The sequence below is a fragment of the Virgibacillus xinjiangensis genome, from assembly GCF_042643145.1.
GTDB lineage: Bacteria > Bacillota > Bacilli > Bacillales > Amphibacillaceae > Virgibacillus_O > Virgibacillus_O xinjiangensis.
In genome coordinates this window covers 1-91166 of record NZ_JBHRSA010000043.1, presented here as the reverse complement: position 1 = coordinate 91166, position 91166 = coordinate 1, and the positions used below count along the sequence as shown (strand labels likewise).

95 protein-coding genes, 1 pseudogene and 1 riboswitch are annotated in these 91166 nt (G+C 47.6%); of the genes and pseudogenes, 26 read left to right on the top strand and 70 right to left on the bottom strand.

Going from position 1 to position 91166, the window contains the following annotated elements; all coding sequences use genetic code 11:
• Positions 1-121: 121 nt before the first annotated feature.
• The 4 genes from ACFOGI_RS11495 to ACFOGI_RS11480 all read right to left on the bottom strand — a co-directional run bounded on the left by ACFOGI_RS11495 (position 122) and on the right by ACFOGI_RS11480 (position 6949).
• Positions 122-1315: a CaiB/BaiF CoA transferase family protein gene (locus ACFOGI_RS11495; protein ID WP_390272578.1), complete on the bottom strand. Its 1194-nt coding sequence runs from the start codon at positions 1313-1315 to the stop codon at positions 122-124.
• Positions 1316-1390: 75 nt separating this feature from the next.
• Complete coding sequence (locus ACFOGI_RS11490) at positions 1391-2980, bottom strand: long-chain-fatty-acid--CoA ligase (protein ID WP_390272575.1); 1590 nt, start codon at positions 2978-2980, stop codon at positions 1391-1393.
• Positions 2981-3179: 199 nt separating this feature from the next.
• Positions 3180-5006, bottom strand: coding sequence for a YhgE/Pip domain-containing protein (locus ACFOGI_RS11485; RefSeq protein WP_390272571.1), 1827 nt, complete (start codon positions 5004-5006; stop codon positions 3180-3182).
• 2 nt (positions 5007-5008) lie between these two features.
• Positions 5009-6949, bottom strand: coding sequence for an efflux RND transporter permease subunit (locus ACFOGI_RS11480; protein ID WP_390272584.1), 1941 nt, complete (start codon positions 6947-6949; stop codon positions 5009-5011).
• 272 nt (positions 6950-7221) lie between these two features.
• On the opposite strand from ACFOGI_RS11480, the gene ACFOGI_RS11475 reads away from it, so the two are divergent.
• Positions 7222-7812: a TetR/AcrR family transcriptional regulator gene (locus ACFOGI_RS11475; protein ID WP_390272568.1), complete on the top strand. Its 591-nt coding sequence runs from the start codon at positions 7222-7224 to the stop codon at positions 7810-7812.
• A gap of 217 nt (positions 7813-8029) precedes the next feature.
• On the opposite strand, the gene ACFOGI_RS11470 is transcribed toward ACFOGI_RS11475, so the two are convergent.
• From ACFOGI_RS11470 to ACFOGI_RS11410, 13 genes are all read right to left on the bottom strand, one after another.
• Positions 8030-9106 carry an ABC transporter ATP-binding protein gene (locus tag ACFOGI_RS11470; RefSeq protein WP_390272566.1) on the bottom strand — a complete coding sequence of 359 codons (1077 nt, stop codon included), beginning with the start codon at positions 9104-9106 and terminating at the stop codon, positions 8030-8032.
• Positions 9103-10845 carry an ABC transporter permease gene (locus ACFOGI_RS11465; protein ID WP_390272564.1) on the bottom strand — a complete coding sequence of 581 codons (1743 nt, stop codon included), beginning with the start codon at positions 10843-10845 and terminating at the stop codon, positions 9103-9105. Before ACFOGI_RS11465 ends, ACFOGI_RS11470 begins: the two co-directional genes overlap by 4 nt.
• Positions 10846-10884: 39 nt before the next feature.
• The gene (locus tag ACFOGI_RS11460; protein WP_390272562.1) at positions 10885-11907 is read right to left on the bottom strand and encodes an extracellular solute-binding protein; all 1023 of its coding nucleotides are present in this window, start codon (positions 11905-11907) and stop codon (positions 10885-10887) included.
• Positions 11900-12703 carry a 5'/3'-nucleotidase SurE gene (gene surE / locus ACFOGI_RS11455; RefSeq protein ID WP_390272559.1) on the bottom strand — a complete coding sequence of 268 codons (804 nt, stop codon included), beginning with the start codon at positions 12701-12703 and terminating at the stop codon, positions 11900-11902. Before surE ends, ACFOGI_RS11460 begins: the two co-directional genes overlap by 8 nt.
• Positions 12681-13496, bottom strand: a complete 816-nt coding sequence (locus tag ACFOGI_RS11450) for a sugar phosphate isomerase/epimerase family protein (protein ID WP_390272557.1) — start codon at positions 13494-13496, stop codon at positions 12681-12683. The genes surE and ACFOGI_RS11450 overlap by 23 nt, the downstream gene beginning before the upstream one ends.
• A complete protein-coding gene (locus tag ACFOGI_RS11445; RefSeq protein WP_390272555.1) occupies positions 13493-14311 on the bottom strand; it encodes a PHP domain-containing protein in 819 nt (272 codons plus the stop codon). The genes ACFOGI_RS11450 and ACFOGI_RS11445 overlap by 4 nt, the downstream gene beginning before the upstream one ends.
• A 661-nt stretch (positions 14312-14972) precedes the next feature.
• Positions 14973-15539 (bottom strand): NADPH-dependent FMN reductase, encoded by a 567-nt coding sequence (locus ACFOGI_RS11440; protein ID WP_390272553.1) that lies wholly within the window; start codon positions 15537-15539, stop codon positions 14973-14975.
• A gap of 4 nt (positions 15540-15543) precedes the next feature.
• Positions 15544-16611: an LLM class flavin-dependent oxidoreductase gene (locus ACFOGI_RS11435; RefSeq protein WP_390272549.1), complete on the bottom strand. Its 1068-nt coding sequence runs from the start codon at positions 16609-16611 to the stop codon at positions 15544-15546.
• Positions 16612-17046: 435 nt separating this feature from the next.
• Positions 17047-17142 carry a hypothetical protein gene (locus tag ACFOGI_RS11430; protein WP_390272546.1) on the bottom strand — a complete coding sequence of 32 codons (96 nt, stop codon included), beginning with the start codon at positions 17140-17142 and terminating at the stop codon, positions 17047-17049.
• A 195-nt stretch (positions 17143-17337) separates the two neighbouring features.
• Positions 17338-17535, bottom strand: a complete 198-nt coding sequence (locus ACFOGI_RS11425; protein WP_390272544.1) for a DUF2187 family protein — start codon at positions 17533-17535, stop codon at positions 17338-17340.
• Between the two features lie 279 nt (positions 17536-17814).
• Positions 17815-18237 carry a DUF5412 family protein gene (locus tag ACFOGI_RS11420; RefSeq protein ID WP_390272540.1) on the bottom strand — a complete coding sequence of 141 codons (423 nt, stop codon included), beginning with the start codon at positions 18235-18237 and terminating at the stop codon, positions 17815-17817.
• A 214-nt stretch (positions 18238-18451) separates the two neighbouring features.
• Entirely contained in the window at positions 18452-19954 is a 1503-nt protein-coding gene (gene mqo / locus ACFOGI_RS11415; RefSeq protein WP_390272539.1) for a malate dehydrogenase (quinone), read from the bottom strand.
• A 296-nt stretch (positions 19955-20250) separates the two neighbouring features.
• Positions 20251-21105, bottom strand: a complete 855-nt coding sequence (locus tag ACFOGI_RS11410) for an MBL fold metallo-hydrolase (RefSeq protein WP_390272536.1) — start codon at positions 21103-21105, stop codon at positions 20251-20253.
• A gap of 243 nt (positions 21106-21348) precedes the next feature.
• Between ACFOGI_RS11410 and ACFOGI_RS11405 the strand changes: the two genes are divergently transcribed.
• On the top strand, positions 21349-22089 hold the full coding sequence (locus tag ACFOGI_RS11405; protein WP_390272534.1) for an NADPH-dependent oxidoreductase: 741 nt from the start codon (positions 21349-21351) through the stop codon (positions 22087-22089).
• A gap of 131 nt (positions 22090-22220) precedes the next feature.
• Here ACFOGI_RS11405 and ACFOGI_RS11400 read toward each other — a convergent pair whose 3' ends face one another.
• The 5 genes from ACFOGI_RS11400 to ACFOGI_RS11380 form a co-directional block, all read right to left on the bottom strand.
• Entirely contained in the window at positions 22221-22400 is a 180-nt protein-coding gene (locus tag ACFOGI_RS11400) for a hypothetical protein (protein WP_390272532.1), read from the bottom strand.
• Between the two features lie 592 nt (positions 22401-22992).
• Complete coding sequence (locus ACFOGI_RS11395; RefSeq protein WP_390272530.1) at positions 22993-23313, bottom strand: hypothetical protein; 321 nt, start codon at positions 23311-23313, stop codon at positions 22993-22995.
• Between the two features lie 136 nt (positions 23314-23449).
• On the bottom strand, positions 23450-23740 hold the full coding sequence (locus tag ACFOGI_RS11390) for a TIGR04104 family putative zinc finger protein (RefSeq protein ID WP_390272527.1): 291 nt from the start codon (positions 23738-23740) through the stop codon (positions 23450-23452).
• 100 nt (positions 23741-23840) lie between these two features.
• A complete protein-coding gene (locus ACFOGI_RS11385; protein ID WP_390272525.1) occupies positions 23841-24545 on the bottom strand; it encodes an aspartate/glutamate racemase family protein in 705 nt (234 codons plus the stop codon).
• Positions 24546-24654: 109 nt separating this feature from the next.
• Complete coding sequence (locus tag ACFOGI_RS11380; RefSeq protein WP_390272523.1) at positions 24655-25029, bottom strand: VOC family protein; 375 nt, start codon at positions 25027-25029, stop codon at positions 24655-24657.
• A 218-nt stretch (positions 25030-25247) separates the two neighbouring features.
• Between ACFOGI_RS11380 and ACFOGI_RS11375 the strand changes: the two genes are divergently transcribed.
• The 3 genes from ACFOGI_RS11375 to ACFOGI_RS11365 all read left to right on the top strand — a co-directional run bounded on the left by ACFOGI_RS11375 (position 25248) and on the right by ACFOGI_RS11365 (position 28481).
• Complete coding sequence (locus tag ACFOGI_RS11375) at positions 25248-25448, top strand: hypothetical protein (RefSeq protein ID WP_390272521.1); 201 nt, start codon at positions 25248-25250, stop codon at positions 25446-25448.
• Between the two features lie 207 nt (positions 25449-25655).
• Positions 25656-26759, top strand: coding sequence for a 5-methyltetrahydropteroyltriglutamate--homocysteine S-methyltransferase (locus ACFOGI_RS11370; protein ID WP_390272518.1), 1104 nt, complete (start codon positions 25656-25658; stop codon positions 26757-26759).
• 246 nt (positions 26760-27005) lie between these two features.
• Entirely contained in the window at positions 27006-28481 is a 1476-nt protein-coding gene (locus ACFOGI_RS11365) for an MDR family MFS transporter (protein WP_390272515.1), read from the top strand.
• Positions 28482-28812: 331 nt separating this feature from the next.
• Here the strand turns inward: ACFOGI_RS11365 and ACFOGI_RS11360 are convergent, their stop codons facing one another.
• Complete coding sequence (locus ACFOGI_RS11360; RefSeq protein ID WP_390272513.1) at positions 28813-29253, bottom strand: cell wall hydrolase; 441 nt, start codon at positions 29251-29253, stop codon at positions 28813-28815.
• Between the two features lie 191 nt (positions 29254-29444).
• Positions 29445-31070: a Na/Pi cotransporter family protein gene (locus tag ACFOGI_RS11355; RefSeq protein ID WP_390272511.1), complete on the bottom strand. Its 1626-nt coding sequence runs from the start codon at positions 31068-31070 to the stop codon at positions 29445-29447.
• A gap of 384 nt (positions 31071-31454) precedes the next feature.
• On the opposite strand from ACFOGI_RS11355, the gene ACFOGI_RS11350 reads away from it, so the two are divergent.
• The 5 genes from ACFOGI_RS11350 (at position 31455) to ACFOGI_RS11330 (ending at position 34862) form a co-directional block, all read left to right on the top strand.
• Complete coding sequence (locus ACFOGI_RS11350; protein ID WP_390272509.1) at positions 31455-31673, top strand: hypothetical protein; 219 nt, start codon at positions 31455-31457, stop codon at positions 31671-31673.
• A gap of 109 nt (positions 31674-31782) precedes the next feature.
• A complete protein-coding gene (locus ACFOGI_RS11345) occupies positions 31783-32037 on the top strand; it encodes a hypothetical protein (RefSeq protein ID WP_390272507.1) in 255 nt (84 codons plus the stop codon).
• A gap of 433 nt (positions 32038-32470) precedes the next feature.
• A complete protein-coding gene (locus tag ACFOGI_RS11340; RefSeq protein WP_390272505.1) occupies positions 32471-33190 on the top strand; it encodes a tubby C-terminal domain-like protein in 720 nt (239 codons plus the stop codon).
• Positions 33191-33472: 282 nt separating this feature from the next.
• Positions 33473-34300 carry a dihydrodipicolinate synthase family protein gene (locus ACFOGI_RS11335; protein ID WP_390272503.1) on the top strand — a complete coding sequence of 276 codons (828 nt, stop codon included), beginning with the start codon at positions 33473-33475 and terminating at the stop codon, positions 34298-34300.
• 103 nt (positions 34301-34403) lie between these two features.
• Positions 34404-34862: a GNAT family N-acetyltransferase gene (locus tag ACFOGI_RS11330; protein ID WP_390272501.1), complete on the top strand. Its 459-nt coding sequence runs from the start codon at positions 34404-34406 to the stop codon at positions 34860-34862.
• 118 nt (positions 34863-34980) lie between these two features.
• On the opposite strand, the gene ACFOGI_RS11325 is transcribed toward ACFOGI_RS11330, so the two are convergent.
• The 12 genes from ACFOGI_RS11325 to ACFOGI_RS11270 all read right to left on the bottom strand — a co-directional run bounded on the left by ACFOGI_RS11325 (position 34981) and on the right by ACFOGI_RS11270 (position 45501).
• Positions 34981-35190 (bottom strand): helix-turn-helix domain-containing protein, encoded by a 210-nt coding sequence (locus ACFOGI_RS11325; protein ID WP_390272499.1) that lies wholly within the window; start codon positions 35188-35190, stop codon positions 34981-34983.
• A gap of 10 nt (positions 35191-35200) precedes the next feature.
• Positions 35201-35692, bottom strand: a complete 492-nt coding sequence (locus ACFOGI_RS11320; RefSeq protein ID WP_390272497.1) for a DUF2975 domain-containing protein — start codon at positions 35690-35692, stop codon at positions 35201-35203.
• A gap of 231 nt (positions 35693-35923) precedes the next feature.
• Positions 35924-36343 (bottom strand): arsenate reductase (thioredoxin), encoded by a 420-nt coding sequence (gene arsC, locus ACFOGI_RS11315; protein ID WP_390272494.1) that lies wholly within the window; start codon positions 36341-36343, stop codon positions 35924-35926.
• A gap of 45 nt (positions 36344-36388) precedes the next feature.
• On the bottom strand, positions 36389-37687 hold the full coding sequence (locus tag ACFOGI_RS11310) for an arsenic transporter (protein WP_390272492.1): 1299 nt from the start codon (positions 37685-37687) through the stop codon (positions 36389-36391).
• 15 nt (positions 37688-37702) lie between these two features.
• Positions 37703-38011 carry an ArsR/SmtB family transcription factor gene (locus ACFOGI_RS11305; RefSeq protein ID WP_390272581.1) on the bottom strand — a complete coding sequence of 103 codons (309 nt, stop codon included), beginning with the start codon at positions 38009-38011 and terminating at the stop codon, positions 37703-37705.
• Between the two features lie 402 nt (positions 38012-38413).
• A complete protein-coding gene (gene wrbA / locus ACFOGI_RS11300) occupies positions 38414-39025 on the bottom strand; it encodes an NAD(P)H:quinone oxidoreductase (RefSeq protein WP_390272489.1) in 612 nt (203 codons plus the stop codon).
• Positions 39026-39234: 209 nt separating this feature from the next.
• Complete coding sequence (locus ACFOGI_RS11295; protein ID WP_390272486.1) at positions 39235-39651, bottom strand: DoxX family protein; 417 nt, start codon at positions 39649-39651, stop codon at positions 39235-39237.
• A gap of 165 nt (positions 39652-39816) precedes the next feature.
• Positions 39817-40758 carry a ring-cleaving dioxygenase gene (locus ACFOGI_RS11290; protein ID WP_390272484.1) on the bottom strand — a complete coding sequence of 314 codons (942 nt, stop codon included), beginning with the start codon at positions 40756-40758 and terminating at the stop codon, positions 39817-39819.
• A gap of 31 nt (positions 40759-40789) precedes the next feature.
• Complete coding sequence (locus tag ACFOGI_RS11285) at positions 40790-41728, bottom strand: ring-cleaving dioxygenase (RefSeq protein WP_390272482.1); 939 nt, start codon at positions 41726-41728, stop codon at positions 40790-40792.
• A 115-nt stretch (positions 41729-41843) separates the two neighbouring features.
• Positions 41844-42299, bottom strand: a complete 456-nt coding sequence (locus ACFOGI_RS11280; protein ID WP_390272479.1) for a MarR family winged helix-turn-helix transcriptional regulator — start codon at positions 42297-42299, stop codon at positions 41844-41846.
• A 326-nt stretch (positions 42300-42625) separates the two neighbouring features.
• Entirely contained in the window at positions 42626-44092 is a 1467-nt protein-coding gene (locus ACFOGI_RS11275; protein WP_390272476.1) for an MFS transporter, read from the bottom strand.
• A 162-nt stretch (positions 44093-44254) separates the two neighbouring features.
• Positions 44255-44362, bottom strand: a riboswitch (SAM riboswitch).
• 26 nt (positions 44363-44388) lie between these two features.
• A complete protein-coding gene (locus ACFOGI_RS11270; RefSeq protein ID WP_390272472.1) occupies positions 44389-45501 on the bottom strand; it encodes a 5-methyltetrahydropteroyltriglutamate--homocysteine S-methyltransferase in 1113 nt (370 codons plus the stop codon).
• A gap of 1162 nt (positions 45502-46663) precedes the next feature.
• Here ACFOGI_RS11270 and ACFOGI_RS11265 point away from each other — a divergent pair.
• Together ACFOGI_RS11265 and ACFOGI_RS11260 are read left to right on the top strand one after the other, a co-directional pair.
• Entirely contained in the window at positions 46664-48598 is a 1935-nt protein-coding gene (locus ACFOGI_RS11265) for an ABC transporter ATP-binding protein (protein ID WP_390272469.1), read from the top strand.
• Positions 48595-49446 carry a serine/threonine-protein kinase gene (locus ACFOGI_RS11260; protein WP_390272466.1) on the top strand — a complete coding sequence of 284 codons (852 nt, stop codon included), beginning with the start codon at positions 48595-48597 and terminating at the stop codon, positions 49444-49446. The genes ACFOGI_RS11265 and ACFOGI_RS11260 overlap by 4 nt, the downstream gene beginning before the upstream one ends.
• Before the next feature lie 362 nt (positions 49447-49808).
• Here the strand turns inward: ACFOGI_RS11260 and ACFOGI_RS11255 are convergent, their stop codons facing one another.
• From ACFOGI_RS11255 to ACFOGI_RS11200, 12 genes are all read right to left on the bottom strand, one after another.
• The gene (locus ACFOGI_RS11255; protein WP_390272464.1) at positions 49809-50228 is read right to left on the bottom strand and encodes an OsmC family protein; all 420 of its coding nucleotides are present in this window, start codon (positions 50226-50228) and stop codon (positions 49809-49811) included.
• A 16-nt stretch (positions 50229-50244) separates the two neighbouring features.
• A complete protein-coding gene (locus ACFOGI_RS11250) occupies positions 50245-51786 on the bottom strand; it encodes an AbgT family transporter (protein WP_390272462.1) in 1542 nt (513 codons plus the stop codon).
• Positions 51787-52079: 293 nt separating this feature from the next.
• Positions 52080-53339 carry a cytosine deaminase gene (gene codA, locus ACFOGI_RS11245; RefSeq protein ID WP_390272460.1) on the bottom strand — a complete coding sequence of 420 codons (1260 nt, stop codon included), beginning with the start codon at positions 53337-53339 and terminating at the stop codon, positions 52080-52082.
• Positions 53340-53501: 162 nt separating this feature from the next.
• The gene (locus ACFOGI_RS11240; RefSeq protein ID WP_390272458.1) at positions 53502-53819 is read right to left on the bottom strand and encodes a DMT family transporter; all 318 of its coding nucleotides are present in this window, start codon (positions 53817-53819) and stop codon (positions 53502-53504) included.
• 17 nt (positions 53820-53836) lie between these two features.
• Positions 53837-54178 carry a DMT family transporter gene (locus ACFOGI_RS11235; protein ID WP_390272455.1) on the bottom strand — a complete coding sequence of 114 codons (342 nt, stop codon included), beginning with the start codon at positions 54176-54178 and terminating at the stop codon, positions 53837-53839.
• Between the two features lie 13 nt (positions 54179-54191).
• The gene (locus ACFOGI_RS11230; RefSeq protein ID WP_390272453.1) at positions 54192-54773 is read right to left on the bottom strand and encodes a TetR/AcrR family transcriptional regulator; all 582 of its coding nucleotides are present in this window, start codon (positions 54771-54773) and stop codon (positions 54192-54194) included.
• A 156-nt stretch (positions 54774-54929) separates the two neighbouring features.
• Entirely contained in the window at positions 54930-56045 is a 1116-nt protein-coding gene (locus ACFOGI_RS11225) for an NAD(P)/FAD-dependent oxidoreductase (protein ID WP_390272580.1), read from the bottom strand.
• A gap of 49 nt (positions 56046-56094) precedes the next feature.
• Positions 56095-56277 (bottom strand): hypothetical protein, encoded by a 183-nt coding sequence (locus tag ACFOGI_RS11220; protein WP_390272450.1) that lies wholly within the window; start codon positions 56275-56277, stop codon positions 56095-56097.
• Between the two features lie 12 nt (positions 56278-56289).
• Complete coding sequence (locus tag ACFOGI_RS11215; RefSeq protein ID WP_390272448.1) at positions 56290-56628, bottom strand: DUF3221 domain-containing protein; 339 nt, start codon at positions 56626-56628, stop codon at positions 56290-56292.
• A 69-nt stretch (positions 56629-56697) separates the two neighbouring features.
• Positions 56698-57771, bottom strand: coding sequence for a hypothetical protein (locus tag ACFOGI_RS11210; RefSeq protein ID WP_390272447.1), 1074 nt, complete (start codon positions 57769-57771; stop codon positions 56698-56700).
• Positions 57772-57784: 13 nt separating this feature from the next.
• The gene (locus ACFOGI_RS11205) at positions 57785-58669 is read right to left on the bottom strand and encodes a hypothetical protein (protein WP_390272445.1); all 885 of its coding nucleotides are present in this window, start codon (positions 58667-58669) and stop codon (positions 57785-57787) included.
• Positions 58659-58991, bottom strand: a complete 333-nt coding sequence (locus tag ACFOGI_RS11200) for a PadR family transcriptional regulator (protein WP_390272442.1) — start codon at positions 58989-58991, stop codon at positions 58659-58661. Before ACFOGI_RS11200 ends, ACFOGI_RS11205 begins: the two co-directional genes overlap by 11 nt.
• Before the next feature lie 220 nt (positions 58992-59211).
• Between ACFOGI_RS11200 and ACFOGI_RS11195 the strand changes: the two genes are divergently transcribed.
• Positions 59212-60285, top strand: coding sequence for a YkvI family membrane protein (locus ACFOGI_RS11195; protein WP_390272439.1), 1074 nt, complete (start codon positions 59212-59214; stop codon positions 60283-60285).
• A gap of 207 nt (positions 60286-60492) precedes the next feature.
• On the opposite strand, the gene ACFOGI_RS11190 is transcribed toward ACFOGI_RS11195, so the two are convergent.
• The 4 genes from ACFOGI_RS11190 to ACFOGI_RS11175 form a co-directional block, all read right to left on the bottom strand.
• On the bottom strand, positions 60493-60828 hold the full coding sequence (locus tag ACFOGI_RS11190; protein ID WP_390272436.1) for a hypothetical protein: 336 nt from the start codon (positions 60826-60828) through the stop codon (positions 60493-60495).
• Positions 60825-61028: a hypothetical protein gene (locus ACFOGI_RS11185; RefSeq protein WP_390272434.1), complete on the bottom strand. Its 204-nt coding sequence runs from the start codon at positions 61026-61028 to the stop codon at positions 60825-60827. The genes ACFOGI_RS11190 and ACFOGI_RS11185 overlap by 4 nt, the downstream gene beginning before the upstream one ends.
• A gap of 52 nt (positions 61029-61080) precedes the next feature.
• Positions 61081-61461, bottom strand: coding sequence for an SET domain-containing protein (locus ACFOGI_RS11180; RefSeq protein WP_390272432.1), 381 nt, complete (start codon positions 61459-61461; stop codon positions 61081-61083).
• 124 nt (positions 61462-61585) lie between these two features.
• Entirely contained in the window at positions 61586-61999 is a 414-nt protein-coding gene (locus ACFOGI_RS11175; protein WP_390272429.1) for an Lrp/AsnC family transcriptional regulator, read from the bottom strand.
• Between the two features lie 117 nt (positions 62000-62116).
• On the opposite strand from ACFOGI_RS11175, the gene ACFOGI_RS11170 reads away from it, so the two are divergent.
• The 4 genes from ACFOGI_RS11170 to ACFOGI_RS11155 all read left to right on the top strand — a co-directional run bounded on the left by ACFOGI_RS11170 (position 62117) and on the right by ACFOGI_RS11155 (position 65726).
• Positions 62117-62878 (top strand): MBL fold metallo-hydrolase, encoded by a 762-nt coding sequence (locus tag ACFOGI_RS11170; protein WP_390272427.1) that lies wholly within the window; start codon positions 62117-62119, stop codon positions 62876-62878.
• Positions 62879-63188: 310 nt separating this feature from the next.
• Entirely contained in the window at positions 63189-63473 is a 285-nt protein-coding gene (locus tag ACFOGI_RS11165) for a hypothetical protein (protein ID WP_390272424.1), read from the top strand.
• Positions 63474-64278: 805 nt separating this feature from the next.
• Positions 64279-64434 (top strand): hypothetical protein, encoded by a 156-nt coding sequence (locus ACFOGI_RS11160; RefSeq protein ID WP_390272422.1) that lies wholly within the window; start codon positions 64279-64281, stop codon positions 64432-64434.
• A gap of 782 nt (positions 64435-65216) precedes the next feature.
• Positions 65217-65726 carry a hypothetical protein gene (locus tag ACFOGI_RS11155; RefSeq protein WP_390272419.1) on the top strand — a complete coding sequence of 170 codons (510 nt, stop codon included), beginning with the start codon at positions 65217-65219 and terminating at the stop codon, positions 65724-65726.
• A 631-nt stretch (positions 65727-66357) separates the two neighbouring features.
• Here the strand turns inward: ACFOGI_RS11155 and ACFOGI_RS11150 are convergent.
• From ACFOGI_RS11150 to ACFOGI_RS11135, 4 genes are all read right to left on the bottom strand, one after another.
• Complete coding sequence (locus ACFOGI_RS11150) at positions 66358-68010, bottom strand: catalase (RefSeq protein WP_390272417.1); 1653 nt, start codon at positions 68008-68010, stop codon at positions 66358-66360.
• A gap of 345 nt (positions 68011-68355) precedes the next feature.
• Positions 68356-68997, bottom strand: coding sequence for an SDR family oxidoreductase (locus ACFOGI_RS11145; protein WP_390272414.1), 642 nt, complete (start codon positions 68995-68997; stop codon positions 68356-68358).
• Between the two features lie 288 nt (positions 68998-69285).
• The gene (locus ACFOGI_RS11140; RefSeq protein ID WP_390272412.1) at positions 69286-69741 is read right to left on the bottom strand and encodes a hypothetical protein; all 456 of its coding nucleotides are present in this window, start codon (positions 69739-69741) and stop codon (positions 69286-69288) included.
• 11 nt (positions 69742-69752) lie between these two features.
• On the bottom strand, positions 69753-70556 hold the full coding sequence (locus ACFOGI_RS11135; RefSeq protein WP_390272410.1) for a DUF3100 domain-containing protein: 804 nt from the start codon (positions 70554-70556) through the stop codon (positions 69753-69755).
• Between the two features lie 420 nt (positions 70557-70976).
• Here ACFOGI_RS11135 and ACFOGI_RS11130 point away from each other — a divergent pair, with 420 nt between their 5' ends.
• Positions 70977-71327: a zinc-ribbon domain-containing protein gene (locus ACFOGI_RS11130; RefSeq protein WP_390272408.1), complete on the top strand. Its 351-nt coding sequence runs from the start codon at positions 70977-70979 to the stop codon at positions 71325-71327.
• A gap of 39 nt (positions 71328-71366) precedes the next feature.
• Here ACFOGI_RS11130 and ACFOGI_RS11125 read toward each other — a convergent pair whose 3' ends face one another.
• Positions 71367-72293, bottom strand: coding sequence for an LCP family glycopolymer transferase (locus ACFOGI_RS11125; RefSeq protein ID WP_390272406.1), 927 nt, complete (start codon positions 72291-72293; stop codon positions 71367-71369).
• 386 nt (positions 72294-72679) lie between these two features.
• Here ACFOGI_RS11125 and ACFOGI_RS11120 point away from each other — a divergent pair, with 386 nt between their 5' ends.
• Positions 72680-73252 carry a hypothetical protein gene (locus ACFOGI_RS11120; RefSeq protein ID WP_390272404.1) on the top strand — a complete coding sequence of 191 codons (573 nt, stop codon included), beginning with the start codon at positions 72680-72682 and terminating at the stop codon, positions 73250-73252.
• 13 nt (positions 73253-73265) lie between these two features.
• Positions 73266-73493 carry a DUF2187 family protein gene (locus tag ACFOGI_RS11115; protein ID WP_390272402.1) on the top strand — a complete coding sequence of 76 codons (228 nt, stop codon included), beginning with the start codon at positions 73266-73268 and terminating at the stop codon, positions 73491-73493.
• Between the two features lie 345 nt (positions 73494-73838).
• On the opposite strand, the gene ACFOGI_RS11110 is transcribed toward ACFOGI_RS11115, so the two are convergent.
• The gene (locus tag ACFOGI_RS11110) at positions 73839-74696 is read right to left on the bottom strand and encodes a MurR/RpiR family transcriptional regulator (RefSeq protein ID WP_390272399.1); all 858 of its coding nucleotides are present in this window, start codon (positions 74694-74696) and stop codon (positions 73839-73841) included.
• A gap of 203 nt (positions 74697-74899) precedes the next feature.
• On the opposite strand from ACFOGI_RS11110, the gene ACFOGI_RS11105 reads away from it, so the two are divergent.
• Together ACFOGI_RS11105 and ACFOGI_RS11100 are read left to right on the top strand one after the other, a co-directional pair.
• A complete protein-coding gene (locus ACFOGI_RS11105) occupies positions 74900-76243 on the top strand; it encodes a GntP family permease (protein WP_390272396.1) in 1344 nt (447 codons plus the stop codon).
• A 471-nt stretch (positions 76244-76714) separates the two neighbouring features.
• Positions 76715-77500 carry a cytochrome c oxidase assembly protein gene (locus tag ACFOGI_RS11100; RefSeq protein ID WP_390272394.1) on the top strand — a complete coding sequence of 262 codons (786 nt, stop codon included), beginning with the start codon at positions 76715-76717 and terminating at the stop codon, positions 77498-77500.
• 30 nt (positions 77501-77530) lie between these two features.
• Here the strand turns inward: ACFOGI_RS11100 and ACFOGI_RS11095 are convergent.
• A pseudogene (locus ACFOGI_RS11095) lies at positions 77531-78145 on the bottom strand (DMT family transporter); the annotation flags it as partial.
• 125 nt (positions 78146-78270) lie between these two features.
• Between ACFOGI_RS11095 and ACFOGI_RS11090 the strand changes: the two are divergent.
• On the top strand, positions 78271-78651 hold the full coding sequence (locus ACFOGI_RS11090; protein ID WP_390272392.1) for a VOC family protein: 381 nt from the start codon (positions 78271-78273) through the stop codon (positions 78649-78651).
• A 105-nt stretch (positions 78652-78756) separates the two neighbouring features.
• Here the strand turns inward: ACFOGI_RS11090 and ACFOGI_RS11085 are convergent, their stop codons facing one another.
• The 5 genes from ACFOGI_RS11085 to ACFOGI_RS11065 form a co-directional block, all read right to left on the bottom strand.
• Positions 78757-79962 (bottom strand): sialidase, encoded by a 1206-nt coding sequence (locus ACFOGI_RS11085; RefSeq protein WP_390272389.1) that lies wholly within the window; start codon positions 79960-79962, stop codon positions 78757-78759.
• Positions 79963-80232: 270 nt separating this feature from the next.
• On the bottom strand, positions 80233-80400 hold the full coding sequence (locus ACFOGI_RS11080; protein ID WP_390272387.1) for a hypothetical protein: 168 nt from the start codon (positions 80398-80400) through the stop codon (positions 80233-80235).
• 200 nt (positions 80401-80600) lie between these two features.
• On the bottom strand, positions 80601-81281 hold the full coding sequence (locus ACFOGI_RS11075; RefSeq protein ID WP_390272385.1) for a Na-translocating system protein MpsC family protein: 681 nt from the start codon (positions 81279-81281) through the stop codon (positions 80601-80603).
• 184 nt (positions 81282-81465) lie between these two features.
• Positions 81466-82311, bottom strand: a complete 846-nt coding sequence (locus ACFOGI_RS11070; RefSeq protein ID WP_390272383.1) for an NERD domain-containing protein — start codon at positions 82309-82311, stop codon at positions 81466-81468.
• Positions 82304-82774, bottom strand: a complete 471-nt coding sequence (locus tag ACFOGI_RS11065; RefSeq protein WP_390272381.1) for a hypothetical protein — start codon at positions 82772-82774, stop codon at positions 82304-82306. The genes ACFOGI_RS11070 and ACFOGI_RS11065 overlap by 8 nt, the downstream gene beginning before the upstream one ends.
• Positions 82775-83185: 411 nt before the next feature.
• Here ACFOGI_RS11065 and ACFOGI_RS11060 point away from each other — a divergent pair, with 411 nt between their 5' ends.
• Complete coding sequence (locus ACFOGI_RS11060) at positions 83186-84196, top strand: YecA family protein (RefSeq protein ID WP_390272379.1); 1011 nt, start codon at positions 83186-83188, stop codon at positions 84194-84196.
• A gap of 51 nt (positions 84197-84247) precedes the next feature.
• On the opposite strand, the gene ACFOGI_RS11055 is transcribed toward ACFOGI_RS11060, so the two are convergent.
• The gene (locus ACFOGI_RS11055; RefSeq protein WP_390272376.1) at positions 84248-84805 is read right to left on the bottom strand and encodes a hypothetical protein; all 558 of its coding nucleotides are present in this window, start codon (positions 84803-84805) and stop codon (positions 84248-84250) included.
• A 310-nt stretch (positions 84806-85115) separates the two neighbouring features.
• On the opposite strand from ACFOGI_RS11055, the gene ACFOGI_RS11050 reads away from it, so the two are divergent.
• On the top strand, positions 85116-85304 hold the full coding sequence (locus tag ACFOGI_RS11050) for a hypothetical protein (RefSeq protein ID WP_390272374.1): 189 nt from the start codon (positions 85116-85118) through the stop codon (positions 85302-85304).
• A 48-nt stretch (positions 85305-85352) separates the two neighbouring features.
• Here ACFOGI_RS11050 and ACFOGI_RS11045 read toward each other — a convergent pair whose 3' ends face one another.
• From ACFOGI_RS11045 to ACFOGI_RS11025, 5 genes are all read right to left on the bottom strand, one after another.
• On the bottom strand, positions 85353-85814 hold the full coding sequence (locus ACFOGI_RS11045) for a hypothetical protein (RefSeq protein WP_390272371.1): 462 nt from the start codon (positions 85812-85814) through the stop codon (positions 85353-85355).
• 101 nt (positions 85815-85915) lie between these two features.
• Complete coding sequence (locus ACFOGI_RS11040) at positions 85916-86104, bottom strand: hypothetical protein (protein ID WP_390272369.1); 189 nt, start codon at positions 86102-86104, stop codon at positions 85916-85918.
• Positions 86105-86165: 61 nt separating this feature from the next.
• Positions 86166-87443 carry a nickel-dependent lactate racemase gene (larA, locus tag ACFOGI_RS11035; RefSeq protein ID WP_390272367.1) on the bottom strand — a complete coding sequence of 426 codons (1278 nt, stop codon included), beginning with the start codon at positions 87441-87443 and terminating at the stop codon, positions 86166-86168.
• A gap of 81 nt (positions 87444-87524) precedes the next feature.
• A complete protein-coding gene (locus tag ACFOGI_RS11030; RefSeq protein WP_390272364.1) occupies positions 87525-88652 on the bottom strand; it encodes a 2-keto-3-deoxygluconate permease in 1128 nt (375 codons plus the stop codon).
• Positions 88630-89802, bottom strand: a complete 1173-nt coding sequence (locus ACFOGI_RS11025) for a glycerate kinase (protein ID WP_390272362.1) — start codon at positions 89800-89802, stop codon at positions 88630-88632. The genes ACFOGI_RS11030 and ACFOGI_RS11025 overlap by 23 nt, the downstream gene beginning before the upstream one ends.
• Positions 89803-89947: 145 nt before the next feature.
• Here ACFOGI_RS11025 and ACFOGI_RS11020 point away from each other — a divergent pair, with 145 nt between their 5' ends.
• Entirely contained in the window at positions 89948-91033 is a 1086-nt protein-coding gene (locus ACFOGI_RS11020; RefSeq protein WP_390272359.1) for a CdaR family transcriptional regulator, read from the top strand.
• The last annotated feature ends 133 nt before the right edge of the window (positions 91034-91166 follow it).

The window sequence follows — 91166 nt, the reverse complement described above, 5'->3', positions numbered from 1 at the left end:
GAATACCGGTTACAATCAGCATAGTTTTGCACGATTTTAGTGTGTCTACTTGACAGGGTCATGTACAACTCCCTCACTCGGGCCCCGGCTCCTCCCCAGCACTCTTCAGCACCCCAAATATTCATCCACGCTTCTTCAAAACTTCCCCAAACACTCCGTCGTCAGCCAGGGAATGGATCCAATCGCCACTTAATCCAGCTTGTTTCAACACGTCGAAAGTGTTTGCGCCACGCGGACCGCCGGCAAAAGTGTATTGCTGTTGGTAGGTGGAGAATTTGAATGGGGACGCGATCTGCTTCTGGGCGGCGCCATTCTCCTTTGTCACATCCACGATCATGTCCCTTGCTTGGATTTGTGGATGTTCTGCTGCTTCTGCAAAACTTAATACAGGTTCCACGCAAGCATCGAGATGTTGGAAGACATCTTGCCATTCCGCAAGTGTCCGTTCAAGAAATGCTTCCCGGACGGCCTGCTTGAAGATCTGCTGTTCCTTCGGTTGATTGCTGGCAGCAAGTTCGGCCATATTCGGCATGCCTAACCCTTCACATAACTTTTTCTGAAATGGCCGCTCCAGGCTGCCGACGGAAACAAAGCGGCCGTCCTTTGTCTCATAATAATCGTAAAAGGTGCCCCCGTTCAGTTCCGTTGCTTCCGGCTCCGGGTTTACTCCGCCTGCCAGATAGCCGGAACCGAACATGGCGTTCAGTGCAAAGGAGGCATCGGTCATGCTGATATCTATGTACTGTCCTTCCCCGGTTTCTTTGCGGTGGATGACTGCTGCCAAAATCGCAGTCACACTGTGCATGGAGCCACCGGCAATATCGGCGATCTGGATGCCCATCGGAACAGGCGGTTCCCCCTTCCGCATAGAATATCCGTTAATGCCGGCAAGCGATAGGTAGTTGATGTCATGCCCTGGCTTATCACGATACGGTCCGTCCTGGCCGTAGCCGGTCAGTGAACAGTAGATGAGTTCTGGATTCACTGCTTTCAATTTGTCATAGTCGAGTCCAAGCCGTTCCATCACACCTGGCCGGAACTGCTCGATGACGATATCGTATTCCTGGACAAGCCTTTTCACGACTTCCACTGCTTCCCGTTTCTTCAAATCCAGTGCGATCGACTGTTTATTACGGTTCAAATGCTGATGGGCAGCGGATTCTGCACCATCTTTCGGCTCCATCTCCCGAATGTAATCAAATCGGCCAGGAGCCTCCACTCTGACTACCTTTGCCCCAAGATCTGCGAGTATCATGGTCGCATATGGACCCGGAAGCAATGTGGAAAAATCAAGGACCTTCAACGAACCCAGCATCATTCTTTCCCCCTATATGTAAATATGGCTGCCTGCCCGGAATCCAGGTAACAGACAGCCAGTGGTCTCCAGCGATCAATTCACTTTTTTCTTGCCTTCCCAATGCATTTCGCGAAGGCGGTATTTCTGCAGCTTGCCTGTCGCTGTCTTCGGAAGTTCTTCCACGAATTCCACCTGCTTCGGTGCCTTGAAATGGGCCATTTCCTCTCGGCAATATGCAATAATTTCTGCCTCTGTCACTTCAGCATTCGGATGCAGCACGATGACCGCTTTCGGCACTTCCCCCCACTTTTCATCCGGTACAGCGATCACCGCTGTCTCCAAGACATCCGGGTGCTTGTAAAGCACACCTTCCACCTCGGTCGAGGAGATATTTTCCCCGCCGGAAATGATCATGTCCTTGGCACGGTCGCGGATTTCAATGTATCCATCCGGGTAGGTTACGGCCAAATCTCCGGTATGGAACCAGCCATCCTGGATGGCGGCGTTCGTCTTCTCCGGATCCTTGTAATAGCCGTCCATCACCACATTGCCGCGGGTCACGATTTCACCAAGCTCCTCACCGTTCCACGCAACCTCTTCCCCATCGGAATGGATGACCTTTGTTTCTCCGTTGAACGCCAGCTCAATGCCTTGTCTAGCTTTGATGGCGGCCTGCTCATCGGCGGATTTCTCATCGAATTCCTTTTTCCACTCATTGTAGAGGATGAATGGCGATGTTTCTGTCAGGCCATAGACATGGATCATATTCAAACCGAGGATATACTGTGCCTTTTGGATCAGTGCAGCAGCAGGAGGTGCACCCGCTGTTGCCATACGTGGGCGGGTTTCAATTTCCACTTCCTTCGCTTTCGGCTCGTTGACGAGCATGTTGACGACGGTCGGTGCCCCGCATAGCAGGGTGATTCCCTCCCGTTCAAACAGCGAAAGAATTTTCGGCGGGTCGACCTTGCGCAGACAGACATGGGTACCGCCTGCTGCCGTGATTGCCCAAACACCGCCCCAGCCATTCGCATGGAACATCGGCAATGTATGCAGATAAACGTCATCATGGTTGACGCCGAGATGGTACATGAAGTTTGCGGCATTCAAGTAATTGCCACGATGTGTGAGCATGACGCCCTTCGGCTTGGAGGTCGTTCCACTCGTGTAATTCAGTGTCAGCAGCTGGTTCTCATCAATTTCCACCATAGGCGGAGTAGTGACAGGGGCATGCTGCAGGAACGACTCATAATCATTCGACTTCAGTTTCGTTTCAAAACCATCCACATGCACGACGACAATCCGCTCCAATGAAAGCCTGTCCTCGATTTCTTCAATCGGCTTGCTGAATTCTTCGTCGACAATCAGCATTTTCGCATCACTATGATTGATGATATATTCCATATCATCTGCAGAGATCCGGTAGTTCAGCGGCACCATCACCGCACCAAGCTGGCAAATGCCATAGAAGCTCTCGAGCATATAATGGGTGTTCGGCAACATCACGGCTACATGGTCGCCTTCACGGATGCCTGCTTCATATAGGGCAGAAGAAAGCTTGTCCGTCCGCTCGCCGAACTCCTTGTACGTAAACGAACGATCATCATCGATCACTGCTGTCTTTTCCGGGTAATATTTCACCGCGCGGCGTTTCCAATCCAGTGGGGTCAGTGGGGAAAACATAGAATCAACTCCATCTATCAGATTTTTCATTCCTAGGGAGTGCTGGTCTTCTAAGTAGAAATAGATAACGCTTACAATTCTGATAATAATATAAAACTACTTATCTTACAATTAGAAAGTGAATTAATTTTTAGAATTCCAATGGCCGATGAAAATAAAAACAGCCTCCCCTCCTTGATGGAGAGAAAGCTGTTTGCAGTTATCGGAACAGATCCAGCAGACGGCCCCAGAAGCCTTTTTCTTCTTCTTGTTCCGGTTCTTCCTGTTCCACTTCATCCTTTTTGATACTTTCCGTTTTGATTACAAATTGAACATTGTCCACTTTTTCATTTTTCTCAGATACAAAAGAGACCGGATCAAAATCGGATTTATCAAATTCATTCATCATCTCATCTATTTCCTTTTGCATCTCGTCCGGCAGGTCACTGGTGGATGCAGCTAGCTCTCCGGTTCCATCATGCAGCTCAGCCGCTCCGTCCTCCAGCTCAGAAGTGCCGTCCGTCAAGCCGGCCATGCCGTCATGCAGCTCTTCATAGGAGGTTGCCAGTTCTGCTGTGCCGCCGGTATATTCTTTCAGCCCAGCGTGGAAGTCTCCATAGCTGGAAGAAAGAGTCTGCAAGCCTTCCTGCAGCTCTGTCATGGATTCATCCACATCCATATTTTCCAAACCGCTTGCCAGGCTGTCCGCCATCTCTGTCAGATTCGTACTCATTTCGCTTAAAGATCCGGCTACTTCATCCAACGTCGGTTCCACGGCGACAAATGCTTCTTTCACTTGGGCATAGGTCTGTTTGGCCGTCTGGGCCCCTTCATACGTTTTCACCAGCTGATCGATGACCTCTGGGTCTGCATCACTCTGGTACAGTGCCTGGATGTCTTCTTCTGCAATGCCTGCTTCAGGAATCGATGCAATACCTTCGTCCAGTGCCTGATATGCCTGCGCATACTGGTCCTTCAGCTCAAGCAAACCTGTTTCGGTTTCCTCCAGGCCGCCGGCAATTTGCCGCAGTCCGTCTTCCAGTTTTTGAAATTCTTCTGTATTCATCTCACTTGAACCGGAACTGACGGAGTCGCTCATCTGCTTGAGGGATGCCTGGATCGATTCCGAGCCTTCCAGCAATTCTGCCGAACCATTATCCAGTCCGATGATGCCATCCCGGTATTGCTCAGAACCGTCATAGAGGCTCTTCACCCCATCGTTCAGCTCAGCCACTCCGCTTTCCAGCTCACCGACCCCTTGGTGGATGTCGGCTGTAGCATCGGACAGGGAGGTCATTTCATTCTTCATTTCGCCGGTATCCGGCTCGTCGATGGACATCACAGAAGGCATGGCCGCGATTTCGATGGCTTCCATCTCCAGGTCGACGGCGTCCGCGCTTACGGTGAAGCTCTCTTCTTTTTCCGGCATGACCGTGAATGTCACTTGCCTGTCCTTCCCTGCGTTTGCCACCATGCCATCGGGTGCTTCGATATTTTCATAGATATCCGTATCCATTGGCAAGGAAATCTGCAGGAGGTAATTGTTGAAAAAGCTGTCCCCCACATCTTCATTTTGAGCGGTCTCTATCTGTATCTCCAGGTGCCCGTCTTGACCCAATAACTCCTCAGGCTTGACGGTTTCGCCATCCAGTTGATAGGAAACATTGATATCCCATGGCAGTGGCTTGTCTTCCAGGTTGCCTTGATAATAGAACTCTTCCTCTTCCGACGTGAAGGCAACACGGTCATCCGTTTGTTCGATGTCTTTCAGATTGGTGAGATTTTCAACACTGGAATACGGCCCATAGTCGATGATCTCACCAGGCTCATCCATCGTGAAATTATTGACGACATACATGCTTTTCTGATCTCCGGCAGGATTCAAGGTGGCATAGACGACTTCATTTTTCGTCGAATAAGAACCTTTTGCCGAGGTGTTGTCCGATTCCTGGGAAGCTCCGTTTTTTTCTGCAGAAACCAGGACGGTCGGCAGAACAAGAAGAAATGCCAGGAATGCCGCCAGTACACGTGTGAATCTCGTTCTCATCATCATTTCCCCTTATAAAAGTTTGCTTTCCATGTTGTCTTTTCGATCAGCCGGTCGAAAATGACCAGCAGTGCAGGCAGCACGAATACGACCAAAATGAACGCAAGCAGTGCCCCCCTGCCCAGCAATAGACCGATGGAAGAAACGATCGGATTGGACGAGGTCAGCCACAGGATGAAGCCGACACTCGACAAAATCGACGCGGATATGAATATCGCGAAAATCTTATCATCGATCGTCTTTTTGATGGCCTGCATTGCAGGCATCTCTTTCCTTAGTGTGTAATAGTTTTCCGTGAACAAGATCCCATAGTCGACCGTGGCGGCCAGCTGGATCGTGCTGATCAGCAAGTATCCGACGTATACCAATGGTGTATCCGTGAAGTATGGCACTGCCAGGTTGATCCACACGGATGCCTGGATGGTCAGCAGCAGGACAACCGGAATCGATATGGAACGGAATGTAAGCAGCAGCACGACGGCCACCGCGACGATCGTCAGCCAGTTGACGAGTGTATTGTCTTGCTGGACGACCTGTTTCATGTCATACAATGTTACACTCTCACCAAGCAGATGGGCCTCTTCATAATAGGAACCAGCCGTTTGCTTGACTTGCTCAATCAGAGAAAAAGCTTCCTTCCCTTCGGCATCTGTTTCCGAGTAAAGCGTGATTCGGGCGTATTCATCCGAATAGAACTGTTCTCTCGTCGATTCATCCAGATAGTCGGGAGGGATCGCCGGACTGATCATATTGACATAGGACATCACACTGGAGACGTTGTCAAGATCTTCCAACTCCTGTACAAGCTCTTCCTCTTTCGCCCGGTCTCCTTCAGGTACCAGCAGCACGATCGGAACACTCTTTCCAAACTCCTCCTCAATGGCAGCTACATCCTGGCCGGCACGTGTCGTTTCCGGCTGTTCGCCTGTGCCATATAGGAAAGTCGTGTTGCTTTGTGCCAAAAAGGCAGGGACGATGACTAATAATACCAACAGAAGGCTGGGAATCCTGAACTTCATGACACGTTTGCCGATATTTTTGATATCCGGAACAAATGGCCGATGCTGTGTCCGGTCGATCCAGTGATAGAACATCAATGTCAATGCCGGCAGGAACACCATGACACTGATAAAGCTGAGCAGGATCCCTTTCAACAGATTGAGGCCCAAGTCCGCGCCAATGCCGAAATCCATGAACGTGAGTGCCGTGAACCCGAAGAACGTCGTCGATGCACTGGCAATGATGGCTGGGAAGGAACGTTTCATCGCCAGCTGCATCGCCTTCGACGGATTGGATACATCCTTGCGGTAATCGGAAAAACTATGCAATAGGAAGATCGCGTAGTCCAGCGACACTGCCAGCTGCAGAATCGGTGCGACGGACTGGGTAATAAAGGATATCTCCCCGATAAAAATGTTCGTCCCCAAGTTGATCAAGATGGAAATCCCGATGGCCGTCAGAAAGAACACCGGCTCCATCCAGGAAGTCGTCGACAGGATCAAGATGATGATGATGATCGGGACCAGTAAAAGTGCTGCATTCATCGATTCACTGCCCGTCATCTTTTGGGAAACCGCCGTATTGACCGCTTCACCGGCAACTGCATTTTCCTCGCCGATCAAATCATAGATCTTGTCGGTGACCTCCACCTCATCGCCCTCACGGATGGTCAATGAAATCAGGGCATGGCGATCCTTGTAATAGGTCTCAACCGTGTCTTCATTGGCCATCTCCAGTGGAACCTTCAGATCGATGACATCATCCAGCCAAGTGACACCACTGATCCCATCGATGGAGGAAAGTTCCTCTTTCATGGCTAGTGCCTCGGTCACCGAAACATCCTGTATCATTACCCGTGTGTTCGCCACCGGCTCGTCAAACTCCTCCTCCATCAACTCCATCGCATTGGTCGAAGGAGTATCCTCCGGAAGGTAGTCGACCATATTATAATTGACATTCACTGCAAACTGCGCAATCGTGCCCGCTACTGCAGTGATGATGAATAATAGAACAATAGCTTTTTTATGTTTAATGATTCGTGCTGCTAGATCGATAAGACTTCATCCTCTCTTGCAAATCCCCTTCATCCAACCTATTATTATATAGACACAGTGTTGGATATTCAACAAACAGTTTTGCAAAATTCGTCAGTTCCCCAACACATCCCTTTGAATGTGTCGGGTTTTTATTAAAATGTTAAAAAGGAGAGGAAAGTATGAGCGAAAAACTCGACCGTCGCAAAAAATATACACGGAAAGTACTGAAGGAAAGCTTGATCGAACTACTGGCTGAAAAGCCGATGTCTGAAATCACGGTAAAGAAAGTGTGTGAAGTCGCCGATATCAACCGTTCGACCTTTTACACCCACTATTCCGACCATTATGAGCTGCTCGGGAAGATGGAAGAGGAAATTACCGAGGACATGAATACGTATCTGAACAGCTACAGCTACGCCATTGAAGAAGAATCCATCCAGATGACCCAGAAAATACTCGAATATATCACCGAAAACAAATTCATGTTCCAAACATTGCTGAAGAAGGATGGTGCACCCACTTTTGAAAAGCGGATGATGGATGTAACACATCGGTTTTTGGTGGAAAATTGGAAGAGCAACAACAATGACAGTGAAGCGAATGTCACGTACTTAAGCACCTTCGTCATCAGCGGCGCCATCCATGTCATCAAAGACTGGATCAAGGACGATATGGATCAGTCCCCAAAAGAAATGGCCGTGCTGATCAATAACTTCATCAATTATGGGCTTTCTTATTTGGATGGAAACGAAAGGCCTAGAACTAAGTAAGGCATGGCTTTGTACACTCATTAATAGTTGTATCCGATCCAGACGAGAATTAGAGTGTTTCAACCTCGTGCAAGGTGGAGGAAGCGAATACTGCGAGGCTCCTGCGGAAAAACGATGGAGCCGAGAGCCCGCAGCTGGGTTTTCGCGCGGGGAGTCGGGCGTTCGTCCGCGGAAAGGGATTGGTATTCGCTTCCGTAAACCAAGCAAGCCTGCACTTCTATCCACTAATGGCCGGCTGCAGTTCTTCCTGTTTATTTGAAACTCCCAGGGAAAGAGTTACATGATCCCCTGGCTGGAGTCTGGATTCATCAGCAGAAGTGTGTACGGTCCATTTTTCATTTTCCACTTGTACCGTATAATGGACTTCTTTTCCTTGGTACTGAGCAAATAGAATCCGGCCCATTATACCATTGCCTTCACCTCTATCGATCTTCCATTGCTCCGGACGGACTGGATACAAGCCTCTACTTTTCAGAGTTTTACGTACTCCTGAATCACCCCAGCGCTCCCATGGGTACTTTTCCGGAACAAAATGATCATCCTTCCATACTCCTTTGATGAGGTTGCATTTGCCGACGAATTGTGCGACAAACTCGGTTTCCGGTTGTGTATAGAGGATTTCCGGGGAAGCAATTTGTTCAATTCTCCCTTTGTTCATGACGATGACTTTATCAGCCATTGCCAATGCTTCGCCTTGATCATGGGTGACAAAAACGATAGAGGCATTGGTCTGGCGATGAATCGATTGAATTTCTTTCCTCATTTCCATCCGGAGTTCCACATCAAGCGCACTTAATGGCTCATCCATCAGCAGCACATTCGGAAGGGCAGCAATGGCCCGTGCGAGAGACACCCTCTGTTTCTGACCGCCAGACAGTTCAGCAGGATAGCGCTGTGCTAATGGCTCCAGCCCTACCATTTGCAATACATCCTTCACTCTCGCATCCCTATCTTTCTTCCCCATCTTCTTGCTGTTCGTATGATGGTGTAAAGCAAATTCGACATGGGCTGCAACCGTCATATGAGGCCAGAGAGCAAAAGATTGAAAAACCATGCCGATGTTTCTTTTTTCCGGTGGCAGGAGGCGGCGATGAGACGCAGCGACGGCCCCATCCATCTCTATTTGCCCATCTGTCGGCTTCATGAAGCCGGCCAGGAGCTTCAGCAAGGTTGTTTTGCCACAGCCAGAAGGACCAAGGATCGCCACAAATTCTCCTCTGTCAATGGTGACATCAACTCCTTCCAATGCTGTAAAGCTTCCATATTTCTTCGTAACCTGTTGTATGTTGATCATTTCCCTTTCAACACCTTTCTCTCCCAGAGTTTACTGAACAGAAGGAATAATAATCCGCCAAGCAAAATAGCTAAAACGATCACACTCGAAAATGCAGTAGAGTAAGTCGAATAACCGGATTGTTCATAATTGAATATGACCACCCCGACCGTCTCTGATCCAGAAGACCATAACAGGCTGGAAACCGTCAGCTCTGTCAGTACCATCAAAAATACGAGGAGCGCCCCTCCGACCAGTCCTGGGAGCAGCAAAGGCAACAGAATGGTTCTCCATTTGACCCAGCCCTTTGCACCCGAAGTCCGTGCAGCTTCCTCCATGGAAGGGTCAATTTGCAGGAATGCCGTATAGCTTCCACGCATCTGAAGGATTAAAAACCGTGTGACATAGGCAATGAATAAAATCCAAATGGATCCGTAAATGCCAGGATTCCATCCAGGGACCGGCTGCATCCACATGAAAATCATACAGAGTGCGAAGACGGTCCCTGGGAGGGCATAGGGGATGGTGATGAATATTTCTGCCATTCTGGACATCCCTCCCTTGTTCTTATAGCGCATATAAGCAAGTGCAGTTCCAGCTGCCAAACAGATACTCATGGTAACGAAAGCCAGCTGCAAACTGTTGGATAAAGCCGCTGTTGCTTTCGAGTCGGTTAGAAATACATAGGCATAATTTTTGAATGATAAATTTTCCAGTGTGAATGGAACTCCATACGCTTTGATAAACGATAGTGCAGCCATCGTTATAAATGGTACGAGACCGGTTACAAGCAAAAATGCCCATATGGAAAACTCGAGCAGCCGTTTCCGGAAAGTTGACAAGAAGAATCGTGGTTCTGGATCACTGGTGACCGTTTCCGTCACTCGACTTTTACGTAGAAGCAGCCATTGTATCAATGTGCCGCCAAGTGCAATGGTACCTAGGATGACAGACAGCACCGCAGCCTTTGAAAACGCCGTCGGTCCGAAGCCGATTGCCTGCTCATAAATATGGGTACTGAGCACCCGGATATTTGCCGGAGTTCCTAGAAAGGCGGGAATCCCAAAGTTATCCAGGTTGGATAAAAAGGCAAGCAAGCCGCCACTGGCAATCCCTGGAAGCGCCAAAGGCAGCACCAATTTCCTCAGTGTCTGTTTTCTTGAAGCGCCCGAAGTAGCTGCCGCTTCTTCCAAGTCCCGCGGGATTTTACGAAACACGTTAACGGTGAACAAATATACCAATGGATAATGCGATAACCCCAGCATGAAAATGATACCACCCATGCTATATAAGTTCGGCGCCTCCAATTGTCCGGGCAGCCACTCCAATAGGGCTGTCACCGGGCCGGATCCACTGAAAAATTGTGTCCATGCCAGCGTCGTTATGTAGGAAGGGATGATAAAGGGAAGAAAAATGAATAACTGCATGATTCTCTTCCCACTCACATGAACATAAGCGATAATCCAGGCCATCACGGTACCCAGCAGCATTGCCAGCAGTGTGGAACCAAAAACCATCACCACGGTATGTTGGATCGTCTGCCATGTAGACCGTTCCCTCAGCACCTCTGTATAATGGGCGAAAGTAAGAGCTCCCTCTTGATGGAAACTCAGCCAGACAAGCCGGAGCACCGGCAGCATGAAAACGAGAAAAACGAATAGAAGTCCTAGCCAGCCGTAAACATGCTTCTTTTTGAATGAAACAGAAGAGAAAGGCCATGCCTTTTCTCTCCTTTCCAATATCGGTTGATTGGTAATCATGGATGATCTCTCCCTTGCCATTGCGCTTGTTCCTTACGATTATTCTTGGCCGAAAACCTCTCCGAATTGTTGCTTGTCTGCTTCTCTAGCTTTTAACAACTCCGACGTCTCAGCTTCTAATACATTCATTTCATCCAATGTTTTCAGTCCTTCCGGTGCTTCAATCCCTTCCCTTATCGGGGTGTAACCGAGTTCGGATGCAAGCTTCTGCCCTTCTTCCGATAAAATGAAGTCGACAAATGCTTTGGAGGCTTCTTCATTGTCTGTATTTTTCATAATGCCAACAGGTTCTGTAATGACCGGCACTCCTTCCGAAGGGTAGACCAATTCTACAGGCGATCCTTCCTTCGCTGCTCGGGCTGCCAGGTAGTCGACGATCATGCCATAGCTCTGTTCACCCATGGCAACTCCTTCCAGAACCGCGCCATTCCCCTGAGTGATCATGATTTCATTAGCTTTCAATTGTTCATAAAATTCCCAGCCCATATCCTCTTGTCTTGTGAGGACACTCAAATTATAGGCCGCTGCTCCGGAATAGAGCGGACTTGGCATGACCGTCTTTCCTTTGGATGATTCATCTGTCAGTATGTTCCAGCTGTCAGGAAGTTCATCCACTTCATTTGTATTCACCACGATACCGGTAGCCATCACCTTGGTTCCTGTATAGGTACCATCCGGATCTACAAAGGAAGCAGCAATTGCTTCCGCTTCTGGAGATTCATAGGAAAGCAGCATATCCTCTTCCTTGAAATTTTCAAAGGTGACTGCATCCGCTACCAGCAGCACATCAGCCTGGATATCACCTGCTTCATTCTCCGCCTGGATTTTGGATACTACTTCCTCTGTCCCTGACCGGAACACCTCTACCTCCACTTCCGGGTGCTTCTCTTGGAAGGCATCTACTAAGGCCTGAGCATCTGCATCAGGCTGTGAGGTATAAAAGTCAACCGTGCCTGTCACCCCACTCCCCCCATCACCTGCACTTGCTTCTTCCTCACCGCTGCATGCGGCCAGAATGAATACGGACAATAAGATCATCAAACCAACAAGTGACTTACGCATGTGTCGTTTCCTCCTTTTGTATGGTTGGAACCTCTTGGAACCATTTTTCAATCTGTTCTCTTTTTCTCGTCTGTGCCTGCCGGAATTCCACCGGTGACACCGTAACATAGCCTTGCTTGAGCTTAGAGAAATCACTGTCTTCCTTTGCATGTTCTACTTTTATCCACTCATCCTTCAGCCAATGGAAAGCATTGCCGTGCGGATCATGGAAGCCTGCATGCCTATATCGGGAGACAGCCATATCAAGCGGCACGACCGCCACTCCTTCACATTGATGCTTCGGCAGATTCGGGAAGTTGATATTAAGAAACATCCCCTTCGGAATCTTATGTTGACTGATGGTCCGCACGACATCATAGATAAGCGGACGGACTTGCGATTCTTTCATTTCACTTTCTTGAAAAGCATTCAATGACATGGATACGGCACGCACCCCGTATAAGCTTGCTTCTGCCGCTCCTGCCATCGTTCCGGAATAATAGCAATCCCTTCCTATGTTAGGCCCTGCATTCAACCCGGAAAATACGATATCAGGCTCTGCATCCAATAGCACATCCAATCCCAGTTTGATACAATCCGCAGGTGTTCCGTTTACCGCCCATGCCCCTTTTGCACCGGGGAATATATGGACAGCCCTTGCTTTCAGCGGCCTCCTCAATGTAATGGAATGGCTGACAGCGCTTTGTTCCTTGTCCGGACAGACAATATATACGTCTCCAAAATGCTGCAGCACTTCCACCAACATCGATACGCCTGGAGCAAATATTCCATCATCATTGGTTACTAAGATGTTCAATTTTCGTCCTCCTCTGAAGAAATGGGGTATTCTCACGTATATACTGGAGGTTTTTCTGCAGCCAGTTCAGATCCTTACTTTGATCCAGCCCTTCCACCACCACCGGTATACAATCATTTTGCAGGAAATACGATAATGTTTCTTTTTCGATCTTACCCTCTCCCAAGGGCAAATGGAGGGTTTGTTCCGTTGCATCACTGATGTGGATTTTTCCTACCTGATTCAGTTCCTCCCATACGCTACGGCTATCTATGTCCAGTGGCATATGAGCAACGTCGAAGGTGGTCTGCAAGTACGGTGGGAACCCTTCAATGATCCTGTTCATGACGTGTGCATTCGTCACAAACTCTTTCGGCTTCTGTTCCATGATTTCCATGGAAACTACTATATCTTTCTGCATCGCATATTCCGTGATCACTTCCAACGATGCTGTCAATAAATCTTCATGCAGGGAATGGGCGAGATCCGGCAAGGTCAATCTTCCTGGATGAAAGGTTACATTGTCTGCACCTAGCTGGGCCGCTAAATCGATGGAATGCCTCACCTCTTGGACCGATTGCTTCCGTATCCCTTCATTCAGTGCACAAAGGTTGAGGTCCCAACTTGATGCATGCAGCGTGGCTGTCAGATTCAGTTGCTTCAGCTTCTCATGGATGTCCTCCGGTTTTTCGTTGAACCTCCATACATGTTCGGACCAAATCTCCACTCCATCCCACTGTTCCTCTGCTGCCATATCCAGCACCGTACGGATCGGGTATGACCATGCTAGTGTGGAAGCAAATAAGATGCTCATATCGTCAGCACTCTCCTCTCCCACTCCATCAAATCAACTTCTTCACCAATAGAAACACTTCCGATAGGGTACGGGTTCCGAGACGCAGGACCGTGAAAATCACTGCCTCCCGAGACCAGCAGCTGATTGGCCTCTGCCCACGTTTTCCATTTTTCTCCTTCCTGCTTGGTGTGCTTGGAATGGTAAACTTCTATACCGTCCAGTCCCTGTGCGATAAGGTCTTCCAATGGAACATCGAACCCATAGATGCCCGGATGAGCCAAAAAGGCCAGTCCCCCTGCTGCATGGATCAGCTGGATGGCCGCTGCCGCTGAAAACGGGGCGCGCTCGGCGTAAGCTGCTTTTCCCTTTCTCAACAAGGTGTTGTATGCCTCTTCTCCTGTGCTGAAGTAGCCGACTGCTGCCAGTTCATCCGCAATATGTGTCCGGACCAGTACACCTTTCCCTGCACGTGCCATACATGCTTCCATGGAAATGGAATATTGGAGGGTATGCAGGTTCTCGATGATTTTCTTTCCCCACCTGACCCTTTCTTCCTGTCGCCACGTAATATGTGCTTTCATTCCTGGATGCTCAGGATCAAACAAATAACCAAGAATATGTAATTCACCCAGCTCCCCGTCGGTGTTCAGTTCAATGCCTGGGATCAGATGGATCCCTTCCCTTTCAGCCATTGGTTTTCCATGTTTGTACCCCTCGATGGAATCATGGTCGGTTATGGATAGAACACCTATATTCTTTCTCTTTGCCGTTTGGATGATCTGTTCCGGCGACCAATGCCCATCGGAGTAGATGGAATGAATATGCAAATCCAAGGCCACTCCCTCCCCTTCTTTTGTTCGTTCACCTTTATTATAGAAAAGGTATATGAAAGCAGAATGAAGACAGATTGAAGAAGTGTAAAAAGTCTGTTAACTTGGCGAGAGATAAAATAGTCGCAAAGCAAGGGGATTTATAGAAAAGGAGGGAGATAAATGTAAAAAAATTTACACTGTTTTAAAATTCATTATTGATATTCCATGTGTGCTGCTGATATATCCTGGCTACTGCGGATTTCCCATGTGTGCTGCTGATATATCCAAGCTACTGCTGATTCCCCATGCGTGCTGATGATATACCCTGGCTACTGCGGATTTCCGCGTTGGACTGCTGATAAAGCCGCGCTACCGCTGATTTCCCATGTGTGCTGCTGATATACCCTGGCTACTGCGGATTCCCCATGCGTGCTGCTGATAAAGCCGCGCTACCGCTGATTCCCCATGCGTGCTGCTGATATATCCGAGCTACTGCTGATTTCCCATGTGTGCTGCTGATATATCCTGGCTACTGCGGATTTCCCATGTGTGCTGCTGATATATCCAAGCTACTGCTGATTCCCCATGCCCGAGGCACAAAAAAATCCTCCCCGGGACGGGAAGGATTTCTCCTTTGTACTAGTTTACACAGGTAATATAGAAATGGGTCCAACACTCTTTCTTAAAAATCATATTCTGCTTCTTTTTCTTCCCGGATCCGTTGGAAGGTCTCCGCCAACACTACCGTATCTTCCACCAGGCGGTCGATGCGGAACAGGACATCATCATCGACGATCTCTTTGCGATAAAAATCTTTTTCCTCGATGAATACATAGGTCTGTACCACCTGTGCTTTCATATATGCCAGAATTGGTTTCAGCTGCTGCTCGGCAATCAGATAATGTTTGGCAGATCCGGCTGTCACCAGCATGCTGACCACCTTTTCACGAAAGGCATCGACCGGCAGCAGGTCGAAGATGTTCTTCAATGTCGCGGGGATGGATGCCTGGAAAATAGGTGTCCCGATAATGATGGCATCTGCCTCCATGATGGTCTGGGTGACATACCCGGTGTCACCTTCATACTCCATGAAATTCCGTCCATCACTGAACTGGATGTCATAGTCAGCCAGATCAAGCAATACCGCTTCAGTGTCCGGGTATTTTCCTGCCAATGTTTCCATCGTATGGTTCATGGCTGTTCGTGTTTTCGAACCGACATTCGATCCGGATAAACCTACAATCTTCATGTTTTTATTCCCCTTGTTTTTTTGCTGTATATTTTCTGATGGCCGGAAGGATTTCCGTGCCAATCAATTCAATGTTCTTTCGCAACTGGTCGAATGGCATGCCGCCGAAGTCGATTTGCGCAATATACCGTTGATGTCCGAACATTTCATGCTGGTAGAGAATCTTTTCAATGATCTCCTGCGGGCTGCCGATATTCATGATACTAAGCGGGTCCGCACCTTGTGCAAACAACTGCTTCGAAAAGCCTTGTCCATTCGTTTTCTTCATCCCTTCATTGATGTGGGGATACATCTCCCTCAGCGCTTGTTGGGAAGTCTCGGCTGCATAGAAGAAACCGGCTGTCGCCACCGGCAGTTCGGCCGGATCATGGCCTCCCCGTTCAGCAGCGTCCCGATACGCGTCCACCGTCCGCTTGAATACGGAAGCCGGGCCTCCTAAATGTGCCATGAACATCGGCACGCCGGCATAGCCTGCCTTAATCGCGCTTGCAGGTGTTCCACCGACGGCACGCCAAATCGGGAGTGAGCCATTTTTCGGACGCGGAAGCACTCTGGCATTCCGTAATGGGGCACGGAATTCGCCGCTCCAATTGACTACTTCTTCTTCATTGATCTGCCGCAGCAGGTCGAACTTTTCCTCATACAATTCCTCATAATCGCGAAGGTCATAGCCCAACAAGTCGAAGATGCCTACGCGTGACGCCCGGCCGGCAATGATTTCTGCACGGCCCTTCGACAGGAGATCGAGGGTGGCGAAATCTTCATAGACACGGACCGGATCGGATGTACTGATGATGGTCGATGAACTGGCGATCTTGATGTTTTCCGTTGCCTGGGCGATGGCTGCCAGTACGACTGTGTGTGCTTGTGTCGCAAAGTACTCCTGATGGCTTTCTCCGACACTGAAGAAGTCGAGGCCTGCTTCGTCGGCAAGCTTGGCATATTCAACGATTTCGTGGAGCCTTTGTTCTGCCGAAATCCTATCACCCGTCTTCGGGTCCGGCAGGTGGTCTCCCAGTGTATAAATGCCGAATTCCAGGCCATTGCTTTGATCTATCCGATAATTTTCCAAACTGAACCCACCTTCCTTTATGTCATCCGCGGCTATTGATTTATAATTACACCTGCTTGAGCACACCTTAGGGGAAAAGTGTTTCTCCATCGTTCGGGCAAAACACTTCGCTTTCCGTGGGCACGGCCTCAGTCTCCTCAAAAGAAGAGCACTTCTTCCGGGGCCTTCGGACTGGTGCTGCTCCCACAGGAGTCTACGCATTTTACCTCCACTATGTTTGGTTTCCCAGTCTTCGGTTGTGCGTGGATGATATGGACGCCATAAAAATCAAATATACGCTGTGAACTATGAAAACCTAATTTCTTCCAGTAGTCTTCCAAAAGATGCTAGCATTCTCCGAAAATGTAATTAGTCGCCTAGCGGAGGAAATCCAGGGAGACTCCAGCGGGAACCGTGACCAGAGTGAGACCCCACAGAACGTCAGTTCGAGGAGGCTCACGGGTCACCCGCGGAAAGCGTAGTGGTATTTCCGCAGCGACTTTTGAAGCACATTTCTTGCTTAATGTCTAATCTGCTGTAACATATCTCCAAAATTTCCTTCCTTACCTATTATAATCTATAAGAGGATCAGATTATAGGGAGCCGGCTTATGCTTGTCGGACAGCGTCAGCGAAGCAACAGGGCAGGACCCGTCGGCACCATAAAAAAGAGCTGTCCCTAAGTCTCTATAGACTTTGGAACAGCTACTCACTCCTTTTATCAAGCAGGAAGGCTAACCCTCCCTCTTTAACTGATGGTATAGTTTTTATGCGCGACAATCGTTTTGTTTCCACTGAACTCCACATCTGTATGATTTTCAATGACTTTCACCATCACCGAATTTTCATAGACCTTTTCAACGATGCCTCTCGCTCCGTCCATAAAAGAGATTTCATCGCCAATCATTGCCTTTTCTACTTCTTCTTGGTTAGGTTCCACATTCATCCCTGCCTTTCCTATAAGATGCTGTTATTCTATACCCTTCCATCACAAGGATAACACATTTACCCCTGGACAAGAGAGTATCCCCTTCTGAAAAACCCCATGTTTCGACAAAACCCACAAGATTCGAATACCTTTAATTTGCCTTTCAAGGGCTATTTTATCCCCAGAGAAGGCTTTCTCGTAAAATTTAATGTCTCCGTATCAAGGGTCGACGTATTCAAAAATATAATTGCAACAGCAAAACAGCAAACTCGGAGGGTTCAAAATCAAAAAATGAGATCACCCTTCCGCTTGATGACAGGTTTCATATTCCCCTTTCATAACCCAGCTATCACAGGCCAGCCCTTGGTCATGGTATACCTCTTTTTCTACATCCAGTGCCACGCTTCTGTCAGAATTCGGATAGGCTGGTTCCTCATGGTCGATGGACAGTGTATCGTCATCGGCCCACTCCATCGAAAAGCGGCTTTTGGCATCACTATAGTAGATCGTCTTGGCCTCATTCGTCTTATTATCCTTGACCTCCACCCATAGATCAACACCACCAGCAGCTCCTCCGTAGGTCCTGTAATAAGCATTTGCTGTATACTCACCTGTCGGGGACGATACCGGCCCCCTATAGAACTCACCATCATCCGTATCAAAGGTGAAGAAGTACTTCGTATACCCTGCCTGAAGAAAAACCAATGCGATACCTATCATAAGGGCCGTCCCCACCTTTTTAGGGAATGGCTTCTTGTTTAAAAAGGCAGCGGCCAACTGAATGAGAAAGACTACTAGAAGGACAAGGCTGGCCAGCAGCACCAATAACCCAAATAAATTCAGATAAATTCGGATCCCCTCCCATTTCCATGCAATCCTTACGACTCAAAAAGAACCTTCACTCCCGAAACGGGGGAAGGTTCTTACGAAGAATTTATTGTGTCACTGTTTCTTTTTCGTTCAGGCCAAGTGCCTCCGCATTGGAGCGGTGGACTTCCTTCAAAAGCTCAGGATGTTCTACAAGAGACTTGCCGTACGAAGGAATCATCTCCTTGATTTTCTGCTCCCATTCCTGCCTATATTGCGGGAAGCATTCCTCCAGCATGTCGAGCATGACAGGAACTGCCGTGGAAGCTCCTGGGGAAGCACCCAGCAAGGCTGCGATCGATCCATCTTCTGAATTGACAACCTCCGTACCGAACTGAAGGGTACCTTTTCCACCTTCTTCGGTGTCCTTGATCACCTGCACTCGCTGGCCGGCCGTCACTAAATCCCAATCTTCGCTTTTTGCGTCCGGGATGAATTCACGCAGTTCTTCCATGCGTTGTTCTTTTGATTGGATGACCTGCTCGATCAAATATTTGGTCAGGGAAGCATTCTTCACTCCTGCGCCTACCATTGTAAAGAGGTTATCCTTCTTCACTGACGTCACTAAGTCGAGCATGGATCCGGTTTTCAAGAACTTCGGCGAGAAGCCGGCAAATGGCCCGAACAACAGGGACTTTTTATTGTCGATGAACCGGGTGTCCAGATGTGGCACGGACATCGGTGGAGCACCAACCTTCGCCTTGCCGTATACTTTTGCATGGTGTTTCTCGATGACCTCCGGGTTGTTGCATACCATGAACAGCCCGCTTACCGGGAAGCCGCCAATGCGCTTAGATTCGGGAATACCGGTTTTTTGCAATAGATGCAGGCTTCCGCCCCCACCGCCGATGAATACGAAGTCCGCCGTATGGTACTCGATTTTCTCGTTCTCCATATCGAGGACTTTCACTTCCCATGATCCGTCCTCCGCACGTTGGATGTCCTCCACAGAATGCTTGTAGTTCACTTCAAGGCCATCTTTCTCCAAATGGGAGAAGAGTTTGCGCGTCAACGCACCGAAATTGACATCGGTGCCCGTATCAATCTTGGTCGCCGCTATCGCTTCGTCAGAAATACGGCCCTCCATGATCAATGGGATCCATTCTTTCAGCTTTTCCGTATCCTCGGAGAATTCCATACCCTCGAACAGCGGATTGTTTGACAGCGCTTCAAAACGTTTTTTCAAGAAATTCACATTTTCTGCCCCATGCACCAAGCTCATGTGTGGCAACGATCTGATGAAGTCCTGTGGGTTATCTAACAAATTATTTTTTACAAGGTAAGACCAAAACTGCATAGAAACCTGGAACTGGCTGTTGATCTTCACAGCTTTACTGATGTCCAAGGAACGGTCCGGTTTCTCGACCGTATAGTTCAGCTCGCACAAGGCAGCATGCCCTGTTCCGGCATTGTTCCATTCATTGGAACTTTCTTCTCCCGGTTTATCGAGCTTCTCAAACGTTGTGATGTCCCATTCTGGTGCCAATTCTTTCAAGATTGTCCCCAAAGTTGCACTCATGATTCCGGCGCCAATTAAAATGACGTCCCTCTTCGTCTGTCTGTTGCTCATATCTATCAACCTTTTCCCCTAAATTTTCAGAAAAGATGCAGTCGCCACGCCAGACATCGGCCGCGTATCGCCCACCATCTCCCCTGTCTCCCTTTGACTTTCTTATCATTTACCATAATTACTAATAGACTAAATTCTCTACTATTATACGATAATTTTCAGTTATTGAAAAGCCGCTAGCAGTCCCATACACTTTCGTCCAGCTGCTGTCGACCGCCTCAATCCCACGCTCTGCAAGGGTTTCACCACATCTCTCAACCTGCCAGAAAAAACTATAAAATTCGACAAAATTCTTCTCACTCCGCTCGCTTCTTTCGATTGCCGTATACAAAGTTTTGGATGAATTCCAGCTGATCATCTGTCGGATTCGCATTCCGAATGTCGTTAAATTGGGCGACAGCTTGATCCACAACAACTTCTTCCCCGACAATTTCACCGATGCTTACCAAATCGTCCAAGAATCTGCCCATCTCTTCATTCGTTTTCGGAGCTTGATGTCCTGTAACATAATGGTCGGCCTCATACTTTACAACTTTATTCAATAGAGTGGAGAGTTTGTTCCTGTCATAGCTCCACTCCCCGCTATAAAAATCCTGATAGATGCAGTCCCCCAGAAACATCACCCTCTCCTCGGGTATATGAATGATCGAAGAATCCTCAGCATGTTCTCCACCGACATGCTCCATCACACAGGTGATGCCGCCCAAATCGATTTCAATCCTGTCGTGGAACGTCATATCCGGTATGATCAGCTCCAACTCATCCCGTACAGGCATTTCCCGTTTGATCATATCCCTGCAAAATTCGATTTCTTCGCCAGTCTCCACTCGTGCATCAAGGGAGGCATCGTCCCATTGGAGGGTTTTCATCTTCTCGAGCTGCTTTTTCGTTTTCTCCTGGCTGATGGTAAACAGTCCCATCGTCTTCATTCCGAAAACATGGTCCCAGTGCCAGTGTGTCAGGAGGACAAACTTGACCGGCGCCACGTCCATTTTTTCGATCTCATTCATAAAATCCCTTGCATGGGCAGGAGAGTTTCCAGCGTCGACAATTACACTGAAATTCTCTCCGCAAACCAGGCCTAACGCAGGCCGGTCCGTCTCTGAATAATGGGGCATATAGTACACATGGTCAGATAGTTTCTTGAGCAATTCACATTCCTACTCTCTGTTGATTGACTTGTTGTTTGAGCTATTTCCATATTTAGATACGATTCCAATCTCCCTATTCAATTATAGCAGTTTCCACTAAAACAGAAAACGCTTCCATACGTAATTATTTTTTTGATTACGATACAAAATTCCAAAGATGGCCGGATGCCCTATATTTCAGGAACTTCTGTAATTCTGGTATACTTCTCTTGTATTTCAGATTCATACGTAGGAGGATATTTCATGGAGAATGACATCATACAATCGTTGAAGGCCCACCGGTCGTTCCGTTCCTATCAGGATAAGCCGGTGGCTGACGATCAACTCGACCAAATCATCGAGTCGGTCCAAGCATCCCCCAACTGGGCCAATGGACAGCAATACTCCATCATCGCGGTGAAAGATGAAGAACGCAAAAAGCGGCTGGCGGAGCTGTGCGGAAATCAGAAGCATATCGAGGAAGCTCCGGTTTTCCTGGTCTTCTGTGCAGATTTCTACCGGACACATATGGCCAGTAAGATGGAACGTAAATCGATGGAAACCATCAACGATATCGACACGCTCATCGTCGGGGTGACAGATGTCGGTATCGCCCTAGGGACAGCAGTGGCAGCTGCAGAATCATACGGCCTCGGCACCGTTGCCATCGGTGGAATCCGCAGAAATGCGGTAGAAGTTGTCGAAGCCCTGGACTTGCCGGAATACGTCATCCCTGTATCCGGCCTTTGTATCGGCCATCCCGCAGAAGACCCTGGGCAAAAACCACGCCTTCCAAAAGAAGCCATTTATCATGAAGAGCGTTACAATCATGAATTGGGGCCACTGCTGGAAGAATATAATGAGACATATTCCCAATATCTGCAGGACCGATCAAGCAATAACCGTACCGGCACATGGACCAATTTCGTCGCTACCTTCTTCAGTAAACCATATTACAAAGGGGTTGCCGACATGCTGCGGAAGCAAAAATTCCCCGGCGGTTAGTATAGAAAGATGCAGAACGCCAAGCACGTTCTGCATTTTCTTTTATATAGAGCCAGGGCTGTGGGCTGGTTCTACGGCTGATATGTACTCTCTCCTGGGGATACGCCGCTTCTCCTGCTGATAAACCGGTGCTACCGCTGATTCCGAGGCGCTTCTGGCGATAAAACGATGCTGCGGCGGATTTCCAGCATCTCCAGCGGATTCCCTGCTCCTCCGGCGGATTTACTTTCTCTCCTGGGGATACGCCGCCCCTCCTGCCGATTCCGACGCGCTTCTGCTGATAAAACGATGCTGCGGCGGATTTCCAGCATCTCCGGCGGATATCTACTCTCTCCGGAGGATACGCCGCGTCTCCTGCTGATTCCGACGCGCTCCTGCCGTTAAACCGGTGCTACCGCTGATTCCCTGCTGCTATGGCGGATATCCCTTCTCTCCGGAGGATACGCCGCGCCTCCTGCTGATTCCGACGCGCTCCTGCCGTTAAACCGGTGCTACGGCTGATTCCCTGCTGCTATGGCGGATATCCTTTCTCTCCGGAGGATACGCCGCGCCTCCTGCTGATAAATCGGTGCTTCTGCTGATTTCCTGCTGCTCCGGAGGATATCCCGCGCCTCCTGCCGATTCCGACGCGCTCCTGCCGATAAATCGGTGCTTCTGCTGATTTCCTGCTGCTCCGGCGGATATCCCTTCTCTCCGGAGGATACGCCGCGCCTCCTGCTGATAAATCGGTGCTTCTGCTGATTTCCTGCTGCTCCGGCGGATATCCCTTCTCTCCTGGGGATACGCCGCGCCTTCTGCTGATAAACCGGTGCTACCGCTGATTTCCTGCTTCTCCGGCGGATATCCCTTCTCTCCGGAGGATATCCCGCGCGCTCCTATCCAGCACTCAGGTTATCCATCGATTCATATATGTGGCAATTCCTCTTTTGGAACAGCACGCCAACCATTTGCTGCAAGTCTTTCCACATAGGATTCCATACTGATTTCCTCCCTGTCCATCAGCAGGGGCGTGAGCGAAACAAAGCATTCATTAGAGGCGTACCGGATGGTAACTTTTACAACTTCGTATCCATTATGAAACCCGGGATCAAAGCCGGGGTCGTCCAGGATATCCCCTTTGATGGGACGGATGTCCGATTCCACCGTTTTCATCATCAGTTTAGAAGGAGCATTTACCTGCTCCCCCTTTGTGCTCGTCACGAAAATGAGCAAATTTATCTTCATGAGACATTCTCCTTCTATAACTAGCCTCGACAAGTTTAATGAATGGCTATAGGACAAGGCCTACCCCTGGGAAACACCGGTAAACGAGGCCTTCCCGCTACCTGGGCTGTCCCATACTCCCCTAACCACTAACTCCTCAGGACGTTTCTTCTTCATATGTAACAAAAAATGGTGCAATTGAAGAACCGGCGATAGCAACTGCCAAGGCTATGCCTAGCGTGGCCAAGAAGCTGCTGAAACTAGTAAAGATAAAACCGACCACCATCATGGGCAGGATGGAGAGGGACGTGAACAGGACCCTCCCGCGAGTGGTAACGTGATGGACGGTGCCACAATTGGCACAGGTAATCGGCTTATAATTCAGCCAAAACGATTGATAGATTTCCTTCCAGCTGAACGGCTCTCCGCACTTTTCACAGGTTTGCACGATATCCCCACCTTCCGTCTGTTATCTTTTGAAAGTCTATCATACCGAAAAGAATCCCCAATGGATAAAAGCGAACATCCAATGGGGAGGTCATCCTTTCCTACAGGTCTATTGCCAGAATGGTTTCAACCACTTTATGCACATGGATTCCTGTCGTGTTCAATTGTGGGAGGTCCACATCATCTTCCTTGATGATCATCGGCAGTTCCGTACAGCCTAATATGACGCCTTGTATATTTTCCTCTTCGATCAACCGCTGAATAATGGCCAGATATTCCGCTTTAGTCTCCTGATTGACGATTCCATTTTCCAGTTCCTCTACAATCGTCTCGTGTATATACTGTTGTTCCGACTGGTCCGGCACGACGATCTCCTTGTCACGAGATGTAAATGCCTTTTTGAAAAAGTCATGTTCCATGGTGAACTTTGTACCAAGCAGGCCGAGTCTGTCCAGTCCTTTCTTCTCTGCCTGTTGGTAGGTTTCTTCCACAATACTGATCATAGGGATCTTCACCTGCTGTTGCACTCGATCAAAAACAAGATGGGGAGTGTTCGCCGAAATAATCGCGAAATCCGCTCCAACCGCTTCCAGTTTCTTGACAGCATCAGACAAATAAGTGACAAGCCCGTCCAAATCATCATTGCTGATATAATCAAACACCTGGTACATACTGATACTGTTGATGAAAAGCTCGGGCAGGACTTCTTTCTTGCCCAGCCGCTCTTGATAATTCGAGATGATGGACTGGTAATAATCGACGGTTGATTCTGGTCCCAGTCCACCTACGATTCCTACTTTATTCATCGTATCCTCTCCTAACATCTACTGTTTCTGCTATTGCGGCATCCAGTATGAATTTTCCACATCCTGTTGCCTCTTACTCTGGCTTTCTCTCATTTTTCGCCAACCATGTTCATTTGCTGGATGTAATCCGTACATAATATCCATCCGGGTCGACTACTCGGAAGTCCTTCAATCCCCATGGCCTGTCTGCGAGTTCCATATGAATAGGATAAGCTTTAGCTTTCACTTGGTCATAAACCTGTTCTACATCATCCGCTTCCAGCACCAGTTCCACCCCGAGTCCCGGCCGTTGATCAGCTGTGGCTTTAAGGGGATGATGGTCTGGCAGGTTTTTCATCTCGCTCAACCCTAAGACAGCGTTCCCTTTCCTGACAGATATATAGCTGCTGTCCAATTCACCCGGTACCTGGAATGCTAAGACGTCGCGGTAAAATTCGACCGAGGATTTCAGACATGCAACGAACAGTTCGACTCTAATATTCATCTTCAGCCCCCTCCTTGTGACCAACACATCATTCTCTTCTATGTATATCTGGTTTTTATTTTACGGGAGAGTCCCATCGGGAGCAATTTTATTATTTTTACAAAAGAGCCAATTCTTGAAAAAAGTGATAATCTGAGTGCCTGAAAGAACTGTCCATGTCTAAAAATTTTCTTCCCAACCATACTGGATACAAGAAAGTGAAAAGGAGGTCCGGTCCCATGTTGAACGATGATTTAAAAGTAATCATGGAACTGAAGAAAATGTTGGTACAGCATGCCGTCCCCATCTCTGTGAGACAGGATATAGATGAACAATGTGACCAGGTGAGAAAAGGCGGCAAGACACTAGCGGAAATAAAAGAGAATGATCCCTTCATCGGGGAAGTCATTGACATGGCAAGAAAAAGAACTAAAGGGTAGGAATGGGGTGGATCCCCTAAGATCCAATCAATCAACAGGCAATATTCCTATGAGTCTAATAGCAGCATCCAACATGGCGATCCCGTCTAGCCCCTTGTTATAGCTTCAGGCTATAGCAAGAGATAGTTTTTAAGTGTTACCTTATATCTTCCTTCCCATGCTACACTGACGTTAACCAAATAAAAAGCAAATCAGGGAGGAAATATAATGACAAAAACGGCCATCAAAGCACCTTACAGGGCAGACCACGTTGGCAGCCTGCTTCGCCCCCAGTCCATCCATGACGCAAGGAAGGACTTCGCACAAGGCACCATTACAGGGGAACAACTGCGTGCCATTGAAACGGAAGAAATCAAACGCATTGTCGACAAGCAGATTGAAGCCGGCCTCCAGGCAGTAACGGATGGAGAGTTCCGCCGGAGATTCTGGCATACCGATTTCATGGAGCATTTGAACGGTGTGGAGGGATATGTGCCGGAACATGGCTATAAATTTGTTGGAGTGGAGACAGAGGCATATGACGTCCGGGTAACGGATAAAATTTCCTTCACGCCGGACCATCCACACTTGAAAGATTTCAAGGAATTCAAGGAAATTGTCGGTGATCGTGCAGTGGCAAAAATGACCCTGCCGAGCCCGAACCAATTTTTCAATGCCGGTATCCGCAACGAGGAGATCTATCCGAATATCGAAGACTTTGCCAATGATGTCATCCAAGCGTACCGTGATGCACTTCAAGCATTCTATGATGCCGGCTGCCGTTATTTGCAGCTCGATGATGTGTATATTGCCGGACTATGTGCGCCGGAACTTCCATTTGCCAAAACCGATCTCGAGCGGGATCAGCTGATCGACCTCGCTTTGAGTGTCGTCAACGGTGTGCTCAAAGACAAACCGGAGGACTTGGTGGTCACTACCCACCTTTGCCGTGGAAACTATCAATCTGCCTATGCATTTGAAGGGCCATATGACCGGATCGCCCCGAACTTCCTGGCAAAGGAAAAAGTGGACGGTTTCTTCCTGGAGTATGATGATGAGCGTTCCGGTGACTTCAAACCGTTAGAACATATCCCTGAAGGCGGAGCACAGGTGGTACTTGGCGTGTTCACTTCGAAAGACGGCGAATTGGAAGATAAGGAAGCAATCAAGGCTCGTGTAGAAGAAGCTTCCAAGTATGTGCCGCTTGACCAGCTGTGCATCAGCCCGCAATGCGGATTTGCCTCCACCCACCACGGCAACAAGCTGACAGAGGAACAGCAGTGGGCCAAGCTGAAATATATTGTCGATGTCTCCAAAGAAATTTGGGGATGACCCAGAACACAACGGGCGCAATTCTACTAGAGAATTGCGCCCTTCTTCTGCCCAAAACTTGGCTGAAATGCACAAGGATGGTGAAACGAGTATATAGAATCAAACGATGGAAGGCATGATCTGAATCCCATAAAATGGGGAATACCTAAACAAAAAAACTTTATTTTTATTGAGCAAAATGGTGGAAGGAATCCTTTGCACGGAGTATTGTAGTAAAGCACAAATAACATTGAAGGAGCTTCCATGATGAAAGAAAATGGCCCGACCTATGAATACTTAGCCGAAAACCCCAACTTCAAAGTCATGCCGATCATGCTTTCCTTGATCATCGGTGCGTTTTTTGCCATTTTGAATGAGACATTGCTGAATATCGCCTTGACCACCTTGATGCAAGAATTCGGCGTCACCATCACCACCGTGCAATGGATGGCCACTGGATTCATGCTGGTGATGGGGATCGTCATCCCGGCTTCAGCTTTGCTGCTGCAATGGTTTACGACAAGACAATTATTCTTGGGAACGATGATGACGTTCACGATTGGTACAGCAATCTGTGCAATGGCACCCACTTTCCCGATATTGCTGACCGGGAGATTTATACAGGCAGCCGGCACCGGATTATTGATGCCGATCATCTTCAACGTATTTTTGCTCGTATTCCCTCCGCATAGGCGGGGAAAGGTCATGGGACTGGTTGGGCTTGTCATCATGTTCGCCCCGGCCATCGGACCGACCCTTTCAGGAGTAATTGTTGAGTATTTCGGATGGCGCTTTTTGTTCATCTTCGTTCTGCCGTTTGCATTGTTCTCCTTGGCTTTTGCTTATAAATACCTGATGAATGTATCAGAAGTGACCAAACCGAAAGTCGATGTCCTGTCCCTCGTGTTTTCCACGATCGGTTTCGGTTCCATCGTATACGGATTCAGCTCCGCAGGCGAAGAGGAAACCGGATTCCTGAGCCCTGATGTGTACGGCTTCATTATTTTTGGTGTCGTGGGTATTACATTATTCACCGTACGCCAATTGAAGCTGGAGGATCCTGTCATCGATCTGAGGGTCTTCAAATATCCAATGTTCACGCACGGCATTTTCATGTTCCTCATCATCATGATGACGATGTTTTCTTCGGAGATCATCCTGCCTATCTTCATGCAGGGACCTTTGGCATTGTCCGCGGCAACAGCTGGCCTACTCCTGTTGCCGGGAAGTATCCTGAACGGTATCATGTCACCGGTGATGGGGCACCTTTTTGATAAATTCGGCCCAAGACTGTTGATGATCCCTGCTTCGATCGTGTTGAGCGGAACCATGTTCATGCTGAGCCGTCTCCATGAAAACACAGAGCCGTGGATGATCATCACCGGGTATATCTTGCTGATGCTCACTGTTTCCGCCATCATGATGCCGGCAGAGACAAATGGATTGAATCAGCTGCCAAAACGGCTGTACCCGCATGGCACCTCTGTCATGGCAACATTGCAGCCTGTCGCCGGCGCTATCGGTGTCTCTGTCTTCATCAGCATTTTGAATGCAAGGGAAAGTCATTATTTACAGCAGTCCGCTACCCCAGGCAATCCACAGACGATGAATGACGCCATGGTTGCCGGAGTGGAATTGGTTTATTTCATCGCATTCACTATTTCCATTCTGGCGGTCATCCTGTCCTTTGTCGTCTACCGAGCCGTTCCCAGAGATGATGAGACGAAGGCACAAGAGAAGTAAGGCCCGGATAATCGTCCTGCTAGCGATGAAATCAGCATACAAGATCAACAGACCAAATCACATATGATTTGGTTTGTTTTTATACCATCGTGGTCCTGATGAAACTGTTCTACAGGAGGAGAGAAATGGGAGCATTGTTAGATTTCATTGGATCCATAGGAACTTTGGTGAACTCTTCCATGAAGGACGTCACGGAAGATGACATTGAAAAAACATCGAACTCTTGAAGGGTTATCAATGGAAGCATATAAAAAGCTGAGCAATGACGTTCTGAATAGAACGTTGCTTCCTTCCATACAATAGAGAACCCCCAACAATGTGGGGGTTTTTATCAAAATCTATAGGCACTTTCACATGTATTGGCTGCTGGTTCATAATAGCAATGTTGTTTATATTGCCCTGTAAGTGGCTGACTGTACCATGTAGGAGGACATGGAGCATACGGATTGAAATACCAAAGAGCATACCTGGAAGGATGTTGCCTCCAATATTTTACCACCTGCCGCGCCAATCTCCTCTCGGTTTCTCTTGCTGGACTATAAAAAAGGCTGCCTTTTTGTACTGCTTCGAAAGAATAATTCCCCCCCTGTACCTGAAAAATCACATCCCGTATCGACCTGACTTCCTCGAAATCCAGACAATCAGCTTTTGCCCGATTTACAATGACATTCCCAACCATAAGCATCCCCAGCCGCCCCTCACCAACGGCTTCTGCCCTCATCATCCTTGCTATCAGATCAATGTCTTTCGAGGTATATGCCACCCTTGCCATTACAATCACCTCCAAAAGAATTGTATGGAAACAATCCTAGATAAATGTAAACTTTTTGAGATTTTGCTCGACTGGCATGTACCACGGGTGGAAGAATCCACAGGACAATTTAACTAAAAAAACGGCATCCAACCGATGTACTCCATCAATTGGGTGCCGTTTTGTTCTATACTTTTTATATGGGAGTGCTGTTATACTCCCAACACATCCTCTGCAATGTTGACCGCATGGTCCCCGATACGCTCCAAGTTGCTGAGCATATCAACGAATACGATCCCCGCTGTACCGCTGCACTGGCCTTCATTGACCCGGATGATGTGTTTCTTACGGTACTCTTTCTCCATTCTATCGATTTCTTCCTCTTTTTGAACAACACCAAGCGCTGCTTCTTTGTCCGAATTCTCCAATGCCTTGACGGCTTGTTTCGCCGTAGCAATGGTCAGGTCGAACATATCATGGAGTTCTTTCATGGCTTGGTCTGTCAATTTGACTTTATGAGCTCTCTTATAGTCCACAAGCTCAATCAGGTTTTCAAAATGGTCCCCGATCCTTTCGATATCCCTTATGGTGTTCATCAAGGACGTATGCCTGCCGCTGTCTGCTTCAGAAAGAGAATCTGTAGAGATGTTGACCAAATAGTTGGTAATCTCCTTGTCCAGATTATTCAAGGCCCCTTCCAGCTGCATGGCCATTTCAGAATGCTTGGTCTGATCGGTTGCCAAGTATTGATTGGTTTCTTCCAATCCCCTAACCGCATATTCACCCATATGGGAGACTTCTTGTTTCGCCTGGTCCAGCGCCAATGAGGATGATTGCTGAAGGAAGATAGGGTCAAGATGCTGCGGTTTGTATTCGACCATCACATCTTCACCCGGTACCAGTTTTACCATCAGCCAAGCCAACGCACCAATGAATGGGAACTGGATGATCGTATTGGTAATGTTGAAGCTTCCGTGAGCAAAAGCGATTGTCATTTCCGGACCTAAATCGAAGGTGGTCTGCAGATATGATACAAATTGGGTATAGAAGCCCAACAGCAACAGTACAATGACCGTACCAATCAGGTTGAAGGCCACATGTGTAAATGCCGCCCTTTTAGCAGCCACAGACGCTCCGATGGAGGCAAGAACCGCTGTGATTGTTGTACCGATATTATCCCCGAATAAGACGGGCAATGCTGCATCTAGCGGGATAGCTCCCTGGGAGAACAACCCTTGGAGGATCCCGATGGTCGCCGAGGAGCTTTGGACAATCACGGTAAATACGGTACCGATGACAACTCCAAGAATAGGGTTTGCACTCATGCTGACCGTCAAGTCTTGGAATGCCTGCAGTCCACGTAATGGGGACATCCCGCTGCTCATGAACTCCAACCCTAGGAATAGCGCACCGAAGCCAAATATCGTCTGACCGATGTGATTGATTTTCGGATTTTTAAAGAAGAAAAGCAGGAATGAACCGACCGCTGCGATCGGCAATGCATATTCTCCGAGGTCGATACCGATGATGAAGGCGGTGACGGTGGTCCCGATATTCGCCCCCATAATGACCCCGATAGCTTGTCTGAAACTCATGAAGCCAGCATTCACCAGTCCGATCGTCAAAACGGTTGTGCCCGAACTGGATTGGATCAGAATGGTTACCACAATACCTGCCAGCACCCCCATAAAAGGATTGCTGGTAAATTTATCAAGGACACCCCTCAGTCGGTCGCCAGCCGTTTTTTGGAGGCCCTCGCCCATATATTTAATACCCAGGAGGAAAATACCAAGACCTCCGATAAATTCAAAAATCAGTGTTTGAACATCTATTTCCATGGTTGGAACCTACCTTCCCATTTGTCGAAATTTGGCGTTTGCCTCCCCCATTATTAAACGGCTTTTAGGTATAAGTAAATATGTAATTGAAAAACTTAACATATAATTTACATTCCTCTTAATAGCTTCTGTTTATTACTGCCCGTTTATACTTTTGTGGTTTATCTATAAGATTCCTTCTCCCTAGCCCGCGACATGGAGATTTACAGAAAAAACAGGCTGAAGAGCAGACAATCCGAAAAATTTGAAACATTTCTTGTACAGTATCCGTATGACATAGATATAAAACGTCAAAGGCAGAAGATTTCAAAAAGCCGTTCAGTAATCCCTTCTCGTAAATTCATCCCTTTTGGACAAAATATGGGATGGGAAGGTGCTGAAACCATGGCACTTTCCTATAAAAACGAAGGAGTGATTCAGATGGCTGAAAACAACAAGCGCAGACGTCACGGCAATTCAGTGGGAAGTGGTGTAGGTGTGGCTCCTGAAGACACCATTGCATCTGCTCTTGATCCATTTGGTGGTGCGGCAGCAGCTGTTGGCGAGCCGGCGGACGACAAAGCGAAAAAAGGCACCCGTGATACCCATCATCGCTCCAAGTAAGGAATAGCAAGAATTACGGCCACCTCTTAAACGGTGGCATGACATCGGAGGACTCCCTGATGGGGGTCCTTCCACCATTTTACCGCGTACATATATAAGGAGAAGTATTATGAATATTATCGTTTCGATTCTGATGCTGTTTCATTTGTTTGTCACCATCTGCTGGATTGCGAATTCAGCTTTTTTGTTTTCCGTATGGGGGTTAACGGTATGGGTGCTCTCGATTCTATTAGGATTCATTGCTTATAAACGAATCAATGAGCATAACATAGCCAGAAAACCATTGCTTTATTCGACTGCGTTCATGGCATTTTTGCTCTTATTGACGGGATGGATCCATTTGACCGTGTCGTCCATGCCATGATGGAATCGCATCCGCTTCCCTTTGGCAGCAACATTAGCAGCCTGCTATGCTATAAGGACAAAAATGGACATACAAAGGGGGAAATGAACATGGAAGTATACTTCATGTCATGCTTGGCCTTGTGTCATAGGACAGCAAATTAACTGGAGGTTATCAATGGATGGAGGTGACGCTAATTGTTCAGGAGAAGCATCAGATTTCCCATCATATTTTTTATATCATCAATCGCTTGGCAGTTGCTGACGGAAAAAGAGGTTGATTGGGTGGATCATATAGGCATTTTTATGACGATGTTCTTGATGATTCTTTTATACAATTGGTCAAAAATACCGTATCAATGGAACAAGGAGAATGACAAATAGATTTTAGTGTGGGTGAATGCTTGAGAACACTCTAGTGATCTACCAACTTGATTAGAAAGGGGTGCAGCATCTTGGGTCGGTTAATTGTATTATTTATCTTTGGTTTCATCGGACTATCACTCCGTTATATCTTTTTAGGTGAATTTGAAGGAAGTCAACTGCTATTACTTCTTATGTTACCTGCCGGTTCTGTAATACTATTATTTATCATGAAATGGCAGTATAACAAAGATCGTGATTTCCTCCCTGTCCAAGGAGAAAATCACCTGTCCACCCGTCTGGGCGATCGCGTATCGACTACCACCAAACAACTGTATAAGGGCGAAACGTCAATAGGGACATACCATCGTGTCTATAATAGCTGGTGGAAACGGGTTATTGCAGATGTATTAGACAATCCAGGCCAATGGTATCTAAACCTGTCATTTTCGTTGGCGAATAATGACCAAGTAATGTTCCAGCAAAAAGGAGAAAATAAAATTCGCGGAAATAAATACTGGGTTGTTTATCATAATGAACAAAGAGCTGGAACCATCCAAACGGATTATTCCCTGAAAAACTCAGCAAAATTGAAGGAGAGCCTCTTTCTTGAAGTTGGGAAAAATACATATCAATTCAAGTCTTCTGGGATGAATGCTAAAACCGAGATCAACCGGGATGATAGGACTGTTGCAACAGGAGATAGGACAATGAACTCTGTTTATCAATTAATCATGCATTCTGATGATGAACCCACTCCCGAATTATTATTTATGGCTTTCATTTTGTTCAATTATGAATTCAGCCAATAAAATCCAGGAAGAGAAGGGGACCTTGGATTAGTGACCGGAATCAATCATAGATGGGGGGATCGCATGTCATATTTATCAGTTCCAGATGGATAGATTTGGGTCATATTAGTAGTAGTTATTCTCTTCATCACCATTGGGGAGTTATGGCTTAGAAATTAGGGTTCCAAGGTGGCGATCGCTCCATAAAGGACTGTAATCTACTTTATGCTGGCGACTCTATCATGAATAGATTTTAGAAACTGACCCAGCTTATAAACAAAAATGATAAAGGGGATATGCATCATGCTGACAGAAAACGTTCATATTGCTGTACCAACAGCTTTTTTCGAGGATGAATCATTGAATACACAAGGAACGATCAGCCATATAAAGGATCTGTATGGACAAGGGATAACGTCTGTTCTTGTCTCTGGAACCACTGGAGAGCAGCATAGCCTGAACCTCCAGGAGAAAATGGAACTGGTAGACAGTCTGGAACAGGAAGAAGAACTTATCAATCATATGGAAATTATAGTTGGCGTGAGTTCCATCAGACAGAAAGAGGCCGAGGAATTGGCTGAAAAGATTCACTCTACAAGATTATCAGGCATCATGCTTGGCTATCCGCCGTACATTATACCGACACAAAAAGAGGCATTGACTTATTCAAAGAAGATCATACATCTAAGCAATAAGCCAACCATTTTATATAATAACCCGAACAGGACCGGATTTGATCTGTCGGCAAAAAGCATTATGGAATTAAGTGGAATGGACTTGGTAGTCGGAGTGAAAGATGCTGGCCACAGAGAGAAGATACAGGAGATTAAAGATGGATTGGACCGAACCGATTTTTATTTTTATGCAGGTGGAGAAGAAGAATTAGCAGAAAAAGTGTCATACGGATATGACCGGCTTTCCTCCATCGCCGGTAACGTTTCCCCGAAAATAGTTAGTCAATGGTTCGAAAAAATGCTTAAGGATCAACAAGTTAGTGAAGAAGAGTACATGGAAGTAGAGAAAGTCTTCGGACAGGTGTATCACGGTAATGCTGTCGTGAATGTCAAAAACATCCTGAACCGAAAAGGGCACTCCATGGGAAATTGCAGGAGCCCGATAGGAAACGGTTGATGGGTGAGGGTCAAGTGGAGGCTGCTTGGGCCACTTCAACATTGTCTTAAAAAGGGAGACTTAGCCTTAAGTAGACTTCTGAATTTTTTTAGAGGAGCACAATATGGATATTCGATTACTAAGAAAACAGGAAAATCCGCCGATGGAGTTGTTGTTGCTGGCAGACCCTTCCAGAGCTATTGTCGAGGAGTATGTAAAAAGGGGAGAATGTTTCATAGCGGAAAGTGAGCACCAGATTATTGGCGTTTATGTATTGCTTCCAACCAGACCTGGAACCGTAGAATTGGTGAATATTGCTGTTGCAGAAAAGCACCACGGCAGAGGCATCGGTAAACAGTTAGTAAGGAATGCCATTCAAACGGCCAAAGATAAGGGATGGAAAACGATTGAAATCGGTACTGGCAATTCCAGCATCGGACAACTTGCCCTTTACCAAAAATGTGGGTTCAGAATAACTGGTATTGATATCAACTATTTCATCAGGCATTATCACGATGAAATCTTCGAGAATGGAATACAATGCAGGGATATGATCCGTCTATCCCTGGATTTATCGATATAGAGCTCCTGGTTGGTGATTCTTACGTTGAATACCAGTCGTCAGAGTTGCGCACCCCTTAATTGGGTGAATGAACAGGGAGAAGCTGCATTCCATCCATGCATAGCCTCCCCTTCTTCCCCTATTCATCTTCACGATATTCCAATATATCCCCAGGTTGGCAGTCCAGGGCCTTGCAAATGGCGTCTAAAGTGGAAAACCGAATGGCCTTGGCCTTTCCATTCTTCAGTATGGAGATATTTGCCATCGTGATTCCGACCCTATCCGAAAGTTCGGTTACACTCATTTTTCTTTTCGCCAGCATGACATCTAGATTGATTATGATAGCCATTTAATTCACCTCAGACTGTCAGATCGTTTTCTGATTTTATATCGATCGCTTCTTGTAGCAGTTTTTTCAGTACAGCAGCAAAGACTGCGATCACCATGGAAGCCCCCGCAATGACCAAACCAATTAATACCAGACCTGGTGCATCATCCCACTCTGCTATCACAAAGATGAGCGGCAGGGCCAACACATACAAGCCACTGATGGTGATGGCACAGGTTCTTATTTTCTTGAGAGACTGGACAGAAGTTTGCGAGAAGGCTCGGTTCTGATCAATATAATTCAAAAGCCGAAATGCCTGGTACAACGCAAAGTAAAACGGTATCGCAGATAGATACAGAATAATCAATATGCCAAACACCACATACGCCAACTCTGCTCCATTGCCTGCTTGCTCAAAAGCCTCCATCGCTATTTGAGGCAATAAAAATATACACAAGCCGAGAATTGGAACTCCGATTAGGATAACAGCTATCTTCAGAAGGAGTGTAGACCCACGTTTCATTCTAAGCACCTCATTTTATTATTGTCAGTATGAGTTTAATACATTATTTATCGTTTTTCAATAATAAATTAATAAAATACAATAATATCCACGTGGGACATTCCACCTACATGACACTTGGCCAGTCTCTGCTCTCTTCCTGAGCCAAGGGACGAATCCCTGTAAAAAAGACGCACTCCCGAAGATGTGCGCCTGATTGTTCTTCCACTATACTTGTAAGCGTTGGATCATTTATTCACCAGTTTCCGCAAAGCGCTTGATTCTCTCCCCGATCTGATCACGGACACGCTGGAATACGGCCCATTTCTCTTCTTCCGTTCCCTCAGCTTTTGCCGGATCATCAAATCCCCAATGCTCCCGCTTTACATGCGGTGGTGTCACCGGGCACTTGTCTGCAGCATCCCCGCAAAGGGTGACAGCCATGGTGGCATTGTTCAGGATATCCATATCAATGATTTCCGACTGTTGATCAGAAATATCAACGCCCACTTCATTCATCGCTTTGACTGCATTCGGGTTCAACCCATGTGCTTCGATACCTGCACTCCTTACTTCCCAGTCGTCTCCCAGATGCTTCTTCGCCCAGCCTTCTGCCATTTGGCTGCGGCAAGAATTCCCAGTACACAGAAAATAGATGGTTTTCTTCGACATATTCATTCCCCTTTTATGTTAGGTTTTGCTATCTCTAATAATTAATTACATCAACCGTAAGGTCAGATACAGACCGAGCAAGGTGATGAACAGGATCGGTATGGTCAAAACGATCCCGATTTTAAAATAGGTTCCCCAGGAGATCTTCACTCCTTTTTGGGAAAGGACATGGAGCCATACCAATGTCGCGAGCGAGCCGATCGGTGTGATTTTCGGCCCTAAGTCGGAACCGACCACATTGGCATAGATGAGCGCTTCCCGGATCGTGCCGGATGTATTGGTTTCCGCAATTGCCAAAGCATCTATCATCACGGTTGGCATATTGTTCATGATGGATGACAGGAATGCTGCAATAAAACCCATTGCCATCGTTGCCGCGAACAGTCCTTGTTCAGCTGCCGCCTGGATCACCACTCCCAAGGCTCCAGTAAGTCCCGCGTTACCAAGTCCATACACGACGACATACATCCCCAGGGAGAAAAACACAATATCCCATGGTGCACCTTTCACGACGGCCTTCGTATCTACCGCCTCACTGTTTTTTGCCATCAGCAAGAAGAAAATCGCGATGATACCAGCGACAATGGAAACAGGAAGCTGGATGAACTCACTGACGAAGTAGCCGATCAGCAATAGTCCCAAGACATACCATGACAGGTGGAACATTTTCCTGTCCCGGATGGCATCTTCCGGTTCACTTAACTTCGAAACTTCATAAGATCTCGGAATGCTCTTCCTGAAATAGATCAATAATACCGTAATCGTTGCCGTCAGTGCGAAAAGGTTCGGAATGATCATCCGGGAAGCATATTCGACAAACCCGATGCCAAAGAAATCAGCGGATACAATATTCACCAGGTTGCTGACCACAAAAGGTAGTGAGGTGGTATCGGCTATGAAGCCGCTCGCCATGATGAATGGAAAGATCATCTTTTCTTTGAAATTCAAATTCCGGACCATTGCCAGTACAATCGGTGTCAAGATCAGTGCAGCACCATCATTTGCGAAAAAGGCCGCCACTACCGCACCCAATATACTGATATAGACGAACATCTTGATTCCATTGCCTCTCGCAATTCTGGCCATATGTAATGCAGCCCATTCAAACAGGCCGATTTCATCAAGAATCAGGGAAATAAGTATGATAGCGACAAACGCCAGCGTGGCATTCCATACAATATCCGCTACTTCCAGCACATCGCTGAACCCGACGACCCCCATCAACAAGGCGACGACCGCACCGCCGATGGCCGACCAGCCGATGTTCAGCCCTTTCGGCTGCCAAATAACTAAAACAAGTGTGATAAGAAAAATTAAAATTGCTAGTATAAGCGTCGATGACAAAACATTTCCCTCCAATTAACAACAAGTGATTCGCGAACCGTTTGCTTCCAACTCTTTCAAGCGATATTCCTGGTCAGGCAGCTGTTCCAGCACCTGCCGGACAAATGGATAATAATCATGTTCTTTCCGAATGGAATAAAAAATCCACTGCCCCCTCCGCTCCTCTTTCACCAGCCCCACATCTCTCAATTTACGCAAATGCTGGCTGATCGACGGCTGGCTCACTTGGAAAATCTCCACGAATTCACAAACACAGCAGTCATGGGAGTCCAGAATCTTCATCATCGTCAACCGTGTCTTATCTCCCAAAAGCTTTAAAATCATCGCAGCCTGTTCGATTTCCACCGTCGTTTTCTCCACGACCTTCCACCTCCCTTCCAGTGATTACTATATAATAATATAATGAATATATAATAATTTGCTTATATATTCAATGATCACACTCTGCCTAATTCTATCTTTTTAATGGGGACACATGACGCAAAGCTCGGGCGTGAGCAGTCGCGACTCGGGCCGCAGCTCCCTGCACTCGGACCATGTACTACCTCACTCAGGCCTCAGCTCCCCGCACTCGGGCCATGCACTCGCCCACTCAGGCCGCAACTCCTCCTACTCGGGCCGCGCACTCTCCCACTCAGGCCATAGCACCCCCACTCGGGCCGCGCATCACCCACATAAAAAAAGGAGCCGATCCATATGATCGACTCCTCTCCAACATAACAGCTCTTATTGATTTCCTTTTTTGACCCACTCTGCAACAGTTACTGTACGCTTTGCCTGATGCTTCACAGCACCCTCGACATCTTCGACCATGTTGCCGTCCTGGTCGACGGATACGCTTGTGCCATATGGATTCCCACCAGCGGCGAACAATACAGGATCTGTATATCCAGGAGTTGCGATGATCGCACCCCAGTGCATCATGGATGTATAGAGGGATAGCAGTGTTGCTTCCTGGCCGCCATGCGGATTCTGTGCAGAAGTCATACCACTTACTACTTTGTTGATCGTTTTGCCGCTTGCCCACAATCCGCCTTGTGTATCAAGGAACTGCTTCATTTGGGAAGGCATATTTCCGAAACGCGTTGGTACGCTGAAAATGATCGCGTCTGCCCATTCGATATCATCGGAAGTAGCGGTTGGAACGTCTTTTGTCGCTTCGACGGTCGACTTCCATACTTCATTCTCCTCAATGACTGATTGCGGAGCAAGTTCCTCCACCTTCAACACTTTCACCTCGGCGCCTGCTTCCTTTGCACCTTCTTCAGCCCATTTAGCCATTTGATGATTGGTTCCGCTCATGCTGTAGAATACAACTGCTAATTTAACGTTTGACATAGTATTTGTCTCCTTTTCTTCTTCTTTTCCAAATAGTTTTTGTAAAAATCCCATGTGTATCCCTTCTTTTCTTGAGAATTTTTCTCTGATCGTATAAGAACCACCTCCATTGAAAATGAGCCATTTTCAATGTTCCCATGTTCTTCTATCCCCAAAAGGTGGGGGGTTATAACTATATCTCGTTTTCACTTCTTCCTATTTCGAGATATTTACGCTGTTTTGGATAAGGATTGTTCGTTTTCGCTGCCTTTTCTCAACCATCTCCCGAGGGAGTATAACCTGCTTCCATTCAAGGTCAAGTGTGCAGCAATCACCAGCAGTACCAGGTCATACACATAACCATTCAAGAATCCATCCGGAAATTTAACGGTGAAAATGTCGCCCAGCATGATGATTCCCATTAGAATGGAGGCAATTCTGGTGCCCAATCCGAGGATTAGGGCGATACCGCCGATCAATTCAATCCCTGCGACGGCGTATGCTAGAAATCCGGGGATTCCTATACTTTCAAACCAGCCGACCGTATTTCCAATTCCTTGTTGGAATTTGGAAAGGCCATTGGCCAAAAACACTGCCCCTAACATGATGCGAAGTAAAAAGTTTCCAACTTCCATTCTGTTTGACATATGATGCTCCTTCCCATAGATTTTCGCCTAATTCATATATTATCATTTCATTCATTATGAATTCAAGGTATTTATTTTTAATTAAAGATATTCATTCTTTTTGAAGATCACTTCTTGTATTGCTGGCCTATCAGCAGCAAAGGTGAAACAGCCCTACCTGTTCCATTATTCAGTGTCTTCTTTTCGAACCTCAACAAGGGGCAATGTCTTTTCCAAATCTGCACGCTTGGATTCCAGCCAAGGAGGCAGCATAAGCCCTTCGCCCAGCTTGTCCATCGGTTCGTCTACCGTGAACCCTGGTGGATCTGTGGCTATTTCAAAAAGAATTCCGCCTTCTTCCCGAAAATAAACCGATTGGAAGTAATGACGTTCACGTATTTCTGTCGGATATAGTCCCTTCTCTTCCAATCTCGATTTCCATCTGTGCAGATCCTCCTGATCCTTCGCCCTCCAAGCGATGTGATGAACCGTTCCTGCGCCCATCAAGCCGCGGACAGATGGGGTCAGTTTGATGTCGATGGAATTTCCAAGCTGTCCTTCCGCTTTAAAACGGAGAAACCCATCCTCCTGTCCCATGCTTTCGAGCCCTAATACATCTTCAAGCACTTCAGCAGTTTTAAATGGCTGGACTGTATGCAGGACAGCTCCGCCGAACCCTTTGACAGCAACCTCCGGGTCAATATTGCCCACGCTCCATTGATTAGAGGGACCTTCCTTTCTTTCCACCAGTTCAATGGGCAGGCCGTCAGGGTCTTCAAACTGGATATATGCTTCCCCGAACCGGTTGGACGCAGTGGTTTTTACACCATGGCTCTCTAGCCGCTTTTCCCAGAATGGGGCCGAACCAGCTGGGATGATGTAGCTGGTGACACCAACCTGCCCAATGCCGATCCGCCCTTTCAATTGCTTTGGCCACGGAAAGAAGGTGATGATACTGCCCGGGTCCCCTGACTCATTGCCGAAATAAAGATGGTAAACTTCCGGGCGATCGAAATTGATCGTCTTTTTCACCAACCTCAATCCCAATACACCGGCATAGAAATCAATCGTCCGCTGCGGATCATTGACCATCGCTGTTATATGATGGATTCCAGCTGTTTTCTGCATGGTTTCCCCTCCTTATTGGATAGCAAAGTGCTTAGTCCAATTCTCTCACATCAATTGGAATGACATGCTGTTCAATGGTGGTGCGATGTGGTTCATACTGCTTCGGCAGTTTCAACTCTTTCCCCATCGTGTCAGGTGACTCATCATGCGCAAAACCAGGCGGATCTGTCGCTATTTCAAATAGTATCTCTCCATGCTCGCGGAAGTAAACGGCGTTAAAGTATTGGCGGTCCTTCACCGGTGTTACCCCGTATCCGAACCCTTTCAGGTAATTCCGCCAATCGAGCTGGTCTTTGTCATCATCGGCCCGCCATGCAATATGATGGACGGTCCCTACCCCCATCAGTCCGTCAGCACTATTGGTCAGCTTTATATCGATGACATTGCCGATGTCACCAAAGGAACGGTAACGGATAAACTCCCCATCTGTGCCGACTTTCTCAAGTCCCATCACTTCTTCCAAGAGTTGTGCTGTCTTTGCCGGCTGCTTGGATAACAGGGTTGCGCCCCCGAATCCTTTGATTGCCACATCCGGCGTTACATTGCCGAAGTTCCAGGTATTTACATTTCCCTCTTCCCTTTCCACCATTTCCAGATGTAGCCCATGAGGATCCGCAAATTGCAGGGTTTCTTCTCCAAAGCGCTCCGTCTTTGTAAAAGGAATGTGGAACTTTTCCAGTCTGTCTTCCCAAAATCCCATCGCGCCCACTGGAACCACATAGGAAGTGACACCGACCTGGCCTGCGCCGACTCTCCCTTTATACGCATCTGCCCATGGAAAGAACGTGATGATCGTTCCCGGCTTTCCACCTTCATTTCCGAAGTACAGGTGATAGGTGCCCGGATCATCAAAGTTCACGGTCTTCTTGACTAAACGCAGTCCTAATACTCCGGCATAAAAGTCTACATTTTCTTGGGGATGACCGACAATGGCAGAAATATGGTGGATTCCCGCCGTCTTCTTGTTCATCTATCTCCCCTCCTCTGTCCTAGGATTGATTATGATCTAAAGCAACTCTGATTTTTTGAAGCGAATGAGTGATATGAATTAATTTATCACGAAATCGAGATATTATCCAAAAAATTTAGATACCCTGGGCATGGTATCCCAATTTTTTCAGTTGATCGATCAATACTTCTTTCTCTTGTGCATCAAGGCCACTGCATATGTCCTGCATGGCAGCTTTGTGCTTCGGGAAGACGTCATCCATCAGATCCTTTCCGGCATCTGTCAATGTTGCATGGGTGATCCGTCGGTCTTCGGGGCATGGTCTTCTCTTCAAGAATCCTTTCTTTTCCAGCTTATCTACCACATAGGTAATACTGCTGCTTGCGATGAGGACCTTATCACCGATTTTCTGTATGGGTTGGTCACCTTTATTATAAATCAGTTCAAGAACCGCAAACTCTGTTGGATTGAGGCCCAGACATTTGATATCTTCTTCCACCCGCTTTTTGATGGATTGCAAGGCACGGGACAACACCACAAATAACTTCAGGGACAACTCCTCGTCATTGTTACGCTGATCGTGATCAGTCATGAATACCATTCCTTTATAATTATCTCGAATTCGAAGTAATTATATCGGAGCCCATTATCCTTTGTCAACCCGATATGTATTTAAATCAAAAGGGAGTGGTATACACCCGCTTCGGAAATATACTTACTTCGCTTTCCACGGGCGGCTGGTGAGCCTCCGAATGCTATCGCACTTCGGGGTCTCACCTAGGCCTTTCCTCCCGTTGGAATCTGCGCATATTTCCTCCGCTGGTTCACTGCATTGTTACGTTCTTTCGCTTCATACCACCTCGTTATGACCCATCCTCCTGTCTTTCATGGAAAGTAGCTACGTCTATTTCCTGCGACCTAAGCACTCTTGCCAACGGCCGAGCTCGCGACAGCTTTTCCGGATATGGCAATTACAAGAACCAGGCCGGCAGCCATCAAAGCGCCATCCAGCAAGAGTGCAGAGCCCCAGTTGCCGGATTGGTCGCGAATCGCACCGGAGACCACCGGCGCCAGCACCGCACCGATTTCTGCAATCAGGTTAAGCATACCGAACATGGACCCCTTGTTCTCCGGCGGGGTGAGGTCGGATGCCAGTGCATGGGCAACAGGCTGCAAGGCGAAAAAGAATAGGCCGGATACAAATAGAATGACCGACATGACCACTGGATGACTATAGCCCATCATGACATAGCCAGCAAAAACAAAGATAAGCACCGTCAATACAGCCGTCAGAACGACAAGCACATTACGCCGTCCATTCGGGCGATCCGCCACTAAGTCGGAAATTTTGCCCCCCAGCGGGAATCCGATAATCCCGGCAATCCCGTTGAAGGAAGCTACCAATGCCGCTGCCATCAAGGCGCCTCCTCCAAAATCCTGCACAATCGATACGGACCAGAAACCATAGAACCATAGATGCCACATCACCGGAATGAAGAATAAGTACAGGAAAAAGAGATTCTTATTGGCCAACAATGGCTTGATTTCGGATTTCTTGGTCATGTACAAGTACAAAATCAGCAATGGACATAGTGCCACCAGGATGAATGCGATGGATACTTCTGTCAGGTTCAGTTGGACAGAAGCGAAGTAGATCCCCATCACGAGGAGCAGGAACACCGCCGAATACCCCGTCATATAACCGAATGTCTTTCCAAAGTTCGCTTTGATGCCCGGTGAGGACTTTTCGGTTGGCTGAACAGTACTGGCCTTCGGTTTCAAAAAGAAATATAAAACCAATCCGACGACCAAGGTCAGCGCTCCGGTTACATAGAAAGGAAAACGCCATGCATCGATGCCCATGAATGGCTCCGCAACTGTCAACAAGTATGGAATTCCCAACAGCCCTGCAGTCAGGCCGATGGACACACCGGTCAGTACGACCCCCATCCCGGTTCCGACTTTATTAGCCGGTGTGTGATAGGCGATATAGGAGCGGTCATTCGAGTAAAACACACCTTCTCCAAGCCCTAACAGGACACGGAACACGATGAATGCAATCAAACCGCCAACCAAACCAGTGAGCAATGTGGCAACACCGGCCCAAAAAATACTGCAGACAATGACGGCGCGATAACCGAATTTGTCGCCAAAATACCCGCCAGGGAACTGCATCAGCATGAATCCTGCGAAAAACAAGCTTCCGATCAATCCGCCAATCCCATGTGGATTATCTACATTAGCGAAAAATGATACTTCATTTTCAATCATATAGGTGATGATGGGGCCAGCTGCCGTCCGGTCGATATAGGAAATGACCCACCCCAACAACAGCAACCCCCAAATCGTGTGATACCTTTGCCAACCTTCTTTCACTTTTGCCATTTTCAACACATTCCTTTCGTTACTGGTGATAGCCAAGCCCTTGTAAAGGCGCCGGCATCGTTTTAGTTGAACTTATACTGTCTGTCGTTAAAGATGAAATTCTGATGATATACGAAAGCCCCTCTGCTTAGAGAGAGGGGCTTTTACGTAAAGACTCTGCCTCTCTTATCTCGCAAAGCCGGAAGCTCTGCAGGATGTAGCACCTTTTCAACATTATTGAAAGGTTGCCGGGTTTCATCGGGCCAGTCCCTCCACCACTCTTTATAAGAGATGTTCACTTGTGGTCTCTTCCAAGATTACTTCCAAACATCTTCTGCAATGTCCACTACATGGCGTACTTTCTGCCATTGCTGTTCTTCGGTCAGTTTATTTCCGTCCTCGGTGGAAGCGAATCCGCATTGTGGACTCAGGCAAAGCTGCTCCAAAGGAACATACTTGCTTGCTTCGTCTATCCGAGCTTTGACTTCCTCTGGATCCTCTAATTCACCGAACTTCGAGGTAATCAATCCCAATACCACGTATAGATCATTGCGGTTGATCTTGCGCAGCGGCTCAAAGCTTCCAGAGCGTTCGTCATCAAATTCCAGGAACAGTCCATCAACATCCAAGCCACCGAAGATGATGTCTGATAATGCTTCATAGCTGCCGCTGGTCATATAGGTTGATTTGTAATTACCCCGGCAGATATGCATAGTCACCAGCAAATCATCCGGCCTGTTGGCAATGGATTCATTGACAGCCCGAGCGCATAAGGCAGCAATTTTTTCCGGATCCTTCCCATTCTCTATCATCGATTTACGGCGTTCTTCCGAAAAGAAGATGGCCCAGGAAGTATCGTCGATTTGCAGATACCGGCAACCCTCATCATAAAGTGCCTGGATCACGCCTTGATATGCGGCAGCCAGATCGTCGACCAGCTCTTCGTCATTCTGGTATGTCCCTTCCTCAAATTCCCCCCTGAAATACAGCATGTTTGGACTTGGAATGGCGAATTTAGCCACTGCATCGCCAGCTAGGCTTTTCAGGAACTTGAAGTGTTCGATCATATAATGGCCGTTGAACCGGACCTTGTCTGTCACTTTCAGACCGCGCTTTCTTGTCTCTACACCGGTGAATTGCAATCCCTTCTCCGGCGTGTAACCTTCCACGCCATCGAAGCCTTCCAGAAAATCAAAGTGCCACCAGCTGCGCCTCAATTCCCCGTCGGTCACTGCTTGCAGGCCTGCTTCTTTCTGCTTTTCTACCAGCTTCACAATTTCCTCATCTTCTATTTGACGAAGCTGCTCTGCTGTAATCTCTCCATTTTCTTTTTGGCTACGGGCTTGTTTCAATCGCTCCGGACGCAGGAAGCTTCCTACATGATCTGCGCGGAATGGAGCTCTGACTTGGGTATGTACTGATTTTGTCATTTGAATCCCTCCTGAGTTTGTTCTGCGGAATATATATGTGTTCCGGTTATTTTACTGGGGTTTGGCTTGAAAATTTTCCGGAAAAGCTATAGGCACTCCCCCTACAGGGAAGATACTTTGCTTAATAACTGGAATAGGTGTAATTATATAAACTTTCTCTTTTCTTTTGAATGTATGGTAAGTATATCATTGTTAAAACGATATAGTGTAACACTTATAGACTATGTCTCGTTATAACTTCAGGCTATATCTCTGCACCTTTTGCTAATCAAAAAAATGAGAAGGATTGCCACCGCTACGACAAAATACTTCGCTTTCCGTGGGCACGGCTTCAGTCTCCTCAGAAGAATGGCACTTCTTCCGGGGCCTTCAGACTCGTGCTGTTCCCACTGGAGTCTACGCATTTTGTCTACGCTTGGTGTAGTTTTCTGTTTTAGGAGAAGCAACGGCAGGGCGATTTCAAATCCTCTCTGGCTAACCTACTATAGAAATGAGAAGGACTGCCACCGCTGCGACAAAATACTTCGCTTTCCGTGGGCATGGTTTCAGTCTCCTCAAAAGAATGGCACTTCTTCCGGGGCCTTCAGACTCGTGCTGTTCCCACTGGAGTCTACGCTTGGTGTAGATTCATTGTTTTCGTGTGAATGATGGGCTTGGCAGATCCAGTAGTTTGCTTGATTTACTTTCACTTTACAATGTTGACATATACCTGACATAAAACTAATTGATTATTAATGTTATTCTAATAAGTTTCCAAGGTTCTGCTAATGGCTAGTTAATCTTTGCATGGAATAATGTAACTAAGTTGAAAGGAGGGAAAACAACATGACCTATTTCGATGTCGCGACGCCTGCCGCTTCCACGGAAGCTTCCAGCGTCAGCTACAGCCAGGAAAGCGAGAGCAACAGCTACAGCAACAGTGACTCTTAAGAAGTACAACGAATTTACATTTACCATGAAAAGGAGGCATGAACATGACCTATTTCGATGTCGCAACGCCTGCTGCTTCCACGGAAGCCTCCAGCGTCAGCTACAGCCAGGAAAGCGAAAGCAACAGCTACAGCTATAGCAACAGTGATTCATAAAATTAAAGTGGGTAAGAACACTTGATGAGCGGTTCCTTTTCAAAAAGGAACCGCGTCTTCATTCAGGAGTGAGATGAATGGAAAACGGAAAACACCGAGTAAAAGAGAAGGCAAACCAACGGCTCTCTTTTCAACAATTCAAGAAATTATGGGGGATTGAGGATACCGGCGATAACCTTATTACCGAGTCTCCACCAGTACCGGTGAGGGACATCTTCCGCAGGTTTTGGCCGTATGTCCGTTCCTACAGACTTTGGATCATTTTAAGTTTGCTGTTAATTGCACTCCAACCAATGGTTCAATCAGCCACAGTATGGCTGATGCAGGTTTTCATCGATCGTGTGTTAATAGCTGGGGATCTCAGCCCTCTTTATTGGCTCATCCTTACGTATCTGGGACTCACACTTCTTCGTGGGACACTTTTCTTCAGCGGAACCTACCTTTCCAATTGGGTAGGAGAAAAGTTTGTTCTCAACTTGAGAAAAAGCCTTTTTAAACATTTACAGGGACTGTCGCTATCTTTTTTTGAAGGGCGTAAATTGGGAGATATTATAGCAAGAATATCCAGTGACATTTCTTCTATCGAACGCCTGATCATCACTGGTGCAACCTCAGCTGTTTCCTATATATTCCAGCTCGTTGTGTTTATTGGCATGCTCTTTTTCATGCAGTGGAAATTGGCTTTGGTTTCGTTAATCGTTGTCCCGCTGTTTTACGTGGTCACCCGATTTTTCTCACGCCGAATCAAGATGGCTTCCCGGGAGCGTACTCGCAGAGAGGGAGCAATTAACGCAATATCTGAGGAGAGCTTCTCCAATATAGCGTTAATGCAGGCGTATAATCAGCAAATTACAGAACAAGATCGATTTGAACTGCAAAATCATCGCAGCTTCCAGGCTAAAATGCTGAAAGTACGATTGAAAGCGGCATTTACGCCAGTAATAAGTTTAATCGAAATGGCAGGAACGCTTGTCGTGATGATTGCTGGGACCTGGCTGCTTATCAATAATGAAATTACAGTGGGTGCACTTATCGCCTTTATGATGCTTCTGAGCAAACTTTACAGTCCTGTCCGCAGATTAAGCAAACTGTTGAACACCATCTATTCTGCATCAGCAAGTGCAGAGAGAGTAATAGAATTTATGGAGGAAGAGCCAATGGTTAAAGAAGCCCCCTATGATTTGGAACAAGTCTCGGGTTATGTGGAATTCAAGAATGTCTCTTTTTCGTATCCAGGTCAATCGAAAAAAATACTATCCAATGTTTCCTTATCCATCGCTCCTGGTGAGTCAGTAGCACTCGTAGGAGCAAGCGGGGCGGGAAAATCCACGATCGTCAAATTACTCATGCGTTTCTATGATCCGACAGCTGGCAGAATTCTTCTGGATGGAAATGTGCTAAGAGGATTAACACTTGATTCACTGAGGGAAAATGTGGCTGTGCTATTTCAGGAATCACTGATTTTTGACGGAACGATAAAAGAGAACATTGCTTATGGCAAGCCGGGAGCGACAGAGGAGGAGATTATAAGGGCTGCTGAAGCTGCAGATGCCCATGAGTTCATTCAGAATATGACGAATGGCTATGACACCCCAGTAGGGCAAAAAGGAAGAAATTTATCTGGAGGCCAGAAGCAACGCCTGGCGATTGCTAGAGCCATGATACGGAATGCGGCCATTCTAATTCTTGATGAACCGGCAGAAGGTCTGGACGCTAACTCCGAAAAGCGTGTCATGGACCCAATGAAACGCTTAATGGAGGATAAGGCGACCCTCATTATCACCCATAACTTAAAAAGCGCTGCAGCTGCAGACCGTATCCTGTATCTGAAAGATGGGGAAGTGATAGAAAGCGGTACACACGAAGAATTGCTCATGCGTGGTGCCGAATATGCGGAGCTCTATGAACTACAGCACGGTGAAAAGGAACATCGAAACGCAGTCTCGCTATCAAGCGGTTCACGTACGGACAGAGGCAATTCAAAAACAAAAGAGGAGCTGATAGGGTCATGATGGTCCACACAGGCATTACGAAAAATACAGAACCCCTCCAAAAGGGAGAGTCCCTCATCCCCGGTTATACAATCATCCATCATATGAGACGCGGAAAAGACTGTGACGTTTATTACGTCTGGAGTGAGGAAAGACTGTCCGGATGTATTGCGAAAACCTTGCAGCCAGAAGCAAAGAATCATGAGGATGCAAAAAATAGGATGATAAGAGAAGGTGAATGTTTAAAAGCCCTTTCCCACCCAAATCTGGTTCGTGGATACGAAATAATTGCCAACCCCACACCAGTGATCGTACAGGAGACATTGACAGGCGAAACTCTCTCCCATTTGGTCAGAAGCCTTGCACATCAACATAAAGCCCTGCCGATCAAGCAGTTAGCGCATCTTGGCATGCAACTTTGCTCGGTGGTCCATTATCTTCATCTGAACAATCTTTTACACCTTGACATAAAACCTTCCAATATTATTTCACAGCCGCCTCTGGCAAAGGTGATTGATCTTAATCTGGCTGCATCACCCGGCGATGTAAGAAAAGGAATCGGAACAAAGCAATATATGGCCCCTGAGCAAGCACGTGAAGAAGCTTTGACGACAGCAGCGGATGTATGGGGGGTTGGTGCAGTCCTCTTTTTTGCAGCAACTGGTAAGCGGCCATTTCAATCGCTTGAATATGGAAGGTATGAACAGCTCGAAAGACCAGCAGAGCCTGTACAGACATACCGGGAAATGGATGGGTTTTTAGCAAATCATATTGACCGCTGTCTTCAGTATGAAGCCGATCAACGGCCGAAATTAAAGGACATCCATGAGTTTTTATGTTCTTTTATAGAGAAGGATGCTAGGTGTTGAAATGGCTATAACCTTGGATACATTAAAAATTTAGAATCAAAGTGCTAATTCCCTTCTAGGCGCAATTCTTAGATATGAATTGTGCCTTTGTTCGTATGCAATTAACAATGCGTTGATCGATGAAGTTTTAAAAACAAAATCCCCAACAATGTGGGGATTTTTGTTAATATCCATAAGCACTTTCACATGTATCAGCTTGTGGTTCATAATATGGCCGTACCATGCCTGCCTGCATACTTTTCTCCAGTTTGTTTCGATTTGTCTGAAAGGTATACGACTTGTGGACAACAAAAAATAAGCAGCCCATTGATGTACAAATGGACTGCTGAATCACTTTTTATGTGTTGTACTCTTAAAGCGCCTTAGGCTTCTTGCTTTTCACCATTTAATACCAGTTCGAAGCTGATATCTGCACTTAGGGAGTCAGAGACGGAGCAATATTTTTCCTCACCTAAATGTATAGCACGCCAAACTTTTTTGCTGTCTATATCCCCATCAATTACAAAGGTCACAACCATGCTCGTAAAACCTTTAGGTGCTTCTTCCTTCCGTATGCCCTCGGTTTCTATCTCTATTTTATTGATTTTATCTAAATGGGGCCTCAGGATCATCGTGATATCTATACCAATGCAGCCAGCTAGTGAGCTCAATAGCATTTCCGTTGGCGTCGCACCTTTCCCTAGACCACCATAAGCTTCTGTGGCATCCATGTTGATATCATACCCTGAATCCCCTACGGCGGTAAATGCCCTGCCACCTGTCCATGTTGTCTTTACCTTCATGTTCATCCATTCCTCTCTAGTAGTTTAAATTCGTCCCTGGCCCCACCGGAATACCTAGTAGATACCATATAACAAAGAAGATCGTCCAGCAAACAAGGAACATAATGGAATATGGCAGCATCAGCGAAATGACGGTTCCTACGCCATTCTGCTTGCCATATCGTTGAGCAAAAGCAACAACCAATGGGAAGAATGGCATCAACGGTGAAACAATGTTCGTGGAAGCATCCCCGATTCGATATGCAACCTGCGTTACTTCTGGGGCAATCCCCATTTGCATGAACATCGGTACAAACACTGGAGCCATGATCGCCCATTTGGCTGAGTCGGCAGCAATAAATATATTGATGATCGTCGTGATGATGATCAGTGCTACAAGTAAGAGCACGCCGTCAAGCTGAATAGCCTGTAAGAGGTCCGCGCCCTTAACCGCAATGATGGTGCCCAGGTTTGTATAATTGAATAATGCCACAAACTGTGCAGCGAAGAAAATCAATACAATGAACCCGGCCATCGTTTCCAGTGAGGATGTCATCAAATTAGCAATATCTTTGTCATTTTTGACCGTTTTGGTTACCACCCCATATACCACACCAGGGATCAGGAAGATGACCATCATAAGGAAAATAATGCTGCTCATGAATGGCGAAGTAATGATACTTCCTCCCTCGCCTCTTAAAGGGCCATTTTCCGGGACGACTAAGATGGCTATCGCCAAGATAGTAAGCAGAATGGAGATGTTTGCCCAAAATAATCCCTTTTTTTCGATAGCTGAAACTTCGTTATTCTGGTTGCCCATTGGTTCTGTTGGTACAAACTTCCCTAACTTCGGTTCAATCAGTTTATCGGTAATCAATGTACCAAGAATGACAATCAAGAAAGTGGAAGCAAACATGTAGAACCAGTTGTCTGTCGGATTGACTACATATCCGGCATCCAGGATTTTTGCTGCTTCTGTAGAGATCCCGCTTAGTAAAGGATCGTTGGTGCCAAGAACCAGATTTGCCGAATACCCTCCAGCTACACCAGCAAATGCCGCAGACAACCCTGCTAGCGGATGCCGGTTAAAACCTAAGAAGATGATGGCACCAAGCGGAACCAATACGACATAGCCGACGGAAGCTGCTACATTGGATAATACACCCATAAGCACAACGATCGGTGTAACAAATCTTTTCGGTGCCTTTGTGACGGTGTTCGTCATTAACGCACTGATATAACCACTTTTTTCTGCGACCCCTACTCCAAGCATGGCTACCAATACGGGGCCTAGTGCCACAAACGAGGTAAAGTTTGACACCACATTGGAAAACATATAGGCAATGCCCTCAGGCACAAGCAGGCTGACCGCTTCTACCGTTAGCATTTCCGTCTCCATTGTTTCATTATTCACACCCTCGAAAGTTACGCTGGTACCCATTACATACAGGATATGGGACAGTACGATGACAATGAAGGTGAATAGTATGAAAATAGTGACCGGGTGGGGTAGCTTATTCCCTTTTTCTTCTATGTAATTTAACAAACGAATAGACTTGGATGAATTAGTTCGGTTCATGTCCGTATCCTCCTAGTTGATTTTACCTATTCCTAGTATACATATAAGAATTAAAAAGTCTAGTAAACTATGTCTATTGTTGTCGATTTTTAAGCATCCGTCTTAATCTGACGTTCTACAACAACACTTCGTCTATTCCAGCTAAAAAACTTACAAACCTCCGCCTTCCCCGACAGCTCAACGATTGAAAACGACAAGAACCCGCATTGTGATCATGCGGGTTCCCCAACTAATGCTTATTCTGCCTTGTCTCCTACTTTTTAGGCCATTGGTCTTCATCCGTTAGAAATCATTTATTTAAAAAACGGCACATTCATCGTGGTTTCTGCCGGCTTCGTTTCCACCATGATTTCTCCATTCCTTATCGAATAGAGCACAGGCGCTTGTGTGCGGACTGCCTCATATTCAGAATCGGAATCGATCACGATCAAGTTCGCCGTGTTTCCTTCTTCCACGCCATAATCCTTTTCGATCGACAGTGCCTTCGCTCCGTTTGTCGTAATCAATTCAAGCGCTGTCACGATATGATCATGATCTGTCATATGGCAGGCATGCAGGCCAATCTCCACGACATGCATCAGGTTGCCGTCCCCGAGCGGATACCACGGATCCACGATGGAATCCAGGCCGAAGCATACATTGATTCCTGCGTCTGACAGTTCTTTCACCCGAGTCAGCCCGCGGCGGACCGGATGGTTGTCAAACCTTCCCTGGAGATGCAGGTTCGCTTTCGGAAGGGCAACAAAATGAATGCCTGCTTTCCGGAGCGTCTGGAATAGTTTGTAGGTATATGCATTACTGTATGAAGCCATGGCGGTCGTATGGCTGGCAGTTACCCGATGACCGATTCCCATCTTCAGTGCCTCCCCAGCGAGCACCTCCAAATACCTTGACTGATCATCATCGATTTCATCACAATGGATGTCAACCAGTTTGTCATATTTTTCCGCAAGCTCAAGCGCTTTGAATACCGAACGGACACCGTCCTCACGAGTCAGTTCATAATGGGGAATCCCGCCGACGACGTCTGCACCCATTTCCAGCGCTTTCACCAGCAGGTCTTCCCCGTCCGGCTTCGTATAAAGCCCTTCTTGGGGAAGCGCCACAATCTGCAGGTCCACCCACGGTTTGATTTCTTCTTTCACCTCAAGCAGGGCTTCCAACCCTTTCAAGGTAGGATCGCTCACATCAGCATGTGTTCTGACATGCTGGATGCCGTGCTTGATCTGCATTTGCAAGGCCCTAAGTGCACGTTGTTTGATATCCTCTTTTGTTTCTTGTACGATCTGCTTCCTTTCCGACCAGATCTCGATTCCCTCGAAGACGCTCCCCGACTTGTTCCATCGAGGTGTCCCTGCCGTCAGTGCATAGTCCAGATGAATATGCGGCTCGACATAGGGTGGCAGTACCATCTTGCCATTCAGATCGACCGTGTGTCCGTCATCTGACGCTGATGTGTTCGTATCCTGTGTAATAGCGTGGATCCGGCCTTCTTTGATATCGATATACCATTGGCCTTCCTGGCCATAAAGCTTTGCGTTTTTTAATAGCATTCGTAACCACTCCTTCCATTTTCTCGAGGGATGGAGAACAGCTGCCGCCGCAGGGCGCCGATCCATAGACGGTGCATTCCTATCAGCGCAGATTCCGCTCCCTCCCTAGTATTGTCGATTTCGCGGGATCCATCATATCTAGCATCCCTTCACGCAAAAAGATTACCCACTTATTAATCTCAACCCGACCACCGACACGATAATTAACGAGATAAAGAAAATCCTCTGAGCATTCTTGGGCTCCCCATAAAAGAGCATGCCTATCAAGGTTGCACCGACCGTACCAATCCCCGTCCATACGGCATAGGCCGTGCCCATGCCGATGCTTTCCATCGCAACGGAAAGCAGCAGGAAGCTGAGCGCAAACCCGCCAATCAGTGTGGCATAAGACTGGAATCCCGGTCGTTGATTCACTTTTGTAATGCCGATCACGCCGATGCATTCAAAGATGCCAGCGAAAATCAATGCGATCCATGCCATGAAAACACTCCTTGTCCCTAATGGTCGCGGGCGCCGGCCTCTGCATCTGTTTCATTGGTAACAACTTTCAGCCCGATGATACCGACGAGAAGCAAAGCAATCAGGCCCACTTTCGCCCAGCTGAATGGCTGCCCGAACCATGCCATCTCCATGATGATGGTACCTGTCGTGCCAAGTCCGACGAATACAGCGTAAACCGTACTGGTGGGCAGCTTTTTTCCCGAATGCACGAGCAAGGCGAAACTGACAATGATGCCTAAAACGGTCAGCGCCCATGTCAGAATACTATCTGCGTGTTTCAAGCCGACCACCCACATGACCTCAAATATAGCCGCGATGACGACCAATAACCATCTCATAGAAACGGCCTCCTTATGCCTGTGCTTTCATGCCTCTAAAAAATACTTCCAATGATGCGTCCACTCGTCGTCTAGCCCGATCCAATCCTCCATACTGCATTTCTATGAACAAGCTGTCCAGCAGTCCGATGAATGCGATGCCGGCTTCCTCTGCATCCAGTTCATTCGCTGGCCGATCTTGCAGATGCTGGTGGAAAATATCCGTTATGATGCTCTCACAGTTATCCAAATAGGCATAGAACCGCTCCATCACCACATCATACAGTTCTTGAGGTGGAAAGAACCCGGAACGCAGCCAAAAACGGAAGGATACTTCTTCATGATATCTGGTGATCATGTACGTAATCAGCCTGCGGAGCTGCTCTTCCAGCTCCAAATCACTCGTTTGCTGGAAATACGTGGAAAAGAATTCCAATTCAGCAAGATAGGAGTCCTCCAGCACATGGAGGAACAGATCCTTCTTGCTTTTGAAATGGGCATAGATGGAAGGTTTCTTGATCCCCACTTGCTCTGCAATGTCAGCTAATGATGCATCGTGGAATCCATACTGCGAAAATTGATCAGCTGCAACTAACTTGATCTTTTCGGCACTCATGACAACACCTTCCTAACGGTCGTTAGTTTTACTATAATCTTCTTAAATCAGCTTGTCAAACCTCGGATAGAAGCTCCTTGACAATAGCCTACAAAGCAAAAAAGCCGCCGAGAACATGCTCGACAGCTAGAGGTTTCCCGTAAACGGGCCCCTTATTCATTTAAACAGCCCAGAGGGGTCAAACGAATCCAGACGTATCTCCGGTTCTTCCCCTGCTGCAAGGTTTGCCAACTGAGCGCCGACAAACGGGCCGCTGGTCAATCCAGATGCACCTAACCCATTGGCAATAAGCACATGCTCCATGCCCGGGACACGGCCGATGACAGGCAGGGATCCAGGGGTGAATGGCCGGAAACCTACCTTTGTACCCAGGTAGGTGGCATCTGCCAAGCCAGGAGCCACCCGCAACGCTTTATTCATTAATTGGTGGACCGGTCCTGCAGTGACACGGGAATCAAACGAATCGGCCGTTTCCTTGGTCGCACCGACGACAATTTTTCCATTACCGAATGTCAGCATATAATGGTTGAACGGCGGCAGCATGACAGGCCACCTGCTCGTATCCATCCCAGGCATCTGCAGGTGGATGATCTGCGCTTTTTCAAACGTGACGTCCGGTCTCATCCCGATGGGGACGAACAACTCATTCGTCCACGCGCCATTCGTGACAATCACTTGATCGGCATAGCGTCGCTCGCCAAGCACCTCCACGCCCTGTATTTCTACGTGATGATAGAGGAAGGAAGCATCACCACGTACCAAGTCTGCCCCCTTTTTCTGCGCTGCCCGGAGGAGGGCATCGGTCAAGGCGGCACCGTTGATTCTGGCTGCTCCTCCAATATGTACGGCCCCGTAGATATCGGATACGGGAGGGAAAAGCGCTTTTGTCTGTTCCGGAGACAATCTCGTGATCTCCCCCATTTCCGGTGCTTCTTCTTTCCGTTTATAGGCGATTTCCATCTTGCGGTCCAGCTTCTCTTCAGTATCAAAGATATTCACGGCACCGACCTGCTCGTAGCCTGTTTCCCTTTCCCCTTCACGTATAAGTTCTTCGATAAGTGCAGGGTAATACCTCGCCCCGCCGAGCACCAACTGATACCACGCCTGATTGCTCCGATTCGTCAGCCACGGGCAGACAATGCCCGCAGCATTCCGCGTGGCCTGGCCGGGCTCATGGCGGTCAATGATGACGACTTCCTCGCCCTTTTTTGCTAAATGGTAGGCAGTGGATGCCCCGAGGATCCCTGCTCCGATGATGATATGCTTCATGATTGGACACCTTAACTTTCGCAGAAACAGAGCGCATCTATTCCTGTTTATTTTAATTACCCTTCCTCACGATCAATAATAAGATGAGAAACCCAAGAATACCACCTATGATCCATGATAACCACTGTCTCCAATCAAAACCATCCGTCCATAAACCTTTTGCTGCAAAAACGATGGTAAAGCCGGTTAATGTTCCGATGCACATGAATACTAGGGAGGTCCATCGCATTCTCATGTAAGCCACTCCCTATTTCAATATGACTTCATAAGCTTTCACGGGAACCGTTTCATTAAAATCGATGTCATCGATCCATGCTTCAACTTTGTCCCCTACTTCCAATTCGTTGGCACGGTCGTACCGGATATAGGTTAGGGGTATTTGTTCTTCTTTCCACTCGCTGATGGTTTGATCCTTGATTTTTTCATATGTTTCCTCTGTAATTTCCTCTGCAAGCAAGAGCCTCTCTTCTCCTGCCTTCATTACATAGCCCTCCACTCTCTTATCCATACATCCTGTAACAAGAAGAGCAAGCGCCATGATTGCCGCAACTGTAAAAAATTTGTTCGTTACTGTAAAGTATTTCACTACTATCCGCCCCACCTACTAAACGTTTGAAACAGAGATGAACCTGCATCCCATCCAACTGCATCTCGATCATGAATCCTCACTGGGAGATCCTTGCTGCCCCAGATTCACTTGCTCTTCCTTCCGATCACCTTTCAAATCAAAGCGATAGAGGTCATACTGTTCATCCTGGTTACTCTTCCTGCTGCTTCTTACATAATACAGCCATGTTTCTTCGTCATTCAGCATGGAGTGCAGGACAGGCTCATTGATATGAAGCCTTTCTCCCTCTTCTTGCTTCGACCGGTCGAACCATACATGGTCATACAAATAGTTGCCTCCATCCCCCCAGTTCATAATGGTTTGATACAGGAGGGTGGTTCCATTCTTGAATAAAACGAATTCACTGATAGGAATATCGCTGCCTTCCTTTGAAACGACTTCCATTTCTGACGGCTTTTCAATCTCCATCTCAAAGATCCTCTCCGTAGCCTCGAACATTGATTCCGGTGTTGCATCTTCAAAGTCGTCAGGCAGGATCATCAACAGTTTCTTTCCATCCTCTGTGATTTGCAAGGAACCTGGGGAATAGGTATCAATCGTCCTTATTTCTTCAAATTCCCCCTCCATGCTTAAGGTATAGAGGCCTGACGCATAAGGGATGAATCCTTCTTCCGGTTCTTTGTCCGTACTTATATGCACGCCATTGGCAATGATTCGGCTATTGGCATCGTCATACACGAGACCTGTCATCAACCCCCTGGCTTCCAGCAAGGTCTTTTCCTCCCCGCTCTCTATTTGGACACTGATGACGTCACTATGCACTAATTGGAATTCCTGCTCACCCGGCGAACCTTCCGGGGCACCTGTGGTCGATATGAATGCTATTGTATTCTCACCGGTAAACAAAGGACTGCGAATCTCCAGATTTCCTTCCGATTCATATACATGCTGGGACTCCCCATTTTCGGATTGTACATAAAGATGCTGTGCATCCCCTTCCTCCATCACATAGACCAGGCGGTTATTTTCACCGATGCTGAATTCTCCGGTAAATGCCGGCTTGGCCTCCTCTTTGGATGTAATCATTTCACCTGCTGTGATCAGTCCCCCGGTTAGTAAGATGATGATAACGAATAGAATAGCTAACCCTTTTTTACTCATCGTACCCCTCCTTTTATTGATGGAGCCATGGAATGCTGTAGTCGAATGGCAAATAGATGGCCAACCATGGCATCCAAATGACCGCAAGCAAACAGACGGATAGTACCAAGCCTCCCAAAGCCGATTTGGGATAGCGACGGACGAAAAACACTTGGGCAGCATAAACAAGCAGCCACACGGCAAGTGGGACAAAAAATTGCAATAAAACAGCACTCGGGGCACCAAACCCCATCATCAGCAAATACATATACAAACTTGGAAGCCCGGTCATCAGACCAAGTGTGATATTGACCGTATGTATAATGCGTCTCGAAGTCTTGTTCCGGCTATCCGTTTGATAGGTCAATGCCGTCCGATAAAGCAAATAAAGATTGAGGAGAATCATCGACACAAGACACAGCATCCAGAAGATATGATTCCCTGCGATCACAGGTGTGATGGCATAATTCCCAAGGAGCAGCAGTAAATTCATGAGAAGAGCCAAACTCAGCCAAATCTTCCGACTGATGCTGAAGGAACGGTTAAGAGCAAAGAACAGGACAAGGGAATGGCCGACCATTCCACTCAGCATATGTGTGAGCGCTATCTTCTCCTGGATTAAAAAAGTCAGATACTGCCCAATCGTAAACAGGAAGCCCAACAAGGCCAGAGAAAGCAGCAATTCTTTTCGGAATGGGAATATGGCCTGCTGCAATTGGTCTCCTATGAACGCCTCGCTGCCGAAAGCCTCCATGGCATATTGGGTCGCTTCCTCCATTGACTTGCCGTGGCTCAGCTGCTCGTCACGGATCATGCAGACGTGCATCACCATCTCTTCATATAATTCTTCCTGCTCCGATTTACTGCAGTCCGTTTGCTTCACAATCCTGTCCACATACTCTTCCAACTCATGATTCATGGGGCTTACCTTCAAAAGTTTTGTTGATCAGATCATTGAGCGTAGCCCATACCTTCCGTTTCCTGTGGAGCTCCTTCTTCCCCTTATCTGTCAACGTATAGTATTTTCGCCTACCACCCATCGGCCGGCTCCAATAGGCTTCAATCCATCCTTTACGTTCCATCCGTTTCAGCGCCGGGTATAATGTCCCTTCGCTCATATCATAAGTTTCATCACTTAGTTCTCTGAGCTTCTTTGTCATCTCATAGCCATACAAATCCTCTTTGGCAATCAGAGAAAGCAGCAATACATCGATACTTCCCTTCATCAATTCTTTATCCACTTCATTTCCTCCTTTCTGGAGTTGATTCTATTGTAGAAAGGATTACCTCGTATTACAAGGGTATCTTGGTAAAAATAGGAATATTATTGCTGCCACCAGCAAAACATACAATTAGACTCACTATCCCCCCACAAACCTCACGACTATTACCGAATATTAAATATATACACTATTCGACAATTATAGTAGAATATAAAATTAGAACAGGAGGTACTCATAGATGAAGAACGCATTAATTATGGGCAGCGCATTCGTTGGAGTCATCGTTGGAGCTGGCTTCGCTTCCGGACAGGAAGTGCTACAATATTTCACCAGCTTCGGGATCATGGGCATTGCAGGAGCGATTCTTGCAACCGCTTTATTCGCCTATGCGGGAATGGCGCTCGTATGGATTGGAAGCAGATCGCAGACCAATTCCCATAAGGAAGTCATTTACAAAATCAGCGGGAAACCATTAGGTATGGTTATTGACTATATTCTTATATTCACATTGTTCGGGGTAGGAGTGGTCATGATTGCAGGCGCTGGTTCGAACCTTAACCAGCAATTCGACTTGCCTGTAGTGGCAGGTACTCTGTTGATCACTGTGCTTGTCCTTTTGGCAGGAATGCTGAATGTGGAACGAGTAGTGAATATCATCGGCGGGATCACGCCGTTTCTCATCATTTTCGTATTGATCATTTCCATCTACAGTTTCCTTACAGCCGAGGGATCCTTGGCTGAATTGGACAGCATTGCAAAAGCACAGCCGACCACATTGCCGAACTGGTTCATCTCAGCGATCAATTATGTCTCCTTCAATATTGCAGTAGGTGCATCCATGGCACTGGTAATGGGAGGCGCCGAACCGAACCGGAAAACAGCGGCAATGGGCGGCCTGGCCGGAGGACTCGGCATCGGAATCCTCATTATCTTGAGCAATCTGGCCATCTTCTCCAAAGTAGGGCAAATCAGCGGCACGGACATGCCGATGCTAGCAATTGTCGACAGCATCTCGCCAGTACTAGGAACCATCATGTCTCTCGTCATATTTGCAATGATATTCAACACAGCACTAAGTATGTTCTACTCCTTTGCTGCTCGATTTTCTGAAGTGGAGACCAAGAACTTCAAATACTTTTATACCGGTACCATGATCGCCGGTTTCATCGTAAGTTTCCTTGGTTTCACGGAACTCGTCGCATATTTCTATCCGCTCATCGGCTACCTTGGCCTGACGCTCATCGCCGTCTTAGCCATAACACCGATCCGCATGAAAAAGATGGACAAAAAAAGGCAAGAAGTGACAGGGTAACCCCCTATCACTCCTTGCCTTTTTTTATTTTGGACGATATCTGTGCGCTTCGGCCGATTTCCTGCGTGTGCTGCTGATATCTACGCGCTCCGGCCGATTTCCCGCGCGTGCTGCCGATATCCCGCCGCTTCGGCGGATCTCCTGCGTGTGCTGCCGATATCGCGACGCTCCGGCGGATTTCACGCGTGTGCTGCCGATTTCTCGCCGCTACGGCCGATTTCCTGCGTGTCCTGCGGATATCGCGACGCTCCGGCGGATTTCCTGCGCGTGCTGCCGATTTACTCGCACTCCGGCGGATTTCCTGCATGTGCTGCCGATATCCTCGCGCTCCCGCCGATTTCCAGCACGTGCTGCCGATTTACTCGCGCTTCGGCGGATTTCACGCGTGTGCTGCCGATTTCTCGCCGCTACGGCCGATTTCACGCATGTCCTGCGGATATCCACGCGCTCCGGTCGATTTCCAGCATGTGCTGCCGATATCCTCGCGCTCCCGCCGATTTCCAGCACGTGCTGCCGATATCCCGCCGCTCCGGCCGATTTCAAGCGTGTGCTGCTGATATCCTCGCGCTCCAGCCGATTTCCTGCGTGTGCTGCTGATATCCTCGCGCTCCGGCCGATTTCCTGCGTGTGCTGCCGATATCCTCGCGCTTCGGCCGATTCCCCACATGTCCTGCCGATATCCCGCCGCTTCGGCCGATTTCACGCGTGTGCTGCCGATATCGCGACGCTTCGGCGGATTTCACGCATGTCCTGCCGATATCCTCGCGCACTCGCTGATAACTACCCGCTCCATCCTTAATCTTCTTCGTTGAACCACAATGGATCGTTGTCGTCCACCTCGCCATTATAGTTGATCAAGATTTCATCCCCTGCTTTTATATCTGTATAAGCATAGAATTCGAATGTGTGGTTATCAAAATTGATTTCATATCTGGCGTTCGGTTCATACGAATGGTTGAACAGCATGCCATAGCCAAGGAGGATGGCAGAGTGATTGATTCCATATTCAAAAGCATAGTCACCTAGCAAAGTCTTCTCGATGTGTGGATGCTGGTCATTCGGATATGCAATGACAGGTGCTTCATGGAAAAGTGTTCCTTTAGGGATATCATCCACTGCGAATACCCCTCTATTGAATTCCCCGTCACTGACGGCCGATGTTTTTATTTCGATCATATTGTTCACCTGCTCACTTTAAAATAATCTTCCTAACTCTAACATAAATCATCATAGAAAGCTCCTTCTTAGAGGAATTCCTGTGATCGACCCGTCAGATTTCTGCATCGTGTCCTCTGCTGCTCTACTGTTTGTTGACCACCATGGAAAGTTTATAGTTTGCATACCCATTCAATTCCTCTAGAAAGCTGTTGAGTGATGCATTATCCGGAAATTTGCATTCAAGCATATAGCATCCGTCTCCACTTATTTTATAGTGGTTGAGGACGTAGGTTTGCCTTGTTTTTATAAAGGATAGGTATGGCTGATGATTCAGGGTCTGGGTGATGATCGTGATGAACGCATGGACCATATAGCCGAGCTTGTCCTTATTGACATTGATGGTGTACCCTTCGATGACACCACTTTCCTCTAATTTGGCCACTCTGTCAGAGGCGGCCTGACCCGTCAAATGGACTTTTCTCCCCAGTTCTTTCATCTTTATGCGACTGTTCTTGGAAAGCTCCTCCAAGATTCGTATATCCGTATGATCCAGCATGCAGCCCCATCCTTTCATTATTCAAGTGTAACGGCGAAAAGACTTGATTTCATCCATGTATTCTCAACTTATCATAATATAGAATAAATGCAAACGAAAGAAAAGGAGTCAATATGCATGAAGATACAACAAATCCGAAATGCCACCCTGGTCGTGGAATATCCAGGAAAGAAGTTCTTGATCGACCCATTTTTAGCGGACAAGGGCACTTACCCGCCCTTCCCGAATTCCGTACGCCAGGACCAATATAATCCTCTAGTAAGCCTGCCGGCATCATTGGACGATATCCTGTCGGGGATAGATGCTGTCATTGTAACCCATCTGCATCTGGATCACTTTGACGACACGGCCAAAGAAGTACTGCCGAAAGAGATCCCATTGTTTGTACAGAACGAGGAAGATGCGGAAGAAGTGAGAAAGGCCGGTTTTCAACAGGTAATGGTTCTAGAAGAGAACACCGAATTTGGAGGTATTACGTTAAGCAAGACAAAAGGTGAGCATGGAAGAGGCGAAATCTTGAAACTGGCCGGTCTGGTGTGTGGCGTCGTATTCAGCCATCCATCAGAGAAAACATTATATGTAGCAGGAGACACCGTCTGGTATGAAGGTGTTCAGGAAATGATCGAGGAACACCAGCCAGAGATCATTGTCGTGAATGCCGGGGACAACCAGTTCTTGGAGGGCGGTTCCCTCGTCATGGGCAAAGAAGATGTTCATCAAGTGGCTAAGGCAGCACCTGAAGCAACCATCATTGCCAGCCATATGGAAGCTGTCAATCATTGGATCTTATCCAGACAGGAATTAAGCAGCTATCTCCAGGAGAAAGAGATTTCTTCCCAGGTATTCATACCGGAAGATGGAGCTTCATATACTTTCTAAATTTGAAAAACAGACAGCAGGAGCTCCCTCTGTCTGTTTTTTTGTACCTATTGTGTCGTAAAAAAAGCAGCCTGGTCCCGGAGCATGATGGGTTTCCTTCTCACCACCCCTCAAAAAAGTAGCCCACTGCATGTTTGAATTTTATGTTAAAATTCATACTCAAGGTTCTTGTTCCTTAAAAATCATCACAAATAATGAGCGCTTATTGTTAAATAAGATGAGACGTATTCACCACTGCTAAAAATAATGCTAATAACGGAGCCGAGACACATTAGGATCACTACATAAATAAAATATTGGAGGTATAGTTATGTGGGTAATATTAGGCCTGATTGCTATAGTAGCAACTTTTATAAATCTTTATATGTTTACAGCAGGAAAGGATTATAAGCTTGCCATGGCGATGGGATTATCATTTACAGCATTAACACTTTGTGCGGAATACAGCCTTGTATCCCGATGGGTAAACGTGGAAGATTGGGCGGCTTTATCGGATGTAGTACCCGGTATGCAAAGGGCATTATGGTTGTTGACAATTATATCTATCTTGCTAAATATAGCACCTATACTACTAGAACTTAAAAATAAGAAATAATTACTTTGTGGCTCTTTGCAATTATTGTGTAGGTCTTTATGAATAACTAACAGATGCGTTGGTCAAAGAGGACATGTACTTTTTAATTGTATGAAACGTTTTCCTGGTTGCGTTCGTATGTAAGGTGGGGGATGAAAAATGGAAGAATTTGAGTTCAGCTTTAAAAATAAATATGTAAGATTATGGTTTATTTGGATGGTTCCTCTCATCCTACTATCGGTGTTATTATTTCTCCTTTTACCAATAGGATACCATGGGATACCTTCTCTTCTTTTAACCATCATTCCACTTACCTTTTATGGTTGGGTGAAGCTTGATAAAAGGAAAAAGAGATAACTATTATATTGCTTTAATGGGGGCGATTGTGGAACAAGGCAGTCGCTTCTTGTGTTATAGGGACAGAATTATACAATAAATCTTCGGATGAAAGGTGAATAGTTTTTAATGGAAAGTAGATTAAGAAAATCAAGTATATATGGATTATTGTTCGGGTTGGCTATATCTATTTTGTTCGTGGATTATAAAAATGTTACACAGGTAGGAAATGGATTTTATCAAACGACATATAAACCTGTAATGGAATACATCGTGTCAATCTTGCGCTTCGGTATTATAGGAATGTTTTTAGGTCTATTTATTGGTTGGAAGGATTATGAAAGGAAACATAAAACTCAACAAGAAAAATCATATTATCTTCCATTCTTCTTTGTTGTTTTTCTTGTTTCCATCATGTTAATGTTCGTTTTTAATTGGTAAGCATGTTCGCTGATGGGGGCTATTGTTAAATAAAATGGGGGGACAGATGATGGATGACCAATATGTTGTTGGTTGGGGGACACTGGCATTGATCAATGCAGCACTTGCACAAGGGAAAAATAGAACGGGGCTAAACTGGTTTTTGCTTTCCCTTATATTAGGTCCGTTGGCAACACTAATTTTGTTATTTGTTGAAAAGAGATGAGAGAACTGTAGGACATAGATTGTATTAATGATATAAGTAAATAAATTATTGGACCAGGAATGTGAATTCTTGCTTCCTCAACTAAACGAGGGCAATTCTTTTATCAGCCTGCCTGATCAAGCGAGCTCCCTCTTCATTTTAGCAAGCGCAGCAATATAATTAGGAGGAGAAAAGAGATGAAACATAGGATCCAATTTACTTTGGGATATTTAGGATACTTTCTAATAGGGTTTATTGCTTTAAGGTCTATAATTTTCCAGGGTGATAAGGTAGAGTTTATTTTGTTGATGGTTGGATTACTTTTACTTGTAAACTATATAAGTTTTTTAGAAAAAAGCCACGGAACGCCCAAGTATAGTGGTTATATAAAACTTATATTAATTGTCCTATTTATCTTCGCTGGAATTGCACTGTTTTAGTAAGTTTTACAAGCTTCATTAGAAAGGGGAACAAAGAATGGGCATCCCTGTAATTTTATCAGTAATATTACTGATCACCCTTATATTCTCTATATCCTTTGTCATTACAAAAAGAAAAAAAGCTGGTGTAACGGGGGTGAAAAGTGCTTTAACCCCAATTTGTTTTTATCTTATCAGTATAACGAACCTTTTTGCTTATTGGTTTAAGTTTACGGGCTTACTGAATTGGTTCATATCTGTTGCTTTGCTGATGTTAGGTGCTTATTTCACCAAATATATGCCAGTTTACGAAGATCAGAGTTAACAATCGGTGGCGATCAGTCCAGCGCTTTTGTGCAGCAGTAATTATGAAGGAGTGGGTTTTTGATAAAAGAAAAAGTAATTGAATTCCTATTCAACAATAAAAAGTATAGGGTCGAGAAGTTTGTTCTTTTGATTTTATTCTGGCCCGTGGTTCTATATCTATCTACCGCCTTTCGGATTTCCCTAACCGACTTATTTCTACCTGTATTAACACTTATAGTGCTACTCTCGATCATACAAATAGCATGGTATAACAAGAAAAAGGAGATCAAAACAGGGGTGAGCGATTGGATCGGAATGATATTCTGTCTTATTGTTTTAATAGCGATGTTGTTTATAAACTATAATGAAAATAAATTAGAAAATGCTGTGTATGATGCGATTGAAGAAAAAGTAGGGAATGAAACGTTTACGATAGAGTTTATTGACGAGATGAAGAAAAAAGAAAGCTATATTGTTGTTGGCTATACCATGGAAGATGATGACACGAAGTATTTGGAAAGGTATTATTGGTGCGATGGAGAATTGGTTCATGATGGAACAAAAGAAATAGAAGATGAAAAGAATTAATTTGTTCACTAAAATGGTCTCTTATCTGAAACAAGGATGGTATTGTCGGATAAACGTAAATGGCGATTTATTGTGAGAGGGAGGATGGATGAGATGGTCGTGTAGTTATTGAATATAAGTGTCGTATTACTCTTTGGCATAGGGATTGCCTCTTTTATTTGCCGGAGTTAATCCGTCAGCAGCTGATCGATTCTTTACCGTTCCATGGATAAATGTCTCGTTAAAGATATGGATGTTTGTTTTATTAATTGCTACAATGACTAACTTCTTCCGCATGCAGGCGAAAGACAAACAAGCAAAACTTGTCCATGTTCGGAATGCCTTTTTCACATCTGTGTTCATTATGTTATGAGTGGACTGGAAAAATGGGTGGCCTGTATTCAGTTCTATTTTCTAGTCATTTGATCTGATCAACATTGCTGTGTGCAGCAATGTTTTTTACTGTCCTTTACATCAACATGTTTGGGACACAAGGAATACCAACCGTTTCTGCATGAGCACCTGCCAGTCGTAACATTGTTGCCCAACATCTTTATACCAATAAAAAGCAGACGCATCACACGTCTGCTAGAATAGTTGCTAAATGCTTTTTTCCTCATTTCCCTGCGTTAACAGAACTGCTTAGCCCCAATCAATAAGGGTCGGCGTCATGACCTTTCTTCACGGCGTCGTCAGCAGCTTCATTCGCCGAGATGGAGCCTTGGCCGAACTTTGATTGTCCCGCTTCACGTCCTGGTACACGATCTTCCTTGCTCATTTCTTGGAGTTCTTTCCTCTTCTTCTCGATCCCTTCCTTCACACGGCGGCCGTAGTCCTCATCCGCTTGTGTGAAGTGTTTGATCATGGCCGTCTGGATTCGTTCATCACAAATTGCCAGGGCATCTGACAAGTTATCGATCAACTCATCGCGCTCCCAATCTTCAAAGCTGCGGTACGTTTCACCGGCTTGTCCATAGTTGTTCGGACGGTCGATTGGCGCACTCATGGCGGCAGCATGATAGGTCGGCTCATGTTGTGGATGGGGTTCCTCCGCTTCCTTATGGCCACCGATCATGGATGGTTCGTAATTGATGTGTTCATTGTCTCCAGCCTCTTGCGGGTTGCGATGATCCAGTTGGCCGCGATGCTGATTGGTGCGGACAGTTGTTTTTGGCGCATTGACAGGCACTTGCAGATAGTTCGAACCTACCCGGTAGCGCTGGGTATCCGAATAAGAGAAGGTACGGCCGATCAGCATCTTGTCGTCGGAGAAATCCATACCATCCACAAGGACACCTGTCCCGAAAGCAGCCTGCTCAATTTCCGCATGATAGTCTTTTGGATTCTGGTCCAATACCATGCGCCCTACCGGCAGCCAAGGGAACTTGTCTTCCGGCCACAGTTTCGTGTCATCGAGCGGGTCGAAATCAAGCTCTGGATGGTAGCCATCCTCCATGATTTGGACGAACAGTTCCCACTCTGGGTATTCTCCGCGCTCAATCGATTCATATAAATCCTGTGTCGCATGGGCTACGTTCTTCGCTTGGATTTCATTGGCTTCATCCTGGGTCAGATTGCGGATTCCCTGCTTCGGTTCCCAGTGGTATTTGACCAATACTGCTTCCCCTTTATCGTTCACCCATTTATAGGTGTTCACCCCTGAACCCTGCATGTGGCGGTATGTAGCTGGAATACCCCACGGAGAGAACAGGAAGGTGATCATATGTGTAGCTTCTGGCGAACGGGAAACGAAATCGAACATCCGCTCAGGGTTCGGCACGTTTGAAGCTGGATCCGGTTTGAAGGCATGGATCATATCAGGAAACTTCATCGCGTCACGGATGAAGAAAATTTTCAAGTTGTTCCCCACTAGATCCCAGTTTCCGTCTTCTGTGTACATTTTCACGGCAAATCCTCGCGGGTCACGGTCTGTTTCCGGAGAATCCTTGCCACCTGCTACCGTAGAGAAACGAACCATCAATGGGGTTTTTTTCCCTGCACCGGAAAATACTTTCGCCCGTGTATATTTCTCCACCGGCTCGTCCCCAACTTTTCCATACGTTTCAAAATACCCGAAGGCACCACTTCCACGCGCATGTACAATTCGTTCTGGCACTTCTTCCCTGTCAAAATGGGAGATTTTCTCCAAGAAATGATAGTTTTCCAATGTCGCCGGGCCACGATTGCCAATGGTCCGCATGTTTTGGTTGTCCATTACAGGACGTCCCTGACGTGTAGTCAATGTTTCACGGTTCACATCATCCTGCCGGTTTGAAGCGTTTTTTCCTTTTTGTTCATCCGCCATGGTAAAAATACCTCCTTTTTCATTCACCTATCAGGGATTGTATGCAGCAAAAGCAGGAACATGCCTTTGCATTTTCCTGAAGGAGACACTTCCGTAAGAGATATACCCGTTTTCTTGAAAGGTAAAACCTTCCAAATCAGATTTTTCCAATTTATTTCAAGAACGATGGAACACCATCGCATTCATTGAGGCACTTACCGGTCGCTGAGAGTATGCAGATGTTGCTGACCATCTGCTCTCCATAACGCGGAGAAATTTCCGTGACCAACATGCGAAGCCTTATATAAAACCCCGGCATTGTCTCAAGACAGTACCGGGGTTCATGCTGGGAAGTATCCATAGGCTTTAGGACAAGCTTCTCAGCGCATCTTCTATTTGTGTGTCACCAGATATCATCTCGAATGTTTTATGATAGGCATTCGGTTCTTGTAAAGCAGAGATCATCGTTTTCGCCACATCTTCCCGTGGTATTTCTCCTCGACCCACGGTGTCACCTACTTTGATTTTGCTTGTGCCCGGTTCTTTCGTCAGGGCACCTGGACGGACGATGGTATAATCGAGTTCCGACTTCTTCAAGTGCTCGTCTGCCTCATGCTTCATTTGCAGGTAATGGCGGAAGGTCCCTTCGACCTGTGTAGGATCTCCTGCCCCCATACTGCTCAGCATCACGAATTTTTTGATGCCGTCTTTTTCAGTTGCATCAATCAGGCGGATCGCTCCATCCCGGTCGACATCTGTCGTCTTATTCGGTCCAGTTCCCGAACCGGAACCAGCAGCGAACATGACCACTTCCATGCCTTTTACCGCTCTTCCGACATCACTTTCCGACTCCAGATCGCCCAGGACCGGGATGCCTCCAAGCTCTTCCATCTCCGCTTTTTGTTCCTCTTTGCGGACCATGGCATATGGCTCATGCCCTTCTGCGCGAAGGTTCTTCACTAACAATTTACCTGTATGTCCATGTGCACCTGCTACTAGCACTTTCATACTATCTGAACACTCCTTCCATGAGAGTCTCTCTAATAGTATTTCCTTCGTCCTTAAACTTGAAACTTTACCAGTTCTCCCTGAAGCATGGTACAAATGAGCGACTGATCCAACGGAAGATCCGCAGGGCAGACCCGCTCACAGTTTTTGAGGTTTGAGAATAGAACACCCCCGTCCTAATGAACGGAGGCATCAGTGCCTTTGAGTCGAAAAGACCTTTAGCAATACGTTGCTCTTCAGCATGCTATTCTATACGAGAGCAGTAGATAATGGCTTCCCTTTCTTCTATTAAATGATCCCCTGCCAGCGCAGCACCAGTTCGGCGATCAGCGCGGAACCGAGGAAAGAGCCCACTAGTACCAGGCTCGCGACTATCAAGGTCCTCCATCCCAGCCTGCGGAAATCCGCCCACGAACGGCCGATGGCAATTCCTGCATAGGCAAGGATTGGAGTGGTAAGTGCCAGCAGTTCCACTTGGTTGGTCCACTGCACGACATAGTCGGCCCCAGGCATCCACGGCATGGATACGATTACTCCGATGATCGCGATATAAGCAACACTCGGAAAATTGATCGGAATGACCGCATGCAGGATGAACCCTGCCAAGCAGATCAAGACCAACACAGCCATGCCAGGCAGCGCCGTCCATGGCATGATGTCATACCCCGCCCAATTGGCAAAAAGGGAAGTGAACCCGAAGATAACCAACAGCAGTGTCCATTCTTGTGTATTTTTCAATAGCATTGTCTTCCCCCCTAAGCCGCTTCCTTGTTGTTGTTATCTTTCTTTGTCAGCATCCGGTACAGCTTTTCCGTCAACGGCAGCGCGATGAAGATGCTGATATACAACCCAGTCGATAAGGACAGCAGGTTGCTGGCACCAGCAAATGCGACAATCTGTGTTTCCATCTCAGGAAATGCAGCAATGAGTGAGCCACTTGCCGCAGCCATCATGCTTCCGCTCCCGATTCCAGAAGCCATGGCAAATGAATACGGATGGAGCGGTGTCACTGTAACCAACAGACCTGCAAGGATGCCCATGAATACGGCACCGAACACGGTCCCGAAAATATAAACGGCCATGACACCACGCCCCTCCGGCGAGTTGATGCCGAATTTGTCCATGATCAGGCCGACATTCGGTTCCCTGGCCACCGAGTGTGTCATCCCGATGGATCCCCTCTTCAGTCCAAGCCAGACTGCGAGCGGCAATGCAAGCAGGATCGTTCCCAGGTTTCCCAGCTCCTGCAGCAAGAGTGCCGGTCCAGCCGCAATGATTTCCGGAAGAGACGGACCGATCGTGACACCGATTTTAGCAAGCAGCAAGGACACCCCCAGCACGATAATTGGTTCAGCGTTCCTCGACTGCCGCTCCTTCACGAGTGGTGTGAAATATAAAAGCAGCCCGATGATCAAGGCATACAGCATCGGCAGCAGCATCACGACACCTGGGCCGACCGAAAAACTGAACGTGCCCACCAATTCCGTCACGATAACCGTAACGAGCACGAGCAAATGGAGCCGCCAATCCTTCCACAGCCCCTGTAACGCATCGCTCATAATAATCCCCCATTTCTCTATCTCTGTTGTTATGTATACCTCCCCTTCCAACGACAAGAGGCTGTACTTATTCTACCATTTTTCCACTATTTGTAGAATTGTTATTTTTTGGCCTACAGTGAATGCTCTAATTGCCGTTAGATCCGCTCACTCAGGCGACAACACCTGCCGCTCAGGCCTCGCGACTGCTCACTCGGGCAGCCGTCCTCCCAGCTCGGGCCGCACATCTGCCCACTCAGGCGACAACACCTGCCACTCGGGCCTCGCGACTGCTCGCTCGGGCGACCGCACCTCCAGCTCAGGCCGCACATCTGCCCACTCAGGCGACAACACCTCCTCTACCATTAATTAAAACCATTTTTCGGCAGGGACGCGCATATAGTGATAGTGGAGTTCATTACCATCATGGGGGGCATAGGTATGAAATTTTGTCCGCAGTGTGGCGCGGATGTGCATGAAGCTAGCAGGTTCTGTTCGAAATGTGGGTTGGAGCTGTCAGAAACCGATACTGACCAATCAGCTGCTGCCGTCCAAACGGGTGCCAGGCGGCAACAGGGCAGCGCACCTACGTATGTGACCATTGGCTGGATCTGCTGTGTCATTTCACTCGTCTTCATTCCTGTCATTTTCGGTGCTATTACCGTCATCATGGGTTACCTGACGCGAAAGGTGGATGAACAGCATGGCACGATTCTGATGATTGCAGGTGTTGCTGGAGCTATTTTCGGCATGCTGCTCGGAGCAGCGGTCGGCGGATCCTACTATTATTAACCCACACAAAAAAGCTGCCGGCCCGGCAGCTTTTTCTTGTTATATTTCCCTTTTATCCACCATATCATGGACCTTTTCAATTTCTTCATCCGGTACAATCAGGTAGTAGATCCCATCAATTCTTGTCCCATCTCCAGCCATCTGGTAGCTGGTAATATTCTTCCTTGTCCCCATATAGTCGTTCATCAGTTTCTTCATATCATCAAATTCCAGGTTGGTCGTCATATTATCTCCAAGAATATCAATCGTCCGGTTGATTTTCGTGACGGAAGCGACGCTCACCCCTTCATCAATGATACCCTCGATCACTTTGCGCTGGCGCTCCTGCCGGCCGAAGTCTCCGTTCGGGTCCTGCTTCCTCATTTGCACATAGGCCATGGTTTTGTCGCCATCCATTTCCGTCGGTCCCTTTTCAAATTGGTACTGGCCGTCATTCCAAGCAACTTCATTATCGACTGTGATCGTGCCCAGCTCGTCCACCATCTCGGTCAAGCCTTCCATGTTCATCTGCACATAATAATCCAACTCGATATCCAGAAAATCTTCCACTGTCGCCACAGACATATCCGCTCCGCCATAAGCATAGGCATGATTGATTTTATCTTCAAAACCTCTGCCAGCCATCGTCGTGAGTGTATCACGCGGAATGCTGACCAACTGCATGGCCTCCTCTTTCGGATCAAGCGAAAGGACCATCACCGCATCCGATCTCCCGCTGTCTCCCTCACGCTCATCCACACCGAGCAGCAGTATATTCAACGGTTCCGACGTCTCCATTTTCTTCTCGACCACTTCCCGGTCGATCGATTCCACTGGCGCATTCATCTCCACATCCACCGTATTTTTCGCATTATTATAGATGGAGTAAGCATAGCCGCTAATTCCTAGCCCGACCAATAGCAGGAGAGCCAAAGGAATCTTCAGCCACAGTTTCCTAGACTTTTTCTTTCTGTCACTTCGTTTCATGCCAATCTCCTCTTATTCCCTTACTTTTTTTCTGATAAAAATCATTTTACCATATATGAACGGATCCATTCGATAGTATTTGATAAAATTCTACATTCCTCGGTCGGGAGGACTCCCTGCTCGGGCGGCAGAGGCCGACACTCAGGCCTCAGCTCTCACCACCCGGGCCGCGGCATCACCCACTCAGGCCATGCACACGCTCACTCAGGCCCCAGCTCACACCACTCAGGCCACGCTCATGCTCACTCGGGCCCCAGCACCATCCACTCGGGCCTCATCCCAATCTAAAAATGTAATCCAACGTCATAACAATCCCTTACTTTTTCCACATTTTTAACGAATTTATCCCATGCTCGCCTTATATGATAGAAACTGAGGGAAATCCAATGAAGCAAATACCAGATAGAAAGACGGTGAACACATTGGAATTGCTAAGCATCAATGGTCTATGCCATGTCGTTGGCGTTCCCTTGGATACGGGGGCTCGCTGGATCATGGAATTCAAGGAGCACATACCAACATCGAAACAAAACGATGCCACCTACTATCACTTGGAGGCGATCGATATTCTCGGCTTTATCAAAGCATGCAAAGAACAGCACTATTCAAGTGACCAAATTACAGAAATGCTGGAAAATAAATGTTTTCCCATCACCACCAACTCATCCATGGATATGGTAAAGGAAACGTTGGAACAGGGAAATTATAAAGGAAATATGCTGACAGTGATGCAGACACTTGGCATGACTGTATCGAATGTAGCAAACCAGGAAAAGATGCTCGACACATTGAAGCAGCAACAGAAGGAGCAATCTGAAAAAATGGACCGTCTGACAGACGAGTTGGAAACGATGAAGGAGGATATAGCAGCCGGAAGGGATTACTTCCTGAAAAAAGAGGCATTTGCCAAGCTGTTTCAACATAACAGCAGGAAGGCTCATATTTTTCCAATCACCTAAAGGAGGATGACGTATGTTTCACCCAGATAATAAGAAGGCAAAGCCAGGAGATATCGTGGAATTTATGCGGGATGGAATGCTTTTTCAAGGAAAGGTCCTTCCGTCCAAATGCAAAAACAGCATCATCGTGGATTTTTCTTCTATCATGCATAACTGGGAAAAAGTCAGCAGCTATCCGAACACCGTCGTCGGCCATGGGAAGTACCGGGTCGTCACCACATCCCGCCATAAAGCAGGATAGCTAAACCATCCACATTAGCCACAGAAGCCGTGCTTTCATGATCCCCCCTTCATGGAAGCATGGCTTCTGTGGTTTTATACGAAAAATTACGGAGACCCTGCCTGCAGCAAAATCCCCGTTCCTCTTATTCTTTAACTCTCTGTCAGAAGTAGAGGCAGGGGGATGGATAACGCCCCATTCTCCCAATTCTACTTCAGCCTCCAGCTAACACATCTTTTTCTTCTTGAACCACTACATCCACCTCGGACACTTTCCTGTTTGGAATACCCCTGGGCCGCGCGAATGCTCACTCGGGCGGCAGCTCCAGCCACTCGGGCCTCAACTCCCAGCTCCAACCGCATGCATTCATATTCGCTTTCCGGCAATTGCCTTCCTTACCTTGCCAAGGGCGGTCTTGCCCTTCTCCTTCTGGGCGACGAGGACATTGACGTACAGGGCGTCGAGGATGCTGAGCTGGGCGAGACGCGAGGACATAGCTTCCGGCCGGTAGTCGGACTCCCGGGCGACGGTGGAGAGTACGACATCCGCGCGCTCGCTCAGCGGCGACTTGGAGAAATTGGTGATGGCGATGGTTTTCACCCGCTGATCCTTCAACACGTCCAGGACATCAAGAATGTCCCTGGTCGCGCCGGAGTGGGAGATCAGCACCGCGACATCGGCTCCGGTCATCTGCGAGGCGGACACCACCTGCATATGGGAGTCGGACTGGGCATAGACGGGGATGCCGGTCCGAATCATTTTGAGGTAGGCTTCCATTGCGATGAGGTTGGAGCCGCCGAAACCGAAGAACTCGACCTTCCTTGCCCCCAATAAGCATTCCACTGCTTGCCGGACGGCTTCCATGTCCAGAATATCCAATGTTTCTTCCAATGTTTTCATATTCTCATGAAAAATTTTTTCCGTCATGCTTGCTTCCGTATCGGTGTCTGAAATGGTATCTTCCCGCCCGCTTTCCGGTACGGCTAGTTCGGATGCCAGCACAATCTTCATGGCCTGAAAGCCCTGGAATCCAATGGTTTTGCAAAAGCGGAACACGGTGGACACCGCGATGCCGATTTCATCGGCCACTTCGTTGATGCTGCCGTTGATGACGCGCTGTGGATGCTCCATGATATAATCCGCAATCCTCCGCTCTGTATGCGTGAAAGATGCATAATTGGAGCGGATGCGGATCATGCAATGCTTGTTTTCCTTGGTGTCCAATGTGCTCCCCCCTTCCGAATTTCCTATTTTTCTATCTTAATATGAATCCAGCAAAAAGGAAAATATTTTTTAAATCGTTTTCACCAGAAAAAATATTTTCCTGAAAGCGATTGCTACGGAAATAATTTTCATGTATCATAAGTTTTGCAGAATTTTTATCAACATCCGACAGATTCAGACAACAATAGAGGGGGAAGGGTTACATGTCATCTACTATGTTAATACTCATCGCTGTAGCTGGTATTTTTGGGCTATTATATCTAGTGATTCGCACCAAACTGCATGCGTTCGTATCTTTGATGATTGTCAGTTTACTAGTTGGTATCGCCGCTGGCATGCCGCTTAATGAAGTAATAGAAACCGTGGAAAGCGGGATGGGAGGAACACTTGGCTTCGTCGCCATTGTCGTCGGTCTCGGTTCCATGTTCGGAAAGATGCTTGAGGTCTCCGGAGGGGTCGAACGCCTCGCACAGACCTTGCTGAAAAAATTCGGTGAAGACCGCTCCCAGTGGGCGTTGGGAATCGCCGGGTTCTTGGTCGCTATTCCGGTATTTTTTGATGTCGGTTTCATCATCCTTGTGCCAATCGTGTATGGGCTTGCAAAGAAAACCGGCAAATCGCTATTGTACTATGGTATTCCGCTGCTCGCCGGTCTTGCAGTCACACACAGCTACATACCACCGACCCCGGGGCCGATTGCTGTTGCCGACCTGATCGGCGCAGAGCTTGGCTGGGTCATTCTCTTCGGTATCATGGCCGGGATCCCATCCATGATCATCGCAGGTCCATTGTTCGGCCGCTATATTGCAAACCGCATCCATGCGACCGTGCCGGACTACATGAATTTTGAGGACAAGGAATATGAAAAAGATTTGCCAGGCTTCGGTCTGATTGCCAGTATCATTCTCGTTCCACTCGTGTTGATTCTTATCAACACGTTATCCACTGTGATTTTCGCAGAAGGGCATATTGCGCGTGAGATCACCACGTTCATCGGTAATCCGATTGTCGCACTCACCATCGCTACGCTGCTGACATTCACATTCCTCGGAACGAAACGAGGATACAGCAGACAGGAAGTTCAAGACATCGCTACGAAAGCACTCGAACCAGCCGGTATCATCATCCTGGTAACTGGTGCAGGTGGTGTGTTCAAGCAAGTTCTGATCGACTCTGGTGTCGGTGATGTTCTCGGTGAAATGATGGCCGGGTCGCCACTGCCCCCGATCTTGCTGGCATTCCTGATCGCAGCCGTCGTACGTGTCGCACAGGGTTCTGCCACTGTATCCATGGTAACCGCAGCCGGGCTCATCTCCCCGGTTATTGAAATCACTGGAATGGAAGGCCCTGTACTTGGACTGATCGTTATCTCCATCGCGGCCGGTGCAACCGTGCTGTCACACGTCAACGACTCCGGATTCTGGCTCGTCAACCGATTCTTCGGCATTGACGTAAAAGACACCTTGAAAACCTGGACCGTCATGGAAACACTCATTGGTCTCGTCGGTCTCGGAGTCGCATTGATCTTAGGACTGTTTATAACTTAATAAGCAACTGTGAAAAACCGGGCGATCGCCCGGTTTTTTGTGCATAAGTCTGTGGACAACTGTGGATAAGTTATGGACAAGCTGTGGGTAGTTTGTGGATTATTGTCGAATGTGGTCGATGGGAGTGTGGTTGGGTGAGGTGTAGTTGTTGGCGCGCGGGCCGGGTGCTGTGCTGTGGCCCGAGTGCTGCATGCCGGCGACCGAGTGGCGGATGCTGTGGCCTGGGTGCTGCATGCTGCGGACCGAGTGGCGACCTCCACGGCCTGAGTGCTGCATGCCGGCGACCGAGTGGCGACCTCCGTGGCCCGAGTGCTGCATGCTGCGGACCGAGTGGCGACCTCCACGGCCTGAGCGGGCGCCGCGGGTCGTGCTTATCTTCATTTATTGCTTCTATATATTATTCCCATTTCATACACTATATAATCCACCTGTTTCGCGAGAGCACTTTCATCATGAATAAAGGAGGATGTCATGCCGTTTGCTTTCTTTCTTCCAGAGTTGCTGGTATGGAATGTCCCTCTGTTCCTCTGTCTTGCAGTCATCGCCATCATTTATTGCTATTTCTACAGGAAAACCCCTGCTGCCAAGCGTACGGACAAAAAACCGCTCCTTTTCCTAGCATCCCTTTGTTTGTTGTTTTTATTAACAGGCAGTCCATTAGCCAGTCTCAGCCACCTCTCTTTCAGTTTGCACATGATCCAGATGAGCCTGCTCTTTTTCATCGTGCCGCCCCTGTTGTTGGCCGGAATTCCTGTTCACTTTTTCAAAAAAATCAAGTCCATGCCGTTGCTGAAAAAGTTCACCTTTCCGTCCAAGCTGGCATTACTGCTGTTCGCCCTGTTCTTCCTCTTATATCACCTCCCCCCTGTCCTATCGGCAATCACCCAGCACACCGCTCTGCAGCATGGATATACCTTGCTTCTATTATTGCTCGCATGCAGCATGTGGTGGCCGATCATCTCGCCCGACCCATCACAGCGTCTAAGCAAGGAGCCGCTGAGAAGATACCTCTGGATGAGCGTTTCGGTCCTCATGCCAGCATGCCTGCTGTTCATCTTATTGGCGATCATCGACGGTACATCGAATCCCTATCTTTCTCAAATGACCGCAGCCCTTTGCCTTCCTGAACAGGCTGGTACCTTGAGCCTGCTTCCCCCGCCATTCAATACGCGCTGGGATCAAATCACCGCAGGCACTCTGATGCTGATTCTTCATAAAGCAGCCATCATGCTTTCCCTCCGACTGGGGAATGCATGATGGCTGCACTGGATGAAAGCACGAACTTTCTCAGTCAGACTGCTTCACACTAAGTATGGACACCGTCACCAAGATAAGTACCATTCCAAAAAGTTGGATGATGGTCAAATGATCTCCCATCAGCAGAACGCCGAATAATGAAGCTGTCACCGGCTCGACCATGGCGACCATCGAAGCAGTGGCGGGAGTCGTCCGTCGAATACCAATCACGTATAATATAAATGAAATTCCAGCACCCACCCCCCCTAACAGAAGAAACCACCCGATGTCGTTCGACGTCATGACGCTAACTGCTTCTTCCCTGTCTACCACCAGAAAAAGGATCAGACAAAATGAAAAAAAGGCGATGGTTAGCGTAGTCTGCGGCTTTCCGATCGAAGAGGCATTTTTAAACCCGAAGATGAACAATGCATAGGAAAGACCCGCAGCAAGACCTGCCGAAGCTCCTAGTAAACTTACGGAAATCGAATCAGGGCTGTAGGCGCCTGTAAGCAGGACAATCCCTATCAGCACACTGGAAATGCATCCCCATTTCAACCATGTCGAACGTTCCATTCGCAATAGAAAGGAGATTAGAAGGACAAACACGGGAGCGGTGTACATTAATGTGGCGGCGACAGCAATACTGGCGGCTTGGATACAAAGAAGGAGAATGGCCATTACTTATAGAAGTAAAGAGGCAGAATAGGTAAGAGTCAAAGAATCATCTGCTTTTTATGTCTCCCAATGTTTTTCGAACGTTGATGATAAAAGAAAGAGGTATCAATAAAATGACAAAAAAGCCACCTATAAAAAACCAGATGAATGGCGTGTTTGTCCATGTTACAAATTTAAAAGAATCAGCAAAATGGTACACTGACTTATTAGGCCTGGATATTGACTTGGACCAAGTGACTTCACCTGTCTTCAACATCCCCATAACAGGGACAACTTCCCTGACGTTGGATGACCACACCTTTGCTCCTGCGTTCACACACAGTCCAAGTGCCAATCCCATTTTTAATTTATATGCTCCAACCATTGAAGAAGCATATGAATATATTAAAGACAAAGGGATAGATATTGTGAGAGAAATAGAATGGGCAGGAGATACCGCTTGGTTTAATATCAAAGACCCTGACGGAAATGTGGTGATGATCTGTAATTGCTGATCAGTTGATCATATGCTGTGAAAAACTACATGCATTTGATTTTTTGGCCCTCTTCTAGATATGAAAAAAAGGATTTGAGATCACACTCAAACCCTCTCTATCACTTTACTGTCCTTGCCATAAATGGATAAGGTCCTGGTTATTTCCTCTCGCAAACACATCGGTACGGTTTGGCCCCCAAGAGACAGCGGCAGGTGCCGAGGTCAAGCTGCCACCGATGTTCTGCCATCCTCCCCAGCGGCTGCCGTTCCATTCTCTTCGGTACAGCCGGTTTCCTGTACCTCTTGCAAAGACTTCTAAGCGGTTCGGACGTCTGGAGGATACCGCAGGGGCACTTGTTAAGGTTCCGCCCAGGTTTTCCCAATTACTCCACGTCCTCCCATTCCACCATCGATGGATGAGGTTGTTATTCTGTCCCCTGGCAAACACATCGATTCGATTCGGCCCCCAAGAAACAGCGGCTGGTTCTGAGGTCAATGTACCACCAAGATCTTCCCACTCTTCCCAGCGTGAGCCATTCCATGTCCGTTTATAAAGTCGGTTCCCAGCGCCTCTTGCAAAAACGTCAATCTGGTTGTTTCTGCGAGAAGAGGCTGCCGGACCACTCGTCAGCACTCCGCCAAGGCTTTCCCAACCACTCCAACTGTTGCCGTCCCACCATCTATGATAAAGTGCATTGTCTGTTCCACGAACAAACACATCGATCCGGTTCGGTCCCCAAGAAACGGCTGCTGGAGGGGACGTCAACACTCCACCAAGACTTTCCCAGCCACTCCAACTGCTGCCATTCCACCAAATATGATAAAGTGCATCGTCCGTACCACGAGCGAATACATCGAGTCGGTTATTTTGCCAAGAGGAAACGGCAGGAGCTGATGTCAATACTCCTCCTAAGCTTTCCCAGCCTTGCCATCCACCACCGGGGCCGGGAGTATCTTCCTGGAGCATCTCCAAAACAATTTCAATGACACGAGTCAGTACGCGGTCCATAAGATTTCTTGGTACATTGAGTTGCGTGAACAACAAGGCAAACCATGGTACCTGTCTTTGGAATTGCTGATAGATCTGCGCGGCCGATTGATTCGTATTCGCTTGGTTAAGCGTGTAATTCACGATGAAGAAAAATGCGTATTCGATCAATTGCCTGTTCATTCCAGCTTGCTGTAGCTGGGAATATAAATTGCTATGTTCTGTACGAAGTCGCTGCATAATTTGCTGGGCATTCGCTTGCTGACGCATATCTTGAGACGGCCCATATGGATAAACAGGCAAAGGGGTTGGGACTGGATAATAATACGGGTAGTTATACATCATGATACCTCCACTTTTTCTCTAACATATGCACAGAAAAAGGAATGTGATCATGATCCTTTTATGTTCAGCAAGCACAGCAAAAATAGAGAAGCTGATCATTTGCTGGCCGCTTCTCTCCATCCATTGTTCCTATTCTTTTTTCAACCGATTCTAATAAGGTTCCAGTGAGTGGCTATGTTCACCTTTTGACGCCTTCTCGTCCCATCCCAGGCATGCCGGGCAGCAGTTGTGCTGCCTGATTAACACCTATCTTCCCTGCTTGGGAAATTATGCTTGCACAATAACCCATTCATAGTTTTTGGGCAGGTTTTTTCCATCTTCAACCTGCTTCAGGAACTGTTCGGCTTCTTCCAGTGTTTCAAATAAAATCACGTTTCCTTCGGAGGCCAAATAGATCTCTGCTTGGCTGCCTCCCTTGGCAATGATTTTATACATTCAATCACCTCTCTCGTATTCCAAATGCCCTAAAAGCACGCGGAAGGGTCGACTCCCGTTGTGTACTCGGGATCTCCCGCTCTATTAGTCTTAGTGCTTTATGCCCAGGCAATAAAAAAAGCCGAAAAGGGGTGTCATCTATCCCTTTTCGGCTTATATCCCGGCACTATTGTCCGGTTATTCCCGCCAATTCTCTATTTTTATTTCAGGATGAATATCATATATCCTGTATCATTATCGAAATTCCAATCTACGAATACATCCTCGATTTTCTGACCGAGCTCTGTTTCCAATAAATCTATATTCAGCAGCCTTTTCTCCAGCCTGCGTTTAGCCAGGCGGAGCTCTTCCTCGAATCCATTCTCGATCAGCTCACGCTCGATCATCACGAGAATATCCTCGCGTCTGGTGAATAATGTCCGTGTATTCAGCATGAACGACTTCAGGTTATGTGGCGGCTTTTGTGCCTCCCTGGTAATTCGATCGATCTCCTGATGGACCGTTGCGCGGGCCGGATAATCATAATCCACCTGGTTTACAGGAGTTTCCATATCCATCTCTGCAAAAATCACCCCACTGTGATTCGGGAGCGCCCAGTCATAATAGATATGATCGATTCTTTCACCCGTTTCGGACGACAAGATTGTATTGATTTCTGGAAGGAGTTTTTCCATCAGTACATCCCGGGTATCCTGCACTTTTATATCATTGTCCTTATCCAGCAGCACCTTTTCCATTGGGGCCATGAAATTGCGCAGATAAATCGTGATGAAAGGCTTGGCCACCGTAACAAATACGGCTTCCGGCCCCTTCCCGAAATGATCTCGCAACAGTTTTCCCACAGAACTGGCGATGACAGATTCCACTGTCCTATTGGTCATTTTATAACATCCTTCATTTATGGAGAATTGTACTTTATTATTACAATTCCTTGATAGAGTATAACATCTGTTCGCTTATTTTTGAACAAAGTGCAAGGAATAAACGAAGAAAACCCTTCGACAATATTTGAAAAGGCCGCTCGAATGCCCATTCTCGGCCCCTTTATGGGATTAAAAATCCTCATTACGAAGCCTTTTTTGTATACCTGCATTTCGGGAAATTGCTGCAGCCGTCGAATGCGCCGTGTTTGCCTTTGCGGCGTGTCAGGCTCCCGCCGCATTTCGGACACAGATTCTGCTTGAGCCTGTCTTTCTCTGTCCGTGCCTTCTCTTTCTGCCTGGCCTTCAGCTCTGCGACGTGCTGCTTCCGGACCTTCCGCTTTTCCTTCTTATCTTGGATGACCAGACCATCAAGCATGTGGTTGATTTCCTGCAAATCGGAATCATTGATCATCCTCGCTTCCCCTTGTTCTCGTATTATTTTTACCAATTCAGGAAACTGTATAACCCTTGCGGCTACAAATTCTTGCTTGAATTTCAAGGTCGAACTTCGCGAAAAGGCGATAATGGAATGGAACCATTTTCCCTCTTTTCCGAGAAAATCTCTTAACGCCTGAATATGCCCAGCATTCTGGCGAATCGGATTATACAGCCGCTCCTTCCGCTGATAAATCACCTGTGTCCAGTACTGCTGCTTTTCCCCGCCAAAAATCCAGCCATCATAGTGTTTCGTCTCAATCACGAAAATTCCGTATGGAGACGTCACCACATGATCCACCTGGGTCATTCCCTTATCTCCATTCGGTACATAGAGATCATCAAACACGGTATATTCCTCACCCAGCTTGTTCAACAGGCGGTTCACATACCGCTCGCCCGCCGCCCCCTTCAGTTCGGGGTATTTCCACTTGAGTATGGCTACACCGATCAACAGTATTGCGACCGTGACATATGGAGACCATAGGAAAAGCAACGGAATGACAGCCAGACTTCCAGAAAGCAGCAGCAACCCATTGATGAACCTATCCATTCTGTTCTTCCCCCACACGAGCGCCTCGAATTTCTGTTTCCTCCAACTCTTTCAACTGCTGGATGAAGCCATCCAAATTACGTTTTGGCATGACGAATCCGCCCTCCCGGACCGCCTGCACAGCCTTGACCGTCTCCTCTGCCACATGCTCATCCCGGCAGATCAGTCCGTTAGCCTTGATGGTCAAATGATCGAGGAATTCATCCTCCCCAAGCGGCGCAGTCAGCAAAATGACAGCCATCCCGGATTTTCGTTCCTTGAGCTCCGTAATCAATGCCTGCACTTCCAGAGGCGAAGTTTCCTCCGTATTCCACACCACAACATCCGGCTTCCGCTCCAGCAGTTGCTCCAAAGCATCCACCGTATATTCCAAGGCCTCCAGCACCCCGACATCCCTCTGCTCTTCCAACCTGTCCATCACATTCGTCAGCACCGGCACCTTGCTCAAATAGATCACTTGCATCGCCTCATAACCGCCTATCTGTTTATAATTTTTATAAAAAAATAAGTCCGCACCCCGTTTGGATGCGAACTTATCGTACTACAGTATTGAACAAAATGTAAGTAGCTTATGGAAAAAAATACCATATATTCATTCGACAAAACTCGCCCTAGCTCGGGCGACAGCATCCACCGCTCAGGCCACAGCTCCTCTCACTCAGGCCACAGCTCCTCTCACTCGTGCCGCAGTTCCCGCCACTCGGGCGCCAGCACCTCCCACTCGGGCCTCACCACCGCTCACTCGAGCCCCAGCACCCTCCACTCAGGCCGCAACAATCCCCTCCTCATCCCCCTCAAAAAAGGCAACACTTGAGAAATCTCCTGTTTTGCCGCATAATTAATAGGCAACTACATATGCAAGGGGTGCCTGATTATGAGCAAGATTGAGAGAAATAAGCCCTGCCCATGCGGGAGCGGAAAGAAACATAAGAAATGCTGCGGATCCCCTCAGGCGGAAAAGGCGGACAGGCTGCAGAAGCTGGATGCTGAATTGAATCGATTCCACGAGGATCTTCTATCTTTTTCCACGAATAAGCACCAGAAGGCTATCCAACACCAGATAGATCACTATAAACAGGTTGATATGGATGAAGGGACGGCAGATCTCTATGACGCCGGGCTTGTTCAGTGGGTCATCCTTCATGCTCCTCTACTGAAAAACTACCAAACTATCTACCAGGAATTCTACCAACGCCATGCAGCATCTGTTTCGCCGGCAGCCAAGGACAAGCTGGCCGTTTGGCCGGAGACAGCGCCATCCGTCTACGAGGTGGTCGAGGCGAATCAGCAGGACGGCTCGATGACGACCATACGGGATATCCATAGCGAGAAGACGTATCAGACGCCGATCAGCCCGGATGATTATGTCGAAGGGACACTGCTCATTGGTACACTTGTGTCATTCGGAACCTATGACTATTTCCTTCACACCATCATCAAACTGTATCGTCCCGACCGCGATAAGCTGAAACAGCTCCTGACCGATTATTCCGAGAAGACAGGCGGACTGCTTGATCACTTCCCAGACTTCCTCGCTGAGGCACTTGTCGTCGGTGTGAATCGCTTCGAATGGTCGAAGCCGAATCATGAGGAAGTGGCCCAGCAGTTCACAGACCAGATGGTCGATAAGGACATGGATGATGAACTCATCCTTGAAGGCATCAGCCTCTGGCACGAGTATTGCCGCCAGGAAAATCCGACCTTGAAAAAGCTCGAATCCTATGCGGCCGCCATGGACTACCTCGTGCAGAAAAAATTCCTCAAACAGCCCGCTTCCCAGAAGCAGATCGCCGAGGAATATCATGTCTCACTCAGTTCGGTTTCTACGAACTACCGCAAATTGAACAGCGTATTGTCTGAAGAGGCAGTGCCTGCAGGCAGCTAACCAGAAGCTCAGAATCCTTGATTCTGAGCTTTTTTCGTGTATGGACACAGCTCACCGGCCTGCATCTATTCCCTGGAACACAAAGTCACCCGTTTCAGCAGCTGGCAACGTGGTGTAGTGGATGGCATAGCCTTTCTCCACTTCTATCTCCACCACATTCTCCGCAGATGCTGCTCGTTCATTGGATGACACAATGCTTTCCCTTGATTCTTCCTCTTTGCTGACAATCACTTTCTCTATTTCCTCATCAAGCACTTCCGCAGCAAAGATCACCTCATACATACCGCTTTCCATTTCCGTTGCAGACCAAGTGACCCGCAAATCTCCATTAGCTGCTTGCACGTCCATTGGCGTAATATCGGCCGCGCGGTACAGCAATCCAGCATGTTTCTCGATCAGCTTCACATAATCCCGAGGCTCCGAATCCCATATGATCAGCTTTTTAGTGCCAAATTCCTTCTCGGCGACCACTTCCCCCGATTGATTAGGAAAGGTATCCCATATGGCCGCATGCTCCGTCCAGTAATATCCGCCGAATGCCGATGGGCCGAAATATCCCACAATCAGGATAACGATCAGGCCCCATCCATAACGTTTCTTCATTTTCATCTGCCTCTCCCCCTGTAGCAATTTTACTGGCCAGTTTAACATGTCATCTATTTGTAATAGAAAATTGCTAGAAAACATGATTGTCGTGGAAACTCTTCCTCCATCGCCCCCCATCCGATAAAGCATCAGCTTCCTGTGAAGAGCGAACCGCCGTGCCTGGCCAAGTGTAACGTTCCCTTGAAATTCCATCAAAATAGCGGACAAAGCAACCCCCCCTGTCACCCATAACTGGCCGATTGTAATATTTACACAATTCCTTATAATTGTTACAATTATATTACATAGACAAGGAAAAGGGGAATGGGGAGAGATGCGGAAACTGCGAGGATTCCTGGTAGTTCTACTATTTGCGCTTGCCGTCACACTGGTTTTCGTTTTCACCGACGGCTCGAAAGCGGATGAAAAGATAGAAGAAGAACCAACAGAGCAAAAAGGCGGCAGCATAGAAGTCGAAGTGATCAGCCCGCAGGAGGGTGATTCAGATAGAGAAGAGCAGTAGAAAAAGACGAAGCCCGCATTCCAGCATGCGCTTCGTCTTTTTTACGTACTATATCGTCATGGCGTTTTCCACTTCCACAAAGATTTTATCCGGGAAAGCACGGTGCCGGATGGTCCGTGGAAGCTTGCCTTGGCTTCCCTTCACATGCATCGATCCGCCGCGCGGAACTTCCACGATGATTGACTGGCCGTTGATATCAGCAAGATCGATCAGCGGCGAAAACTCTTCCTCACTCAGACAACACACCGTTTCATCCCCGCAGACCAGGCATATAAATACCCTCGCCGAGGAGTTGAGGTCATTTTGAATGGACTGCAATTCACTCGGGTGGAACCGGAAATTCCACGGGGAAGCGTTCTTCGTCAAATACTTCACAAACAAACGTGTATCATGATTGATCAAATAATGGCCATATAATTCATCCACTTTATTCAACGCCTTGAACGAATCATGTTCCGTGATCTGTGTCAGCACTGCGCCATGATATAAATCCTGGGTGGTTATTTTCATGCAATCTCCTCCGTGCGTCACATACCTTTATGTATGGCAAAAACAGCCTCTACCATATTATCAGGAATCGCTCCTGAATGGTAGAGGCTGTTTCGTTCGTTCTATATCATCAAAAGTTGCGAAACCAAGATATAGATCAAGCCTGCCGCCATGGCGACATGGCCGATACAGATCTTCGGCAGCCATCTCTGTTTTGATGCTTCCTGCTTCTCATTTGCCGTAACACAAGTGTTGCAGATTCCTAGATGTTTCCGTTGTTTCAAGACATTCACTCCCAGAATGGTCCACATGATCCATCCCTCATTTTATCCTGCCCATCCAGGTAAAGCAACACTACTGTCCCACGGCCAGTCACCCGACACCGACACTTTCCTCGACAAATGGAATGGTCAGCGGTCCGAGCGGCATGACTGCAACCCGTAGATTCTCGCCGTATTTCTTCTTCAATTCTTCTATCGTCTGCTCGATATCATCGCTCGGCTTGAGCATGGTATTGCGCACCTGCTCCTCGCTCAGCTTGGAATACACATAGACATCGGCCCAGACCTGGATGACTGCCTGCTTCTGTACCTGCCACTGGTCGAACATCTTGAATTCCGGGTTATTGATCAGGTCGAGCAACTCTTGTGGTGTGTCGGCCATTTCGAAAATCTTGGCATAGTTGCCATGGTCCGGCAGGCCGTCCGAACATTCAGAGGCGACAATGATCGAGCCGCCTTCTTTCACGATTTTATGGGCGGCGCTCATCCCTTTGACCGCCTGGTACAGATTCTGATCGAGCGGATAGCCAGAGTTGGAGGTGATCACGACATCAAAACGCTCGTCACAGCGGAACATCGCATGATCCCGGACAAACTCGCATCCCTTGTCATGTGCTTCATACAGCTCGCCGGCGAATACATTGGTGATCTCCTTTTCCCGGTTGAGACAGACATTCAGCATGAAATCCGGTTTGCACATGCCGTTGATCTCGCGCGTCATATCCTGGACCGGATTATCGACCATGTTTCCCCATGTGGAGAGCGGATCACCGATCATGCGGGCATTATGGAAGGTCATGATCGTCTCAATCCCGGCAATCCCCGGCATGATCCCCTTTGGCCCGCCGGAAAAACCTGCGAAGAAATGCGGCTCGATGAAGCCGGTGACAATGCGGAAATCGGATTCCACATAATCCTTGTTCAAATAGACATCACAGCCGAAGCTACTTTGCCCCAAGTTCACCAATGTTTCTTTGTCATGGCAGTGGTTGTTGATGATGCGCACATTGTCGACCACCCAGGATCCGAGCATCTGGACAAACTCCTCCCGCGTCTGGTCCCGGTGGGTGCCGGTTCCATTGATGATCACAAAATTCTCGAGCGGCACATGGTCCAGCTCTTCGATCAACAGCGGCACCATGATATGGTTCGGTGTCGGCCTGGTGATATCACTGATCACGATCGATACGGTGTCCGTCGACTTCACCGATTCCTTCAACGGCTTGGCACCGATCGGATTCCTGAGCGCTTCCCGGATGGCCTCCATTTCGTCCGCCATCTTCGGCAGGTTTTTCGGCTCGATGACAAGCGTATCGTCCGGCAAGTTCAGGGATAGATTTTCTTTTCCATATAATAATTCTGTTTGCATGATTCAACCTCCGCTCTCGTTGTATATAGGATAAAGACAAGGACGCCTACCCCTCTGCTAAGAGAAGGGTAAGCGGATCCATCAATTGGCTGCTGCTTCTTTTCGCTGTTCCACCGGCACTTCCTCTGTTTCGACTTCATCCTTGGTGGCATCGATTCCCCGCTTGCGTTGATAGCGGTCGACCAGGATGACGCCGACTGGACAAAGCAATGCCGTCGTAATCGTCGATATCGAAATTTGCGCGGTAGCGATCGGCACTATCGCCTGGATTGCTTCATATTCCGCCGCCGTCATTGCCCCGGAACTGGCGGCAGTCGCTGCTGCTGCGGCTACGGCTGCTGGTGTCGCAGCGGCATTACCAGCTGTAGATGCCTCGGCAATCGGTGCGATGACACTTTTCTCCCGGAACAGTTTGAAGGCCAGAATACCAGTAATCCCGGTCAGGAAGAAGGTCAACGCCGCAAGCGTCAGCCCGCCTGCCAGCACGTCCGGATTGAAGAAGTTTGCCAGGTTCATCCCGGCACCCAAGGAAAAGGCGAAAAATGGAATCGTGATTGCTTCTCCCGGCTTCAGGAATTCACGGATTTTCGGATCAAGGTTTCCTAAAAGCATACCGATGCCGATCGGCAGCAATACCGCTATGAACGAAATTGCTGGGAAAGCGGTTCCTAAAATCCCCAAAGCAAGCAATGTCAAGAACGGGCCGTCATTGATGGCCAGGATCGACAGGCCGCCGACATCTGAACGGTTGCCATACTGTCCGGTGAGCGCTGCAAACATGCCGCTGTTACTGTTGGTCATCCCAGCGATGATCGCCAAGGTAGACAGGCCGAACAACCCGCTCATCGGGTCGAAGAAATAACCGAACGCCATCCCGACAGCGAGTCCTGTCAGGTATTTCGATGTCGTGATCAATGCACCTTTTTTCAGTGCCTTGCCCCCTACCTTCAAATTCATCTGGCTGCCCACACAGAATAGGAATAAGGCAATCAGTACAAGTGCACTGTCTTTGAACAGTTCCTGCGAGAATCCTCCGATTCGGAGAAACTCATAATACCCCTCTTCGGTCTGGGGTGCTCCCAAAAACTCCAAACCTTTCATGACCGCCGGAATATGCATCTGGTCGACCGTGTTCAACGTCGCCCCCAATAGGAGCGGAATGACCATCAGTCCGCCCGGCACTTTCTCAATCGTATCTTTGATCCGCATAGGAAGGACCCCCTTGTTTGATATGATGGATATGTGTCCGTATCACCTGTTCCGTACAAAACTCCAATAGTTCAGCAGACCTCGCCATGATCTCTTCCAGTGGCAGCGGCTCCTTGACGAGGCTGTGGATGCTCAGCACCCCGTATTCATACAAGGCCTCCACCCCATCGCCGATTGAACCCGCGATGATGATGGTCGGTACTTCCTGCTCAAAGGCCGCCTGCGCTACCCCGAGCGGCGTCTTTCCTGAGGAAGTCTGATGATCGACCTTTCCTTCACCTGTGATCACCAAGTCGGCACCCGGCAGATGATTCCGCAGTCCGCTATATTCCAGCACCACATCGATTCCACGCTTCATCTCCCCCGGGAAAAAGGCTTGGAATGCCCCGCCGATTCCGCCAGCTGCTCCAGCTCCGGCCTGATCATGCAGCCGGACACCGAGCGTCTTCTCCACCACATCTGCCCAGTGGGTGAGACTTTTGTCCAGCAGGACGACATCGTCTGGCGTTGCACCTTTTTGCGGTCCGAAAATATGGGATGCTCCCTCCGGACCGACCAGCGGATTCTGCACATCCGACGCAATCAGGAAGCTGCTGTTCTCGATGCGTTTGTCAAACTGGCTCAAGTCGATTTCCGCTATTTTGCCCAGTTCACCACCGCCAAAGCCGATCTCCTGCTTCTGCTCATCCAGGAGTCTTGCTCCCAATGCCTGCAGCATTCCCGCACCGGCATCGTTCGTCGCAGACCCGCCGATCGCCAGGATGAATGAGTCATAGCCAGCATCGAGTGCATGCTTGATCAGCTGGCCGGTGCCATAGGTAGTCGCCTGAAGGGGTGAAAGCTCTCCCTCAGGAATCAACGCAAGCCCGGACGCCGTGGCCATTTCAATCACACAGGTCCTGCCGTCCCCGAGCACACCGTATTCCGCTTCCACATCATTGCCGAGCGGCCCGGTGACGAGCACCTTGCGCACTTCTCCGCTGGTCGCGGTCACGAGCGTTTCCATCGTCCCTTCACCACCGTCTGCTACCGGCAAGCATACTGCCTCAGCATCCGGTATGGCTTTCCGGATTCCCTTCCGGATTGCGTCCGCTGCTTCCACTGCAGTCAAGCTGCCTTTGAATGAGTCCGGTGCAATCACGATCTTCATCCAACCCCTCCTCCGTAAACGTTTTCATTTTAGCGATGTGTCAATTATATGAAAGTTGACGAAATTTGGCTATGGTTATACCATATAAAATTATCAGGCGATATGATTCCATATTTAGTCACGTTAAACAAAGGAGCTGGAGAACATGCTGACGAGGAAGATTGCACGGGCGATTGTGAGGGAAACATCGAAGCGGATTCACCGCAATATCAATATCATGGATGTCGACGGCAGGATCATTGCCACCAGGGACAATTCCCGGATCGACAGCCTGCATGAAGGGGCCCTGCATGTGCTCGACAGCGGCGAGCCGCTCCTGATCCATCCAGGTGACAGTGCGGACTGGGAAGGCGCACAGCCTGGGATCAACCTGCCCATCCTCTTCAAAGAAAACATCATCGGGGTCATCGGCATCACCGGCGACCCTGCTGAAATGGAGGACATCGGGGCATTGGTCAAAATGACGACCGAGCTGATGATCAAGCAGGAAGATATCGCCTCCCAAATGGAATGGAAGCAGCGCACCACAGAAATGGTGATCGAGCAGCTGCTCAGCAAACAACCTTCCTACAGTGATATCGAACGCGGCCTCAGCCGCCTGGATTTCCAGCTCACCGCTCCCTTCATGAGCATCCTGATTGAGGTCTCCGACTGGGCCGTCACCAACCGGACCCTGATCGAACGCCTGGAAACAGCTGTCGGCACCGACACATGCCTGGCCGGCTTCATCAGCGTCCATCGCCTGTTCATCGGGATCACCGACATGGACAAAGTTACGGCCGGAACCTTTATCACGCCCATCCAGGAAACCCTCCACGACCTGGGCATCCCATTCCGCCTGTCCTACAGCCTGCCATTCACCAACATCGAAGGTTTCCATCAATCCTATCTCGACTGTGATCTTGCATTAAGGTTGAGCAGTCCGGAAAAGGAAATCATTCCATTTACACAAATGGAAGTAAAAGCCCTGATCCATCAGCTCGACAAGAAAATGGCCAGCCGATTTTCCAGGCGTGTCCTCCCCCACCTCAGCGAATCCGCCGCCCGGACACTCGACATGTTCTTCCGCCACAACCTCAACCTCCAGAAAACGGCGGATGCATTATATGTACACCGCAACACCTTAATCTACCGCATCCATAAAATCGCCGAAGAAACCGGCCATGATCCAAGAAACTTCGAAGACGCCCTTATTTTGCAAGTGGCTCTGTGGATCAGGGAGAGGGGGTAATGGTGGATGCTGCGAGGGGCATGCTGGGGCCCGAGTGGGCGGCGGCGCGGCCTGAGTGAGCGGGTGTGACCTGACCCCCATAAGTTAGAGTAAAAATAATTTATGGGGGTTAGGTTTATGGAAAAATACAGTG

Excerpts from the sequence above, each read along its gene's own strand:
- ACFOGI_RS11270 (WP_390272472.1), bottom strand. The coding sequence starts at position 45,501 with ATGACAAAATCAGTACATACCCAAGTCAGAGCTCCATTCCGCGCAGAT.
- ACFOGI_RS11280 (WP_390272479.1), bottom strand. The coding sequence starts at position 42,299 with ATGACTGATCACGATCAGCGTAACAATGACGAGGAGTTGTCCCTGAAG.
- wrbA (WP_390272489.1), bottom strand. The coding sequence starts at position 39,025 with ATGTCAAACGTTAAATTAGCAGTTGTATTCTACAGCATGAGCGGAACC.
- ACFOGI_RS11440 (WP_390272553.1), bottom strand. The coding sequence starts at position 15,539 with ATGAAGATTGTAGGTTTATCCGGATCGAATGTCGGTTCGAAAACACGA.
- ACFOGI_RS11260 (WP_390272466.1), top strand. The coding sequence starts at position 48,595 with ATGATGGTCCACACAGGCATTACGAAAAATACAGAACCCCTCCAAAAG.
- ACFOGI_RS11480 (WP_390272584.1), bottom strand. The coding sequence starts at position 6,949 with ATGGTCGACTACCTTCCGGAGGATACTCCTTCGACCAATGCGATGGAG.
- arsC (WP_390272494.1), bottom strand. The coding sequence starts at position 36,343 with ATGTCGAAGAAAACCATCTATTTTCTGTGTACTGGGAATTCTTGCCGC.
- ACFOGI_RS11275 (WP_390272476.1), bottom strand. The coding sequence starts at position 44,092 with ATGGCAAAAGTGAAAGAAGGTTGGCAAAGGTATCACACGATTTGGGGG.
- ACFOGI_RS11355 (WP_390272511.1), bottom strand. The coding sequence starts at position 31,070 with ATGGAAATAGATGTTCAAACACTGATTTTTGAATTTATCGGAGGTCTT.
- ACFOGI_RS11130 (WP_390272408.1), top strand. The coding sequence starts at position 70,977 with ATGAAATTTTGTCCGCAGTGTGGCGCGGATGTGCATGAAGCTAGCAGG.
- ACFOGI_RS11025 (WP_390272362.1), bottom strand. The coding sequence starts at position 89,802 with ATGAAGATCGTGATTGCACCGGACTCATTCAAAGGCAGCTTGACTGCA.
- ACFOGI_RS11140 (WP_390272412.1), bottom strand. The coding sequence starts at position 69,741 with ATGCTATTGAAAAATACACAAGAATGGACACTGCTGTTGGTTATCTTC.
- ACFOGI_RS11165 (WP_390272424.1), top strand. The coding sequence starts at position 63,189 with ATGTGGGTAATATTAGGCCTGATTGCTATAGTAGCAACTTTTATAAAT.
- ACFOGI_RS11265 (WP_390272469.1), top strand. The coding sequence starts at position 46,664 with ATGGAAAACGGAAAACACCGAGTAAAAGAGAAGGCAAACCAACGGCTC.
- ACFOGI_RS11450 (WP_390272557.1), bottom strand. The coding sequence starts at position 13,496 with ATGAGCATCTTATTTGCTTCCACACTAGCATGGTCATACCCGATCCGT.
- ACFOGI_RS11470 (WP_390272566.1), bottom strand. The coding sequence starts at position 9,106 with ATGATCAACATACAACAGGTTACGAAGAAATATGGAAGCTTTACAGCA.
- ACFOGI_RS11205 (WP_390272445.1), bottom strand. The coding sequence starts at position 58,669 with ATGAATCATGAGTTGGAAGAGTATGTGGACAGGATTGTGAAGCAAACG.
- ACFOGI_RS11400 (WP_390272532.1), bottom strand. The coding sequence starts at position 22,400 with ATGCTGGAAATCCGCCGCAGCATCGTTTTATCAGCAGAAGCGCGTCGG.
- ACFOGI_RS11160 (WP_390272422.1), top strand. The coding sequence starts at position 64,279 with ATGGATGACCAATATGTTGTTGGTTGGGGGACACTGGCATTGATCAAT.
- ACFOGI_RS11060 (WP_390272379.1), top strand. The coding sequence starts at position 83,186 with ATGAGCAAGATTGAGAGAAATAAGCCCTGCCCATGCGGGAGCGGAAAG.
- ACFOGI_RS11175 (WP_390272429.1), bottom strand. The coding sequence starts at position 61,999 with ATGCTGGATCATACGGATATACGAATCTTGGAGGAGCTTTCCAAGAAC.
- ACFOGI_RS11210 (WP_390272447.1), bottom strand. The coding sequence starts at position 57,771 with ATGAGTAAAAAAGGGTTAGCTATTCTATTCGTTATCATCATCTTACTA.
- ACFOGI_RS11475 (WP_390272568.1), top strand. The coding sequence starts at position 7,222 with ATGAGCGAAAAACTCGACCGTCGCAAAAAATATACACGGAAAGTACTG.
- ACFOGI_RS11115 (WP_390272402.1), top strand. The coding sequence starts at position 73,266 with ATGTTTCACCCAGATAATAAGAAGGCAAAGCCAGGAGATATCGTGGAA.
- ACFOGI_RS11365 (WP_390272515.1), top strand. The coding sequence starts at position 27,006 with ATGAAAGAAAATGGCCCGACCTATGAATACTTAGCCGAAAACCCCAAC.
- codA (WP_390272460.1), bottom strand. The coding sequence starts at position 53,339 with ATGCTATTAAAAAACGCAAAGCTTTATGGCCAGGAAGGCCAATGGTAT.
- ACFOGI_RS11385 (WP_390272525.1), bottom strand. The coding sequence starts at position 24,545 with ATGAATAAAGTAGGAATCGTAGGTGGACTGGGACCAGAATCAACCGTC.
- ACFOGI_RS11040 (WP_390272369.1), bottom strand. The coding sequence starts at position 86,104 with ATGTGGACCATTCTGGGAGTGAATGTCTTGAAACAACGGAAACATCTA.
- ACFOGI_RS11030 (WP_390272364.1), bottom strand. The coding sequence starts at position 88,652 with ATGCGGATCAAAGATACGATTGAGAAAGTGCCGGGCGGACTGATGGTC.
- ACFOGI_RS11360 (WP_390272513.1), bottom strand. The coding sequence starts at position 29,253 with ATGGCAAGGGTGGCATATACCTCGAAAGACATTGATCTGATAGCAAGG.
- ACFOGI_RS11485 (WP_390272571.1), bottom strand. The coding sequence starts at position 5,006 with ATGAGAACGAGATTCACACGTGTACTGGCGGCATTCCTGGCATTTCTT.
- ACFOGI_RS11220 (WP_390272450.1), bottom strand. The coding sequence starts at position 56,277 with ATGAGAATGCGATGGACCTCCCTAGTATTCATGTGCATCGGAACATTA.
- ACFOGI_RS11255 (WP_390272464.1), bottom strand. The coding sequence starts at position 50,228 with ATGAAGGTAAAGACAACATGGACAGGTGGCAGGGCATTTACCGCCGTA.
- ACFOGI_RS11320 (WP_390272497.1), bottom strand. The coding sequence starts at position 35,692 with ATGAAACGTGGGTCTACACTCCTTCTGAAGATAGCTGTTATCCTAATC.
- ACFOGI_RS11295 (WP_390272486.1), bottom strand. The coding sequence starts at position 39,651 with ATGTCAAACAGAATGGAAGTTGGAAACTTTTTACTTCGCATCATGTTA.
- ACFOGI_RS11135 (WP_390272410.1), bottom strand. The coding sequence starts at position 70,556 with ATGAGCGATGCGTTACAGGGGCTGTGGAAGGATTGGCGGCTCCATTTG.
- ACFOGI_RS11150 (WP_390272417.1), bottom strand. The coding sequence starts at position 68,010 with ATGGCGGATGAACAAAAAGGAAAAAACGCTTCAAACCGGCAGGATGAT.
- ACFOGI_RS11495 (WP_390272578.1), bottom strand. The coding sequence starts at position 1,315 with ATGCTGGGTTCGTTGAAGGTCCTTGATTTTTCCACATTGCTTCCGGGT.
- ACFOGI_RS11250 (WP_390272462.1), bottom strand. The coding sequence starts at position 51,786 with ATGAACCGAACTAATTCATCCAAGTCTATTCGTTTGTTAAATTACATA.
- ACFOGI_RS11020 (WP_390272359.1), top strand. The coding sequence starts at position 89,948 with ATGCTGACGAGGAAGATTGCACGGGCGATTGTGAGGGAAACATCGAAG.
- ACFOGI_RS11460 (WP_390272562.1), bottom strand. The coding sequence starts at position 11,907 with ATGCGTAAGTCACTTGTTGGTTTGATGATCTTATTGTCCGTATTCATT.
- ACFOGI_RS11075 (WP_390272385.1), bottom strand. The coding sequence starts at position 81,281 with ATGACCAATAGGACAGTGGAATCTGTCATCGCCAGTTCTGTGGGAAAA.
- ACFOGI_RS11055 (WP_390272376.1), bottom strand. The coding sequence starts at position 84,805 with ATGAAAATGAAGAAACGTTATGGATGGGGCCTGATCGTTATCCTGATT.
- ACFOGI_RS11305 (WP_390272581.1), bottom strand. The coding sequence starts at position 38,011 with ATGATTTTAAAGCTTTTGGGAGATAAGACACGGTTGACGATGATGAAG.
- ACFOGI_RS11195 (WP_390272439.1), top strand. The coding sequence starts at position 59,212 with ATGAAGAACGCATTAATTATGGGCAGCGCATTCGTTGGAGTCATCGTT.
- ACFOGI_RS11395 (WP_390272530.1), bottom strand. The coding sequence starts at position 23,313 with ATGAAGATAAATTTGCTCATTTTCGTGACGAGCACAAAGGGGGAGCAG.
- ACFOGI_RS11090 (WP_390272392.1), top strand. The coding sequence starts at position 78,271 with ATGACAAAAAAGCCACCTATAAAAAACCAGATGAATGGCGTGTTTGTC.
- ACFOGI_RS11490 (WP_390272575.1), bottom strand. The coding sequence starts at position 2,980 with ATGTTTTCCCCACTGACCCCACTGGATTGGAAACGCCGCGCGGTGAAA.
- ACFOGI_RS11330 (WP_390272501.1), top strand. The coding sequence starts at position 34,404 with ATGGATATTCGATTACTAAGAAAACAGGAAAATCCGCCGATGGAGTTG.
- ACFOGI_RS11085 (WP_390272389.1), bottom strand. The coding sequence starts at position 79,962 with ATGTATAACTACCCGTATTATTATCCAGTCCCAACCCCTTTGCCTGTT.
- ACFOGI_RS11065 (WP_390272381.1), bottom strand. The coding sequence starts at position 82,774 with ATGCAAGTGATCTATTTGAGCAAGGTGCCGGTGCTGACGAATGTGATG.
- ACFOGI_RS11080 (WP_390272387.1), bottom strand. The coding sequence starts at position 80,400 with ATGTATAAAATCATTGCCAAGGGAGGCAGCCAAGCAGAGATCTATTTG.
- ACFOGI_RS11465 (WP_390272564.1), bottom strand. The coding sequence starts at position 10,845 with ATGATTACCAATCAACCGATATTGGAAAGGAGAGAAAAGGCATGGCCT.
- ACFOGI_RS11405 (WP_390272534.1), top strand. The coding sequence starts at position 21,349 with ATGGAGAATGACATCATACAATCGTTGAAGGCCCACCGGTCGTTCCGT.
- ACFOGI_RS11380 (WP_390272523.1), bottom strand. The coding sequence starts at position 25,029 with ATGAATATTAGAGTCGAACTGTTCGTTGCATGTCTGAAATCCTCGGTC.
- ACFOGI_RS11120 (WP_390272404.1), top strand. The coding sequence starts at position 72,680 with ATGAAGCAAATACCAGATAGAAAGACGGTGAACACATTGGAATTGCTA.
- ACFOGI_RS11070 (WP_390272383.1), bottom strand. The coding sequence starts at position 82,311 with ATGGATAGGTTCATCAATGGGTTGCTGCTGCTTTCTGGAAGTCTGGCT.
- ACFOGI_RS11145 (WP_390272414.1), bottom strand. The coding sequence starts at position 68,997 with ATGAAAGTGCTAGTAGCAGGTGCACATGGACATACAGGTAAATTGTTA.
- ACFOGI_RS11290 (WP_390272484.1), bottom strand. The coding sequence starts at position 40,758 with ATGCAGAAAACAGCTGGAATCCATCATATAACAGCGATGGTCAATGAT.
- ACFOGI_RS11375 (WP_390272521.1), top strand. The coding sequence starts at position 25,248 with ATGTTGAACGATGATTTAAAAGTAATCATGGAACTGAAGAAAATGTTG.
- ACFOGI_RS11420 (WP_390272540.1), bottom strand. The coding sequence starts at position 18,237 with ATGATAGGTATCGCATTGGTTTTTCTTCAGGCAGGGTATACGAAGTAC.
- ACFOGI_RS11235 (WP_390272455.1), bottom strand. The coding sequence starts at position 54,178 with ATGAGATGGTTATTGGTCGTCATCGCGGCTATATTTGAGGTCATGTGG.
- ACFOGI_RS11050 (WP_390272374.1), top strand. The coding sequence starts at position 85,116 with ATGCGGAAACTGCGAGGATTCCTGGTAGTTCTACTATTTGCGCTTGCC.
- ACFOGI_RS11325 (WP_390272499.1), bottom strand. The coding sequence starts at position 35,190 with ATGGCTATCATAATCAATCTAGATGTCATGCTGGCGAAAAGAAAAATG.
- ACFOGI_RS11180 (WP_390272432.1), bottom strand. The coding sequence starts at position 61,461 with ATGATCGAAATAAAAACATCGGCCGTCAGTGACGGGGAATTCAATAGA.
- ACFOGI_RS11345 (WP_390272507.1), top strand. The coding sequence starts at position 31,783 with ATGAATATTATCGTTTCGATTCTGATGCTGTTTCATTTGTTTGTCACC.
- ACFOGI_RS11230 (WP_390272453.1), bottom strand. The coding sequence starts at position 54,773 with ATGAGTGCCGAAAAGATCAAGTTAGTTGCAGCTGATCAATTTTCGCAG.
- larA (WP_390272367.1), bottom strand. The coding sequence starts at position 87,443 with ATGCAAACAGAATTATTATATGGAAAAGAAAATCTATCCCTGAACTTG.
- ACFOGI_RS11350 (WP_390272509.1), top strand. The coding sequence starts at position 31,455 with ATGGCACTTTCCTATAAAAACGAAGGAGTGATTCAGATGGCTGAAAAC.
- ACFOGI_RS11105 (WP_390272396.1), top strand. The coding sequence starts at position 74,900 with ATGTCATCTACTATGTTAATACTCATCGCTGTAGCTGGTATTTTTGGG.
- ACFOGI_RS11100 (WP_390272394.1), top strand. The coding sequence starts at position 76,715 with ATGCCGTTTGCTTTCTTTCTTCCAGAGTTGCTGGTATGGAATGTCCCT.
- mqo (WP_390272539.1), bottom strand. The coding sequence starts at position 19,954 with ATGAGCAACAGACAGACGAAGAGGGACGTCATTTTAATTGGCGCCGGA.
- ACFOGI_RS11125 (WP_390272406.1), bottom strand. The coding sequence starts at position 72,293 with ATGAAACGAAGTGACAGAAAGAAAAAGTCTAGGAAACTGTGGCTGAAG.
- ACFOGI_RS11335 (WP_390272503.1), top strand. The coding sequence starts at position 33,473 with ATGCTGACAGAAAACGTTCATATTGCTGTACCAACAGCTTTTTTCGAG.
- ACFOGI_RS11170 (WP_390272427.1), top strand. The coding sequence starts at position 62,117 with ATGAAGATACAACAAATCCGAAATGCCACCCTGGTCGTGGAATATCCA.
- ACFOGI_RS11425 (WP_390272544.1), bottom strand. The coding sequence starts at position 17,535 with ATGAATGTGGAACCTAACCAAGAAGAAGTAGAAAAGGCAATGATTGGC.
- ACFOGI_RS11370 (WP_390272518.1), top strand. The coding sequence starts at position 25,656 with ATGACAAAAACGGCCATCAAAGCACCTTACAGGGCAGACCACGTTGGC.
- ACFOGI_RS11240 (WP_390272458.1), bottom strand. The coding sequence starts at position 53,819 with ATGGCATGGATCGCATTGATTTTCGCTGGCATCTTTGAATGCATCGGC.
- ACFOGI_RS11045 (WP_390272371.1), bottom strand. The coding sequence starts at position 85,814 with ATGAAAATAACCACCCAGGATTTATATCATGGCGCAGTGCTGACACAG.
- ACFOGI_RS11285 (WP_390272482.1), bottom strand. The coding sequence starts at position 41,728 with ATGAACAAGAAGACGGCGGGAATCCACCATATTTCTGCCATTGTCGGT.